Consider the following 111,743-nt stretch of genomic DNA (forward strand, 5'->3'; position numbering starts at 1 on the left):
CGAGGACGACGCCGCCCGTCGGGCCACCGAACTGGTGGCCCGCGCCGGAGTCGGTCCCGGGCTGCACCGCGACACCGCGGGCCGCTGGCAGTGGCACGTCGTGACCGCGCCGCACGTGTCACTGGCCGACGAACTGGCCGTGCTCACGGGAACAGGGCTGCTCGGCGTCCTGCACGCGCTGAGCTACGACCGGTTTCGCCACTGCGCCGCCCCGGGCTGCAACGGCATGTTCGTCGACACCAGTCGCGCCGGGCGGCGTCGCTTCTGCATGCCCGACCTGTGTGGCAACCGCCTCAACGTCTCGAACCACCGGTCGCGGCGCCGGAAGGCAACCTGACGGCTCCCGCCCGTCGCGGAACGAGAATCCGCACGGCGCCGCCGGCACGCCGCTCAGGTGGTGAGCCGGGTGCGCAGGGCGGCGAGCTCGGCGTCGGACAGGCCGTTGTCGAGGAGGAAGCCGGGTATCGCGAGCGACGCGATCGTCGAGGTCAGGGACGCCTCCATGGTCGTGCCGTGGTCCGCGAGGAGCTCGCGCACGGCGGTGAGCTGGTCGCGGATGCCGAGCTCGTCGTACCGCTGCTTCATCCGGTCGTAGGTCAGCAGGTAGTCGGCGACGATCTCCGCCGGCGCCGCGCCGGCCAGCGTGAGCAGGACCAGGGCGAGCAGCCCGGTCCGGTCCTTGCCGCCCGCGCAGTGGAACACCACACAGCCAGGCGCGGCGTTCGCGATCGCCCGCACCGCGGTGACCACCGGCTCCGGGTGCTCGGCCAGCATCGCCGGGAAGTACAGCGGCGAGGCAAGGTTGTCGATCGTCGTCCAGTGCTCGTGGAACGGTGTGCCGACCGGGTCCAGCGGCACCCGCACGGTCGTGATCCCCGCCGGTCGCGGCGTGAGCTCCGGCTCGCACTCGTCGGCGTGACGTAGGTCGACGACCGTGCGGACCCCGTAGTCCCATGCCGCTGTCCAGCCGGCCGCGCTCAGCCGCGTCGGCGCCTCCATCCGGACCAGTGCACCCGGCCTGATCCACCCCAGCCCGCCCAGGTCACGGGCATTGACACACCCGTCCCACGAAAGCTCTCGGCCACTGCCCACGTCCCCAGGACGCGGCGCCACCGCCCCCGGTTGTCCGAGCGACCGGTCAGTGGGGAGCGGGATTCCCGCCAATTCGGTTGAGCCCGGTGTTTCGATGGCCGTATGGACTCCTCGACAGTGGTCGCGTTCGCCGTCGCGTGCGTCGTCATCAGCGTCGTGCCAGGCCCGGACATGCTGTTCATCGTGGCCAACGGGATCGCGCGCGGGCGGGTCGCCGGGGTGCTGGCCGCGCTCGGCATGTCGACCGGGATCGCCGTGCACACGGTGGCCGCCGCGCTCGGGCTCGGTGCCCTGCTGCAGGCGGCGCCGGTGGCGCTGGACGTGGTGCGGATCGCCGGGGCGGTGTTCCTCGTGTACCTGGCGGTCTCGACCCTGCGCTCGGCCGGGGACGTCGCGGAGCGGGCGCCGGAGCGGTACGGCTCGGCCACGCTGCGGCGGACCTACCTCATGGCCGTGCTGACCAATCTGTCCAACCCGAAGGTGATCCTGTTCTACGTGGCGTTCTTCCCCCAGTTCCTCACCGAGGGCGGCTGGGCGGTGCCGGTGCAGTTCCTCGTGCTCGGCGCGATCCTGGTCGCCATCGGCTTCGCCGTGGACGGCACCGTCGGCGTGGCCGCGGGCGCCCTGTCCGCGCTGCTGCTCCGCCGGCCGGCGATCCGGCGCTGGCTCAACCGCGTGTCCGCCGCCATCTTCGCCGGTCTCGCGGTTCGCCTCGTGGTCGACCGCTAGGCCGGCAGCTCGGCGCGCAGCATCCGGTACAGCACCTCGTCCCGCCACGCGCCGTCGCGGAACGAGAACCCGTGCAGCACGGCCTCGCGGACGAAGCCGGCCTTCTCCAGCGCCCGCTGCTCGGCGACGTTGCCCGTCTCGGTCCACGCCTGGATCCGGTTGATCGGGTGGTGCGCGAACAGGTAGCGCGCCGCCAGCTTCTGGGCCGCCGTGCCGTGTCCCCGGCCGCGCGCGTCCGGCACCAGGGCGATGCCGAGTTCGAACAGGTGCGAATGCTGCCCGGTGGAGATCTTGTTCCACGAGACGAACCCCAGCGTCTCGTCGCCGGACGCGACCATCAGCATGGTCCGGTCGTTCTCGATCAGCCGGTTGTCCGCCCACCGCCTGCGCCAGACCGCGTCGTCGGTGAACCCGCCCCAGTTGAAGACGCCGATCGACTCCGGGTCCTCGGCCATGTCCCGCAGGAGGTCCAGATCGGGTTCCGTCACCGGCCGCAGCCGTGTCCCCTCGGTCATGCCGGCACCGTAACCGGGCCGGCCGACCGGGGCATCACAATTCGGAGAGCACTGTTCGAACGTCCGGCCGACCTCCGTCGACGGCGTCGCTCACCCTGGCAAGCGCACGGCCCGTCGGCCTCGTCCGAACAGCGCGCTCAGACCAGCTCGGCGTCCAGCGTGATCGTGGTGCCGGCGAGGGCCTGGGAGACCGGGCAGTTCTTCTTCGCGTCCTCGGCGGCCGCGGCGAAGTCCTCCTTCGAGATGCCGGGGATGCTGGCGCGCACGGTCAGGTGGATGCCGGTGATGCCCTCACCCGGCTGGAACGTGACGTCGGCCTTGGTGTCCACAGTGGTGGGAGGGGTGCCGGCGCCGGCGAGCCCGTGCGAGAGCGCCATCGAGTAGCAGGTCGAGTGCGCGGCCGCGATCAGCTCCTCCGGGCTGGTCTTCCCGTTGGCGGCCTCGGCGCGCGACGGCCACGACACCGGGTAGGAGCCGATGCCGGACGAGTCCAGCGACACGGTGCCGGAGCCGTCGAGCAGCGCGCCCTCCCAGTGGGCGTTGGCGGTGCGGGTGGTGGCCATGGGGTTCCTCCTCGGTCGGAACGGATGATCAGTGCCCATCCTGCCCACATCGGACCGGGACGCGCAGCCGCATGTGACCTGACCGCGAGGCGCTCTCGACACGATGGGGTGACAACGCAGTCGCATCGCTCGTATGTTCGATACGATGTTTGTGGGTCACGAGTGTCGAGAACGCGGTGCCGGCTCCGTCCCAGTGGCGGGAGCGGCCACGAGAGGCCGCGCGACACAGGAGCGGAACATGACGATCCAGCGGATGGACAACGTCGGCATCGTGGTCGAGGACCTGCCGGCCGCGGTCGCGTTCTTCCTCGAGCTCGGCCTGGAGCTCGAGGGCGAGGCACCGGTCGGGGGGCCGGCGGTGGACCGCCTCGTCGGACTCGACGGCGTCCGGTGCGACCTGGCCGTGGTGCGGACCCCGGACGGCCACGGGCGGCTCGAGCTGATGAAGTTCCACTCGCCGGCGGCCACCGCCGGCGACCCGGACGCACCGGTCAACGCCCTGGGCATCCGGCGCGTCATGTTCGCCGTCGAGGACATCGAGGACGTCCTCGCCCGGCTGCGCGCCCACGGCGCCGAGCCGATGGGCGAGCTGGTGCGCTACGAGGACGACTATCGGCTCTGCTACGTCCGCGGACCCGGAGGCATCATCCTCGCACTGGCCGAGAAGCTCGACTGACGACCGACCCGCACCGGAAAGGACACCGCGAGCCATGGCCCCGACGACGTCGACGGATCCCGGTGCGCACCCGTCATCGATCAGCGAACCGGGAGGTCACACGGGGGAGTCGTCCAGCACCGCCGGCCGCGCCGGGTCGTCCACCCGCACGCCGGTGTCGGCCACGTGCAGCGGCCGCGCCTCGGCGTCGTACCGCGCGAACGCCGGCAGCATCCACGCCTCCGCCGCCGGTGTCCTCCTGGCCAGCGCTGGCGCGGAGATCCACAGGTGCACGGTGTGCTCGAACGGCAGCCCCCGGCCGAGCAACAACGTCCCGTCCAGGACCAGCACGCCGCCCTCGGCCAGCGCGACGTACTCCGCCCGGCTGGCCCGGTCGGTCTCGGCGTTCCACAACGTCGGCAGCACCCGCCCGGTCCCGCCCGCCTCGAGCGGGTCCAGCACCTCGCGCCGCAGCCCGCCCACGTCGAGCCAGTCGTCGTACCGCGCGTCCGGGTCCTCGCGGCCGCGCTCGAACCGCAGCGACGCCGGCCGGAGGAAGTCGCCCGCCGACACCCGCAGCACCGACCGCCCCCGCAGCCGCAGCGCCTCGGCGAGGGCGTCCGCGAGCGCCGCCGGGTCGGCCGGCGGCGCGCCGTCGACCGCCACCCTGGCCCAGGCGCCGGCCGGTCGTCCGGCGACCCGCTCGGCCACCTCGTCGACCAGCAGCTCGGGGGAGATGGGCCGGAACCGCACGTCCTCGAGCATGCCAGCGACGCGGAATTGTCGGTGCCACGCGGTAGAAACCCGCCATGCACGACACGCCAGATCCGGTTGTTCGTCACCGCTTCACCGCGTCGTAGGGTGATGCCTCGTGGCGGCTGATTCCTTCGTTCATCTCCATGTGCACACCGAGTACTCGATGCTCGACGGGGCTGCCAAGGTGGCACCGCTGTTCGCCGAGGCGGCCCGGCTCGGCATGCCCGCCGTCGGCATGACCGACCACGGCAACATGTACGGCGCCGACGAGTTCTACCAGACCGCCCGCAAGACCGGCATCAAGCCGATCATCGGGATCGAGGCCTACGTCGCCCCGACGAGCCGCTACCACAAGAAGCCCGTCTTCTGGGGCGAGGCGCGGCAACGCAGCAGCGACGAACTCGGCGAGGGCGGCGACGTCTCCGGCGGCGGCGCGTACACGCACATGACGATGCTCGCCGGCAACGCGCAGGGCCTGCGGAACCTGTTCACGCTCTCGTCGCGCGCGAGCATGGAGGGCTACTACCGCAAGCCGAGGATGGACCGCGAGCTGATCGCCGAGCACGCCGAGGGGATCATCGCCACCACCGGGTGCCCGTCCGGCGAGGTGCAGACCAGGCTCCGGCTCGGGCAGCCGGCGGAGGCGCTCCAGGCGGCGGCGGACTACCAGGAGATCTTCGGCAAGGAGAACTTCTTCCTCGAGCTGATGGACCACGGGCTGCCCATCGAGCGCTCGGTCCGCGAGGGCCTGCTGGACATCGCCCGCAAGCTCGACCTCCCCCCGCTGGCCACCAACGACTCGCACTACGTCACCCAGGACCAGGCCGACGCCCACTCGGCGCTGCTGTGCGTGCAGTCCGGCAAGACCCTGTCCGACCCGAACCGGTTCAAGTTCGACGGCGACGGCTACTACCTCAAGTCCGCGGCCGAGATGCGCGAGTACTGGGACTCCGAGGTTCCCGGCGCCGCCGACTCGACGCTGCTGATCGCCGAGCGGGTCGAGTCCTACGAGGAGGTCTGGGCCCCGGCCGACCGGATGCCGGTGTTCGAGGTGCCGGAGGGCGAGACCCAGTCCAGCTGGCTGTACAAGGAGGTCATGCGCGGCCTCGAGTGGCGGCTCCCCGAGGGCGTGCCCCAGGAGTACATCGACCGGGCCGACTTCGAGGTCGGCGTGATCAGCCAGAAGGGCTTCCCCGCCTACTTCCTCGTGGTCGCCGACCTCGTCGCCTACGCCCGCAGGGTGGGCATCCGGGTCGGTCCCGGCCGTGGCTCGGCCGCCGGCTCGCTGGTCGCCTACGCGATGGGCATCACCAACCTCGACCCGATCGCGCACGGCCTGCTGTTCGAGCGGTTCCTCAACCCCGAGCGCACCGCCATGCCCGACATCGACATCGACTTCGACGACCGCAGGCGCGGCGAGATGATCGCCTACGCCACCGACAAGTACGGCGCGGACAAGGTCGCCCAGGTCATCACGTTCGGCACCATCAAGACCAAGGCCGCGATCAAGGACGCCGCCCGCGTCCTGCACGGCCAGCCCGGCTTCTCCATCGCCGACCGGATCTCCAAGGCGCTGCCGCCGCCGGTGATGGCCAAGGACATCCCGCTGTCCGGCATCGTCGACACCAGCCACGAGCGCTACGCCGAGGCCGCCGAGGTCCGCACCCTGATCGAGACCGACAACGAGGTCGGCAAGATCTTCGAGACCGCCCGCGGCCTGGAAGGCCTGATCCGCAACGCAGGCGTGCACGCCTGCGCGGTGATCCTCTCCTCCCAGCCGCTGATGCAGTCGATCCCGCTGTGGCGGCGCGACGACGGCTCGATCATCACCGGCTGGGACTACCCGTCCTGCGAGGCCATCGGCCTGCTCAAGATGGACTTCCTCGGCCTGCGCAACCTCACCGTCATCGGCGACGCGATCGACAACATCAAGACCAACCGGGGCGAGGACATCGACCTCGACACCCTGCCACTGGACGACAAGGCCACCTTCGAGCTGCTGGGCCGCGGCGACAGCCTCGGCGTGTTCCAACTCGACGGCGGCGCCATGCGCGACCTGCTGCGCCGCATGCAGCCGACCGAGTTCAACGACATCACCGCGGTGAACGCCCTCTACCGCCCCGGTCCGATGGCGATGAACACGCACAACAACTACGCCGACCGCAAGAACGGCCGGCAGCGGATCGTGCCGATCCACCCCGAGCTGGAGGAGCCACTCAAGGACATCCTCGCGGAGACCTACGGCCTGATCGTCTACCAGGAGCAGATCATGCAGATCGCTCAGAAGGTGGCCGGGTTCTCCATGGGTCGAGCCGACGTGCTCCGCAAGGCCATGGGCAAGAAGAAGGCGGACGTCCTGGAGAAGGAGTACGCCGGCTTCGAGGAGGGCATGAGGGCCAACGGCTACTCGCCGGACGCCATCAAGACCCTGTGGGACACCATCCTCCCGTTCGCCGGGTACGCGTTCAACAAGTCGCACGCGGCCGGTTACGCCCTGGTCGGGTACTGGACCGCCTACCTCAAGGCGAACTACCCGGCTGAGTACATGGCCGCGCTGCTCACGTCGGTCGCCGACAACAAGGACAAGTCCGCAGTGTACCTGTCCGAGTGCCGCCGCGCGGGCATCAAGGTGCTGCCGCCGGACGTCAACGAGTCGGCGCTGCGGTTCGCCGCGGTCGGCACCGACATCCGCTTCGGCATGGGCGCGGTGCGCAACGTCGGCGCGAACGTGGTCGAGTCGATCATCCAGACCCGCGAGGCGAAGGGCGCCTACACGTCGTTCACCGACTTCCTGGACAAGTCCGAGCTGCTGTGCTGCAACAAGCGGGTGATCGAGTCGCTGGTCAAGGCCGGCGCGTTCGACTCGCTCGGCCACACCAGGCTGTCGCTGATCCAGGTGCACGAGGAGGCCGTGGAGGCGGTCGTCGGCCTCAAGCGCCAGGAGGCGATGGGCCAGTTCGACCTGTTCGGCGGCGACGAGGGCACCCCGGCCTCGGACGACGCGTCCCCGCTGGCGCACCTCAAGTTCACCGCCGAGGAGTGGCCGCGCAAGCAGCTGCTCGGCTACGAGCGGGAGATGCTCGGCCTGTACGTCTCCGCGCACCCGCTGGACGGCGCGGAACGCCTGCTCCGCAAGCACGCGCCGAAGCCGATCGCGGAGATCATCAGCGACGCCCCGAAGGAGGGCGAGATCGTCCTCTCCGGGATGATCTCCGCCCTGGAACGCCGGGTGAACAAGCAGGGCGAGCCGTGGGCGATCTGCACCATCGAGGACCTGGACGCCTCGATCGAGGTGCTGTTCTTCGCGAAGTCGTACTCGGTCCTGTCCCAGGACCTGATCGAGGACGCCGCGGTGGCGGTGAAGGGCAGGGTGAACTGGCGCGAGGACAAGATGTCCATCTTCGGCTCCGGCCTGATCCCGCTGGACATCACCGACGCCGACCTCGGCCCGGCCGGCGAGGAGCCCCCGTTCGTCCTGCTGTGCAACCCGGGCAAGCTCAACGACGAGGTCGTGGGGGAGCTGAAGAACACCCTCTCGGCCCACCGCGGCGACACCCCGGTGCACCTCAAGTTCGCGCACAAGGAGAACGGCGTCACCCTCGCCCTGGACGACTACCCGATCAAGGTGACCGCGGCCTTCCTCGGTGAGATCAAGGCCATCCCCGGGGTGGCGGTGGACGCCTGACGGCCGTCTGACCGGCGGGTATTAGCCTGCCGGGGTGGATGTCGCCCAGCTGATCGAGCTCGACCGCGCGCACGTCTGGCACCCGTACGGGCCGATGCCGGGGACCGTGGACCCCCTGGTCGTCGAGTCCGCTTCCGGGGTCCGGCTGCGGCTCGCCGACGGGCGGGAACTCGTCGACGGCATGTCCTCCTGGTGGGCGGCGATCCACGGCTACCGGCACCCGGTGCTCGACGCCGCGCTCGTCGAGCAGTCCCGGCGGATGAGCCACGTGATGTTCGGCGGCCTCACCCACGAGCCGGCGGTCCGGCTCGCCGCCACCCTCGTCGACATCACCCCCGAGCCGCTGCGGCACGTGTTCCTCTGCGACTCCGGCTCGGTGTCGGTCGAGGTCGCGATCAAGATGTGCCTGCAGTTCTGGCGCTCGGCCGGCCGGCCGGAGAAGCGCCGGCTGCTCACCTGGCGCGGCGGCTACCACGGCGACACCTTCCACCCGATGAGCGTGTGCGACCCCGACGGCGGCATGCACAGCCTCTGGCGCGGCGTCCTCCCGGACCAGCTGTTCGCGCAGGCCCCACCCGCCGAGCTGGACCACGACCACGTCGCCCATCTCGCCGAACTGATCGAGACCCACGCCGACGAGCTGGCCGCGGTCATCGTCGAGCCGGTCGTGCAGGGCGCGGGCGGCATGCGCTTCCACGACCCGCGCTACCTGCACGTGCTGCGCGAGCTGACCCTCGCCCACGACGTGCTCCTGGTGTTCGACGAGATCGCCACCGGGTTCGGGCGCACCGGCGAGCTGTTCGCCGCCGACCACGCCGCGGTGAGCCCGGACGTGATGTGCGTCGGCAAGGCGCTGACCGGCGGCTACCTCACCATGGCCGCCGCCCTGTGCACCGGACGGGTCGCCGACGGGATCTCCCGCGGCGAGGTCCCGGTGCTCGCGCACGGCCCCACGTTCATGGGCAACCCGCTGTCCGCCGCGGTCGCCAACGCCTCGATCGACCTGCTGCTCGGCCAGGACTGGCGCGGCACCGTCGACCGCATCGAGCGCGAGCTCACCGACGGCCTCGCCCCGGCGGCCGACCTTCCCGGCGTGCGGGACGTGCGGGTCCTCGGCGCGATCGGCGTCGTCCAGCTCGACCACGAGATCGACCTGGCCGCCGCGACCCGGGCCGCCGTCGACCACGGCGCCTGGCTCCGACCGTTCCGCGACCTCATCTACACGATGCCGCCGTTCGTCAGCGAGCCCGCGGACATCGCCACCGTCACCGGCGCCGTGCTGGCCGCCGCGAAGGCCGGCTGAAGCCCGCTCACCGGCACCGGGACCGCGCGGTCCGGCGCGGCCGGAGTCCGGCCAGGGCGCCGGCCAGCTCGGCGACCGTCGGTTCGACGAGCACGGTGCCGTCCGGGGTCACCACCACCGGGATGTCGGTGCGGCCGCCGGCCAGCTCCACGGCCGCGGCCCGGACCTCGTCGTCGGTGGTGTCGTGCCCGGTGAACGGGACGTGGTGCCGGTTCATCCAGGTGATGGCGCCGCGGGTGTCGTCGCACCAGTCCGCGCCGTACAGCTGGACGCGCCCGGTCCCGGTGATCACGGGTAGACCATACCGAGCCCGGGGCGGGTGCGGTTGCGGCGAACGGGTGGGTCTAGCCTGACGCTCCGTGAGTGTCCCCGCCGAGGTTCCCGCGGACGTCCTGGTGCTCACCGGTACCGGTACCGGAGTCGGCAAGACCGTCGTCACCGCGGCCGTCGCCGCGCTGGCCCTGCACCGGCGGCGCAGCGTGGCCGTGCTGAAACCGGCGCAGACCGGGCTCGGACCGGACGAGCCGGGCGACGTCGACGACGTGAGCAGGCTCGCCGGTGGCGAGGTCACCACCTGGGAGCTCGCCCGGTTCCCCGACCCGCTCGCCCCGGGCACCGCCGCCCGCCGCGCGGACATCCTCCCGGTCACCCCCGCCCAGGCGGCCGCCGCGGCGGTCGAGCTCTCCCGGGGGCACGACCAGGTGCTCGTCGAGGGCGCGGGCGGCCTGCTGGTGCGGATGGACGAGCACGGCGGCACCCTCGCCGACGTCGCCTGGTCGATCGGCGCGCCGGTGCTGATCGTCGCGGACGCCGGGCTCGGCACGCTCAACGCCACCGCGCTCACCGCCGAGGCACTGCGCGTCCGGGGGATCGCCTGCGCGGGGGTCGTCGTCGGCTCCTGGCCGGCCGAGCCCGACCTCGCCGCCCGCTGCAACCTCGACGACCTGCCGGTGGTCGCGGAGGCTCCGCTGGTCGGGGCCGTTCCGGCGGGCGCGGGCACGCTGGGCCGGGAGGAGTTCCTGACCGTCGCCAGGGCCTCGCTCGCTCCCTCGTTGGGGGGCGAGTTCGACGCGACCGGGTTCGCCGCCGAACACGCGGCGTGATGACGGCCGGCTCGAGGGCCGGTAAGCGCGTGAGATACATCGCCTTCGTCACGCGGCCTCGTGCGGCAGACTTGCCCGGAGGTCCATCACCACGAGCGAGGAGGCATTCGTGACCGCTGCCGCTGAACGGACTGGCGCCGACCGGACCGAGGCCGACCGCACGCCCGCCGACGTGTTGGCGGTGGCCCGCGAGCAGGTGCTGGAGCGCGGCGCCGGCCTGGACGAGCCGCGGGTGCTCGAGATCCTCCGGCTGCCCGACGAGCGCATGCCGGAGCTGCTGGAACTCGCGCACGAGGTACGGATGCGCTGGTGCGGCCCGGAGGTCGAGGTCGAGGGCATCGTCAGCCTGAAGACCGGCGGCTGCCCCGAGGACTGCCACTTCTGCTCGCAGTCCGGCCAGTTCCCCTCGCCGGTGCGCTCGGCGTGGCTGGACATCCCCGGCCTGGTGAAGGCCGCGCGGGAGACCGCCGCGACCGGCGCGAGCGAGTTCTGCATCGTCGCCGCCGTGCGCGGCCCGGACAAGCGGCTGATGTCCCAGGTCCGCGACGGCATCAAGGCGATCCGCGAGGACGGCAACGACATCCAGATCGCCTGCTCGCTCGGCATGCTGACCCAGGAGCAGGTGGACGAGCTCGTCGGGATGGGCGTGCACCGCTACAACCACAACCTGGAGACCGCCCGGTCCCACTTCCCGAGTGTGGTCACCACCCACACCTGGGAGGAGCGCTGGGAGACCCTGCGGATGGTGCACGAGGCGGGCATGGAGGTCTGCTGCGGCGGCATCATCGGCATGGGGGAGACCGTCGAGCAGCGCGCCGAGTTCGCCGTCCAGCTCGCCGAGCTGGACCCGCACGAGGTGCCGATGAACTTCCTCATCCCGCAGCCCGGCACCCCCTACGAGGACTTCGAGCTGGTCGAGGGCCCGGACGCGCTGCGCACGGTGGCCGCGTTCCGGCTGGCGATGCCGCGCACGATGCTCCGCTTCGCCGGCGGCCGCGAGCTGACCCTCGGCGACCTGGGCGCGGAGAAGGGCATGCTCGGCGGCATCAACGCGATCATCGTCGGGAACTACCTGACCAACCTGGGCCGCCCGGCGCAGCAGGACCTCGACATGTTGACCGAGCTGAACATGCCGATCAAGGCACTCAGCGACACCCTCTGATGTACTGCGTGCACTGCGGCAGGCCGCCGGGGGAGGGTGAGCACACCCGCTGTCAGGGCGCGCGCGGGGCGATCGACCCGCCGCGCTTCTGCCCGGAGTGTGCCCGCCGGATGGTGGTCCAGGTGACCCCGTCCGGGTGGTCGGCGCGCTGCAGCCGGCACGGCGACCGCTCTTCGTTCAACACCGCGTCGGCGACCGACTAGGCTCTGACCACGGACTGTTGGCGGTACTGAGCGGGAGGTCGGCGTGACGGAGCAACCCGGTGCGGCACAGGACGCCGCACCGCTCCGAGAGGATCACGCCGAGCCGAACGGGCAGGTGCCGCCCACCTACCCGGCCTACCTGCCGCCCCCGTGGCGCCAGGAGCGGCCGAGGGTGGTGGTGCGGGCCGACCTGCTGCCGGCGGTCACCGTGCTGTCCACGGTGTCGCTGCTCGGCCTGCCGGTCGCCTGGCTGTGGTCGGTGCTCGCGCCCCCGCAGCGGCAGGTGGTCGGCGGGGACGGGCAGGCGTTCCCGCTGCCGGCGGAGAGCTACCACCGGGCCGACGCCCTGGTGATCTTCCTGCTGCTCTGCCTGGCTGCCGGCCTGTGCACCGGGCTGGCGGTGTGGTTCCTGCGCGAACGCCGCGGCCCGGTGATCATGCTCGCGGCGGTGCTCGGATCGGTGGTCGCCGGCTGGCTCGCCGCCCAGGTCGGTGAGTCCTGGGCGGCCGGTCGCTACCCGGTGCCCGGCGACGTCCAGGTGCTGGACGTGGTCGAGACCGCCCCGGAGCTGGAGAGCCTGGGCGTGCTGCTGGCCTGGCCGCTGACCGCCGCGCTGGTCTACGGCGTGATGGCGGCGTGGAACAGCATGGACGACCTCGGCCGCCGGCTCGGCTAGTTCTCGGCTGGTTCTCGGTTAGTTGAAGCCTCCGGCGACGGTGACGAGTTCGCCGGTGATGTTGCCGTTGGCCGGCGAGCCGAGGAACAGCACCGCCCGCGCGATGTCGTCCGGCGTGGACAGCCTGCGCGTCGCCGTCCGGGCGATCTGCTGGTCGCGCACCGGTTGCGGCATCTCGGTGAGGTTGCGCTCGGTCGTGGTGAGCCCCGGCGAGACGATGTTCACCAGTACCTCGCCCGCGAGGTCGGAGATGAGACCGTTCGCGAGTCCCACGAGAGCGGCCTTGGCGGCGCTGTAGAAGCCGAGGCCGTGCAGCGCGGGGTCGCGGTGCCGGACCAGGTCCGATGAGATGAGGACGATGCGGGCGTCCGCGCGCCCGCGCATCGCCGGCAGGACCGCCTGGAGCAGTGCGATCAGGCCCTCGACGTTGGCGCGCAGCATGCCCTGCCACTCCGTGTCGGGCACGTGCTCGAAGCGCCTGCTCTGGTCCGGCAGCTCGTCCGGCCAGCGCACGGCGTTGGCCACGAACACGTCGACCCCACCCCACCGCCGCCCGATCGCCGTGACGGCCGCCGCGCCGGACGACGGCTCGTCGAGGTCGACGCGGACCGGCAGCGCTTCCGCGCCCAGGTCCCTGATCGCCGCGGCCGTCTGGTCGGCCAGTTCCCTGTGGCTGTGATAGCTGAACGCGACCCGGGCACCCTCGCCGGCGTAACCGAGCGCGATGGCGCGTCCGATGCCGCGCGAACCACCGGTGACGAAGACTGTTCTGCCGAGGAGCTGAAGATCCATGGGGACTCCCGGGTCGGCCACAAGTACTAAGCCAGCTTAGCAGTTAGTAAGCAGGCTTAGTACTTTCGTGGTCCTTACTGACCCCGGAGCCCGGTCGTCATCTTCGCCAGCAGTGCCGCGAACGTCGCCGTCTCGTCCTCGGTGAGCAGGCGCACGGCGTCCCGCTGCAGCTGCCCGATCGTCGCGTGCACCGGATCCCGGAGCGCGGCGCCGTGCTCGGTGAGCCAGGTGCGGATCCGGCGTTTGTCCTGCTCGTCGTCGCGCCGCAGAACGAGCCCGGCGTCCTCCATGCGACGCAGCAGCCGGGTCAGCGTGGCCGGCTCGACGCCGATGCGGCGGGCGAGCTCGGTGGGGGTCAGTCCGTCCTCGTCCCACAGGCACTCCAGCACGAACTGCTGGCCGATGTGCACGCCGTGCGCGCTCAGCCGCCGCTCGGTCTCGAGCTTCGACGCGCGGGACGCCTCGTAGAACCGGTCCCACACCAACTTCGCTGTCACCCGGGTGACGCTAGTTCTTGCTGGCGTGCCGGCGCAGCTCGGCCGGCGGACCCGGGACCGCCCGCAGGGTGGACAGGATGCCCGCCTCCCGGTTCAGCAGCCGGCCGGCCAGGCGCAGCCGGTGCAGCGGACGGGTCTCCTCCAGCAGCCGCTGCCGGTCCTCCAACGGGAGCAGGCAGTCGGTGGCCAGCAGGTGCGCGAGCTTCTCGATCTCCACGTCCTCGTCCGGTTCGCGCCAGTCGCCCTGCTGCCAGGCGGCCTGGCAGTAGCGGCGGTAGGCGGCGCGCGCCGCGTCGACCAGCGAGCCGATCGCGTCGGCGGCGTTGCGCTGGCCGGGCACCATCGCCGGGGTGTCTGGCACCCACTCGACGGCGCCCATCAGGTAGGGGGCGCTCGTGGCGTCGACAGCCAGGAGCCGGAAGCGGCGCTCGCCGGCGGTGACGATGTCGAAGCGGCCGTCTGGCAGGCGCGTTGCCTGGCGCAGCAGGGCCGCGCAGCCGATCTCCTGGAGCTGGTCGCGCGAGGTCACCTCCGCCTCGTGCGACGGGGCGAGGGCGACCACGCCGAACCGCTTGTCGGGCAGCGTGCCGGTGATCAGGTCGACGGTCAGCTGCCGGTAGCGCGGCTCGAAGATGTGCAGCGGCAGCGTCGTGCCCGGCAGCAGCACCGTCTGCAGCGGGAAGAGCGGAAGCGTCTCGGGCACCGTCCCAACCTACGACGGTGCGCCGCCGCGCGCTTGGTTCGGCGGCCGGAGCACCGCGAACGGGTCGGTCACCGCCATGCTGCGCTCGACGAACCGGAACAGCGCCGCCGGCCGTCCGCCCGCGCGGCCGGATGGAGCGGTCTCCCCGGTCGGTTCCAGCAGGCCCCGGCGGGCGAGCACGCGCTGCAGGTTGGTCGCCGAGACCGTGTAGCCGAGCGCGGCGGAGTAGAGGCCGCGCAGCGCCGAGATCGTGAACTCGGGCGGCGCGAGCGCGAACCCGATGTTGGTGTAGGAGAGCTTCGAGCGCAGCCGGTGCCGCGCTCGCCGCACGATCGACTCGTGGTCGAACGCCGTCGACGGCAGGTCGTCGACCGGGTGCCAGCGGGTGTCGTCCGGCAGGCCGGGGTCGACGTCGGAGGGCACCAGGCCGAGGAACGCGGTCGCCACGACTCGCTCGCCCGGTACCCGCGTGGGCGCGCTGAACACCGCCAGCTGCTCGACGTGCGACAACTGCCGCACGTCGACCTTCTCGGCGAGTTGGCGCCTGATCGAGGCCTCCACGTCCTCCGCCGCGCCGAGCCGGCCGCCGGGCAGTGACCACCGGTGCGCGTGTGGTTCCAGTGCGCGTTCCCAGAGCAGGACCTGGAGTGAGCCTGCTCGCACCTGGAGCACCGCGGCCAGCACTTCGTGGGCCGCGGGCGGGGGTGCGGTGGTAGCATCGGCCATGTTTTCGATCCTAAGGCGAAAACCTCGGGATGGGAAATCGGGACTGCGCGCCGACGCGAGGAGGACGAGATGCCAGTGACCGCCGCTGCCGCCGAGCCGGCCGGGGACCTGACGCCGTACGGCGGCGTCGAGGCAGACAGCGCGTGGCGCGACGAGGTGCGCCGGCTGGCCGGGGAGCGCGACGCCGTGCTGCTGGCGCACAACTACCAGCTGCCGGAGATCCAGGACATCGCGGATCACACCGGCGACTCCCTGGCGTTGAGCCGAATCGCCGCCGAGAGTGATGCGTCGACGATCGTGTTCTGCGGCGTGCACTTCATGGCCGAGACCGCGAAGATCCTCAGCCCGCACAAGACCGTGCTGATCCCGGACGCCCGCGCGGGCTGCTCCCTCGCCGACTCCATCGACGCCGCGCAACTGCGCGCGTGGAAGGCCGAGCACCCCGGCGCGGTGGTCGTCTCGTACGTGAACACGACAGCCGAGGTCAAGGCCGAGACCGACATCTGCTGCACCTCGTCGAACGCGGTCGACGTGGTCGCGTCGATCCCGGCCGACCGCGAGGTGCTGTTCCTGCCGGACCAGTTCCTCGGCGCCCACGTCAAGCGCGAGACGGGCCGGGACAACCTGCACGTGTGGGCGGGCGAGTGTCACGTGCACGCCGGCATCAACGGCCCGGAGCTCGCGGCGCGGGCCGCGGCCGACCCCGACGCGGATCTGTTCGTGCACCCGGAGTGCGGCTGCGCGACGTCCGCGCTGTACCTGGCGGGGGAGGGCGTGGTCCCCGCCGACCAGGTCAAGATCCTGTCGACGGGCGACATGGTGACCGAGGCCAGGTCGACCCGGGCCCGCACCGTGCTCGTGGCGACCGAGGTCGGCATGCTGCACCAGCTGCGCCGCGCGGCCCCCGAGGTCGACTTCCGCGCCGTCAACGACCGGGCGTCCTGCCGCTACATGAAGATGATCACGCCGGCCGCGCTCCTGCGCTCGTTGCGCGAGGGCGCCGACGAGGTCCACGTCGACCCCGCCGTCGCCGAACGAGCCCGAGGCGCCGTCCGCCGCATGATCGAGATCGGCAAGCCGGGGAGCGGCGAGTGACCCCCCACCCTGCCCACAGCGGCCCCAAACCCCCGTACGACAACCCCCACCCGATCCCGGGGGCGTCCCGCCTTGCCAGTCTATCGGTCGGAGGTGTCGGGGCGGGTACGCAAGATCAAGATGTGGACAACCGGGACGGCTGTGGACAAGTCGGGTCGGGCGAGTGGGAGGCGCGGGCCGATCTGGTAGTGGTGGGCAGTGGGGTCGCCGGGTTGACGGCCGCGTTGCGGGCGCGGGAGTTGGGTCTGCGGGTGCTCGTGGTGACCAAGGGCGCGGCCGACGGGGGCAACACGCGCTGGGCGCAGGGCGGGGTCGCGGTCGTGCTCGGCGACACCCCCGACGACTCCGTGCACCGGCACGTCGAGGACACGCTCGTCGCCGGCGGTGGGCTCTGCGATCCCGACGCCACGGCCCGGATCATCGCCGACGGGCCGGGTGCGGTGGCGCGGCTACGGGAGCGTGGCGCCGTGTTCGACACCGGCTCGGGCGGCCGGTTGGCCAGGACCCGCGAGGGCGGGCACACCGCGTTCCGCGTGGTGCACGCCGGCGGGGACGCGACCGGCGCGGAGGTCGAGCGCGCCCTGCTGGCAGCCTCCCGCGACGGGCTGGTGCCCATGCTGGAGCACCACGTCGCCGTCGACACGCTGCGCACGCCGGCCGGCGAGGTCGCCGGGCTGCGAGTGCTCGACGGCGACGGGGTGCCGGGCGTGCTCATCGCGCCGGCGGTGCTGCTGGCCACCGGCGGGCTCGGACAGCTGTACCAGGCGACGTCGAACCCCGAGGTCGCCACCGCCGACGGGGTCGCGATCGCGCTGCGGGCCGGGGCGCCGGTGATGGACCTGGAGTTCGTGCAGTTCCACCCCACCGTCCTCTACACCGGCCACGGCGCGCGCGGACGGTGCCCGCTGGTGACCGAGGCGGTGCGCGGGGAGGGCGCCGTCCTGATCGACTCCCGCGGCGCGCGAGTGATGGACGGCGTGCACCCGCTCGGCGACCTCGCGCCCCGGGACGTCGTGTCGGCGGCGATCACCCGGCGCCTGGCCGACCTCGGCGACGACCACGTGTTCCTGGACGCCACCCACCTGGACCGGCCGACGTTCTCCCGGAGGTTCCCGACCGTGCTGGCGGCCTGCCTCGCGGCGGGAGTCGACCCGGTCGTCGCGCCGATCCCGGTGTCGCCCGCGGCGCACTTCGCCTGCGGCGGCGTCGTGTCCACTGTGGATGGACGTACGCGGGTGCCAGGGCTGTACGCGGCCGGCGAGGTCGCCCGCACCGGTCTGCACGGCGCGAACCGGCTGGCGTCCAACAGCCTGCTCGAAGGGCTCGTGGTCGGCACCAGGGCCGCCGAGGCGGTGGCCGCCGACCTCGCGGTGGGAGTGCTGACCGAACGCCGGCTCGCCGCCTGCCAGCCGGTGACCACCGCGCCGGTGGCCGACCGCGACACCCTACAGCGCGTGATGAGCCGCTACGCCGGCATCGGCCGCGACGCCGAAGGGCTCGCGGTGGTCGGCTCGGTGCTGGACGTGTCAGCTGTGGACAGCGCACTGACCACGCGTCGCCTGGTGGAGGACGCCGCGATGACGCTGACCGCCCGCGCGCTGATCGCCGCGGCCGCCGCCCGCACCGAGTCGCGGGGCTGCCAGGTGCGCACCGACCACCCGACCACCGACCCGGCGCTCACCCACGGCCTGACCGTGCGCCTCACCCCGTCCGGCCAACCCATGCTGGACCGCCCCACCCACCCCGTCCGAGGAGCCGCATGACTCCCGACCCTCGGGGTCACAGCGATCCGAGGCCCCCCGCAACCGCACCCCAGGGGAACGTGATGCAAGCCAGCCACAGGTACGTGACCAACCAGGCCCCGACTTCGACCAACGCCACCCACACGCGAGAACCGGACCACGCGGATCTGCGTCGTGTGGTGGCGACGGCGTTGGAGGAGGATCTGCGTTACGGCGTGGACGCGACCACCGTCGCCACCGTGCCGGCTGACGCGGTGGCCGTGGCGGAGCTGACGCCGCGGGTGCCGGGGACGATCGCCGGGATTCCGGCGGCGGTGGCCGTTTTCGAGGCCGTGCTGGCCGACGATGTCGAGATCGTGGCGCGGCGTGAGGACGGCGCACGCGTCGGTGCCGGTGAGCCGGTGCTGGTGGTGCGCGGACCGGTTCGCGGGCTGCTGACCGCGGAACGCACGGCACTGAACCTGCTCTGCCACCTGTCCGGCGTGGCGACGGCGACCGCCGCCTGGGTGTCGGCGATCGACGGCACCGGCGCGGTGGTCCGCGACTCCCGCAAGACGCTGCCGGGGCTGCGGCTGCTCGAGAAGTACGCGGTGCGGTGCGGTGGCGGTGTCAACCATCGCCTCGGTCTCGGCGACGCGGTGCTGATCAAGGACAACCACGTGCTGGCCGCCGGCTCGGTCACCGCGGCGCTGGCGGCGGCGCGCGCGCACGCGCCGGAACTGCCGTGCGAGGTGGAGGTGGACACGCTCGACCAACTCGACGAGGCCCTGGCCGCGGGCGCGGAGCTGGTGCTGCTGGACAACTTCACCGTCGAGTCCTGCGTGGCGGCCGTTCGGCGCCGGAGCGGGTCGACGAAGCTGGAGGTGAGCGGCGGCCTCACCCTTCCGAACGCCCGCGCCTACGCCGAGACCGGCGTCGACTACCTGTCCGTGGGCGCCCTGACCCACTCCGCCCCGGCCCTCGACCTGGGCATGGACCTGCGCTGACCCCGCTCCCGGTGCGCGAGTCGTCCGTTCGCTACTCGGAGACGGCGCGCAGGTCGGCGAGGCCACGCGACAGGTGCTCGCCGGTCGGGGAGCCGGCCGGGTCGAGCAGCCACTGCAGCGACAGACCGTCGCACACGGCCATGACCCAGCTGGCGACCGCGGTGCAGCGCGGGTCGTCGGGGGTGACGTCCTCGCCCAGGGCGGCGGCGACCATCGTCGCCACCCGGTCGCGGGTGTTGCGGTACATGCCGGCGAGCTGTTCGCGCAGCACCGGGTCCCGGTCGGCCTGGGCGAGTGCCTCCACGAACGACACCAGCAGCGGACGCCGGCCCGACAGGCAACCCAGCAGCGTCGACCAGGTCAGGTGGGCGCGCTCGATCGGAGTGGCGTCCGGGTCGGCCATCGCGGCCTGGGCGAGCTGGGTGGTCCACTCCTCGAACACCGTTCCCAGCGCCGCGTTCAGCAGGCCGGCCTTCGAGCCGAAGTGGTACCCGATCGAGGCGAGGTTCGTCCCCGACGCGGCGACCAGGTCACGCGCGGTGATGTGCGCGTATCCCTTGTCCTCCAGTAGCTGCCGCGCGGCGGCGAGCAGCTGGTCCCGATGGCCCACCCGCTGACGGTACCTTGAGCGGTCGTCTATACGAGCGTATAAATCAGAAGCATGTCGACGCTCGAGACGACGAACACCACCCTCCCCCCGGGCCCGCGGCTGCCGTCGCTGGTGCAGACGCTGCTGTTCCTCGTCGCCCGCCGGCAGACCCACCAGCACCTGCAGCGCCGCTTCGGTGACGTGTTCACCACCCGCATCACCGGGCGCCAGATGTTGGTCACGCTCGCCGACCCGGAACACATCCGCGAGGTGTTCGCCGGCTCGCCCACGGTCTTCCACGCAGGTCAGGGCAACTCGATCCTCCGGCCGGTCATGGGCAAGCACTCGGTGCTGGTCACCGACGAGGACGAGCACCAGCGCGCCCGCAAGCTCCTCATGCCAGCGTTCAACGGCGCCGCCCTGCGCGGCTACGGCGACATGATGGCGTCGCTGGCCGCGGCGGACGCCGAGGCGTGGCCGGTCGGCCGCCCGTTCGCGGTGCACCGACGGATGAACGCGGTCACGCTCGAGATCATCCTGCGCGTCGTGTTCGGTCTCGGCGAGGGCGCTCGGCTGACCGACCTGCGCCCTCGGCTGCGGCGGATCTCCGACATCGGCCCGCTGACCGTCCTCGGTTGGAACTATCCGAACCTCGGCCGGTACGGCCCGTGGCGACGCAACCGGGAGAACCTGCGCGACGTCGACCGCCTGCTGTACGCCGAGATCGCCGACCGGCGCGGCGCGGGCGACCTCGCCGACCGCGGTGACGTGCTGTCCCGCCTGCTGACCGCCGGTGGCGGCGACCTCGCCGACGCCGAGGTCCGCGACCAGATGATCACGCTCCTGCTGGCGGGTCACGAGACCACCGCGACCGCGCTGGCCTGGTCGTTCCACGAGCTGGCGCGGCGTCCGGCCGTGCAGCGCCGCGCCCAGCGAGCCGCCGACGACGGCGACGAGGACTACCTGCAGGCGGTCGCGAAGGAGTCGATGCGCCGGCGGCCGGTGGTCCAGAACGTGGCCCGCGCTCTGACCGAGCCGACCGAGGTCGCCGGCTACCTGCTGCCCGCGGGCACGATCGTCGGTCCGTCGATCTTACTGGTGCACCGGAATCCGGGACTGCACGAGGATCCGGTGGACTTCCGCCCGGAGCGCTTCGTCGGCCGGGGCCCGGAGGCGGGAACGTGGATCCCGTTCGGCGGCGGTGTGCGGCGTTGTCTGGGTGCGGGGTTCTCGCTGCGGGAGGCGGGCGCGGTGCTGCGCGAGGTGCTGATCAGGTACGACCTCCGCCCGGACCGGGCCCGACCGGAGTTCCCGAAGCCGAGGAACGTCACCCTGGTACCGGCCAGGGGCGCCCGGATCATCGCCACGCCCCGATCTCAGGCGTGACCGCCACGAACACGCGCCGGTGCGATCGCAAACGCCCACGGACAGACGCCCCCCAACCGGGCAAGGGGGACCCCTGGATCACACACTACCCGCGGGTGCCGACGGTTCGGGGTGTCGCGAGTGGGGGCTGTGGACAACTGCGCGGCGTGGGGGCGGGTGTGGACAACGGGGGTTTCAGAGCCGGCGGTTGGCCAGGACCGGGATAGACTCGCGGGTTCGGTTCACCAGCGGTAGGTCCAGGTCGACCACCAGCAGCTCCGGGGCGGCGCCGAGTTGGGCCGACACCTCGCCCGACGGGCCGGCGACCGTGCTGTACCCGATCCCGGTCGGCGCCTTCGGATGTACCGCCAGCCCCGACTCCGCCGGGTCGGCCTGCCCGCACGCGACCACCCAGCACGTCGAGTCCAACGCCCGCGCCCGCACCAGCAACTCCCACTGCGACAGCTTCCCCGGCCCCGCCCCCCACGACGCCCCGACCAGCACCGCCGACGCCCCGTGGTCGGCCAGGCGGGTGAACAGCTCCGGGAACCGCAGGTCGTAGCAGGTCGCGAGGCCGAGGGTGACCTCGTCCACGGTCACCGTCACCACGTTCCCGCCGGGCGCCACCGTCCGGGATTCGGTGAACCCGAACGCGTCGAACAGGTGGATCTTGTCGTACCCGACGTGCTGACCACGCCCCGTGGCGAGCAGCGTGTTGAACACCCTTCCGTCGTCAGAGGGGGTGAACATCCCCACCACCACGAGCACGTCGTGTGACGACGCGATCTCCGCCACCGCCGACGCCCACGGCCCGTCGACCGGCTCGGCCAGCGGCGCCAGCGACGTGCCGAAGCACGCCATCGTCGCCTCGGGGAACAGCACCACCGAGGCCCCGGCCGCGGCCGCCTCCGCCACCGACGACCGGACGAGCGTCAGGTTGTCCGACGGCGACGGCGTGGACGTGATCTGGCTCAACGCGACCCGCACGCTGCCTCCCGAAGTCACCCGATCCACCGACACGAGGATAGGTCCCCCGACTAGGGTCGGCCCGTGCCCACCTTGTCGTTCCGCCGTCTCGTGCCGTCGCTGCTCGCGGTCGTGCTGCTGGCCGGCGCCTGCACCGGCGACCCGGCGCCCCCGGCCTCCGGCGACCCGGACGGCACCTCCCTGGTCATCGCGGTCGCCGAGGAGCCCACCGCGCTGAGCCCGCTCGCCGGCTACGGCCTGCACGGCGCGGCCAAGGTCTTCGACGGCCTGGTGGAGCACGCCGACGACCTCACCCTGCGCCCGGCACTCGCCACCGGCCTGCCGGCACCCTCCGCGAACGGTCGCACCTGGACGGTCCGGCTCCGGCCCGGCGTCACCTTCTCCGACGGCACCCCGTTCGACGCACAGGACGTCGTCGCCACCTACCGGGCCGTGCTCGACCAGCGCGACGGGTCGCCGCTGCGGCAACGGTTCTCGATGCTGGACCGGGTGGTCGCCGACGACTCCTCGACCGTCCACTTCGAACTCAGCGAGCCGTACGCGCCGTTCCCCGAGCTGCTCGTGCTCGGCATCGTGTCCAGCGAATCCGTCGGCGGCGACGATCCTCCCGTCGGCACCGGGCCCTACGTCCTCGCCGACTGGCAGCGCGGGACCCGCATGGTGCTCGAGGCCAACGAGGACCACTGGGACGGCACCCCCGCCATCACCGAGGTCACAGTCGAGTTCGTGCCCGGCGACGAGGCCCGCGCGGACCGGATGCGCGAGGGCAAGCTCGACGGGGCCGCGCTGCCCCCGGCGCTCGCCCGCGAGTTCGAGAACACCGACGGCCTGCAGATCGTGTCGCACAGCGCGGCCGACGTGCACGCGGTGGTGCTGCCGTCGAACCACCCGGTCACCGGCGACCCGGCGGTGCGGCTCGCGCTCAACCACGCCATGGACCGCGCGACGCTGGTCGACGACGCGCTCGCCGGACAGGGCCGGGTCGCGCACACCCCGATGCCCGGGGTGCTCGCCGAGTTCGTCGAGCCGGGCGCGGTGTTCGAGCACGACCTGACCCGCGCGCTCGACCAGCTGGAGTCCAGCGGTTGGGTCACCGGCGCGGACGGCATTCGGGTGCGCGACGGCCGGGTCGCCGAGTTCACCCTGACCTACCTCGCCGGCGACATGGTGGCCAGGCGGATGGCGGAGGCGTTCGCGGCCGGCGCGCGGTCGGTCGGCATCCAGGTGGAGCCCTCGCCGGTGGCCGCCGAGCAGCTGAGCGGCGCATCGCTGGTCGGCTTCGGCGACCCGTTCGACCCGGACACGGCCCTCTACCGGTTGCTGCACTCCGGCGGGTCGCTCGGCGGGTACGCGAACGACACCGTCGACGAGGCGCTGGAGGTCGGCCGCACCGCGACCGACCCGGCGCTCCGGGCGACCGCGTACCGGCGAATGCAGCGGGCCTACGTGCAGGCGCCCGGCATGGTCGTGCTGGCCGCCCCGAACCACACCTACGTCATGCGTGAGAGTTGGGACGGCTACGAGCCGGTGGTCGACGGATCGTCCGCCGGCGCGACCTGGGGAGCATGGTGGAACCTGGCGGAATGGACACCCCGATGATCGATCTGGCCGCGGTCCGCGCCGACACCCCGGGTTGCCGGCGCGGCGTGTTCCTGGACAGCGCAGGCTCGTCGCTGCCGCCGGTGCAGGTACTCGACGAGGTGGTCGGCCACCTGCGGCGGGAGGCCGAGGTCGGCGGCTACGTCGCGCACGACGAGCGCCTGCCGGACCTCGAGGCCGGCTACGGGCTGATGGCGTCGCTGCTGGGCTGCGAGCCGGACGAGGTGGCGTTCACCGACAGCGCCACCCGTTCGTGGCTGGCCGCGTTCGACGCCGTGCCGCTGACGGCGGGCGACCGGGTGCTGGTGACCGAGGTCGAGTACGCGGGCAACGCGATCCCGCTGCTGCGCCGGGCCGCCGAGGTGGGCGCGACCGTCGAGCCGGTGCCGAGTACGCCGGCCGGCGAGATCGACGTCGCCGCGCTGCGGGAGATGCTGGACGAGCGCGTGGCGCTGGTGTCGCTGGTGCACGTGCCGACCAACGGCGGCCTGGTGAACCCGGTCGCCGAGGTGGCCGAGGCCGCGCACGAGGTCGGCGCGCTGGTGCTGCTGGACGCGTGCCAGTCGGTGGGCCAGCTGCCGGTGCTCGCGTCCGAGCTGGGCGCGGACATCGTGTCGGGCACCGGCCGGAAGTGGCTGCGCGGCCCGAGGGGCACCGGTTTCCTGGTGGTCCGCCGGCCGGTACTCGAGCGACTGCGGCCTCGGCAGGTCGACCTGCGGTCGGGCACCTGGATCTCGCCGGACAGCTACGAGCTTCGGGCGGACGCGCGGGTGTTCGAGCTGTGGGAGTCGAGCACCGCCGACCGGCTCGGCCTGCTGGCGGCGGCCCGCTACGCGCTCGACCTGGGCGTCGACGCCATCGCCGACGCCGTGCTCGCCCGGGCCGAGCACCTGCGCGCCGGGCTGGCCGAGGTGCCCGGCGTCGAGGTCCACGACCTGGGCACGAACCGCTGCGGCATCGTGAGCTTCACGGTGGCGGACCGGGAGCCGGAGCAGGTCCGGGCCGAGTTGGCCGCCCGCGACGTCACGGTCACGGTCACCGGCGTCGGCTCGACCCAGTACGACATGACGCGCCGGGGCCTGCCGGAGGTCGTGCGCGCCTCGCCGCACTACTTCACGTCACCGGACCAGCTCGACGAGGCGGTCGCCGCCGTGGCGGCACTGAAGCGCTGAGACCTGGCTGAGAAGCGTCACGGAACTGTCGGTGGCCCCCGGTACGCTGGTGACCGGGGGCCGGAGGCCAACCGACCCGGTCAGCCGGCGTTGGTGAGCAGGATGTCGACGGCCGCGTCGTTGCGGGCGGTCTGCGGGCCGATCTCCTCGTCCGGCGGGTAGAAGCCGTCGATGCCCCCGCTCGCCGGGTACATCTCGAAGCAGAAGCTGAGCACCTTGTGGGTGCCCCACATCCAGTCGTTGATGTCACCGTCGGTGATGTACAGGCTGCTCGACTGGCCCGGGGTGTAGCCGTTCGATTCGGCCATCCGGGTGCCGACGTCCTCGAACCGCGCGTACTCCTCCTCGGTCATCCCCTCGGTGACCTGGTCGTTCGTGTGCCCGAACGGCCACAGCACCAGCTCGCTGAACGTGTGGAAGTCGATGTGCGCGGTGATCTGCTGCTCGCCGCCGACCACGCGCGAGTTCACCCAGTTCTGTACGTTCGTCACTTCCGGTGCCGACGCCGCGGACGCGCCCCGGTAGGTCTCGGCCGACGGCGTGCCGCTCGAACCGCCGCAGCAGCCCCACTTGTAGGAGAAGTTGCGGTTCAGGTCCGTCCCCACCGACCCGTCCTCGTTCGGCTGGCGGTTCTTGCGCCAGCCCTGGTACTCCCCGCCGGAGATGTCGAACTCGGCGCCGTCCGGGTTCTGCGACGGGATCACCCAGATCTCCCGGGTGTCCACGAAACCGGTGACCGTCTCGTCCGAGCCGTAACCGTCCGTGAACCGGTTGACGATCCGGAGGCACATCTCCGTGGTCAGGTGCTCGCGGGCGTGCATGGTGCAGGTGAACAGCACCTCTGGCTCGTCCTCGTCGGTCGCGGCGTTGTCGCTGATCTTGACGATCGGCATGTCGCGGCCCTCGTACGAGCTGCCGACGCTGGACAGCGACGCGATCTCGGCGTGCTCGTCCGCCGCCGCCCGCAGCTCGGCCACCATTTCGTCGTAGGTGTGGTAGCCCTCGTCGCCGGCCGGGAAGTCGGCGACGGACCGGGGGCCGGACCGCGACGTGAGCGCCGCCGCCACGTCGCCGGTCAGCTCGACGTCGAAACCACGCGCACGCAGGGCCGACGCCTGCGCCGGGCTCGCCACCACCTCGACCGCGCCGCCGCGGACGCCCAGGACGTCCACCCCGGAGCGGGCCACCTCGGTGCGCGCCTCGGCGTCGGCGGCGGTCACGCGATAGAGCCCACGATCGGGCGATTCCTGGGCGGAAGCCGACCATCCGGTGACGAGCGCCAACGCGCCCACGACCGCGACCAGCGCCAGCCGGCGACGTGTCCTCATGTCCCCTCCCGGGTCCGTGCCTGCGCGGTCGAGCCTGCTGCGCGTGCCCGACCAGCGACAACCCGTCGTTGGTCGGAGATCGGACACCACCGCCGACCGCCAGCCGAAGGTAGTGGGCCGTTCGGCCGCGCGCCGGACGGCTTAGGCTGGAGACCCCCGGAGGAACGATCCAGAGGAAGCCCGATGCTCAGCCGCACCGACCTGCGTGGTCGCGTCCCGTCCCCGGCCCAGCTGCGCGCCGTCCTGCCGCGCGCCGACGTCGACGTGGACGCCGTGCTGCATCAGGTTCGCCCGATCGTGGACGACGTCCGGGACCGCGGCGTCCCCGCCGTCCTCGACCACACCGAGCGCTTCGACACCGTCCGGCCGGCCACGGTCCGGGTGCCGGAGGAGGCGCTGAAGGAGGCACTCGACGGGCTCGACGCGCGTGTCAGGGCCGCCCTCGACGAGTGCGTCGCCCGGGCCCGCGCGGTGCACGCCGACCAGCGCCGCACCGACACCACCACCCAGGTCGTGCCCGGCGGCACGGTCACCGAGCGCTGGGTCCCGGTCCGCCGGGTCGGCCTGTACGCGCCGGGCGGACTCGCGGTCTACCCGTCGAGCGTGGTGATGAACGTCGTCCCGGCGCAGACCGCCGGCGTCGAGTCGCTCGTCGTCTGCTCGCCGCCGCAGGCCGAGTTCGGCGGCCGCCCCCACCCGACGATCCTGGCCGCCGCCGCGCTGCTCGGCGTCACCGAGGTCTGGGCGGTCGGCGGCGCGCAGGCCGTGGCGCTCCTCGCGTACGGCGGTGAGGACACCGACGGCACCGAGCTGGAGCCGGTGGACCTGGTCACCGGGCCGGGCAACGTCTACCTCACCGCCGCGAAGCGCCTGCTGCGCGGGCTCGTCGGCATCGACGCCGAGGCAGGCCCGACCGAGATCGCGATCCTCGCCGACGCCACCGCCGACCCGGTGCACGTCGCCGCCGACCTGATCAGCCAGGCCGAACACGACACGCTCGCCGCGAGCGTGCTCGTCACCGACTCCACCGACCTCGCCGACGCCGTGGACGCCGAGCTGGCCCGCCAGGTCGAGCGCACCCGGCACACCGAGCGGATCACCACCGCGTTGCGCGGCAAGCAGTCCGGCTGCGTGCTCGTGTCCGGTATGGACGACGGGTTGTCCGTCGTGGACGCCTACGCCGCCGAGCACCTCGAGGTGCAGACCGCGAACGCCAGCGAGGTCGCCGCCAGGGTCCGCGCGGCCGGCGCGATCTTCGTCGGCCCGCACAGCCCGGTCTCGCTCGGCGACTACTGCGCCGGCTCCAACCACGTGCTGCCCACCGGCGGCTGCGCGCGGCACTCGTCCGGCCTGTCCGTGCAGACGTTCCTGCGCGGCATCCACGTCGTCGACTACTCCCGCGAGGCGCTGCGGGCGGTCGCCCCGCACGTGGTCGCGCTGGCCGACGCCGAGGACCTCCCGGCACACGGCCAGGCCGTCACCGCCCGCTTCGGGAGTGCCGAATGATCGGTGCCGACATCGGCCTGGCCGACCTTCCGCTGCGTGACGACCTGCGCGGCCGCAGTCCCTACGGGGCCCCGCAGCTGGACGTGCCGGTCCGGCTCAACACCAACGAGAACCCGTACCCGCCGCCGCCCGCGCTGGTCGCCGACGTGGCCGAGGCCGTCGCCGAGGCCGCCGCCGGCCTGCACCGCTACCCCGACCGCGACGCCACCGAACTGCGCGCCGACCTCGCGCGCTACCTGTCGGCGGTCACCGGCGTCCAGCTCGGCGTCGAGAACCTGTGGGCCGCCAACGGTTCCAACGAGGTCCTGCAGCAGATCCTGCAGGCGTTCGGCGGACCGGGCCGCACCGCGCTCGGCTTCGAGCCGTCGTACTCGATGCACCCGATCATCGCCGCCGGCACCCGCACCGAGTGGGCGCCGGCCCCGCGCCGCGACGACTTCACCCTCGACACCGCCCGCGCCGCCGAGATCCTCGCCGCGCGCGGGCCCGACGTCGCGTTCGTGACCAGCCCGAACAACCCCACCGGCGGTTCGATCCCGCTCGCCGACCTGCGCGAGCTGGCCGCCGCGGCGCCCGGCCTGCTCGTCGTCGACGAGGCCTACGGGGAGTTCTCCGACCAGCCGAGCGCGACCAGGCTGCTCGCCGAGTTCCCCGCCAAGCTGGTCGTGTCCCGCACGATGAGCAAGGCGTTCGCGTTCGCCGGCGGCCGGCTGGGCTACCTCGCCGCCGCGCCGGCGGTCGTCGACGCCCTGCAACTGGTCCGGCTGCCCTACCACCTGTCCACGCTCACCCAGGCCGCCGCCCGCGCCGCCCTGCGGCACGCCGACGACACCCTGCGCTCGGTGCACGCGCTGTCCGCCGAGCGGGACCGGGTGATGGAGTCGTTGCGCGGCCTCGGTTTCCACGTCGTGCACAGTGACGCCAACTTCGTCCTCTTCGGACGGTTCACCGACGCGCACGCCAGCTGGAAGTCCTATCTGGACGCCGGCGTGCTCGTCCGCGACGTCGGTGTCCCCGGGCACCTGCGCGTCACCATCGGAACCCCGGCCGAGAACGACGCGTTCCTGGCCGCCAGTAAGGAGATCGTCAGGTGAACCGCATCGGCAGGATCGAGCGGACCACGAAGGAGTCGTCGGTCGTCGTCGAGATCGACCTCGACGGCGCCGGCAAGGTCGACGTGTCGACCGGTGTGCCCTTCTACGACCACATGCTCACCTCGTTCGGTGTGCACGGCGCGTTCGACCTGTCCGTCCGCGCCACCGGGGACGTCGAGATCGACGCGCACCACACCGTCGAGGACACCGCGATCGTGCTCGGCCAGGCGCTGGCGAAGGCGTTGGGGGACAAGCAGGGCATCCGCCGCTTCGGCGACGCCTGGATCCCGATGGACGAGACGCTGGCGCACGCCGCGGTCGACGTGTCCGGCCGGCCGTACTGCGTGCACCTGGGCGAGCCGGAGTCGATGGTCGGGTTCACCGTCGGCGGCAACTACCCGACCGTGCTGAACCGGCACGTGTTCGAGTCGTTGGCGTTCCACGCGCGGATCGCGCTGCACCTGCGCGTGCTGCACGGCCGCGACCCGCACCACATCACCGAGGCACAGTACAAGGCGCTCGCCCGGGCGCTGCGGGCCGCGGCCGAGCCCGACCCTCGGCTCACCGGCGTGCCGAGCACCAAGGGCGTGCTCTAGGCTTCGGGTCGTGTCCAGGGAAGTCGTCGTCATCGGTCTGCTCGCGGTCGCCGGGATCCTGGTCGGCGGCGTCTACTCGACGTACAAGACGGCGAAGGTGATGGCGGCCGTGCTCGGCGTCGCGGCCGTGTTGGCGCTCGGCGGCGCGATCGTGTGGCTGGTCAGCTGAGGATCCGGTCCAGCTGCTCGTCCAGCGCGGCGAGCGCGTCGGCCGGCGTCAGGTAGCCGGAGACCAGGTACGCCGAGAGCCCGGTGCCCAGCGCCAGCAGGCTGGTCGCGGTGCGTTCCGGGTGGACGGCGGGGGCGGCGTCGGCGAGGAGCGCGGCCAGCACGGGCTGGAGCTCGTCCGGCCCGGCGGTGTGCGGTTGCGCGGCGAGCGCCGGGTCGGTGAACGCGAGCGCGGCGTACGCGGCGTGGAGCCGGTAGAGGTCGGTACTCGTGTCGTCGGTGGGGAGCAGGGCGCGCAGGATCGCGCGGATCCGGTCGGCCGGCGAGCCGTCGTGTTCGGTACGCGGGCGCAGCAGCTCACGCAGGTGGAGCAGGCCGCCCGCGAGCAACTCGGCCTTGGTGGGGAAGTAGTACTGGACGAGGTTGACCGAGACGCCCGCCTCCGCGGCCACCTCCCGGAACCCGGTCGCGTGCAGTCCGCTGGTCCTGGCGCGGCGGACGAGGGCGTCGGCGAGCTCACGCCGCCGCTCGTCGTGGTCGACTCGTTTCGGCACAGGTTCATCGTACCGCTGTACTATAAAAACGTGACGGAGCGGAAACCACGGGGAATGCCGGCCGAGGACTGGGTGGAGCGGCAGATCCGCATGGCCCAGGAACGCGGCGAGTTCGACGACCTGCCGGGCGCCGGCAAGCCGATCCCGAAGCGGCGCGGCGGGACGATGGAGTGGGTCGCGCGGAAGCTGCGCGAGGAGAACGCGGACACCGCGGCGCTGCTGCCCCCGTCGCTCGCGCTGCCCAAGGAGGTCGCTGAGCTGCCGGAACGGCTGGCGAAGGAACGCTCGGAGCACCGGGTACGCGAGATCGTGGCGGACCTGAACGAGCGGATCGCCGCGGCCCACCGGGCGCCCCAGGTGGGCCCGCCGCTGCGGGTGGGCGAGGTGGACGTGGAGGACGCCGTCGCGACCTGGCGCACCGCGCGGTGACCGGGCGGCGTCAGCCGATCCCGCCCTCGGACCTCGCGCGGAGCCGAGGAGCCCCTGGCCCGTAGGCGGCCAACTCGTCGTCCTTGTTCATCAGGTTGCACGACTTCAGCGAGAGACAGCCGCAGCCGATGCACGCGGTGAGCCGGTCTCGGAGGCGTTGCATCGCGTCGATCCGGGCGTCCAGCTCGCCCCGCCACAGGTTGGACAGGCGGGTCCAGTCGGTCTTGGTGGGGGTGCGGCCGGCCGGCAGCGTGGCCAGCGCGTCCCGGATCTCCTCGAGCGAGAGGCCGACCCGCTGCGCGGTGCGGATGAACGCGAGCCGCCGCAGCACGGCGCGCGCGTACTTCCGCTGGTTGCCGGCGGTCCGCTCCGACGTGATCAGGCCCCGTTCCTCGTAGAACCGCAGCGCCGTGTGCGGCACCCCGCTACGCCTCGACACCTCACCGATCGTCAGCACATTCGGCAGTTTCCCCACGCCGCCGACCATACAGAAGAACCTCGACATAAGTGGAGGAGTTGCTCCAACTTCAACTTGACCTCGACCGAACTCGAGGTCGCATGCTCGCAAGCATGCGAAACGAGCTGGCCGGTCTCATCGAACGGATGACCGGCGACGAGAAACACGACTGGGCCGCCGGGTCCACAATAGACGTCCTGTGGGTCCTCTACGACCGGGTGCTGAACGTCACCCCGGACACCGTCGACGACCCGGACCGCGACCGGTTCCTGCTCTCCAAGGGCCACGGACCCATGTCCTACTACGCCGTCCTGGCCGCCAAGGGCTTCCTCGACCACGACCTGCTCGACACCTGGACGAGCTTCGGCTCACCGCTCGGCCAGCACCCCGACCGGGTCCTGGTGCCCGGGGTCGAGATCGGCTCCGGCTCCCTCGGCCACGGGCTCGGGCTCGGCGTCGGCACCGCGCTCGGCCTCCGCGCGCGACGACGCCGCGGCCGGGTCTTCGTGCTGGTCGGGGACGGGGAGCTCGACGAGGGCAGCAACCACGAGGCCATCGCCATCGCCGGGCGGCTCGGCCTCGACCGGCTCACCACCGTCGTGGTCGACAACTCCTCCGCGAGCCACGGCTGGCCGGGCGGCATCGCCCGCCGGTTCGACGTCGAGGGCTGGCACACCGCCACCGTCGACGGCCGCGACCACGACGCCCTGCACCGCGCCTTCACCGCCGCCCACCCCGGCCGCCCGTCCGCGGTCGTGGCCACCATCGAACCCGAGGAGTACACATGACACGACACGCGCCGACCTCGCCTTCGAACCAACCCCACCCCCTCGTCAACCGCACCTCAGGGGAACGTGACGCGACCCAGCCACAAGTACGTGAGCAACTGAACCCTCTTTCCCATCGTGACCACCGCATAGAAACGCGGGGAGGCGGGATGCGCGATGTGTTCGTGCACACCGTGACCGACGCGCTGGACACCGACCCGCGGCTCGCCGTCGTCACCGCGGACATCTCCTCGGCCGCGTTCGACGACGCGCGGGCGCGGCACCCGGACCGCGTGGTCAACCTCGGCATCCGGGAGCAGGCGATGATCGGCGTCGCCGGCGGGCTCGCGCTCACCGGGCTGCGGCCGGTGGTGCACAGCTACGCCCCGTTCCTCGTGGAGCGCCCGTTCGAGCAGCTCAAGCTCGACCTCGGGCACCAGGACGTCGGCGCGGTGCTGGTCAGCATCGGCGGCTCCTACGACGCCCCGGCCAGCGGCCGGACCCACCAGAGCCCGGCCGACGTCGCGCTGCTCGACACCCTGCCCGGCTGGACCGTGCACGTGCCGGGACACCCCGACGAGGTGGAGCCGCTGTTGCGGGACGCCATCGCCGGCACCGGCCGGGTCTACCTGCGACTGTCCACCCGGGAGAACACCACCGCCCACCCGATCGGGCGGTTCTCCCCGCTGCGGCAGGGCAGCCGCGGCGTGGTGCTGGCCGTCGGACCGACGCTGGACACCGTGCTCGACGTCACGTCCACCCTGGACGTCACGGTGCTGTACGCGAGCACGATCCGGCCGTTCGACCACGCCGGGCTCCTGGCCGCGGTGGCGGGCTCCCGGCCGAACGTCGTGCTGGTCGAGCCGTACCTGGCGGGCACGTCCGCGCACGGCGTGGGGGAGGCGCTCGCCGACGTGCCGCACCGGGTGCGCTCGCTCGGGGTCCGCCGCGACGTCGAGGTGCGGGCGTACGGCACCCCGCCCGAGCACGACGTCGTGCACGGCCTGGACGCCGACGGGATAGCGGCGTCGATCCGGGCGTTCCTCTAGCCTGGTGGGGTGGCACGAGTCGTCGTACTGGACTACGGATCCGGCAACCTGCGGTCCGCGGAGCGTGCGCTCCGGCGGGTGGGCGCGGACGTCGAGGTGACCGCCGACCCGACGGCGGCGCTGGAGTGCGACGGGCTGGTCGTGCCCGGGGTCGGCGCGTTCGCCGCGTGCATGGCGGGGCTGTCCTCGGTCAACGGGGAGCGGCTGATCGGCCAGCGGCTGGCCGGGGGACGCCCGGTGCTCGGCGTGTGCGTCGGGATGCAGATCCTGTTCGAGCGGGGGATCGAGCACGGTGTGGAGTCGGCGGGCTGCGGACAGTGGCCCGGCGCGGTGACCCGGCTGGCCGCCGAGGTCGTGCCGCACATGGGGTGGAACACGGTGCGCGCGCCCGAGGGGTCGGTGTTGTTCGACGGGCTGGACGCGGACACCCGGTTCTACTTCGTGCACTCGTACGCCGTTCGCGAGTGGGAGCTGAACCCGGAGCCGCCGATGCGCGCGCCCCGGGTCACCTGGGCCACCCACGGCGGCGACTTCGTGGCGGCAGCGGAGAACGGGCCACTGTCGGCGACCCAGTTCCACCCGGAGAAGTCCGGTGACGCGGGCGCCCAGCTGCTGACGAACTGGGTCAAGAGCCTGAACTGACGCGGAAGGTCCTGCGGTACGCGCCGGGGGTCACCCCGACTGTCTGCGCGAACTGGGCGCGGAAGTTGCTGGTACTGGGAAAGCCGGTCTGCGCGGCGACCCGGTCGACGGTGTGGTCGGTGGTCTCCAGCAGTTCCTGGGCGTGCCGGATGCGCACGCCGGCGAGCCACTGCACCGGGCTCTGCCCGACCTCGGCGGTGAACCGGCGGGTGAGCGTCCGGACGCTCATGCCGGCCGCCGCGGCGATGTCGGCGAGCGAGAGGCCGCGGTGCGCGTTCTCCTCGATCCACGCCAGCACGTGCTCCAGCGTCGCCGTCCGGTACGTCGGCCGGTTGCGGAGGATGTACTGCGCCTGCCCGCCGCCGCGGTGCGGTGGCGCCACGGCGAGCCGGGCCGCGTCGGCGGCGACGGCCACCCCGTAGTCGGTGCGCACGATGTGCAGGCACAGGTCCAGCCCGGAGGCGGCGCCCGCGGAGGTGAGGACCCGCCCGTTGTCGGTGTAGAGCACGTCGGGATCGACCCGGACGGCCGGGTGGCGGCGGGCGAGCTCGTCGGCGGCGAGCCAGTGGGTGGTGGCGTCCCGGCCGTCGAGCAGGCCCGCCTCGGCGAGGGTGAACGCGCCGACGCAGATCGAGGCGACCCGGGATCCCCGGTCCACGGCGGAGCGGAGCACGTCCAGCACCTCGGGCGGAGCCGGCCGGGAGATGTCGTTCCTGCCCGGCACGACGATGAGGTCGGCGCGTGCGACGGCGTCCAGGCCCTCCGCGACCGCGATCCGCAGCGGCCCGGCGTCGATCACCCGCTCCGGCCCGGCGACGACGACCCGGTAGCCGGCGCGCCCGTCGGGCAGCCTGACCCGGGCGAAGACCTCGATCGGCGTGGCCAGATCGAAGGCGATCGCATCGTCGAGCGAGAGCACCGCCACCGTGTACATGCGCTGATGCTAGCTGGCCAGATTCAGGCGGAACATGACGTGATAGCCACTGGGACGCGTGCGCCGGGCCGCGCAGCATAGGACTCCTCCGACAGGAAGGACACCCATGCGCGCGCAGTTCGTGCTCTTCGACGGCTTCGACCCGCTCGACGTCGTCGCCCCCTTCGAGGTGCTCTCCGCCGGGAGCGAGATCCTCGGCGGCGGCATCGACGTCCAGCTCGTCACGGCCGACGGAGCACGCACGGTGACCTCCGGCACCGCCGGGCTGGCCCTGACCGCGACCGGCACCCTGGACCCGTCGACACCCGGGTACGTCGTGGTCCCCGGCGCGTCCGGCCCGGTCGACGGCGACCCGGACGAGGGAGCCGAGACGATCCAGGTCCTGCTCTCCCGGTTCGCCACCGGCGACGCGGCGCCCCTGCTCCGCCGGGCGCTCGAGGACCCCGCGGTGACCGTCGCGACCGTCTGCGGCGGGTCCCTCGCCCTGGCCATGGCCGGCCTGCTGGACGGGCGGACCGCCACCACGCACGTGCTCGGCATCGACCTGCTCGACGCCACGGGTGCCACCGCGGTCCGGGCGCGGGTCGTCGACGACGGGGACCTCGTCTCCGCCGGCGGCGTCACCTCCGGTCTCGATCTGGCGCTCTACCTGCTGGAACGCGACTTCGGGCCGCGGGTCGCGCACGCCGTCGAGCGGCTGTTCGAGTACGAACGCCGCGGCACCGTCTGGAAGGACGCGCGCGGATGACGGCGTTCCTCCTGTCCGTCCACGTCCTCGCCGCGATCGTGACCGTCGGCCCGGTCGCCGTCGCGGCCAGCATGTTCCCGCCGGCGGCCCGCGCCGCCCCCGCGGCCACGGTCCGGGTCCTGCACCGCGTCACCCGGGTGTACGCCGTGATCGGGATCCTCGTGCCGGTGTTCGGGCTCGCCACCGGCGCCGCTCTCGGTGTCCTCGGCGACGCGTGGCTGATCGTGTCGATGGTCCTCACCGCGGGCGCGGCGGCCGTCCTCGTCGGCCTCGTCCTCCCCGCCCAGCGCCGCACGCTCACCGCACTCGACGTGGGCGAGGCGATCCCCGACGGAATCGGCAGGCGTCTCGCCATGCACACCGGGGTCTTCAACGTCCTCTGGGCCGTCGTGGTCGTCCTGATGATCTACCGCCCGGGATCGACGACGGGCGTGGGCCCGTGAACCCGCTCCGCCTGGCCGGCACGGTCGAACTGGCGACGCTGGTGGTGTTGCTGCTGAACCTGGTCACCGTGCACGAGCCGGCCGTCTCCGGCGTCGTCGGTCCGCTGCACGGCCTGGCCTACACCGCGACGGTCATCGCCTCGGTCCTGCTCATGAACGGGCACCATCGGGTCTGGCTGCTCGCGATCGTGCCCGGTATCGGCGGGCTGCTCGCCGCGCGGGTACTGCCGGACTGATCAGCGGAATGCCGTTCGGCGATATTCCGGGGGGCATTGCGGAAATCGCACGATGGTGGATTTCGTGTGCTTTGTCCAATGGGCAAAGAATAGCGTTCGCGTCATGCATGATCGGGAACCAACGGTGCGGAGCCGGGAGCTCGGGGACGGGCTCCGACGGGCCATGGAGGGCGGCGGCTACCACGCCAGCGGCGTCGCGCGCGAGCTGGGCTGGAGTCCCAGCCGCGTGTCGCGCATCCTGTCCGGGAAGCGGGGCGGGTCCAGCCACGACGTGGCGGCCTTCATCGCCGTCTGCGGGGTGCGCGGTGACGAGCGCGAACGGCTGATGGGACTCAGCTTCGACCACGGGCCGGGGTGGCGGGTGCGCCACCACCCCGGCCTGCCCCGGCGCTCGCGGACGACGCTCGAGCACGAGGAGCGCGCGAGTGCCATCGGCGGGTACTCGGGTGCCGTCGTGCCCGAACTCCTGCAGACCGACGCCTACGCCGCCGCGGTGCTCGCCGGCGGGGCGAACGTGCCGGAGTGGGACGCCGGCGCGCGCGTCGAGGCGGTCGCGGAACGGCAGCGGGTGCTCGACCGGGACGACCCGCCGCGGTGCGTCTTCTACCTGCACGAGTTCGTGCTACACACGCCGGTCGGCGGGTCCTCGGTGATGTCGGAGCAGCTGCACGTGCTGCTCCGGCGCTCGGTGCGGCCCAACCTCACGGTGCGCGTCGTGCCCCGGACGGCCGGCGCGCACCCCGGGATGGCCGGGACGTTCACCCTGCTCGACGTGCTCGACTTCAAGCGCGTCGTCCACCTCGAGGGCGAGACGGCCTCCGACTTCCTCGAGACCTCCGCCGAGGTGCTCGCCTACCAGCGCGTGCTGGACGCCCTGGCCCGCGTCGCGCTCGACGACGTGCGGTCGCGGGAGCTGATCGCCACGCTGGCGACCAGGCTCTACGGCGCGGCCGATACCCTGCCACGGTGACCTTCACGCTTCTGCCAGCCGTCGACGTTCGCGACGGCAAGGCCGTCCGGCTGCTTCAGGGCCGGTCGGGCACCGAGACCGGCTACGGCGACCCGTGGGACGCCGCCCTCGCCTGGCAGCGGGACGGGGCCGAGTGGATCCACCTGGTCGACCTCGACGCCGCCTTCGGCACCGGGGACAACCGGGCCCGCCTCGCCGACATCGTGGGGCGGCTGGACGTCGAGGTCGAGCTGTCCGGCGGCATCCGTGACGACGACTCGCTCGCCGCCGCACTGGCCACCGGGTGCGCCCGGGTCAACCTCGGCACCGCGGCGCTGGAGCACCCCGAGTGGTGCTCCCGGGTCATCGGCGAGTTCGGCGACCGGGTGGCCGTCGGGCTCGACGTGCGGATCGACGACGCGGGGGAGCACCGGCTGGCCGCGCGCGGCTGGACCCAGGACGGCGGTCTCCTGTGGGACGTGCTCGACCGGCTGGAGCGGGACGGCTGCGCGCGCTACGTGGTGACCGACGTGTCCAAGGACGGCACCCTGAACGGGCCCAACCTGGGGCTGCTGCGGGACGTCTGCGCCAGGACGAAGGCGCCGGTGGTCGCGTCCGGCGGCGTGTCCAGTTTGGACGACCTCACCGCGCTGGCGGGTCTCGCGGACGACGGCGTGGAGGGCACGATCATCGGAAAGGCCTTGTACACCAGGGCGTTCACGCTGCCGGAGGCGCTGGCGCGGGTCAGTTCACGCTGATCGCCAGGCACAACGTGCCGTCCCGGCCACGGAACCGGGTGCTGGAGCCGATCACGACCCGGCCGGTGAGACCGTACTTCTTCTTGAGCAGGCGCCGGCCGTGCTCGGTGCCGTCCGCGTCGAGGATCCGGGCGGTGCCGCGCACGGACGTGCCGCGGGGCCGGCCGCGGAAGTCGCACTCGGCGAGCTCGACCTCGGGGTTCCGGCGGACCCGCTTGACCTTGCCGGCGGTGGTCTGGGTCCAGATGATCAGCTCGTCGCCGTCCCGGCCCACCCAGACCGGCGTCGGCACCGGCGTGCCGTCCCGCCGGAACGTGGTGACCAGCAGGTAGCTGGCCCTACCCAGGCGCTCTACATCGGACGTCATGTCGACGACGCTACCGACCGTTCGCTGTGACCGCTCTCAGTACAGGTCGTCCAGGTCGATCCTCAGCGACAGCGGATCGGTCACGGTGACGAGACCGGTGTCCTTGCCCACCAGGACGTACGCGCGGTCGCCCGGACCGAGCCGGTACCGGTACAGGACCGGCGAGGAGTCCAGTAGTTCGAGCCGCCAGAAGTGCTCGATACCGGCCGCCGCGTACTCGGCGGGTTTGGCGATTTGGTCCATGGAGATCGACTGTGGCGACATGACTTCCACGACCAGCAGGCAGTGTTCCGGCCGAAGCACCGAGTCGACGGGCAGCGCCGCCTCGTACACGGCGATGTCCGGTCGCCGGCTCAGCAGTGGGACGTCGCGCAGGCGTAGCTCGACATCCGTGTCGACGGCGTACCGTGCGCCGTCGAGGTGGTTCGCGAGACGGCGAGTTGCCCGCTGGTGGAAGCGAGGAGGATCGAGCCTGGTGACGACGCCTCCGTCGACGACCTCGATCCGCCGGCGACGCTCCTCCGGCAGTGCGTCGTAGTCCCCTGCGGACAAGCCGTCGGGAAAGTGGGCCACCCAGTGGTTCACCCAGTCCTCGAGCGTGATCACGAGCGCAACATACCTGGTCAGGGGGTGCGGCGGCGGAGCGTCGCGGCGCCGAGGACCAGGGCCAGGACCACGCAACCGGCGACGATGGCGAGGTTCCTGAGCAGCGTCCCGTCGACTTCAGCCGTTCGGGTGACGGTGGTGAGGGCGTCGACCGCGTAGGACAACGGCATCACCGCGGACAGCCACTCCAGTACCGGGGTCATCGCCTCGCGGGGGGCGAACAGGCCGCACAGCAGCACCTGCGGCATCACCACCGCGGGCATGAACTGGACGGCCTGGAATTCGGTCCTGGCGAACGCGCTCGCCAGCAGGCCCAGTGCCGTGCCGAGCAGCGCGTCGAGCACGGCGATGAGCAGCAGCAGCCAGACCGATCCGCTGATCTCCAGCCCCAGCCAGGTCAGCGAGATCGCCGCCGCCACCAGCACCTGCACCACCGCGACCAGGCCGAACGCCAGCGCGTACCCGAGCAGCAGATCGAACTTGCCGATCGGCAGCGTCATCAGGCGTTCCAGCGTCGCCGTCGTCCGCTCGCGCAGCGTGGTGATCGAGGTGACGATGAACATGATCGCGAACGGGAACACCGCCAGCAGCGCCGGCGCCGCGGCGCTGAACGCCCGCTCGTCGTTGAACACGTAGCGCAGCAGGACCAGCAGCAGCGACGGGAGCAGCACCATCAGCGCCACCGTCCGGTGGTCGTGCCGCAGCTGGGTCAGGATCCGGCCCGCGGTCGCGCCGGCGAACGTCATCGTGCTCATGCGACGGCTCCCTGTTCCCGGACCAGGCGGAGGAACGCCTGTTCCAGGTCGGCGGTGTCGGTCCTGGCGCGCAGCGCGTCCGGCGTGTCGTCGGCCAGGATGTCGCCGTCGCGCATCAGCAGGAGGCGTTGGCAGCGGGCGGCCTCGTCCATCACGTGGCTGGAGACGATCAGCGTGACGCCCCGGCCGGCGAGCCGGTTGAACAGGTCCCACAGCTCCTCGCGCAGCACCGGGTCGAGGCCGACCGTCGGTTCGTCGAGGACCAGCAGCTCGGGACGCCCGAGCAGGGCCACGGCGAGGCTCGCGCGGCTCAGCTGGCCGCCGGACAGCTCGCCGATGACGTGGTCGGTGTGGCTGCCGAGCCCGACCTCCTCGATCACCCGGTCGACGTCGCCCTTGGGGGCGCGCAGGATCGCGGCGAAGTAACGGAGGCTCTCGCGAACCGTGAGATCCGCGTACACCGCCGGGTTCTGCGTCGCGTAGCCGATCCGGTTCCGCAGCCCCCGGCTGCCGGCCGGCTCGCCGAGCACGGTGACCCGGCCGGCGGCCACCACCTGCACGCCGACCACACAGCGCAGCAGGGTCGTCTTGCCGCAGCCCGACGGACCGAGCAGCCCGGTGATCGATCCGCGCGGTACGGCGAAACCCACGTCGTGCAACACCTCGCGAGAGCCGCGCCGGACGCGCAGGCCCTCGGCCACGACGGCGTAATTATCCATGCGTTTAATTCTGCGCGCCTGACGGACCCGCGTCAAGTCGACGGGAGGGCTCAGACGTCGAAGTAGTGCTGGATCACCGGCGCCACCAGCGCCACCATCTCGTCCTCGTCGGCCGAGGCCATCGGCTCGGCGCCGATGACGTGGCGCATCATCACCACGCCGACCATCTGGGACGCGGCGCCGAGCACCCGCAGTCGAGGCACGCCCAGCGCGGCGGCCACCCGCGCCAGCACCGCCGACTCCATGAACCCGCGCAGCTGGGCGGCCACTTCCGGGCTGCTCGACACCGAGCGCACCAGGGCGAAGAACGGCGCCCGGGTGTCCGGCTCCCGCCACAGGCTCAGGAACAGCCGCAGGATCCGCTCGCCGATCCCGGACCTCGGACCGTCCACCACGGTCTCCACCAGCACCGCCGGGTCGAACGGGAGGTTCATCGCGGCCACGAACACCTTGTCCTTGGAGCCGAAGAAGTGGTGCACCAGCGCCGCGTTGACGCCCGCCTCCGCCGCGATGCCGCGGATCGTCGCCCCGCCGTAGCCCCGCTCGGCGAACTGGCTCCGCGCCGCGGCGAGGATCGCCTCCCTGGTCTGGGTCGGGCCCGGCCGCCTACCGGTACGCGCCACCTCGGCTCCTTCCGTCCGCTGCCAGTATCCTCGACGGCATGTCGGTCGCCGTGCGCGTGATCCCGTGCCTGGACGTCGACGCCGGGCGCGTCGTCAAGGGGGTCAACTTCACCAACCTGGTCGACGCGGGCGATCCGGTCGAGTTGGCCGCCGCCTACGACGCCGAGGGCGCCGACGAGCTGACCTTCCTCGACGTCACGGCGTCCTCTTCGGACCGGGAGACCACGTTCGACGTGGTGCGCCGCACCGCAGAGCAGGTGTTCATCCCGCTGACCGTCGGCGGCGGCGTGCGCGCGGTGTCCGATGTGGACAGGCTGCTGCGGGCGGGCGCGGACAAGGTCTCGGTCAACACCGCCGCGATCGCCCGGCCCGAACTGCTGCGCGAGTGCTCGGAGCGGTTCGGCGCGCAGTGCGTCGTGCTGTCGGTGGACGCGCGGCGCGCCGCGACCCCGTCCGGGTTCGAGGTCACCACGCACGGCGGGCGCACCGGCACCGGCATCGACGCGGTCGAGTGGGCGGCGCGGGGCCAGGAGCTCGGCGTGGGGGAGATCCTGCTGAACTCGATGGACGCCGACGGCACCAGGGCGGGCTTCGACCTGGAGCTGATCAAGCTGGTGCGCGCCGTGGTCGACGTGCCGCTGATCGCCAGCGGCGGCGCGGGCGCCGTCGACCACTTCCCGCCCGCGGTGGACGCCGGCGCCGACGCGGTGCTCGCCGCCAGCGTCTTCCACTTCGGACAGCTGCGGATCGGCGAGGTCAAGGACTCCCTACGAGCGCACGGAGCGGTGGTCCGGTGACCGCGTTGGACCCCGGGATCGCGGGGCGGCTCAAGCGCAACGCGGACGGGCTGGTGTGCGCGGTGGCGCAGCGGCGCGGCACCGGCGAGGTGCTGATGGTCGCCTGGATGGACGACGAGGCGCTGCACCGCACGCTCACCACCCGGCGCGCGACGTACTTCTCCCGCAGCCGGGGACGCCTGTGGGTGAAGGGGGAGACCTCCGGTCACACGCAGTACGTGCACGAGGTGCGCCTCGACTGTGACGGCGACACCGTGCTGCTCGTCGTCGACCAGGAGGGTGCGGCCTGTCACACCGGTGCGGCCACCTGCTTCGACGAGGACGTCCTGCTCACCTGATCGTGTCGGTGATGTAGCGCTGCAGGGTGGGCGCGACCGCGGCGACCATCGTGTCGACGTCCGCCGAGGCCAGCGGCTCGAACCGGGCGACGTAGCGCACCAGGCCCATGCCGACCAGCTGCGAGGCGACCAGCGTCGCGCGGAACTCCGCGTCGTCCGGCGCGACCGGCGCCAGGACCTTCCCCACCACGTTCCTGACGAGGAAGTCCCGCAGCGCGTGCACGGCCAGCTCGTGGCTGGTGATGCTCCGCACCAGCGCGGTGAACACGCCACCGCCGGTGGTGTCCCAGATGCCGATGAACGTGCGCACGATCCGCTCGCCGAGCCCGTCGACGTCACCGTCGAGCAGCCGCTCGACCACGTCCGCCGGGTTGAACGGCAGCTTGAGCACCGCCTCCGCGAACAGGCCCTCCTTGCTGCCGAACCAGTGGTTCACCATGGCCGCGTCGACCTCCGCCCGCGCGGCGATCGCGCGCACGGTGGCGCCGTCGTAGCCCTGCTCGCTGAACACCGCCCGTGCCGCGTCGAGCAGGGCCGCGCGCGTGTCCGTGCCTCCGGGCCGCCGCCCCCGGCGCCGAGGAACATCCTGGTGTCGCACCGGCTCATCATGCCCGACCCGGCCCTGAGGACGCCCGCGGCCGAGCTGGCGGGACAATGGCCGGCATGGTCAGCGTGATGGAGCCCGAGGCCGTCCGGCGCGGGCTCGGGGTGGTCAGTCCCACCCGTGCGGAGTTCCACCGGCTGGCGGCCGACCACCGGGTCATCCCGGTCGTGCGGCGCCTGCTCGCGGACGCCGAGACCCCCGTCGGGGTCTACCGCAAGCTCGCCCAGGGCAGGCCCAACACCTACCTCCTCGAGTCCGCCGAGAACGGGCGCTCCTGGTCGCGCTGGTCGTTCGTCGGCGTGCACAGTGCCGCCGTACTCACCGAGCGTGATGGCAAGGCGCACTGGACGGGTACCCCGCCGGTCGGGCTGCCGGAGTCCGGGGACCCGCTGGCGGCCCTGCGGGAGACCATGGCGATTCTGCACACCGAGCGACTGCCCGGCCTCCCGCCGCTGACCGGCGGCATGGTCGGCTACCTCGGCTACGACGCCGTGCGCCGGCTCGAACGGCTCCCCGACCGCACCGACGACGACCTGCGGCTGCCCGAGCTGGCGATGCTGCTGGCCACCGACCTCGCCGCGCTGGACCACCACGAGGGCACCATCACCCTCATCTCCAACGCGGTGAACTGGGACGACAGCCCGGAGCGGGTGGACGCCGCCTACGACGCCGCCGTCGCGCGGCTCACCGAGATGACCGAGCGGCTGCAGCAGTCCGCGCCGCCGACGGTCGCCGTGTTCGACCACCCCACGCCCGAGTACCTGCGCCGCCGCGACCGCGCCGACTACACCGCCGCCGTGCGGACCGCCAAGGAGGCGATCCACGCCGGTGAGGCGTTCCAGGTGGTGCTCTCCCAGCGGTTCGAGCTCGAGACCGAGGCCGATCCGCTGGACGTCTACCGGGTGCTGCGGACCACCAACCCCAGCCCGTACATGTACCTGCTGCGGCTCGACGGGTTCGACGTCGTCGGCTCCAGCCCCGAGGCACTGGTCACCGTCCGCGACGGAGTGGCCACGACTCACCCGATCGCCGGCACCCGGTGGCGTGGCGTCGACCCGGACGAGGACGCGATCCTCGAGAAGGACATGCTGGCCGACGAGAAGGAGCGCGCGGAGCACGTCATGCTCGTCGATCTGGGCCGCAACGACCTCGGCCGGGTGTGCCGGCCGGGCACCGTTCGGGTCGTCGACTTCTTCCGGGTCGAGCGCTACAGCCACGTCATGCACATCGTGTCCACGGTCACCGGCGTCCTCGACGACGACCGCACGGCGTTCGACGCGGTCAAGGCCTGCTTCCCGGCCGGCACGCTCTCCGGCGCGCCGAAGCCGCGCGCGATGGAGCTCATCGAGGAGTTGGAACCCACCCGCCGCGGCCTCTACGGCGGCGTCGTCGGCTACCTGGACTTCGCCGGCGACGCCGACACCGCCATCGCCATCCGAACCGCGCTGATGCGCGACGGCGTGGCCTACGTGCAGGCCGGCGCCGGGATCGTGGCCGACTCCGACCCGGTCGCCGAGGACACCGAGTGCGTGAACAAGGCCCGTGCCGTGCTCGCCGCGATCGCCACCGCCCAGTCGATGCGACCGGCCGATGGCTGAGCAGCCCGATCGCCGTCCACTCTGGATGGTCCTGCTGCCGCTCCTCGGCGCGGCGGCGGCACTGTGGGGCTCGACCAGGCTCGACGGCGGCCCGGGGTCGGGCACCGGGCTGGCCCTGGTGGCGCTCGCCGGCGCGGGCGGCGCGATCGCCGTCGGCGGCTGGGGCAGGCGGGTCGTCGGCGCGCTCGTGGCGGTCGCCGGTCTGCTCGCGGGCTGGCGGGCACTCGCCGCCGACGGCGCGGGCGCCGGCAGGTGGGTGGCGCTGCTCGGCGCGGTCCTGCTGGTCGTCGCCGGGGTCCTGGTGGTCCGGCTCGCCACGCGGCTGCCGACGATGGGCGCGAGGTACGCGTCGCCCGCCGCCCGCCGGGCTTCCGGCGACCCGGACGGTGACCCGGACAAGGACCTGTGGGACGGGCTGTCCGAGGGCCGTGATCCCACCGCCGCCGAGGTCGAGGATGAACGGTGAACGTGGACCCGGTAACGAGTCGTCGTGCGGGACGGAGTTAGCATTCCTTGGGCGGGAAGGGGCAATGCTGGTGACTGATAGCACCTGCGACACATCGGAAGTGGCGTTCGCGCCGCTACCGGACGACGCCGGCGAGCGTGTGCGGTGAGTGTTCTCGAGTCGATCATCGAAGGGGTCCGGGCGGACCTCGCGGTGCGTGAGTCCGCGCTCCCGTTCGAGACCGTGAAGGAGCGCGCGGCGAAGGCGGCGCCGCCACGCGACGCCGTGGCCGCGCTGCGCGGTTCCGGCATCGGCGTGATCGCCGAGGTGAAGCGGCGTAGCCCGTCCAAGGGCGACCTCGCGTCGATCGCCGACCCGGCGTCGCTGGCCAGGGACTACGCCGACGCCGGTGCTCGGGTGATCAGCGTGCTCACCGAGGAACGGCGGTTCGGCGGCTCGCTCGCCGACTTCGACGCGGTGCGCGCCGTGGTGGACGTCCCCTTGCTGCGCAAGGACTTCGTGGTCAGCCCGTACCAGGTGCACGAGGCCCGGATGCACGGCGCCGACCTGGTGCTGCTGATCGTGGCCGCCCTGGAGCAGAACGCGCTGGTCGCCCTGCTCGACCGGGTCGAGTCGCTCGGCATGACCGCGCTGGTCGAGGTGCACACCGCCGAGGAGGCCGACCGCGCGCTGGAGGCGGGCGCGTCGGTCATCGGCATCAACGCCCGCGACCTGCACACCCTCGAGGTCGACCGGGAGGTGTTCGGCCGGCTCGCGCCCGGCCTGCCGTTCGAGGTGCTCAAGATCGCCGAGTCCGGCGTCCGCGGCCCCGGCGACCTGATGACCCACGCCGGCGCTGGTGCCGACGCGGTCCTGGTCGGCGAGAGCCTGGTCGCGAGCCCCGACCCGAAGGCGGCGCTGGTCCAGCTGGTCACCGCCGGTTCGCACCCCGCCTGCCCGAGGCCGAGCCGGTGACCGACAAGAAGGACGAGCACGAGCCCGACCGGCACGACCCGGACGAGCGCGGACACTTCGGCCCGTACGGCGGCCGGTTCCTCCCCGAGGCGCTGATCGGCGCCATGGACGAGCTCGCCACCGTCTACGAGAAGGCCAGGCTCGACCCGGACTTCGTCGACGAGCTGAACCGCCTGCTGCGCGGGTACGCCGGCCGTCCGTCGCTGCTCACCGAGGCGCCCCGGTTCGCCGAGCACGCCGGCGGCGCGCGGATCTTCCTCAAGCGCGAGGACCTCAACCACACCGGCTCGCACAAGATCAACAACGTGCTGGGCCAGGCGTTGCTCACCAAGCGGATGGGCAAGAAGCGGGTCATCGCCGAGACCGGCGCCGGCCAGCACGGGGTCGCCACCGCCACCGCCTGCGCGCTGATGGGCCTCGAGTGCGTCGTCTACATGGGCGAGGTCGACACCCAGCGGCAGGCGCTGAACGTGGCCAGGATGCGGCTGCTCGGCGCCGAGGTCATCCCGGTGAAGACCGGCTCGCGCACCCTCAAGGACGCCATCAACGAGGCACTGCGCGACTGGGTGACCAACGTCGAGGACACCCACTACCTGCTCGGCACGGCGGCCGGCGGGCACCCGTTCCCGATGATGGTGCGCAACTTCCACAAGGTCATCGGCCAGGAGGCCCGCGAGCAGGTGCTCGAGCAGGCCGGCCGGCTGCCGGACGCGGTCACCGCCTGCGTCGGGGGCGGCTCCAACGCCATCGGCATCTTCCACGGCTTCATCGACGACCCGTCGGTGCGCCTGGTCGGCCTCGAGCCGGCCGGCAAGGGCATCGAGTCCGGCGAGCACGGCGCCACCCTGTCCGAGGGCAGCCCCGGGATGCTGCACGGCGCGCGGTCCTACCTGCTGCAGGACGAGGACGGGCAGACCATCGAGGCGTACTCGATCTCCGCCGGCCTCGACTACCCGGGCGTCGGTCCGGAGCACTCCTGGCTCAAGGACACCGGCCGCGCGGAGTACCGCTCGGTCACCGACGCCGAGGCCATGGACGCCTTCCAGCTGCTGTCCAGGACCGAGGGCATCATCCCGGCGATCGAGTCGTCGCACGCGCTGGCCGGCACGCTCACGCTGGGCCGCGAGCTGGGGCCGGACGGGTTGATCGTGGTGTGCCTGTCCGGGCGCGGGGACAAGGACATGGACACCGCGGCCACGTACTTCGGCTACACGGAGGGCTGATGGGACGCCTCGACCCGGTGTTCGCCCGTGCCCGCGCCGAGGGGCGCGCCGCCCTGGTCGGCTACCTGCCGGCCGGCTACCCGACCGTCGACGGCTCGGCCGAGCGGCTCGCCGCGATGATCGACTCCGGCTGCGACGTCGTCGAGATCGGCGTGCCGTACTCCGATCCGGTGATCGACGGCCCGACCATCCAGGCAGCGGCCGACGTCGCGCTCAAGGGCGGGTTCCGGCTGCGTGACCTGTTCCGGGTGGTGGAGCACGTGGCGTCGGCGGGCGGGCACGCGGTCGTGATGACCTACTGGAACCCGGTGCACCGCTACGGCGTCGACCGCTTCGCCCGTGACCTGGCCGCCGCCGGTGGGCTCGGCATGATCACCCCGGACCTGATCCCGGACGAGGCGGAGGACTGGCTGGCCGCGTCGGCCGCCCACGACCTGGACCGGATCTTCCTGGTCGCGCCGTCCTCGTCGGCGGAACGGCTGACCTCGACGACCGCCGCGACCTCGGGCTTCCTGTACGCGACGGCGGTGATGGGCGTGACCGGCGCGCGGGAGCGGGTCGGCAGCGCGGCCGCGGGCCTGGTCGCGCGGGCCAGGGAGCACACCGACCTGCCGATCGCCGTGGGTCTCGGCGTGCGGTCGGGCGACCAGGCGGCCGAGGTGGCCGGTTTCGCCGACGGCGTGGTCGTCGGCTCCGCGTTCGTGTCGAAGGCCGACGAGGTCGCCGGGGTGCGGGAGCTGGCCGAGGAACTCGCGGACGGGGTCCGCCGGCCGGTCGTGCCGGCCGCCCAGACGTAGGTGCGGCGCCGGTAGGCCGCCCTGGTGTGTCCGGCGTCGCCGCCGACCGTTACGGTGACGCGCGTGAACGTGGCGTCCAGTGTCTTCCTGGCGAACATCCCGAGCCCCGATCGTGGCGTGTGGGAGCTCGGTCCGATCCCGCTGCGGGCCTACGCGCTGTGCATCATCGCCGGCATCGTGGTGGCGATCTGGTGGGGCGAGCGGCGGTGGGTCGCGCGCGGCGGCCGGGCCGGCACGGTCACCGACATCGCGGTCTGGGCGGTGCCGTTCGGCCTGGTCGGCGGGCGCCTCTACCACGTGGCGACGGACTGGCACCGGTACTTCGGCGAGGGCAAGAACCCGCTGGACGCGCTGCGGATCTGGGACGGCGGCCTCGGTATCTGGGGTGCGATCGCGTTCGGGGCGGTCGGCGCGTGGTTCGGCTGCCGGTCCAAGAAGGTGCCGCTGCCGGTGTTCGCCGACGCGATCGCGCCGGGCGTGGTCGTCGCCCAGGCGATCGGGCGAGTGGGCAACTACTTCAACCAGGAGCTGTACGGCGGGCCGACGGACCTGCCGTGGGGCCTGGAGATCTACCAGCGCGTGAACGAGCTCGGCGACGCGGACAACCTCAACGGGGTGGCGGTCAACCACATCCCGATCGAGGTGGTGCACCCGACGTTCCTCTACGAGCTGCTGTGGAACCTCGCGGTGGCCGGGCTCGTGGTGTGGGCGGACCGCCGGTTCCGGCTCGGCCACGGGCGCGCGTTCGCCATCTACGTCGCCGGCTACACCCTCGGCCGCACCTGGATCGAGCTGATGCGCACCGACCCCGCCACGATGGTGTTCGGGGTGCGGGTCAACGTGTGGGTGTCGGTCCTGGTGTTCCTCGGCGCGGTCGTCTACCTGGTGCTGGCGAAGAAGCGGGGTCCGAGGGAGGACCTGGCCGCCATCCAGGGCACCGAACCGCCCACCGACGACACGTCCAGGGACGACGACGCCGCCGTCGCCGACAAGGACGCCGCCGATGCCGCCGATGCCGACAAGGACGCCGAGGACGCCGAGGACGCCCACACGGACAAGGACAAGGACGCGGAGAAGGACGCCGAGCCCGGAACCGACGAGCCGGCCAAGGAGTCGACGCCGTCCGGCAAGGAGTGAGCCCTACCCGCGCGTCGGGGTCACCACGACGTTCCCGTCGCCGGTGCTGAGGATCTCGACGTTCGCCGCGTAGTGCCGGCGCACGGTCTCGCGGGTCAGCACCTCGGCCGGGGTCCCGGTGGCGACCACCCGGCCACCGTCCATCAGCACCAGCCGGTCCGCGTACTGCGCCGACAGCGTCAGGTCGTGCAGGGTGCTCACCACCGTCGCGCCCTCCTCCGCGCGCAGCCGGTCGACCAGATCGAGCAGCGCCTGCGCGTGCCCGATGTCCAGGCCGGTCGTCGGCTCGTCCAGCAGCAACAGCCCCGCCTGCTGCGCCAGCACCCGCGCCAGCACCGCGCGCTGCCGCTCCCCGCCGGACAGCGTCCGCAGCGCGCGGCCGGCCAGCCCGGACAGGTCGAGCCGGTCGAGCACCTGCTCCACCACCGCCAGGTCCGAGCGCCGCTCCCTGGCCAACGGGGCCAGGTGCGGGGTCCGGCCAAGCAGCACGTAGTCGGTCACCGTCAGCCGCTCCGGCAGCTCCGGGGTCTGCGGCGCGTACGCGACGGCCCGCGCCCGCTCCCGCGCCGACAGCCCGGACACCGGCGCCCCGTCCAGCAGGATCTCGCCGTCGTGCGCCACCACCCCGACGATCGACTTCAGCAGCGACGACTTGCCGGCCCCGTTCGGCCCGATCACCGCCACCCACGCGCCGGCCGGCACGTCCAGCGACACCGACGACGCCACCACGCGCGTCCCGTACCGCGCCGACACCGAGCGCAACGCCAACGCGGTCACTGTTCCGCCTCCCCGGATTTTTCCCTGTTGGTCGCGTTGAGAAGGGAGGGTCCGGCTTGGGCACGTACTTGTGGCCGGGTTGCGTCACGTTCCCCTGAGGTGACGGTCGTGGACGTTGACAGCAGGTGCCTCACCGCAGCTGGCCTCGGTTCATCCGCAGGACGAGCAGGAAGAACGGCGCCCCGGTGAACGCCGTGATCACCCCGATCGGCAGCTCGGCCGGCGCGAACGCGGTCCGCGCGACGTGGTCGGCCACGATCAGGAACATCGCCCCGCCGACCAGCGACAGCGGCACGATCACCCGGTAGCTCGCCCCGGCGAGCAGCCGCACCACGTGCGGCACCACGATGCCGACGAACCCGATCAGCCCGCTCACCGCGACCGCAGCGGCCGTCGCCAGCGACGCCGCGAGCAGCACCGCGATCCGCACCCGGCCGGGGTTGATGCCGAGCGACGCCGCCTCGTCGTCGCCGACCGCCAGTACGTCCAGCAGCCGCCCGCACAGGCACAGCACGACCGCGGCGAGCCCGATGTAGGGCACGGTGATGAGCACCTCGCGCCACCCGGCGGTGTTCAGCCCGCCCAGCATCCAGCTGTAGACCTGCTTGATCGTGTCGGTGTTCAGCTGTTGCACGAACGTCTGGATCGCGGTCAGGAACGACGCCACCGCGACCCCGGCCAGCAGCAGCACCGCCGTGCCGCCGCCGGCCGACCGGCCGAGCAGCCAGGTCAGCGTCACCCCGCCGACCGCCCCGGCGAACGCGGCGAGCGGCAGCGGACCGATGACCCAGCCGGTCACCGACGGCGCCGCGACCACCACGATCGTCGCCGCCATCCCGGCGCCGGCGGCCGCGCCGAGCAGGAACGGGTCGGCCAGCGGGTTGCGGAACACCCCCTGGAACGCCGCGCCGGCCATGGCCAGCGCCCCGCCGACCAGCCCGGCCAGCACGACCCGGGGCAGCCGCACCTCCCACACGATCGCCGCCTCGGACGCCGACAGCGGGGACACCCCGCCGGTGACCTGCGCCCAGACCTCCCGCAGGACCCGCCCGGCGCCCAGGTTCGCCGCGCCGAGCAGGGTGGACACGGACACCACCAGGACGAGCCCGAGCACCGCCGCGACCAGGACGCCGGGGGCGAGCCTGGTCGGGCGGACACGGGGACGCTGCTTGAGCATCAGCCGCCCTGGCCGGCCTTCGCGACGGCGTCGGCGACCGACCGGGCCAGGTCGACCACGCGCGGCCCCCAGCGGGAGGCCAGGTCGTCGTCCAGTTCGACCACGTTGCCGTTCTTGACCGCCGACAACGCGCTCCACCCGGGGCGGGCGGCGACGGTCTCGGCGCTCTGGCCGCAGCACTCCACGTCGGCCAGGAAGATCAGGTCCGGGTCGGCGGCGAGGATGTGCTCCACGGACAGCTGCGGGTAGCCGCCGGCGTCCTTGTCCGCCGGGTCGGCGATGTTCTCCAGCCCGAACAGGCCGTACACCTGCCCGATGAACGTCTTCGACGTCGCGCTGTAGTAGGTGGTGTCGAGCTCGTGGTAGTAGGTCAGCGGCTCGCTCGGCTTCGGCGCGTCCGCGACGACCTTGTCCAGGTCGGTGCGCATCCGGTCGGCGAGGTCGGCGGCCTCGTCCGCGTGCCCGGTGGCCTTGCCGAGCAGCTCCATGCCGGCGTAGACGTCGTCGATGGTCCGCGCGGCCGGCACGATCAGCACCGGGTGGTCGAGCCGGGTGAGCGCGGCCGCGACGTCGTCGACGTCGTCGGACAGGACCACCAGGTCGGGGTCGTACCCGGCGATCGCCTCGACGTTCGGGGTCAGCCCGGACAGGTCGGTGCGCGGCGCGTCGGCCGGGAAGTCCGACTGCTCGTCGACGGCCACCACCTGCTCGCCGGCGCCGACCGCGAACAGCGTCTCGGTGTTGCTCGCCGACAGCGACACGATCCGCTCCGGCCGGGCGTCGAGCGTGACCGGCTCGCCCTCGGCGGGCGTGAGCGTCACCGGAAACGCTTGCGCCTCCTGGTTTCCGCTCGCTCGCGGGTTCTCCTCGGCACGTTCGGCGCCGCAGCCGGCGAGCACCAGCGTGCCGGCGAGGGTGATGGCCGCCAGGCGTCGCGCGCGCCTGCGGAGGGGTAAGGACATCGGACCACCTAGGGTGTCGGCCGGCGAGGCACGGCGCGTCCACAGCGGTGGCGGACGCCGCATCCCTGCACCGGGGCGGTTGGCGTCGACGCGGGGAGTGGTAGGCGACCTGGCTCGGGCGCCGCTTCGCGCGGGGCCTCCACAGTTGCGGGACAGCGCCGGGTTCGCACCGGACTTCGCTACCACCTGCCGCGGCCCCGGATGGACCGCGAACTGTTCGCGTCACCGGTCAGCACGCTGACCAGCAAAAGGACGCTACCACCCCGGCGCGGCGGGGCCGGGCTAGGCCGAGCCTCGTTCCACCAGTTCGGTGGGCAGCACCACCGGTTCACCGACCGGGTCGCCGCCGATCTGGGTGAGCAGGAGCTCGGTCATCGTGCGGGCCTGGTCGATGACGGGCTGGTGGATGGTGGTCAGTGGGGGCTCGGTGTGCCGGGCCATCTCGATGTCGTCGTAGCCGACCACGGCGACGTCCGCCGGGACCGCGCGGCCGGCGGCGCGCAGGGCGCGGAGCGCGCCCATGGCCATCAGGTCGTTGGCGACGAACACGCCGTCCAGGTCGGGGTGGCGGGACAGCAGCGTCGCCATCGCCTGTTCGCCGGACTCGCGGGTGAAGTCGCCGTGGGCCACCCGGTCGGCCTTGCGGCCGGCGGCGGCCACCGCGCGCTGGTAGCCGGTGAGGCGGTCCGCGCCCGCGGTCATGTCCTGCGGGCCGGCGATGGTCGCGATCCGGCGCCTGCCACGCGCCAGCAGGTGCTCGGCGGCCAGTTGGGCGCCGCCGACGTTGTCCACGTCGACGTAGGACAGGCCGGGCATGTGCCGCTGCGGGCGGCCGCCCACCACCGTGGGGATGCCGGCGTCGAGCAGCAGCCGGGGGAGCGGGTCGTCGTCGTGCATGGAGGCCAGCAGGACGCCGTCGACGTGTCCGCTGCGGACGTAGTCGGCCAGCCGCGAGTGTTCCGCGTCGTTCCGTGCGTTCACCAGCACCAGCTGCACGCCGGTGCCGACCAGCGCCTGGCTGGTGGCGATGATGATGTTGCCCAGGTACGGGTCGGCCAGCACGGTGGCGTCCGGCTCGCGCATCACCAGCGCGATCGAGTCCGTGCGGCGCATCGCGAGGCTGCGCGCTGCCCGGTTGGGCACGTAGCCGAGGCGGCCGATCGCGGACTCCACCGCGTCCTTCACCTCCGGCGAGACCCGGGGCGAGCCGTTGATCACCCTGGACACGGTCGCGCGGGAGACCCCCGCCTCCGCGGCGACCGTGTCCAGGGTCGGCTTCCGCCGCCCGGTCGTGACCTCACTCATGCACATCGATGCCGTTCGTCGTGATCACCTCGCGGTACCAGTACGCGCTGTCCTTCCACACCCGGCGCTGGGTCGGGTAGTCCACGTGGACGATGCCGAACCGCTTCGAGTACCCGTACGCCCACTCGAAATTGTCCAGCAGCGACCACACGAAGTATCCACGAAGGTCGACGCCGGACTCGATCGCTTCGTGTACCACGGCCAGGTGATCACGCAGGTAGGAGATCCGCTCGGCGTCCCGCACCCCGTCCGCGGCGAGCTGGTCGTCGAACGCGGCACCGTTCTCGGTGATCATCAGCGGCACCGGCGCGTACTCCTCGTGCACGCGGTGCACCACCGCGCGCAGGCCCTTCGCGTCGATCGCCCAGCCCATCGCGGTGGTCGGCCCCGGCTGGTGCACGAACCGCACGTCCTCGCACGCCGGCCACGGCGACGGCCCCGCCTGGGGCTCGCCGACATCGACCAGCGTGGGGGAGTAGTAGTTGATGCCCAGCATGTCCAGCGGCTGGGAGATCACGTCCAGGTCGCCGTCGCGCACGAACGACCAGTCGGTCAGCCGGGCCGTGTCGCGCCGCACGTCGACCGGGTACTGGCCGCGGAACAGCGGGTCCAGGAACAGCCGGTTGCCGAGCCCGTCGATCCGGCGTACCGCGTCGGTGGCCTCCGGGGAGGTGGCACCGGGCATCACCGCGCACAGGTTCAGCGTGATCGACACCTCGGCCGAGGACGGCAGCGCGGACCGCAGCGCGGCGGTGCCCTGGCCGTGCGCCAGGAGCAGGTGGTGCGCCGCCCGCAGCGCCAGCGCCGGGTCGGTGTGACCGGGGGCGTGCTCGCCGGAGGCGTAGCCGAGGAACGCCGCGCACCACGGCTCGTTCAGCGTGGTCCACATCGGCACCCGGTCACCCAGCCTGGCCGCGACCAGGCCGGCGTACTCGGCGAACCGGGCGGCCGTGTCCCGGTTCCCCCAGCCGCCGGCGTCCTCCAGCTCCTGCGGCAGGTCCCAGTGGTACAGGGTGAGCACCGGTGTGATGCCGTGCGCCAGCAGCTCGTCCACCAGGCGCGAGTAGTGGTCCAGCCCGGCCTGGTTCGCCGGACCGCTCCCACCCGGCTGCACCCTCGGCCAGGACACCGAGAACCGGTACGCCGGCAGCCCGAGCTCGGCCATCAGCGCGACGTCGGAGCGGAACTCCTTGTAGTGCTCGGCCGCCACGTCGCCGGTGTCGCCGCCCCGCACCCGGCCCGGCGTGTGCGCGAAGGTGTCCCAGATGGACCGACCGCGGCCGTCCGCGGTGGGCGAACCCTCGATCTGGTAGGCGGCGGTCGCCGCGCCCCACAGGAAGTCCGCCGGGAACTTCAGCCGCTCGCTCATCCTTTTACCGCCCCTTGCATGATTCCTCCAATGATCTGCCGCCCGAGCAGCAGGAACACGATCAGCATCGGGAAGGTGGCGATCACCGTGCCCGCGAGCACCAGCGAGTAGTCCACCTCGATGCCGCTCTTCGTGTTCGCGATCGCGACCTGGACCGTCGGGTTCTGCGTGTTGAGCAGGATCAGCGGCCAGAACAGGTCGTTCCAGTAGGTGATGAACGTGAGCAGCCCGAGCACCGCCGCGCCAGGACGGGCCACCGGCAGCACCACGCTCCAGTAGATCCGCATCGTCGACGCGCCGTCGACCCGTCCTGCCTCCAGCAGTTCGGTCGGCATCGCCGAGGTCAGGTACTGGCGCATGAAGAACACGCCGAACGCGCTCATCAGCGCCGGCACGATGACCCCGCGCAGGTCGTTGGCCCAGCCGAACCACTGGGTCACCATGATGTAGAGCGGGATGATCGCCAGCTGGGTCGGCACCAGCATCGTCGCCACCACGGTGGTGAACAGCGCGTTGCGCCCCCGGAACGTCAGCTTGGCGAAGGCGAACCCGGCCAGCGTGGAGGTGAACACCACCGCCGCGGTGATGGTGCCGGCCACGATCACCGAGTTCGTCAGCGCCAGCCCGAAGTTGCCCTGCTCGTAGGCGGCCGACAGGTTGTCCCACAGGTTCCCACCCGGTACCAGCGGCGGCGGGTAGCGCCCGATCGCCGACTGGTCCCGCGAGGAGACCACGATCGACCAGTACAGCGGGAAGATCGAGAACACGATGATCGCGAACAGCACCGCGTAGGTGCCCCAGCGCGCCGACGACGGGTCCTTGGCGCGCCCGCGCTTCTCCCGGGCCGGAGCCGGCGCGGGGGACGGAGTGAGCACAGTGGACATACGTCAGTCCTCCGCCGACCTGATCCGGCGCACCAGCAGGAAGTTCACCAGTGCGATCACCACCGTCACCAGGAACAGGGTCCAGGCGATCGCGGCCGCGTAGCCGTAGCGGCCGTTGGTCCAGAACTGCTGGTACAGGTACAGCACGACGGTCTGGAACTGTCTCTCCGAGCCGCCGTTGCTGTTGCGGGTCGTGTCGAACAGGAACGGTTCGGCGAACAGCTGCAGGGCGCCGATCGTCGACACGATCACGGTGAAGATGATCGTCGGCCGCAGGCTCGGGATCGTGATGTACCAGAACTGCTGCCAGCGGCTCGCGCCGTCGATCGACGCCGACTCGTACAGCTCGTACGGGATCGTCTGCATGGCGGCCAGGTAGATCAGCGCGTTGTACCCGGTCCAGTGCCAGATCACCATGCTCGACACGGCGAGCCAGGACGACCACTTCTCCGCCCGCCAGTCGATCGGGTTCTCCATGAACGGCTGGAGGAACCAGTTCAGCAGGCCGAAGTCGCGGGCGAAGATCTGGTTGAAGATCAGCGCGACCGCCGCCACCGACGTGATGTAGGGGACCAGCACGCCCATCCGCAGGAACAGCCGGCCGCGCAGCTTGTAGTTCAGCAGGTGCGCGATGCCCAGCGCCAGCAGCAGCTGCGGCACCGTGGACACCAGCCCGATGCCGAACGTGTTGATCAGCGCGTTGTGGAAGTTCTCGTCGCCCAGCAGGTTCTGGTAGTTCTCCAGGCCGATCGACTCGTCCTGGCTGCCCGGCTGCCGGGGGCTCCACGGTGTGGTCGAGATGACCGCCGTGTACACCAGCGGGAACAGCCCGAACACCGCGAACAGCCCGAAGAACGGGAAGATGTAGAGGTAGGGCGAGCCCTTGAGGTCCAGGCGGTAGAGCCGCGAGCGCCACCGCTGCCGGCGCGGCGAGGGTGCGCCCGCGGGGCGCCGCCGGGATTCCTCCTCCGGCGACGCCCCACGGTGGTCCAGGTCGGTCGACATCCGGGTGCTCAGCCCTCGCCCGCGGCTGCCTTGATGTCGGTCATCGCCGCGTCCCACGCCTCGTCCGGATCGGTGCCCTGCTCGACGCTGTTCAGCGCGCCGGCGAACGTGGTGCCGATGACGGTGCTCTGCGGGCCGTAGATCTGCGCGGGTGCGTCCTCCAGCGACGCCGGAAAGATCTTGCCGGCGGGCGCGTTGGAGAAGAACTCCGAGGTGTAGTTCGCGACTTCGGGTTCGGTCCAGGTGCTGGTCTGGCTCGGGAAGTTGCCGATCGTCTTGAACAGCTTGATGTTCTGCTCCGGCGCGGTCAGCCACTTCGCCAGCTCGACGGCCGCCTCGGTGTTGGCGCCCTGCGACGGCACGCTCAGGTAGGAGCCGCCCCAGTTGCCGGAGCCGCCGGGAATGGTGGCGATGTCCCACTTGCCGGCGGTGTCCGCGGCGTTGGCCTGGATGTAGCCCATCATCCAGGCGGGGCAGGTGATCGTGGCGAACTGGCCCTGCTGGAAGCCGGTGTTCCACTCGGGCGAGAACTCGGGCAGCGCGGCGGACTGGCCGTTCTGGATCGCCTGGACCGACGTGTCCCACGCCTCGCGCACGGCCTGGTTGTCCTCGACGACGAGGTCGCCCTCGGCGTTGTAGTAGGTCTCCTCCTCGTTGCCGAGGATGCCGGAGAACACGTGCCCGGCGGCGTCGAACCACTTCACGTCCGGGGTGGCCTCGACGAACTTGTCACCGGTGGCGACGTAGTCCTCCCAGGTCGGCCAGAGCGCGGAGACCGCCTCCCGGTCGGTGGGCAGGCCGGCGGCCTCGAACAGGTCGGTGCGGTAGCAGATCGCGAGGCCGCCGATGTCGGTCGGCAGGCCGATCAGGCTGCTGCCGTCCGGCGTGGAGGCGCGCTGGATCGTGGAGTCGGTCCACTGGGCGGTGTCGACGTCCTGCTCGTTGAAGTTGACGAACTTGTCCGGCTGGCCGATGAAGCCGGAGACCTGGCCGACCTCGATCACCTCGAGGTCCGCTGTGCCGGAGCCCGCGGTGAGCCGGGCCTGCAGGTTCTGGTGGTGGGTGCCGATGTCGCTCCGGTTCTCCACGATCGTGATGTTGTCGTGCATGCGCTCGTACTCGTCGTAGAGCTCCCGGTTGTCCGGCAGCGAGAAGTTGTCGCCGAACACGTTGATCGTCAGGGTGATCTCGCCGTTCGGATCGGCGGCCTCGTCGCCGCCTCCGCACGCGGCGAGCGCGAGGGCGCTCACCGCCGTCAGCGCCACCAGTCGTGACGTACGCATGTGGGCCTCCTGCGGCCGGGGCAACCGGCCACGTCGCTGTGGGTTGTTGTGCCGCGGTTGGGTCGCTCCCATGAGAGCGCTCTCATGAGATTCCGAAGGATCTCGTCCTGCCCTCGCGGTGTCAAGACCTCGTAATCAGCACGTTGCGGACGAAAAGTGGACACAAGGGGTAAGTGCGGGCCCCTCGCACCAGGGACGGGGTGCGAGGGGACCCGCGCGATCCGCTCCGTGTGGCCGGCTGGTCGAGGCGGATCGCCGTCATACCCCGGTCAGCGAACGAAGGTGAACCAGTTGACGTTGACGAAATCCGCCGGTTGGCCGCTGGTGAACGTCAGGTACACGTCGTGCACCCCGGTCGTCGGGCTGATGTTCGCCGGCACCGTGCGCCAGCTCTCCCAGCCGCCGGTGTTGCCGATCGCGAAGCTGCCGATCGGCGGCGCCGTCCGCGACCCGAGCCGGACCTCGACCAGGCCGCTCACCCCGCCGCCCGCGCCAGAGGACACCCTGGCCTCGAACTGCCGCGCCGGCGTCGACCCGAAGTCGATGTCGTCGTAGCGCGCCCAGTCGCCGTTGGCCGCCCAGCCGACGTAGCTGCCGCCGCCGGCGTCGGTCGTGCCGCCGGTCTGCAACCCGGTCTGCTGGGTGAAACCCTCGGCCTGGATGCGGTCGTAGGCGCTGCCGCCGTCACCGGGCGGGTCACCGGGGTCGCCGCCGTCCCCGCCGCCCCGGCTGAACACCGCGACGTAGTCGACCAGCATCGGGTGACCCGGCACGGTCTCGGGCACCGGCGTGCCCCGGCCGGCCACGCCGTTCGGGAACGCGCCGCCCATCGCGACGTTGAGGATGATGAAGTAGCCGGCGTGCGTGGTCATCTGGTTCCACGCGTCCGCGCCGATCTGGCTCTCGCTCACCGAGTGGTACTGCTGGCCGTCGACGTACCAGCGCAGTTCGTTGGCGCCGTCGTCCCACTCGAACCGGTAGGTGTGGAAGGCCGACTGGCAGCTCGCGCCTGGGCACGGCCGGCTCGCGCCGAGGCCGTTGTTCTCGTTGCACGGCCCGCCCGGTGCCACTCCACAGTGGAGCACGCCCCACACGGAGTTGATCCCGTTGACGTTCTCCATGATGTCGTACTCGCCGATGCCCGGCCAGTTCCAGTAGTTGCCCCGGTACGGCGCGCCGAGCGCCCAGAACGCGGGCCAGTAGCCGAGCGCGGCGTCCCCGGTGACGTTGGGCATCTGGATCCGGCCCTCGATGCGCAGCACGCCGCCGGACGGCGGGCGGAAGTCGGCGCGCTGGGTCTCGATGCGCGCGGAGGTCCAGTTGCCGGCGCCGTCGCGCAGCGGGGTGATCCGCAGGTTGCCCTGGCCGTCGGTGCTCACGTTGGCCGGGTTGTCGGTGTGGTAGGCGATCTCGCCGGTGCCCCAGTTCGGCGGGCCGCCGGGGTAGCCGTGGCCGATGTCGAGGATCCAGTTGTCCCGCGACGGCAACGCACCGGCGGCGCCGTCGAAGTCGTCAGACCAGACCTCGGACCATCCGCTGTCCGGCGGGGGGACGTCGGCCTGCGCGGGATTGGTCAGCGGGACCACGGCGACGGCGGCCGCCACGGCGGCGCCGATGGCGAGCAACCGTTTCCGGCGGGGGACAGGTGGGGAGACAGGCATGGGCGGTGACCTCCTCGTCACGCTCGGGCAGGGGTTCCGAGTGCCCGCGAACGGGCCGCAGATATTGCCGCGTGTTATGGAAGCGCTCTCACGCCTGATTGTCAACAGGTCGTCAGGTTGGACAGGGCTTCCCTCAGGGCCTCGGTCGGTTACCCTGATCCCGGGCAAACCCGGCGCCGACGGTCCTCACCAGGGCGAACGGCGTCTATCGCGTGGATCACGCAAATCGTTACTTCCGACGCGGAAAATCCATGCTCGATGCGTAGCTCACGGGTTTCGGGACTGTTAAGCTCGCGTCAACATGCGGGCCACCGCCGTCCCGCGCCCAGGTACCACCACTGAGCGCGAGGACGACGAGGGAGGTCGACGCGTGATTTTTTCTGCCATTCCCACCGCGCAGGGTCTCTACGACCCCAGTGCCGAGCGTGATGCGTGTGGCGTGGCCATGGTCGCCGACATTCAGGGCCGCCGGTCCCACGGGATCGTCAACGACGCCCTGGTCGCGCTGGCCAACCTCGAACACCGCGGCGCAGCGGGCGCCGAGCCGACCAGCGGCGACGGGGCCGGCATCCTGCTCCAGCTCCCGGACGCCCTGCTCCGCGACGTCGTCGACTTCGACCTGCCGGCTCCCGACGAGCGGGGTCGGCACACCTACGCCACCGGCCTGGCGTTCCTGCCCCGCGACCCAGAGGAGCGGGGAAACGCGGTCGCGATGATCGAGCGCATCGCCGCCGAGGAAGGCCTCGACCTGCTCGGCTGGCGGGACGTCCCGATCGCGCCGGAGGCCGCCGGGGTCGGCCCGACCGCGCTGTCGGTGATGCCGCACTTCTCGATGCCGTTCCTCGCCGCGCACGCCGACGCCGGCGGCCGCCGGCCGGCCGGGGTCGCGCTCGACCGGCTGACCTTCTGCCTGCGCAAGCGTGCCGAGCACGAGAGCGTCGCCGCCGGCTGCGGGGTCTACTTCCCCTCGCTGTCCGCGCGCACCATGGTCTACAAGGGAATGTTGACCACCGCGCAGCTGCCGGTGTTCTTCGCCGACCTCACCGACGAGCGGCTGGCCAGCGCGATCGCCCTGGTGCACAGCCGGTTCTCCACCAACACGTTCCCGTCCTGGCCGCTCGCGCACCCGTTCCGGTTCGTCGCGCACAACGGCGAGATCAACACGATCCGCGGCAACCGCAACCGGATGCGCGCCCGCGAGGCACTGCTGGCCAGCGACCTCGTCCCGGGCGACCTCACTCGCCTGTACCCGGTCTGCGACCCGGACGGTTCCGACTCCGCCTCGTTCGACGAGGTGCTCGAACTGCTCCACCTCGGCGGCCGGTCGCTGCCGCACGCGGTGCTGATGATGATCCCCGAGGCGTGGGAGAACAACACCACGATGGACCCGCGCCGGCGGGCCTTCTACCAGTTCCACTCCAGCCTGATGGAGCCGTGGGACGGCCCGGCCAGCGTGACGTTCTCCGACGGCACGCTCGTCGGCGCGGTGCTCGACCGCAACGGCCTGCGCCCAGCGCGCTGGTGGCGCACCACCGACGACCGCGTGGTGTTCGCCAGCGAGACCGGCGTGCTGGACCTGCCGCCGGAGCGGGTGGTGGCCAAGGGCCGCCTGCAGCCGGGCCGGATGTTCCTGGTGGACACCGAGGCGGGCGTGATCGTCGACGACGACGAGATCAAGACCGCGTTGGCCGAGGAGCACCCGTACGAGGAGTGGCTGCACGCCGGCCTGCTCAAGATCGCCGACCTGCCCGACCGCGAGCACGTGGTGCAGACCAACGAGTCCGTGCTGCGCCGCCAGCTCTCCTTCGGCTACACCGAGGAGGAGCTCAAGATCCTGCTCGCGCCGATGGCGCTGACCGGCGCGGAGCCGATCGGCTCGATGGGCAGCGACACCCCGCCGGCCGCGCTGTCCCAGCGTTCCCGGCTGCTCTACGACTACTTCAAGCAGAACTTCGCCCAGGTGACCAACCCGCCGCTGGACGCGATCCGCGAGGAGATCGTCACCTCGGTGCAGCGCATCATGGGCCCAGAGCAGAACCTGCTCGACCCCGGTCCCGCGTCCTGCCGGCACATCCAGCTGCCGTACCCGGTCATCGACAACGACGAGCTGGCCAAGCTCATCCACGTCAACGACGACGGCGACATGCCCGGCTACGCCTGCACCGTCCTCTCCGGACTGTACGAAGTGGATGGTGACGGCGACGCGCTGGTGACGGCGATCGCACGGGTGCGCCGGGAGGCGTCCGAGGCGATCGCCGCCGGCGCGCGGATCCTGGTGCTGTCCGACCGGGACTCCGACCACCGGATGGCGCCGATCCCGTCGTTGCTGCTGGTCGCGGCGGTGCACCACCACCTGGTGCGCACCAAGGAGCGGCTGCGGGTCGCGCTCGTGGTCGAGACCGGCGACGCGCGCGAGGTGCACCACATCGCCCTGCTGCTCGGCTACGGCGCCGCGGCCGTCAACCCCTACCTGGCGTTCGAGACGATCGAGAACCAGATCCGCCGCGGCACCATCACCGGCATCGAGCCGGCCCAGGCGATCCGCAACTACGTCACCGCGCTGGTCAAGGGCGTCCTCAAGATCATGTCCAAGATGGGCATCTCGACCGTCGGCGCCTACACCGCGGCCCAGGTGTTCGAGGCGTTCGGGCTCGCCGGCGACGTGCTGGACGAGTACTTCACCGGCACCAGCTCCAAGCTCGGCGGCGTCGGCCTCGACGTGATCGCCGAGGAGGTCGCCGCGCGCCACCGCCGCGCCTACCCGGAGAACCCGACCGACCGGGTGCACCGGCGGCTGGAGTCCGGCGGCGAGTACGCCTTCCGTCGCGACGGCGAGCTGCACCTGTTCACCCCGGAGACCGTCTTCCTGTTACAGCACGCGACGAAGACCCGCCGCGAGGACGTCTACCGGTCCTATGTGGACGAGGTGGAGCGGCTCAACCGCGAGGGCGGTGCGCTGCGCGGGCTGTTCAAGCTCCGCAAGGAGGGTCGCACCCCGGTTCCGCTGGACGAGGTTGAGCCGGTCGAGTCGATCCTGACCAGGTTCAACACCGGCGCCATGTCCTACGGCTCGATCAGCGCCGAGGCGCACGAGACCCTGGCCATCGCGATGAACCGGATCGGCGGCCGGTCCAACACGGGCGAGGGCGGCGAGGACACCGACCGCCTCTACGACCCGGAGCGGCGCTCGGCCATCAAGCAGATCGCCAGCGGCCGGTTCGGCGTCACCAGCGAGTACCTGGTGAACGCGAGCGACCTGCAGATCAAGATGGCGCAGGGCGCGAAGCCGGGGGAGGGCGGCCAGCTGCCACCGAACAAGGTGTGGCCGTGGATCGCCCGCACCCGGCACTCGACGGCGGGCGTCGGCCTGATCTCCCCGCCGCCGCACCACGACATCTACTCCATCGAGGACCTCGCGCAGCTCATCCACGACCTCAAGAACGCCAACGAGCACGCCCGCGTGCACGTGAAACTGGTCAGCGAGCTCGGCGTCGGCACGGTCGCGGCCGGGGTGTCCAAGGCGCACGCGGACGTGGTGCTGATCTCCGGGCACGACGGCGGCACCGGCGCCTCGCCGCTGAACTCGCTCAAGCACGCCGGCACGCCGTGGGAGGTCGGCCTCGCCGAGACCCAGCAGACGCTGCTGCTCAACGGCCTGCGCGACCGGATCACCGTGCAGGTGGACGGTGCGATGAAGACCGGGCGGGACGTGGTGGTCGCCGCGCTGCTCGGCGCCGAGGAGTACGGCTTCGCCACCGCGCCGCTGATCGTCGCCGGTTGCGTGATGATGCGGGTGTGCCACCTGGACACCTGCCCGGTCGGCGTCGCAACCCAGAACCCGACCCTGCGCGAGCGGTACACCGGGCAGGCCGAGCACGTGGTCAACTTCTTCCACTTCGTCGCCAACGAGGTGCGGGAGATGTTGGCGGAGCTGGGTTTCCGCACCATGGACGAGGCGATCGGCCACGCCGAGCTGCTCGACGTCGACGACGCGGTCGAGCACTGGAAGGCCAAGGGGCTCGACCTCTCGCCGGTGTTCGCCGTGCCGGAGAGCAGCTACGGCGGCGCCCGGCGGCGGGTCCGCGCCCAGGACCACGGCCTGGCCGAGGCGCTGGACCGCACGCTGATCCAGCTCGCCGAGGCGTCGCTGGAGGACGCGCACCCGATCCGGCTGGAACTGCCGGTGCGCAACGTGAACCGCACCGTCGGCACGCTGCTCGGCTCGGAGGTCACCCGCCGCTACGGCGGCGACGGCCTGCCGGACGACACGATCCACATCGGACTCCAGGGCTCGGCCGGCCAGTCGCTCGGCGCGTTCCTGCCGGCGGGCATCACCATCGACCTGGTCGGCGACGCCAACGACTACGTCGGCAAGGGCCTGTCCGGCGGCCGGATCGTGGTCCGCCCGCACCCGGACGCGGCGTTCGCGGCCGAGCAGCAGGTGATCGCCGGCAACGTGATCGGCTACGGCGCGACCGGCGGTGAGGTCTTCCTCCGCGGCCGGGTCGGGGAACGGTTCTGTGTCAGGAACTCCGGCGCGGTCGCGGTCGCGGAGGGCGTCGGCGACCACGCGTTCGAGTACATGACCGGCGGCCGCGCGGTGGTGCTCGGACCGACCGGCCGCAACCTCGCGGCCGGCATGTCCGGCGGCATCGCCTACGTGCTCGACCTGGACGAGAAGCTGGTCAACCCCGCCATGGTCGACCTGCAGCGCCCGAACGGCGAGGACCTGCGGTGGCTGCGGGAGACCGTCACCCGCCACCACGAGCTCACCGGCTCCGCGGTGGCGGCGTCGCTGCTCGGCGACTGGACCCGGCGCGCGGCGTCCTTCACCAAGGTGATGCCGCGCGACTACCAGCGCGTGCTCGAGGCGATGCGGCTCGCCGCCGCCGAGGGCCGCGACATCGACGAGGCGGTCATGGCGGCCGCGACGGGGGTGGGACGTGGCTGACCCCAGTGGTTTCCTCAAGCACAACCGGAAGGACGCGCCGAAGCGTCCGGTCGCCGACCGGCTGTCGGACTGGCACGAGGTCTACCTCGACCAGGAGCCGGCCGAGCGCGACCAGCAGGTGCGCACCCAGGCGAGCCGGTGCATGGACTGCGGGATCCCGTTCTGCCACTCCGGTTCGGCGGGCTGTCCGCTCGGGAACCTGATTCCGGAGTGGAACGACCTGGTCCGCGTCGGCGACTGGGCGTCGGCGAGCGACCGCCTGCACGCCACCAACAACTTCCCGGAGTTCACCGGCCGGCTGTGCCCGGCGCCGTGCGAGGCGGCGTGCGTGCTGTCGATCTCGCAGGACTCGGGCGGCCCGGTCGCGATCAAGCGCGTGGAGCAGGCGATCGCGGACGCGTCCTGGGAACGGGACCTGGTGTGGGCGCGGCAGTCCACGGTGTCGTCCGGCAAGCGGGTGGCGGTCGTCGGCTCCGGCCCGGCGGGCTTGGCGGCGGCCCAGCAGCTGACCCGCGCCGGCCACGAGGTCACCGTCTACGAGCGCGACGACCGCCTCGGCGGCCTGCTGCGGTACGGCATCCCCGAGTTCAAGATGGAGAAGAAGGTCCTCGACCGGCGCCTGGCGCAGCTGCGGTCCGAGGGCACCCGGTTCGTGACCGGCTGCGAGGTCGGCGGCGACAAGCCCGGCGACCTGTCCGTGGAGACGCTCCGCGCCCGGTACGACGCCGTGGTGCTCGCCGTCGGCGCGCTGCGCGGCCGGGACGCCCCCGACCTCCCCGGCCGCTCCCTGAACGGCGTCCACTTCGCGATGGACCACCTGGTAGCGGCCAACAAGGAGTGCGAGGGCGACGGCCCGACGTCGATCTCCGCCGAGGGCAAGCACGTACTGATCATCGGCGGCGGCGACACCGCGGCCGACTGCTACGGCACCGCCACCCGCCAGGGCGCGTTGTCGGTGACCCAGCTGGACCAGTACCCCCAGCCCCCGGCGGTTCGCGACGAGGAGATCAGCCCGTGGCCGGTGTGGCCGTGGATCCTGCGCAACTACCCCGTGCACGAGGAGGCCGGCGAGCGCCGCTTCGCGGTGGCCGTCGAGGAGTTCGTAGGCGACGACGCCGTCGACTCGGTACGCCTCCGTGAGGTGGTCGTCCGCAAGGACCCGTCCACCGGCCGCCGCGAGGTGACACCGGTCGGCGACCACGTCGAGGAGGTCCCCGCCCAACTGGTCCTGCTCGCGATCGGCTTCGAAGGCGTCGAGCACATGCCCCTCCTGTCCGGCCTGAACCTCGCCCTCACCCCCCGAGGCACCATCTCCTGCGGCCCCGACTGGCAGACCCCCACCGAAGGCGTCTTCGTCTGCGGCGACGCGCACCGAGGCGCGTCCCTGGTCGTGTGGGCCATCGCCGAAGGCCGCTCGGTGGCGAACGCCGTCGACGCGTACCTGACCGGTGCGTCCGACCTGCCCGCGCCGGTGCACCCGACCGCGCTGCCGCTGGCGGTCGTATAAGTCCTGCCCGGGTGGTTCGGCAACGGCGCCGGCCACCCGGGTCGCCTTCCAGCGTCGCCGGGTCACCATCGACGTCGTGCGTCAGGTACCCGGGAGGTCGTGCACCCCGACGCGAACGGACGTCGGAGCGGTGTCGCGCGGCGGTCGCACAGATCCGCACTCTGTCGACCGTCACGCCGCCGTCGTGTCGGGCTGCAGCGCGGGGCCGAGTAGGAGCCCGCCGTCCGCGACGAACTCCGAGCCCGTGACGAATGCGGCGTCGGCCGAGGTGAGATAGAGGAGCAGAGCGGTGATGTCGGCCGGGGTGCCCATCCGGGGGACGGCGTACGGCTCGGGCGAGTAGAAGTCCGCGATGGGCGGCTGGCCCGCCATGGGCTCGGTGATCAACGGCGTGGAGATGACGCCGGGGTGGATGGAGTTGACCCGGATGCCGTCCCGGCCCAGCTCCAGCGCGGCGGTCCTGGTGAGCCCGCGCAGCGCCCATTTGCTCGCGGCGTATGGCGCGTAGAGCGACGTGCCGACGTGGGCCATCGTGGAGGCGATGTTGACGATCACTCCGCCGCCGTTGTGGCGCAGTGACGGGGTCACGGCCTTGATGCCGAGGAACGTGCCGGTGAGGTTGACCTCGAGAACGCGGTCCCAGACCCGCCGTTCGATCGCCTCGATCGGCACCGCGGGGTTCTGGATGCCGGCGTTGTTGACCAGCACCGCGATCGGCCCGAAACGGCGTTCGGTCTCGGTGACCGCCGCGGCCCAGGCGTCCTCATCGGTGACGTCCAGGCGGACGAACAAAGCCCGCTCGCCGAGCTCGGCGGCGAGTTCCTTGCCCGGCCCTTCGGAGAGCGCGGCGGCGACGACATTCGCCCCCTCCTGGTGGTAGGCCCGGACGTGGCTGGCGCCCTGCCCGCCGGTGCCGCCGGTGACGAGAACGGTCTGCTTGTCGAAGCGGCCCATGGCGCGGTCCTCCTTGCGAACAGTGGTGAGTCGAGCGACTCATCTCGCCATCAAGCTACGTCCGCGACGGGTGGTGAGTCAAGTGACTCGTCTCGCGTATCATGACGTCCATGACGACGGAGCCATCGACCTACCACCGGCGCGTTGCCGAGCAGAAGCGGGCAGCCATCATCGAGGCCGCCACCCGACTGTTCCTCGACGCCGGGTACGCCGGCACGTCACTGGCCAAGGTCGCCGAGATGGCCGGGGTGTCGAAGGCGACCCTGTTCAAGCAGTTCCCGACCAAGGCTGCGCTGTTCGACGCGATCGTGACCGAGTCCTGGAAGGTCGAGGACGAAGGCGACCTCCGCCCACCGACGGGCGACCTGCGGGCGGGCCTGACGGCGATCGGCCGCCGGTACGTCGCCCTCCTCACCCGGCCCGGCATGGCCGCGCTCTTCCGCATCGTCATCGCCGAACTGCCGCGCTTCCCCGAGTTGGGCGAGGCCCACTTCGAGCGCGGCAAGATGCCCTACTTCGACTCGGTGCGCCGCTATCTCGAGACCGAGAACGCCATGGGAACGGCCAAGCTGGACGACACGGAGCTGGCGGCGACCCAGTTCCTCGGGATGATCTCCAACTACGTCTTCTGGCCCCGGATGCTGCTGATGAACTGGTCTCCCGACGACGCATCGATGTCGAACGTCGTGGACGAGGCCGTACTGATGATGGAAGCCAGATACGGCGTCGCCAACACCACCGACTGAGGACAGGAACTGCCCGTTGCGCGCTACGGCTCGTGCCGTAACGCATCGGCGAGCCAGTGGGTGAGTCGGGCGGGGTGGTCTCCGCGCCAGGCGAGGTGGGCGTCCGGGCGGATCAACCACGCGTCGTCTTGCTGCGAGGTGAGGGGCACGACGTCCTCGCCGAGGTGGGCGCGGGCCGCGGCGAGGTGGTCGGCGAAGCCGTCGGCCGGGGCGAGCAGTGCCCAGCGCGAGCCCAGTTCGGCGTGCAGGCGGGTTCGGGTGCCGTCCGCGCGCACGCAGGTCAGGTCCGGGACGCGATCACCGGGGCGTGATCCACGGGCCAGGCGCGACCGCGCGCTCCTCGCCAGCGGGCCACGGCGGTAGCTGACCCACAACTGCGACGCGAGGTGGCTGGCCCGCCGCTGCACGGACGGCAGGGCGGCGGCCGGGATCAACACCCGCCTGCGCAGGAACCGCGTCAGCGGGCCGTCGCCCACCTGCAACCGGGTCGCGGTCGTGGTGTGGCGGAGCACCTCGGTCGCCAGGGGCCTGCGTTCCGCCTCGTAGGTGTCGAGCAGCGACATCGCCGCGCGGCCGCGGATCACCATGGCCAGCTTCCACGCCAGGTTCTCCGCGTCACCCATTCCGGTGACCATGCCCTGCCCGCCCAGCGGACTGTGGATGTGCGCGGCGTCGCCGGCGAGGAAGACCCGGCCCCGGCGGTAGGTGTCGGCCAGCCGGCGGTGCACGCGGAACACCGACGTCCAGACCGCGTCCTCGATCGGGAGGTCGCGCCCGGTCCGCTCGGGCACCAGCCGGCGAAGGCGATCCAGGACGGCACCCTCGCCGCTCGGACCGCCCGGGTCGTAGGCCATCAGCCGCCAGAGGTCGCCCTCGCGGCCGCCGTCGCGCATCGGTAGGGCGAACAGCGGGCCGTCCGGGTGCGGCCAGCCGTGCCCGCCCGCGCGGTCGATCGGCCAGGCGGCGTGCACGTCGGCCAGCAGGAACTGCTCGGTGAGGCGAACGCCGGGGAACTCGATCCCGGTCAGCTTGCGCACGGTGCTGTGCGCGCCGTCGCAGCCGGCCAGCCAGCGGCAGGTCACGGTGCCGGAACCGAGTACGGCGGTGACCCCGTCCTCGTCCTGCCGCAGGTCGGTCAGCACGGTGCCCCACTCGACCTCGACACCCGACTCGCGCAGCCGACGCCGCAGGCGCTCCTCGATCTCGGCCTGCGAGACGTACAGCGCCGGCCGGGCCGTGCCGAGGCCGTGGTCGCCGAACCGGACCGTGATCGCCGGCCGGCCGTCGAGGTACTGGGTGACGGTGAGCGCGGTGAGCGCCCGGTCCGGCAGGTCGCCGAGCGCGCCGAGCCGGTCGAGCACCTCGACGCCCCGCGCGTGCAGGATGTTCGCCCGGGAGGTCGTCGCCGGTCCGGCAGCGCCGTCCACCACTCGCACCGCGACTCCGTGCAGGCGCAGCGCGCAGGCCAGCGTGAGCCCGCTCGGCCCGGCGCCGACCACCACGACCTCGGTGTCCATCTCCAGCCCTCCTCAAGCAGATCGGAACGGTTCCGTTCCATTCAACCATGGAACGCTACCGTTCCGTTCCGTAGTACGCTGCGGCCATGGGCGAAGCGAACCGGCCCCGGCAGGCGCAGCTGCGGGAACACGTCACCGACGCGATCACCTCGGCCGTCGTGGACGAGCTCGTCGAGTCCGGCTTCGCCCGCATGTCCATGGACGCGGTGGCCCGGCGCGCCCGGGTGGGCAAGGCCGCCATCTACCGTCGCTGGTCGTCCAAGCAGGACATGGTCGAGCACGTCGTGGCCGAACTGGGGTGGACCAGCGTCCCGGTCCCCGACAACGGCACCCTCGCCGACGACGTCACCGCCTACGTCACCCACGCCACCGCGTTCCGCGAGGACCTGCGCGTCACCCGCGTCATCGCCGACCTTGGCGCCGAGGCCATGCGCAACCCCGGGCTCGCCCGGTCCTTCTACGACGCCCTGCGCGAACCCCGGCGCGCGGCGGGCACCGCGATGCTGCGGAAGGCGATCGAGCGCGGCGAACTGCCCGCCGACCTCGACACCGACCTCGCCCTCGACTGCCTGGTCGGCCTCACCTACGCCCGTCCGCAGACCCTCACCGCCTCGGGCGGGCTCGCCGACCCCTATCCCAGCCAACGGCTCGTCGAGGTCATCCTCACCGCGCTCGCCGCCTGCCGCCGGTGACCGGTCAGAAGTCGGCGATCGTGTCCAGGAGCGCCGCCGCCGCGTCCAGGTCGGCCGACAGCGGCCGGTCCGCCAGGTCCGGGTCCAGCTCGGCCTCGGCCACCTCGAACGCCGCCCGGACCGGCAGGTCCATCAGGTCGGCCGGACGCATCCGCAGCGCGCGCACCGCCGCCACCAGCTCACACGCCAGCACCTTCCGGTAGGCCGCCGCCGCTTCGGTCGCCTGGCGCGCCGCCTGGGTGGCGAAGCTCGCGTGGTCCTCCACCCCGCGGGACACCACCGCCGTGCCAAGGGTCACCGGGAGCGCGGCCTGACGCAGCGATGCCAGCGCGTCGTGCGCCACGTACTCGAGGATCATCACCCCCGAGCTCCCGGGCGGGCCGGACGCCAGGAACGCCGGCAGATCGGTGAACGACGGCTCCACCAGGTCGCCGAGCCGGGCCGCGGACAGCTCGGCGACGTGGTGGACCGTCGCCCTCGCCTGGTCGAGCGCCACCGCCACGTACGCGGTGTGGAAGTGCGCGTGGTGGAACACGTCACGGGCCGACAGCGACACCATCGGGTTCTCGGTCGCGGCGTTGATCTCCACCGTGAGGATCTCCCGCAGGTAGTCGAGCGCGTCCAGCGCCGGGCCCTGGACCTGCGGGAACGCGCGCAGACCGTACGGGTCCTGGATCCGCCTGCCCGGCTTGGGCAGCCCGGCCATGCCCAGCAGCCGGCGCAGCTCGGCCGCGCACCGGACCTGGCCGGGATGCGGCCGCGCCGCGTGCACGGGCGTCGCGTACGCCTCCGGCGAGCCACCGAGCACCACGTACGACAACGCCGCCACAACATGGCTCGCCCGCAGCAACCTGTCCAGGTCGAGGGCGGCCAGCACCGCCTCGGCCAGCGTGGCCGCGTTGCTGCTCATGAACGCCAGCGCGTCGCTGGTGTCCAGCGGCACGGGCGGCAGGCTCCCGCTCAGCCACGGGCGCTCCCCGGACAGCGTCAGCGCGGTCTCCGCCAGCACGGTCAGGTCGCCGGTGCCGATCGCGCCGGTCCGGTGCACGCGGGGGAGCGCCCCCGACGACAGCGTCGCCGCCAGCGCGGGCAGCAGGCGCGGGTGCGCGCCGGAACCACCGGCCGCCAGCTGGTTCAGCCGGATCAGCAGCATCGCGCGCACAGTGGGAGCCGGCAGCGGGCCGCCGGTGCCGCCGGCGTGGCTGCGCAGCAGCCGGTGTCCGTGCTCCGGGCCGGCGTCCTCCTCGACGGTCAGGTCGCGGTTCGCGCCGACGCCGGTCGTGCGGCCGTAGATCTCCCGCTCGGCCGACAGCTCGGCGACCAGCCGCCACGCCGCCTCCGCCCGCTCCGCCGCGGCCGGTGCCACCTCCACCGCCACGTCGTGGCCGGCGACCAGCGCCACGTCCGCGCACCGCAGCGTCCGGCCGTCCACCACCAGCACGTCCCGCACGGCCATTCGTCCTCCCGTCACCCGTCGCGCATGTGTCACTCGTTCGAGTAACCCCGGCGTTGCTCTGTCGTTGGTCATCATGACCACCTATCCCCTGCACGGATGACCACGAACGGGTGATCCGAAAGGTAGGTATCCATGAAGAGTTACTGGCGGTCCGCCGTCACCCTCGCCGCGAGCGGTCTCGCGGTGGCGGCCCTCGCCGCACCGGCGAGCGCCGCACCCGCACCGGCGTCCTCCGTGGCAGTGCACCACGTCTCGGCCTCCGCCGAGTCGATCGCCGCCAAGTGGACGCCCGAGGCCATGCGCGCCGCGATCCCGCTCGACCGGCTGCTGCCGTCGGTGGACCCGTCGGCGTTGACCCAGGACGTCCGGCGCGCCGCGCCGCAGGTCGTCGAACCGACCACGTCCTTGCTCAACGACGTGCTGCCGATGGCGTTCCCCGAGGGCGGCGGTGAGTGGACCGGCGGCGGCGCGGTCGAGTCCACCGCCGGCCGCGTGTTCTTCACCTACGGCGGCCGGCAGGCCTCGTGCAGCGGCAACGCGGTGACCAGCGGGAACAAGAGCGTCGTGATGACCGCGGGGCACTGCGTCAAGATGGACGGCGCCTGGCACACCGACTGGGTGTTCGTGCCCGCCTACGACAACGGGAACGCCCCGCACGGCACCTGGACCGCGCGCGCCACGCTCGCCACCCCGCAGTGGGAGGCCAGTGAGGACATCAACTACGACGTCGGCGCGGCCGTGGTGAACCCGCTGGACGGGCAGAGCCTCACCGACGTCGTCGGTGGCCAGGGTGTTGCCTTCAACCAGCCGAAGATCCAGGACATGTACGCGTTCGGCTGGCCGGCGGCCGACCCGTACGACGGCACCCGGATGATCTACTGCAGCGGTCGCACGTTCAACGCGCTGATCAGCGACGGCATCGGCATGACCTGCGACATGACCGGCGGCTCCAGCGGCGGGCCGTGGTTCCAGGAGTTCGACGAGGCCACCGGGGCCGGCATCCAGACCTCGGTGAACAGCTACAAGATCAACTTCGTTCCGACCTGGATGTTCGGCCCGTACTTCGGCGCCGACGCCCAGGGCGTCTACAACGCCGCGCAGGCGGCCTGACCCGCGTGACCCGGACGGGTGGCACCCGCAGGGTGTCACCCGTCCGGCATATCCTGACCCGCGATGGACACCCGGTTCGAGGGCTTCGGCGAGCACGCCGTCGACTTCTACGACGGCCTGGCCGCCGACAACTCACGGCCGTACTGGCTGGACAACAAGCACGTCTACCAGGCCGACGTGCGCGCGCCGATGGAAGCCCTGCTCGCCGAGTTGGCCGGTGAGTTCGCCACCGAGGACACCAGGGTCGCCGTGTTCCGCCCGTACCGCGACCTGCGGTTCGCCCGGGACAAGCGGCCGTACAAGGAACACTGTGGCGGCGTGATCGAGCCGGGCCGCGGCGCCGGGGCCTACTACGTCGAGGTCGGCACCGAGGGCCTGCGGGTCGGCGGCGGCTGCTTCCACCTCGAGTCCGACCAGCTCGCCCGCTACCGCGCCGCGGTCGCCGAGGACCTGCACGGGCCCGAGCTGGCCCGGATCGTCGCCCGGCTGGCGAAGGCGGGCTGGGAGATCAGGGGCGACCGGCTGCGTACCCGACCGCGCGGCGTCGACCCCGACCACCCCCGGATCGACCTGCTGCGGCACCGGTCGGTGTACGCGATGCGGGTCTGGCCGCCGGACGACGTACTGCACGAGCGTGCCCTGATCGACCGGGTGCGCCGGGCCTTCCGCGCGGTGCGCCCGTTCAACGAGTGGGCCTGGAGCCATGTCGGAACCACCGAAAAGCGAACAGGGCGATAACGTTCTGGATCGATCCGGTGGTTACTGACGGGTATCTCGGGATCGTTCCAGCGATCAGCGCTAGGCTGCGTACCCGTGAGTCGACGAGCAAAGATTGTATGCACTCTGGGACCGGCGACCGCGACCCCGGAAAAGGTGCGCGAACTGGTCGCGGCCGGCATGGACGTCGCCAGGATGAACTTCAGCCACGGCAGCCAGAGCGACCACAAGCAGGTCTACGACCTGGTCCGGGCCGCCTCCGACGAGTCGGGCCGCGCGGTGGGCATCCTGGCCGACCTGCAGGGCCCCAAGATCCGTCTCGGCACGTTCGCCGGCGGGAAGGTCGACTGGCAGGTCGGTGACGTCGTCCGGATCACCGTCGAGGACGTCGAGGGCACCCACGGGCGCGTCTCCACCACCTACAAGGGCCTCGCCAGGGACGCGAAGGCTGGCGACCGCCTCCTGGTCGACGACGGCAACGTCGGGCTGACCGTCACCGCGGTCGAGGGGCCGGACGTGGTCTGCGAGGTCACCGAGGGCGGCAAGGTCAGCAACAACAAGGGCATCTCGCTGCCCGGCATGGACGTGTCGGTGCCGGCGATGTCGGAGAAGGACATCGAGGACCTGGAGTTCGCGCTCCAACTCGGCGTGGACTTCGTGGCGCTGTCCTTCGTGCGTTCCCCGGCCGACATCGACCTGGTGCACCAGGTGATGGACCGGGTCGGCAAGGGCAGGCTGCCGGTGATCGCGAAGCTGGAGAAGCCGGAGGCGGTCAGCAACCTCGAGGCGATCGTGCTGGCCTTCGACGGCGTGATGGTCGCCCGCGGCGACCTGGGTGTCGAGCTGCCCCTCGAGCAGGTCCCGCTGGTGCAGAAGCGGACCATCCAGATCGCGCGGGAGAACGCGAAGCCGGTGATCGTGGCGACCCAGATGCTGGAGTCCATGATCAACAACTCCCGCCCGACCCGCGCCGAGACCTCCGACGTGGCGAACGCGGTGCTCGACGGCGCCGACGCGGTGATGCTGTCCGGCGAGACCAGCGTCGGCCGGTACCCGATCGAGACGGTCCAGACGATGAGCCGGATCGTGGAGGCCGTGGAGAGCGAGTCCACGGTGGTACCGCCGCTGACCCACGTGCCGCGCACCAAGCGGGGCGTGCTGTCCTACGCGGCGCGCGACATCGGCGAGCGGCTCAACGCCAAGGCCCTGGTCGCGTTCACCCAGTCGGGGGACACCGTCCGGCGGCTGGCCCGGCTGCACACGCACCTGCCGCTGCTGGCGTTCACCCCGGAGCCCGCCGTCCGCAGTCAGCTGGCGCTGACCTGGGGCGTGGAGACGTTCATGGTGCCGTCGGTCGACTCGACCGACCTGATGGTGCGCCAGGTGGACACGTCCATGCTCTCGATCGGGCGATACCAGCCGGGCGATCTGGTGGTCGTGGTCGCCGGGTCCCCGCCCGGCACGGTCGGCTCGACTAACCTCATCCGCGTGCACCGGCTGGGCGAGGAGGACCACGCCTGAGCCGAACCCGGCTCGAGGAGCGGCGGACCATCCCATGACTGAAGCGGCGCGGCAGGCTGCCGCGGACCTGGCCGAGCTGCGTGCCGGGTCGGGTGAGGCGGCGCACGGCCAGCCGGTGGTGGATCGGTTGGTCGCGCTGCTCGACCTCGAGCGGATCGAGGAGAACATCTTCCGCGGGGTCAGTCCGCCGCAGTCGCCGGTGCGGGTGTTCGGTGGGCAGGTCGCCGGCCAGGCGCTGGTGGCCGCCGGTCGCACCGCGCCGGCCGAGCGCAAGGTCCACTCGCTGCACGCGTACTTCATCCGGCCGGGTGATCCGAGCGTCCCGATCGTGTACGAAGTCGATCGGATCCGGGACGGACGATCGTTCACCACCCGCCGGGTGACCGCGGTACAGCGCGGCAACGCGATCTTCGCGCTGTCCGCGTCCTTCCACCACGTCGAGCCCGGCATCGAGCACGCCGACCGGATGCCGGACGTGCCCGACCCGGAGACGCTGCCGACCAGGGCGGAGATCATCGCCGAGCACGCGGACAAGCTCGGCGTGTTCGCGACGATGCCGCGCCCGATCGACATCCGCTACGTCACCGACCCGCCGTGGGTCTCCCGGGAGCGCGGCGGCACCGAGGCCCGCAGCCAGGTGTGGATGCGCGCCGACGGCATCCTGCCGGCCGACGACCTGCTGCACGTCTGCGTCCTGACCTACGCCTCGGACATGACCCTGCTCGACTCGGTCCTGGTCCGGCACGGCGCGTACTGGGGTTTCGACAACGTCGTCGGCGCGAGCCTGGACCACGCGCTGTGGTTCCACCGGCCGTTCCGCGCCGACGAGTGGTTCCTGTACGACTGCGCGTCGCCCAGCGCGTCCGGGGCGCGGGGGCTCGCGACCGGCCGCTTCTTCACCCGGGACGGCACGCTGATCGCGACCGTGGTCCAGGAGGGCCTGCTCCGGATCCTCGACTAGTTGGCGACTGGTTGCCGATTGTCAGGAAGGCAGCGGGGTAGGAGGATCCTTCACCTGACGATCCCTGCTCACCCCGGGAGCCCCTGTGCGCAGACCCGTACGCCTGACCGCCCTGCTGGCCGGCCTGATCCTGCTCGTGGGCGCCGCCCCCGTGCAGGCCCAGAACGACACCACCCTGGGCGCCGACCTGGACGCCATCCTGGCCGACCCCGGTCTCGCCGGCGCCGACGTCGGCCTGGTCGTGACCACCCTCGACGGCGAGGTCGTCTACCAGCGCGCGAGCGAACGCCGCCAGCAGCCCGCGTCGAACGCCAAGCTCGCCACCTCGGCCGCCGCCCTGGAGATCCTCGGCCCGGACCACACGTTCACCACCACCGTCGCCACGCCCGCGCGCCGCACCGGCCCGGTCCTGCACGGCGACCTGTACCTCAGGGGCACCGGCGACCCGACCATGCTGGCCGGCGACTACGACGCCCTGGCCGAGCGGGTGGCCGACAGCGGTGTGCGCCTCGTCACCGGCCGGCTGGCGGCCGACGACACCTGGTTCGACGACGTCCGGCTCGGCGTGTCCTGGGCCTGGGACGACGAGCCGTACTACTACAACGCGCAGGTGTCTGCGCTGACCGCGTCGCCGGACACCGACTACGACGCGGGCTCGATCATCGTCCGGGTCGCTCCCGGTGCGGCGGGCGGCCCGGCGGTGGTGACCACCGAGCCGCCGACGGACTACGTGCGGATCGTCAACGAGGCGACCACGGGTGCCGCCGGCTCCGACGACACCGTCTCCGTCGACCGCGAGCACGGCGGGAACACGTTCACGATCACCGGCTCGATCCCGGCGGACGGCTCCGCGACCACCGAGTGGATGGCGGTCTGGGAGCCGACGGACTACGCCGCGTCCCTGTTCCGCGCCGCGCTGGAGCGGCACGGCGTCCGGGTTCTCGGCCGAACCGTGCGGGCCGCGACCCCGGCGGACGCGCGGGTGCTGGCGTCCCGGGAGTCGATGCCGCTGCGCGAGCTGCAGGTGCCGTTCCTGAAGCTGTCCAACAACCTGCACGCGGAGATCCTGGTGAAGGCGATCGGCCGGAAGGTCGCCGGCGAGGGCAGCTGGGACGCCGGCCGGCCGGCGGTGGCCGACGCACTGGCCGGGCTCGGTGTGACGGGCAAGCTGTCCCTGGTGGACGGCTCCGGGCTGTCCCGGATGGACCAGATCTCGCCGGATCAGCTGGCGCAGCTGCTGGCCGGCGCGGTCGACCGGCCGTGGTTCGCGGACTGGTACGAGGCGCTGCCGATCGCGGGGGAGTCCGAGCGCATGGTGGGTGGCACCTTGCGCAGCCGGATGGACGGCACGGCGGCGGACGGCGCGGTACACGCGAAGACCGGCTCGCTCACCGGCGTGTCCGGACTGTCGGGCTACGTGGACACGGCGGCCGGCGACCGGTGGATCTTCTCGATGGTCACCAACAACACGATCGGCGTGAACACGAAGGCGATCGAGGACAAGGTGGCGATCCGCCTGGCCGAGGAGGGCGGCGAGACCTCCCGACCCGGCCCGAAGGTCTCGTCCCACGAGGTCACCGTGGAGTGCAGCTGGGAGAAGGCCTGCTGACCCACCCTGAACCGCCGCGACCGTACGACTCGCCCGCCGGGAACGTACGACTCGCGCCCCTCGCGAGTCGTACGTTCCCGTTCGGTGAGTCGTACGTTCCCGTTCGGCGGTGCGGGTGCGGGGCGGGTCCGGGACCGGTCGGGGGACGGTCCCGGACCCACCGTTGCGGATGCTCCGTGGGAGAGATGGGGGGAGCGGGGCACCCGCGACGAGCGTGGGCTGGGCGAACCCGCGCTCGTGGTCTGGTCGTGCTGGTCCGGTCAGCCGGGGGCGCGCATCAGGCCGCGGGGGTCGGCGAGCACCACGGGGCGGCGGATGGGGGCCGTCCGTTCGACGGGGGCTGGCTGTTCGTCGTCGGGGGCGACCAGGCACAGGTGCGCGCTCAGGTAGGCCCGGCACGGCGCGGGGGTGCGGCCGAAGCGGCTCGCGCGGCAGTTGGGGCAGCGGCCGTACTCGTCCGGCGCGTGCTCGTCCAGTACCGCCCGCAGCGCCTCGACCAGGCGGGGCAGCTCGTGGCGGGCCATCCGGGCCACGGTCCGGTCGTCGCCGTGGCTCGCGCCGCGTGCGACGTCAACCAGATACTCGGCCAGCGAGGTCTCCAGCTGACCAAAGATCGGACTACGCACCGTCACTCCCGTTGGACGTTCGATAACGAGCGGTTAACCTTGGCTCGTCGCCGTTGCGTGTTCCCCGGGTCACGGGGCGAATTACAACGATGCGGCGGCGATCTTCGGCGGGACGCCTCCGGTCGCATTAGCAGCTTGCGCCAAGAGACCCGCATTTTGCAACTTGCAATACACGATCGGGTGACAGGGTGGGGCGTGGATGGAATTCGCCGGGGCATCGCGGGCACGCTGTTCTCGGTTTCCCCACTTTCTTGCTCGGTTGCTCGTACCCGGGGTGAGAGCATCGTCCCGGCACGGCAACCCGCACGCGCCCATGACAACCAGGTGAGGTGATCCGAGTTGGCGCGAGGTCCCAGCCCGACGGTCCGCCGCCGACGGCTCGCCAGCGAGCTGCGGCGGCTCCGCGAGGCCGCGGAGCTGACCATCGACGAGGTCGGCGAGAAGCTGGAATGCTCGGCGTCCAAGATCAGTCGTATCGAGACCGGGCACGTCGGGGTCACCCCGCGCGACGTCCGGGACATGCTCGAGGTGTACGGCATCGAGGACGACGAGCGCGAGGCGCTGGTCCAACTGGCCCGCGAGGCCCGCAAGAAGGGCTGGTGGCACGCCTACAACGAGGTGTTCACCGGCTCGTTCGTCGGTCTCGAGTCCGATGCGGCCTCGCTGCACACCGCCCAGGCGCTGCTCGTCCCGGGTCTCATGCAGACCGAGGGCTACACCAGGGCGGTGCATCGCGCGATCAGTCCGGACGCGACGGAGGCCGATGTGGAGCGCCGGGTCAGGGCGCGACTGACCAGGCAGAAGCTGCTCGCCGACGCCAACCCGCCGGAGTACTGGGCAGTGCTCGACGAGGCCGTGCTGTACCGCACGGTCGGTGGCTCGGAGATCATGCGCGAGCAGCTGGAGCGCCTGGTCGAGCTGGCCGCGTTGCCGCACGTCACTCTGCAGGTCGTGCCGTTCGCCGCCGGTGCGCACGCCGGGATGGAGGGCCCGTTCCTCATCCTCGGCTTCCCCGAGCAGGCCGACCCGGACGTCGTGTACGTCGAGTACACGACAAGTGGTGTCTACTTGGAACAGCCATCCGACGTACATCGGTATACGTTGATGTTCGACCATTTGCGTGCGGCGGCATTGAAACCGGATGACACCATCGCAATGGTCGAGCGGGCCGCCGACCGGTTGGCCTAGCGTCTATTTTGAGAGGAGCAGAGTGTGACCCTTTCTGACCTGACAGGTTCCGTATGGCGGAAGAGCAGCCGTAGCGGAGCGGGCAACGACTGTGTCGAGCTTGTCGTGGCCAGAAACGGCGCAGCGGTGCGCGACTCCAAGAGCCCGGAGACCGGTCACATCGCGTTCGCCGGGGCCGGGTGGAACGCCTTCGTGGGTGTCCTGAAGGAGGGACGCTACGACAGCGCCTGATTTGTCCGACACATCCGATTAGGTAGCGGGTGCTCTCCAGACCCTGGAGCACCGGCTCATATGAGGTCCGGCGCGTGCCTTACCGGGTTTCCGCACCCCGTCGGCCCGCCCTTACCGCTTCCCTTACCGCCTCACCCGTACGGGTAAGGCACGACGATCCTGAGGGCATTGCGCAACCGTCCGATGCTCGGTCGGCGGTCTCAGGACGACTCTCGACCTCGTCAACGAAGGACGAGCGACGAGGAGTCGAGATGAACACCACGCCCGAGATGGTCCGCGCCGAGATGGACTACCGCCTGGAGCGCGCCGTCAGCGGCGTCGCCCTGGAGCACCTGCGTGCCGCACGTGCGCTGCACCGGCCGTGGTGGCGGCGGCGCACCGACTGGGTCGCCGACAACTCCCTCCCGACACCGTCCGACCAGGGAAACGCGGTACGGCGGGCTGCCTGAGGTGTGCGACCATGCTCGCCGTGGCACGCCTCGGATCCGGGATAGCGCTGGTGGCGCGCGACCGGGAGCTCGGCCGGTTGCGGGCCGCACTCGAAGGGGCCGCCGCGGGCACCGCGGCGGCCGTACTCGTCTCCGGTGACGCCGGTGTCGGCAAGACCAGGCTGACCGAGGAACTCGCCGCGCTGGCCAGGGAGTCCGACGCCCTGGTGCTCACCGGCCGCTGCCTCGACGCCGGCGAGACCGGCCTGCCGTACCTGCCGTTCGTCGAGGCCATGGCGCAGCTCCCCGACCGCGAGCACTCGGTGCGCGCGCACCCCGCGCTCGCCCGCCTGCTCCCCGACCTCGCCCCGGTCGCCGGCGTCGACGCGCGTGACGGCGGGATGCCCGGCATGGACGCCGTGCTCGCCGGCGTCGGCGCGCGCTCCGGCGCCGGCCGCCCCGAGCGGGACATCGGCCAGCTGCAGCTGTTCGACGCCGTGCACGGCCTGCTCACCGACCTCGCCGCCGACCGCTGCGTCGTGCTGGTGCTCGAGGACCTGCACTGGGCCGACACCTCCACCCGCGCCTTGCTGGCGTTCCTGGTCTCCCGGCTGCGCACGCAGCGGCTGCTGATCGTCGGCACCTACCGAGGCGACGACCTGCACCGCCGCCATCCGCTGCGCCCGCTGCTCGCCGAGCTGGTCCGGCTGCCGGCCACCGAACGGCTGGACCTGACCCCGTTCGGCGAGGCCGACTCCCGCGTCTTCGTCGCCGAACTGGCCGACGAGGCGCTGCCCGAGGACGTCGTGCGCGAGGTCGCCGGCCGGTCGGAGGGCAACGCGTTCTTCGCCGAGGAGCTGGTGGCGGCCTACTCCGCACGGGCCGACGACGTCGGCGGCGTGCTTCCCGCGACCCTGGTCGACGTGCTGCTCAACCGGGTCGAACGGCTCTCCGAACCGGCCCAGCGGGTCATCCGGGTCGCCTCGGTCGCCGGCCGCCGCGCCGGGCACGCCACCCTGCTCGACGTCGCCGAGCTGGCCGAGCCCGACCTGGAGGAGGCGCTGCGCGAGGCCGTGCAGCACCACGTGCTCGTGGCCAGGCAGGACCAGGGCGTGCCGGTGTACGCGTTCCGGCACGCGCTGATGCGCGAGGCCGTCTACGGCGACCTGCTGCCGGGCGAGCGGGTCCGCCTGCACGGCGCCTACGCCACCCGGCTCGCCGGCCGGCGCGGACACCGCGGGGTCGCGGCCGCGCTCGCCCACCACAGCATGGAAAGCCACCAGCTGCCGCAGGCGCTGGCCGCGTCGGTCGAGGCCGCGTACGAGGCCAAGGCGGCCGGTGCGCCCACCGAGTCGCTGCACCACCTGGAACGCGCGCTCAAGCTGTGGGACGCGGTGCCCGAGGCCGACCGGCCGGCGGACACCGACGAGGCCGCGCTGCTGCGCCAGGCGTCCCACGTGGCCGGCGGCGCGGGCGAGCCGGAGCGGGCGGTGGCGTTCGCCAGGCAGGCGGTGAAGCTCGTCGACCGGACCGGCGCCGACCCGGAGCTGGCCGCGATGACCCGGCGGCGGCTCGCCTCGGCGCTGTTCGTCTTCGACGGCCGGGAGGACGAGTCCCGCGCGGTCATCGAGCGGGCCTGGGAGCTGGCCCGAGACCTGCCGGCGAGCTGCGAGAAGGCCTGGGTGCTCGCCGTGTACGCGTCGATCCTGCGCGGCACGGGCGACCCCGTCGACGCGCGCACCTACGCCCAGCTCGCGGTGCGCGACGCTCGCGCGGCGGGCGAGCCGGGTGTGGAGGCCGACGCGCTGGTCACGCTCGCCGCGCTCGACGAGGAGGACGGGCAGCTCGAGCAGAGCCGCGACCGCCTGCGCGAGGCGCAGCGGCTCGCCCTGCTCGACGGCGCGCCGACGGTCGAGCTGCGGGCCAGGCACTACCTCGGCCTCAACCACTACGAGCACGGCGACCTCGACGGCGCGGTGCGCGTCATCGACGAGGGGGTCGAGCGGGCCAGGGACACCGGGCTGACCTGGGGCAGCTACGGGTTCGAGCTGCGCGCGCTGAAGGTGCTCAGCCGCTACGCGCGCGGCGACTGGGACGAGAGCGAGGCGGCCGCCGAACCCCCTGGCCGGCGCGTGTCCGGCACGGTGTCGGCCAGGATCGCGGCGGTCGGCAGCCACGTGATGATCGCGCGGGGCCGGCTGGCCGAGGCCGCGCGCCTGGTCACCGAGCTGCGCGCGGAGTGGCACCGCGACTTCCAGATCGTCGCGTCGATGGGCGCGGCCAGCGCGGAGCTCGCGCTGTGGCGGAACCGTCCGCGCGACGGCCTCACACACCTGCGGACGGCGCTGGAGTGGGTGGAGCGGCTCGGCGGCAGCAAGTGGACGCTGGTGAACATCCGGCTCGGCGCCCTCGGTGTCGCGCTGTGCGCGGAGGTGGCCGCGGCCGCCGGGCGGCGGCGCGGGTCGGCGGAGGCCGAGGCCGAGCGGCGGGCCGCGGTCGAGGAGGGCCGCGCGCTGCTCGGCCTGGTCCGCGACACCGCGCGCCACGGCCGGCCGAGGACCGGCAAGCTCGGTCCGGAGGGGCTGGCCTGGCTGGCCCGCGCCGAGGCGGAGGCGAGCCGGCTGGACGGTGCCGGTGACCCGGAGCTGTGGCTGGCCGCGGTCGACGCGTTCGGCTACGGCGCCGTGTACGAGCAGGCCGTGTGCCGGTGGCGCCTGGGCGACGCGCTGTTGCGGGCCGACCGGCGCGCGGACGCCGGCGAGGCGCTGCGCGCGGCGGAGGAGGTGGCGTCCCGGCTGGGCGCGCAGCCGCTGCGGGACGCCGTGCGCGCGCTGGCCAGGCGGGGCAGGCTGCGGCTCGGTGACGGGCCGGAGCCGAGGGAGACGCTCGACCCGTTCACCCCCCGGGAGCGCAGCGTGCTGGCGCTGGTCGCGCTCGGGCGGACGAACCGGCAGGTGGGCGCGGAGCTCTACATCAGCGAGAAGACGGTGAGCGTGCACCTGTCGCGGATCATGGCGAAGCTGGGCGCGACCCGCCGCACCGAGGCGGTGGCGATGGCCTACGACCGGGGGCTGCTGGACGACCCGGCGCCGGCGTGACCCTGGTCGAGCGGCTGCGGGCCGCCGGGTGCGTGTTCGCCGAGGACGAGGCGCGGCTGCTGCGCGAGGCCGCGCCCGACCAGGAGTCGCTGGCCTCCCTGGTGGCGCGGCGGGTCGCCGGCGAGCCGCTGGAGTACGTCGTCGGCTGGGCGGTGTTCCACGGGCTGCGGCTGGCGATCGAGCCCGGCGTGTTCGTGCCCCGGCACCGCACGGAACTCCTCGCCGACCAGGCCACCGCGCTGGCCCGGCCCGGCGCGGTGGTGGTCGACCTGTGCTGCGGATGCGGCGCGGTGGGGGCCGCGGTGGCCGCCGCGGTACCGGTCGAGCTGCACGCGGTCGACATGTCGCCCGCCGCGGTGCGGGTGGCCCGCCGGAACGTGCCCCGGGTGTACGAGGGCGATCTGTTCGACCCGCTGCCGGCGTCGCTGCGCGGGCGGGTCGAGGTGCTGGTGGCGAACGTGCCGTACGTGCCGACCGAGGCGATCGCGATGATGCCGCCGGAGGCGCGCGAGCACGAGCCGCCGGCCGCGCTGGACGGCGGCGCGGACGGCCTGGACGTGCTGCGCCGGGTCGCCGAGGAGGCGCCCGCCTGGCTCGCCGCTGGCGGCGCCCTGCTGGTGGAGACCGGCGAGGACCAGGCGGCCACGGCGGCGGCGGTGCTGGCCGGGGCGGGGCTGTCCCCGTGGACCGTCCGCGACGAGGAGACCGTGGTCGTCGCCGGTACCCTTTCCCGGTGAGTGCGGACTGCCGCTGCCGGCTGTGTGCGGGTGATTCGGACGGACTCGCGGCGCGGGACCTCAACCTGGTGTGGCACGTCGAGGAACACGGCTGGGGCGTGGTGGCCGTCGCCGAGGAGGACGAGGTGCCCGGCTGGGCGTACTCGGTCGGCATGTGGCACACCATGCGCGCGCCCGAGGTGTGCATGTTCGGGCTGCGTGGCCGGGACATGCACGTGTGGGTCAACGCCGCCGGCCAGCAGGTGCGGTCCGGTCAGCCGCTGCGCCAGGGGGAGGAGCGGCACGGCATCATCGACGGCTTCCCCGTGCTGGTGCGGCCCGTGCACCCCAGCTGGCACGACGAGCTCTTCTGGCTCGCCGTCGACTTCCACCGCGGCCCGGTGCCGGCCGTGCAGCTGGTCTGGCCGGACCGGCACGGCCGGTTCCCGTGGCACCCGGACGCCGGCGAGCGCTGCCGCACGCACCAGCCGCACCTGTGGCTGCCGCGCGAGGACCACCCGCCTGGCGTGTGGACCCGGCTCGCGGAGCTGGCCGACTCGCCGTTCCCGGACGTGGCAGGCGACGAGCTGGTGCTCGGCTCCACGACCGTCATCAGCGGCGAGGCGCCGGTCGCCGGCGTGGTGCACACCGCGGACGGCCGCTGGGAGTTCCTCGACGGCCGGGGCCGTACCGAGTCCGGCATGGTGCACCTGCGGCACCTGATCACCGGCCATCCGCACATCCGGGACTTCGCGGACCTGCCCCGAGGCCACGCCGCCTGGCGGGAGCCGGACGGAAACTGGTCGCGCGCCCCGCACGACGGGTGACGCCTGTCCGGTTCTGTCGCTACCATCAATTGGTTCAGACCATCTGAGTCACCTGTCCGCCGTGGCTCATCCCCTGTGATGGAAGGCGGTTCCCATGATCATGTCCAGGTTGCGCGTCGCGCTCACCGGCGCCGCGCTGCTGGCCGGCGCGCTGGTCCTCACCGCACCCGGCGCGGCGGGCGCGCCGGGACCCGACGACACCGAATGGCTGCCCGAGTCCTACCGCACCCCGTCGACGCTCGCCACCGACGTGGCCCCCCGGGCCGTGGTCTGCGACGGCGACGGCGTCAGCGGCAGACGCGTGCAGACGCTCTACGTGCGCGGTGACGGGCAGCCCGACCGGTACGACCAGTTCGTCGGTACGTTCCAGAACTTCGCCGGCCAGATCGACGACGCGTTCGTGGAGGCGGCGGGCCGGCTCGGCGGAGGTGTCCGGCACGTCCGGTACGTGCACGACTCGGCCTGCCTGCCGGTGGTGGACAACGTGACGGTTCCGCAGTCGGCCATGGGTTCGGTGGACTCGATCACCGACGCGATCCAGGCGCGGGGGTACGACCGGGGGGACCGCAAGTACCTCGTCTGGTACGACGCGGACGGGTGCGGACTGGCGTTCGGCAACGGCGGCAACGACAGTCCCGGTGCGGACAACCCGTACAACGGCGGGCCGCACTACGCGATGCTCGGCACCGGGTGCTGGAGCTGGCAGGCGAGCGCGCACGAGCTGCTGCACACGATCGGGGCAGTCCGCAGCAGCGCCCCGAACGCCACCAGCTTCGGGCACTGCTGGGACGACGAGGACATCATGTGCTACGACGACGGCGGTATCCCGAACCCGCCCGGTTCGCTGCAGCCGGTGTGCCCCGGCGCGCCGGAGAACCAGCTCGACTGCAACGGGGACGACTACTTCCACACCAACCCGCCGGCCGGCAGCTACCTGGCCACGCACTGGAACGTCGCGAACAGCCTGTACCTGATCAGGAGCGGTTCCACGAACCCGGTCGGGGCCATCACCGGAATCGGCGGCAAGTGCGTGGACGTGGCGTCGTCGAACACGGCGGACGGGACCGCGATCCAGCTGTGGACGTGCAACGGGACCGGGGCGCAGCGGTGGACGGTGGCGGGGGAGACCCTGCGTGCGCTGGGCAAGTGCATGGACGTCCGGTTCAGCGGCACCGCGAACGGAACGCCGGTCCAGCTGTGGGGGTGCAACGGGACGGGAGCGCAGGTCTGGCAGCGGACCGCCGACGGGCAGTTGCGCAACCCGCAGTCGGGGCGGTGCCTGGACGCCAGCGGCGGCGCGTCGGCGGACGGAACCCGTTTGGTGATCTGGGACTGCGCGGCGAGCACGAGCCAACGCTGGCAACTGCCGAGCTGACCCCGCTGTGGCGAAGCTCCCTTCCCCGCGCTCGACGCGGTGGAAGGGAGCCTTCATCGCATGCGCTAGTCGGTCTTCCTGTCGTCGGCCAGCTCGGGGGCGGGCGGAGCAGGCGGCAGGTCGAGCGCGGACATCGGCCGACCCGCCTCGGCGTCCGAAGTGGAGGGAGCGTCGGTTCGATCCGCCGTGGCCGCCTCCGGCGTCGCCGATGAAGATTCGGCGGCCGGAGCCGCTGACGTGGCCGGTTCAGGCGTGGTGGGCGGTGCGGGTGGCGTGACCGGGTGGGACGTGGTGGCCGGGGCGGCTGACGTGGCCGGTTCAGGCGTTGTGGGCGGTGCGGGTGGCGTGACCGGGTGGGACGTGGTGGCCGGGGCGGCTGACGTGGCCGGTTCAGGCGTTGTGGGCGGTGCGGGTGGCGTGGCCGGGTGCGCCCCGGTGGGTGGCGCCGGCGGGCCGGCCGGTGGCGCGGTGGGCGGCGTTCCCGGTGACGGCGCCGGCGGTGTTGGCTGAGCCGGAGGTGCGGCCCCCTGGGTCGGCGGAACCACGGCCGGCTCGCTCGCGGCCGGGCGGGCGGGGGCCGGTGCGGCCGCCTGGGTCGGCGGTTGGGCCTGGGTCGCCCCCGCGAGGTGCGGTGGCACCCCGGTGGTCGCCTGGGGTCCGGTATGGACGGTCGTGCGCTGGGTGACGTCCGGGTCCGGCTCCGCCGGTGATTCGGCGGCGTCCAGCCGGGACGCCAACGAGGTCGCCGCCGTCGGCGCCTCGGGCTTTTCGCCTTCCTGCTCCCCGGCGCTCGCGACGGTCGGCGACTCCGGTGCGCTCGGGGCCGGCACCGGGCTGAACTGGCCGCTGCCCTGTCCGACCCCGCCCTGCCCGACCCCGCGGTCCGGCGGCGGCACCGGCGCGAACCGGCCGCTCGACTGCCCCGGCCCGGGCACCGCAGGCTGCGGACCGGTCATCGGCCCCGGTCCGTGCTGTCCCATCCGGAACCCCATCGGCGGCGTCGCCGGCTCCCGCCGTGCCGGGCGCAGGCTCCGGTGCACCAGGACGACCGCGACGGTCGCGAACACGACCCCGCCCAGCGGCAGCCACATCCCGATGCCGATCGTGAACTCGATGCTCTCGCCCGAGGACAGGTCCACCTCGTTCCACTCCGACGCCTGCCCCAGGTTGTCGATCAGCACCAGCGCCGCGATCCCGGCGAGCAGGCCGAGCCCGCCCGACGCCAGCGACCGCGCCGCGGCCCGGACGCCGGGCCGCACCGACCGCGCGGACAGGAACGCGAACACCGCCGCGAGCGCGAGCACCACCGCCGCCGCGACGAGCACCAGCCCGGCCAACGTGTCCCCACCCAGGATTTGGGGCCCCGTGCTTGTCGCACCCCACCACGTGCGCTCGATTCCGACGTCTCCGACGTCATCGCCGCCGAAGTCCCTCGAGAAGGCGTTGATCGGACCGAACAGGCCGGCCGTCGCGAGCCCGGCGGCGAGCAGGGCGGCGATCGCGGCGAGCAGCGGCATCGTTCCGCCCGCCGGGCGGCGGCGTGGCGGGCGGGGCGGTGGCGCTGGAGCGCGCATCCCCATCCGCTGGGGCTGGGGCGGGAACTGTGGGCGCGCGGGCGGCGGCTGAGTCACGCACGAATGATGCCAGTGATTCCCGACACGCACGGCCCGGAGGGTGAAAACGGCCAGTACCAGAATCGTTGCGAACGCGAACGTCACGTTCCGCGCTCGCTTTCCTCTAACTCCGTAGCGGCGGTCGGCTCGCGCGAGGGCCGGGCCGACCGCCGCATACCAGCCGGCGCGGCTCGGGCGCGGCCGGTGAGGGCGTGGTGTTCGGGGCACCGGGGCCGGTCGCGTGGGCGGCCCCGCGACACCACGTCCTGCGGGCGCCCGCTACTCCGGAGACGAGGCGGGGGTGGGGGGGGGGGGGTTGGGCCCGGGCGGGGGCGGGCCCAACCGCCGGTCCAGCACGAGCGCTTTCCACTCCGACAGCAGGGCGGCGCGCCGGGCGGGATCGCCGCCGATCATGGCGTCCAGCGCGAGTCCGCGGAACAGGTTGACGGTCAGCAGCAGCACGGTCTCCAGCTCCTCCTGGTCGACGTCCCGGCCGACCAGCTGGCGGTAGAACTCGAGCGTCGCGTGCCCGAGCGCGCGGTCGACCGGCAGCAGCCGCCGCCGCAGCTCGTCGTCCGTCCGCGCGGCGACCCACAACTCGACCGCGGCCGTGGACATCGTGCCCGAGTAGGTCTCCCACAGCAGGTCGATGCCCCTCTCCAGGCGCCCGGGCCCGGCGGGCAGCTCGGTGGCCAGGATCCGGTCGGCGAGCCGGGTGAACAGGTGCTCCAGCGCGCTGGTCATCAGCTCGGCCTTGGTCGTGAAGTGGTGCTGCTGCGCACCCCGGGACAAGCCGGCGCGCTGGCAGATCTCGGCCACCGTGGTGTTCGCGTACCCGAGCTCCACCAGGCAGTCGACCGTCGCGTCGAGGAGCAGCGCCCTCGTCTGCGAGCTGCGTTCCTGCTGGGTCCGGTGCGCGGCCGCCATCTTCGACCTCCTCGGCTTTACGTGCAGGAATGCACGCATGTACATTCGGTTGCGACTTTACATGCCGGCTGGATTGTTTTTGGGGTGACCTGATGCCGTTGACCCAACGTTCGTCCTGGCTGACCGAGGACCTCGACGCCTTCCGCGACCTCGCGCGCACGTTCTGCCAGAAGGAGCTCGCCCCCAACATCGAGCGCTGGGCCGAGGCCAAGCAGGTCGACCGCGAGCTGTGGCACAAGGCGGGCGAGGTCGGCCTGCTGTGCCTGAGCGTCCCGGAGGAGTACGGCGGGGGCGGCGGCACGTTCGCCCACGAGGCGATCCTGCTGGAGGAGCAGGCGAAGGCCGGCGACGACGCCTGGGGCAACGCCGTGCACAGCGGCATCGTCGCCCACTACCTGCTGGCCTGCGGCACCGAGGACCAGAAGCGGCGCCTCCTGCCGAAGCTGGCCAGCGGCGAGCTGGTCGGCGCGATCGCGATGACGGAGCCGGGCACCGGGTCGGACCTGCAGAGCATCCGGACGAAGGCCCTGCGCGACGGTGACGCCTACGTGCTCAACGGCGCCAAGACGTTCATCACCAACGGCGCCCAGGCCGGACTGGTCCTCGTGGCGGCCAAGACGAACCCCGACGAGCGGGCGCACGGCGTGTCGCTGCTGCTGGTCGAGACCGATGGCGCGGACGGCTTCCGCCGGGGCCGCGTGCTCGACAAGGTCGGCATGCACGGCCAGGACACCTCCGAGCTGTTCTTCGACGACGTCCGGGTGCCGGCGGAGAACCTGCTGGGCGGAACGGAGGGTCTCGGCTTCGTCCAGCTCATGCAGCAGCTGCCGCAGGAGCGGCTGATCATCGCGGTGACCGCGGTCGCGGCGATGGAGGCGGCGGTGGAGATGACCATCGCCTACACCAAGGAGCGCACCGCCTTCGGCCGCGAGGTCTTCAAGTTCCAGAACACCCGGTTCACCCTCGCCGAGGCCGCGACCGAGGTCGCCGTGTCCAAGGCGTTCCTCGACCAGTGCGTCGAGCGGCACCTGAGGGGCGAGCTGGACGTCACCGGCGCGGCGATGGCCAAGTGGTGGACCAGTGACCGGCTCTCCCGGGTCGTGGACGAGTGCCTGCAGCTGTTCGGCGGCTACGGTTACATGACCGAGTACCCGATCTCCCGGGCCTGGACCGCGGCGCGGGTGCAGCGGATCTTCGGGGGCACCAACGAGATCATGAAAGAGATCATCTCCCGCACGCTCTGACTCCGAACTCCGACTCGAAAGGGGAGGCTGATGGGCGACGGACCGCTCGTTGGGCTCAGGGTGGTCGAGTTGGCGGGCCTCGCGCCCGCGCCGTTCGCCACCACCGTCCTCGCCGACCTCGGCGCCGACGTGGTCCGGGTCGACCGGGCCCAACCGGGCGCCGACGTGCTGTCGTTCCCGGACGATCCGCTGTCGCGCAGCCGCCGTTGGATCGGGGTCGACACCAAACAGCCGGCCGGCCGGGACGTGGTGCTGCGGCTGGTCGACCAGTCGGACGTGCTGATCGAGGGCTTCCGGCCGGGGGTGACCGAGCGGCTCGGACTCGGCCCGGACGTGTGCCTGACGCGGAACCCGAGGCTGGTGTACGGCCGGATCACCGGTTGGGGCCAGGACGGTCCGCTGGCGTCGACGGCCGGGCACGACATCAACTACATCGGGCTGGCCGGCGCGCTGGAGCCGATCGGGCGGGCGGGGGAGCGCCCGGTGCCGCCGCTGAACCTGGTCGGCGACTTCGGCGGTGGCGGGATGCTGCTGGCGATGGGGGTGCTGGCGGCGCTGGTGGAGCGGGCGTCGTCGGGGCGAGGTCAGGTGGTGGACGCGTCGATGGTGGACGGCGCGGCGCTGCTGACGGCCGGGATGCACGGGCTGCGGAACATCGGGATGTGGAACCAGGGCCGGGGCCGGAACATGCTCGACGGCGGCGCGCCGTTCTACGACACGTACGAGACGGGCGACGGCCGGTACGTGGCGGTGGGGGCGATCGAGGAGCGGTTCTGGCAGGCGCTGCTCGGAGTGCTCGAGCTGGACCCCGACGAGGTCCCCGGCCGCCTCGACCCCGCGCAGTGGCCCGCCGTACGGACACGTTTGGCTGAAGTCTTCCTCACCCGAACGCGTGACGAGTGGGAAGCACGCGCGGCCGGAACCGACGCCTGTCTGACCCCGGTCCTCGACCCCGAGGAGGCCGCCGAGCACCCGCACAACGTGGCCCGCGGCACCTTCGTCTCGTTGGACGGCCAACGACAGCCCGCGCCCGCTCCCCGGTTCGAACGGACACCCACGCCGGCGCCGAGGCCGCCGAACAAGCCGCGCTCGGACACGTCCGACGTGCTCGCCGATCTGGGCTATTCCCCCGGCGACATCGATAAACTCCGGACGGACGGCGTGGTCGCCTGAATTCAGGGTCGACTCGGGGTGGTGCCGGAGGCGTCACAAGATCGGGTGGATTTAGTCTTTCGGGCATGAGCACACAGACGTCGCCGGTGACCGTCTTCGTGAACGAGGGCTCCGGGGTCGGCGTGACCGGCGTCCTGGACGCCACGACGGCGCCCCACGTCGTCAGAGCGGTCGGCGAATTCTTCACCCAGGGTGACACCGATGACCTGGACGTGCTCACGCTCGACCTGAGTACGGTTACCATGTGTGACCACGCGGCTGTCGAGGTGGTCCGCCACACCCAGGCCACCTGCGCCAAGCAGGCGGTGGCCCTCCGCGTGATCCCGAGCGAGGCCGTCCGCCAGGCCATGTGCCCCCGCTGACCGCTGGTCGGCAAGGGCTCGGGAACAAATCCACGGCCCATTCGTTGTCAGTGGTAGGTCGTAGAGTTTTGTGTGTTCGTGTTGCCGCACGCTCGCGGAGAACGTAGTTACGGGCGTGCCTGCTGCTCATTCGTGCAGGTAAAGGCTGAGAAGTCGCTGTCTGGAACCGGCCACCGGGCCGCGCATCCGCGTCGTCCCGGACCCCAGCCCCTGCAAGGAGCAATCATGCATCAGGGAACCGTCAAGTGGTTCAACCCCGAGAAGGGCTTCGGCTTCATCGCCCGCCCCGACGGGCCGGACGTCTTCGTCCACTACTCGGAGATCGACGGCAGCGGCTTCCGCAGCCTCGACGAGGACCAGCGGGTGGAGTTCGACGTCGCCCAGGGACAGAAGGGCCTGCAGGCCGTTCACGTCCGGGCACTCTGACCCGGCAGCGAACCCGTCCGCGTTCCGCGGGCGGGTTTGCCTTCCTCCTTCACGGGCATGTCTGACTCGTGCAGGTCTCACGTTCGACAGCACGGAAGTAGCGAGAGATGACAGTCACGCAGGAACGCCCCGAGCCGGGCACGACCGGTGGTCCGGAGCCGATGCTCGAGGGCGAGAAGACCAGGACGCAGATGCTCCTGGTGAAGGTTTTCGCGATAGTCCCGCTGGCGGCGTTGGTCGCGGCGGTGCCCTTCGCCTGGGGATGGGGGCTGGGCTGGGTCGACATCGGCCTGGCGCTGTTCTTCTACACCCTGACCTGCCTGGGGGTGACCGTCGGCTTCCACCGGTACTTCACCCACGGCGCCTTCAAGGCCCGGCGCGGTCTGCGGATCGCCCTCGCCGCGATCGGCAGCATGGCCATGCAGGGACCCGTCGTCGGGTGGGTGGCCGACCACCGGCGCCACCACGCCTACGCGGACAAGGAGGGTGACCCGCACTCACCCTGGCGCTTCGGCACCTCGCCGGCCGCGCTGGCGAAGGGGTTCTGGCACGCGCACATGGGCTGGATGTTCCAGCGCGAGCAGACCAACGCCAAGCGCTTCGCGCCGGATCTGCTGGCCGACCGCGACATCCAGCGGATCGACCGGCTGTTCCCGGTGCTGACCGTCGTCACCCTGCTGGCCCCGGCCGTGCTCGGCGGGCTGATCACCATGTCCTGGTGGGGCGCGCTGACGGCGTTCTTCTGGGCCAGCCTCGTCCGGGTCGCGCTGCTGCACCACGTCACCTGGTCGGTCAACTCGATCTGCCACATGATCGGCGACCGGCCGTTCAACGCGCGGGACAAGTCGGCGAACTTCTGGCCGCTGGCGATCGCGTCCATGGGCGAGTCATGGCACAACTCCCACCACGCGGATCCCACCTGCGCCCGGCACGGCGTCCGCCGCGGCCAGATCGACATCTCGGCACGTGTCATCCGGGTCTTCGAGAAGCTCGGTTGGGTGTCCAACGTCCGCTGGCCCAAGCCGGAGCGCCTCGCCCGCAAGCTCAAGGTCGCCTGAGACCCGCAGCCGGAAGAGGTCATTCGAACGAACCGTGCCGGCCGGCGCCGCCGGTGAACCTCGCCGCGCCGGTCAGCGCCTCGGCCAGCACCGTGCGGCCGTGCGCGAACTCCGTCGCCATCGCGGCCTCTTCCGGTGCTCCCCACTGCGCCAGCACCGACGCCCGATCCGACCGCAGGCACGCCTGCGGGAACTCCGCCAACCACGCTGCCAGTTCCTCGGCCGCCGCCCGCGCTCGTCCCGCCGGGACCACCCGGTTCGCCAGGCCCATCGCCAGTGCCTCGTCGGCAGCGACCGGGCGGCCGGTCAGGATCATGTCCATCGCCCGGCTCTGGCCGATCAGCCTGGGCAGCCGCACGGTGCCGCCGTCGATCAGCGGGACGCCCCAGCGCCGGCAGAACACCCCGAACACCGCGGTCTCGTCGGCCACCCGCAGGTCGCACCACAGGGCCAGCTCCAACCCGCCGGCCACCGCGTACCCGGACACGGCGGCGATGACCGGTTTGCCGAGAACCAGCCTGGTCGGCCCCATGGGGCCGTCACCTTCCGTATCCACCCGGTTACCCCGATCTGTGCCGACCGCGGTCAGATCGGCGCCCGCGCAGAACGACGGACCTACGCCGGCGAGTACCGCGACCCGCGCCTCCGGTGTGGCGTCGAACTCTCGGAACGCCGCCGCGAGCGCGGCCGCCGTCGCGCCGTCGACGGCATTGCGCTGGTCGGGACGGTCGATGAGCACCGTCGTGACCGGTCCGGACCGTTCCACACGGACTGTCTCGGTCATGGGGTGTCTCCTCGCGTGATCGGGTGGTGACGACGTAAGGTGCTGTGCTGGGCGGTGTACGCACCGTAAGCTGAACCAAGCCAAAGGTGTGAACAGGCGTGCTGGGCCGGCGGTAAGTTCGCCGGTAGGGGAAGCAGGCGGACGGAGAACTACGGTGAACGCGAAGAAGGCCCTGATCCTGGTCGGTGTGGCGCTGGTGCTGTTCTACGTGATCACCCAACCAGGCCAGGCCGCCGAGGCCGTGCAGGGCATCCTCGGCTGGCTGCAGGACGGCGCCGAGGCCATCATCACCTTCGTGCGCAACCTCTTCGCCTGACCTCACAGCGGGTTCCACGGCGCCGCCCGGCACGGCCGCGGCGGCGCTTCCGCACGCGTACCCACAGGTTGCTACACACAGTGACAGCCGGTGGGGGGATCACGCGCCACATTGGACCGTACGGGTGGATTCTCGCCCTGTAAGCCCTGATCGCGAGCTTTCCTCGAGATCAGGTCTGGCGAACTGTCGGTGCCGGCCTTTACGGTTCCCGCATCGACTTTCGCGGGCTGGTCCGCAGTTCTCTCGAGGAGGCAGGATGCTCGACGATCCCGGTGTGGATGACCTGGTGCGGCAGTGGACGGAGGACCACTCCAAGGCCGCCGAGTCGGACGAGATCAACCGCATCGCGTCGGAGTGGCTCGCCGAGGTTCCGGTCCAGCCGCGGACCGGAATCCCGGGCCAGCGAGCCCGCGGCGGCAACAGCCCCTGGGCGGCCGTCGAGTCCACCGACCCCCGGTTCTTCGCCGCCATGCGCGAGCGGCTGCCCGACGTGCCGGCCGAGCTGCTCTCCGCCGCCGCCGGCTGGTGGCAGATGGTCGGCGGCCTCGCCGAGGCCAAGGAGTGGTGGGACGCCGGGATCAGCCCGCTCGACCAGCGCGCGCTCGACTACCGCGCCGCCGGCCTCGCCCCGTCCGACCTCGCCCGGCGCCTCGGCCCGCTGACCGTGCTCCAGCACCTGCGCAAGGGCAGCGCCCCCGCCTGGTGCGTCGCCCGCCTGCAGCGCCAGAACGAGCGCCGTTCCGCCTGATCACGTAACGCTCCCGCCGGAGCGTCGTTGACCACGTGTGATCGAACCCGGAGGCGACGAGCGCCGGTCCCGGCTGGGCATCCTCGCCCGGCTCGGCATCGTGCTCCTGATCCTCGCCGTCGGCGCCGGTGGAGTACTGCTGCTGCGGGCCACGACCTCCCGCGAGGCCGGCCCGACCAGCACCGAGAACGCCGCCGAGGCCATCCCCGCCGCCGACGTCGAGCCCGGCGCCGTCGCCCCCGCGACCGCGACCGCGACCGCGCGGCCCAGGCCACAGGCCGTCGCCGGCGAGGACCCGCTGCGCACCTGGGCGAACCGCCTGGCCGGCCCCGCCGAGATCCCGGCCCGCGCCCTGATGGCGTACGGCAACGCCGAACTCGTGCTGCGCACCGAGGACCCCGGCTGCCACCTGTCCTGGGCCACCCTCGCCGGCATCGGCCGCATCGAGTCCGACCACGGCCGCTACGGCGGCGCGGAACTGCGCGACGACGGCCGCCCCTCGAAGCCGATCGTCGGCGTGCCGCTCGACGGTTCCCCCGGCGTGCGAGCGATCTCCGACACCGACGGCGGCCGGTTCGACGGCGACCCGGCGGTCGACCGCGCGGTCGGCCCGATGCAGTTCATCCCGTCCACCTGGCACCGCTGGGCCGCCGACGCGAACCTCGACGGCCGGGGCGACCCACAGCAGATCGACGACGCGGCCCTGGCCGCCGCCCGGTACCTGTGCGCCAACGACCGCGACCTCGCCGTCCCGGCCGACTGGTGGGCCGCGGTGTTCTCGTACAACAACTCGGTGTCCTACGGTCAGAAGGTCTTCGGCCTGGCGGACGCCTACGCCCGCGCCACACTGTGAGCGATCGAGATGCTCGAGATCGTCGCCGAGCTGGCGTCGGCGATCGAGTTCCACCTGGAAGGTCACTGACGTGGCCTGAGCGTTTTGCCCGAACCGGGCGGTGTTAGCGTCGGTGGTGTGAATGGCGGACTGATGGCTCGCCGGCTGGGCATCGTCGTGGTGTGTGTGGTGTCGCTGGTCGGGTGCGTCGGGCTGGCGTGGTGGCAGTGGGAGCGCTTCGAGTCCGCCACGGGGAGCTGGCAGAACCTCGGGTACGTGCTCCAGTGGCCGCTGTTCGGGCTGTTCCCCGCCTTCATGTTCTGGCGGCTGCGCAAGCTGCGTCGCGAACCCGACGCCGCCCCCAAGGCCGCGCCGCCGCCCCCCGAGCCCTGGTCACCCGCCCCCCGCACCGCGGGGCAGGATGACGACGACCCCGAGCTGGCCGAGTACAACCGCTACCTCGCCCAGCTCAACGAGATGGACCAGCAGGAGTCCCGATGACCTCCCCCGAACCCCCGGTCACCACCGACGAGGAGAACCCGGTGCAGGCCACCGGCGCCGCGGGTATCCGCGGCGCCCTCGCCCGCTACCGCGTGCTGGCCTACATCGTCGGCGTCGGACTCCTGGCGCTGTGCTTCTCCATGATCATGGAGTACGTCTTCGACCAGGACCAGTACACCGCCGTCGTCGGGCCGGTGCACGGCTTCCTCTACGTCATCTACCTCGTCGCCGCCGTCGACCTGGCCATCAAGGCCCGGTGGTCGATGAAGGGCACGATCCTCGTCATGCTCTCCGGCGTCGTCCCGTTCGTCTCGTTCGTCGCCGAGCGGGCGGTGACGCGGAAGGTTCGCGACGGCGTTCCGCTGTAGCGAGGCGGTGCCGGCCGGCCCGTCTCGGCTCGGCGAACACGTCCAGCACCTCGGCCAGGGCGTCGCGGCGCACGCGCCGCACCACGACGATCACGCGCCGATCCCGGTCAGCGACCGGACCTCCATCTCCGCCTGCTTGGCGGGGTCGGCCTTCTCCTTGCTCAGCACGGTCCCCAGGAACCCGGCCAGGAACGAGATCGGGATCGACACCAGGCCCGGGTTGGTCAGCGGGAACAGCTGGAAGTCGATCCCGGAGAAGATCGACGTCGGCGCACCGGACACCACCGGCGAGAAGAACACCAGCAGCAGGCACGACCCCAGCCCGCCGTACATCGCCCACAGCGTGCCCGTGGTGTTGAACCGCTTCCAGAACAGCGAGTACAGCAGCGTCGACAGGTTCGCCGACGCCGCGAACGCGAACGCCAGCGCCACCAGGAACGCCACGTTCTGCCCGTTCGCCAGCACCCCGCCGATCATCGCGAGCACACCGACCACCACCGCGGTGAGCCGCGCGACCCGCACCTCCGCCGCCGGTTCCGCCTTGCCGCCGCGCACGATGTTGGCGTACACGTCGTGCGCGAACGACGCCGACGCGGTGATCGTCAGCCCGGCGACCACCGCGAGGATCGTCGCGAACGCCACCGCCGCCACGATCCCCAGCAGCAGCGGGCCGCCGATCTCGAAGGCCAGCAGCGGCGCCGCGGAGTTCTCCCGGCCGGTGGAGGCCAGGATCCGCTCCGAGCCGACCAGCGCCGACGCGCCGTAGCCGATCACCAGCGTGGCCAGGTAGAACACCGCCATCGCGCCGACCGCCCAGACCACCGAGCGGCGCGCCTGCCGCGCGTTCGGGACCGTGTAGAACCGCATCAGCACGTGCGGCAGGCCGGCCGCGCCCAGGATCAGGGCCAGCGACAGCGAGATGAAGTCGAGCTGACTGGTCGTCGTGGTGTACTGCGCACCCGGTTCCAGCAGCTGCCGGCCGTTCTCGTTGTTCGCGGCCGCCTCGTCGAGCAGCGCCGAGATGCTGAACCCGAACTTGCCCAGCAGGAACACCGTCATCAGCACCACGCACAGCACCAGCAGCGTGGCCTTGATGATCTGCACCCAGGTGGTGCCCTTCATCCCGCCGACCAGCACGTAGAAGATCATCACGAGGCCGACGACGCAGATCACGATCGCCTGCCCGCCCTTGCCGTGCACACCGAGCAGCAGCGCGATCAGCCCGCCCGCCCCGGCCATCTGCGCGAGCATGTAGAAGAACGAGATCACCAGCGTGGACGTCGCCGCCGCGGCCCGGACCGGCCGCTGGCGCATCCGGTAGGCGAGCACGTCGCCCATGGTGAACCGGCCGGTGTTGCGCACCAGTTCCGCGACCAGCAGCAGCGCCACCAGCCACGCCACCAGGAAGCCGATCGAGTACAGGAATCCGTCGTAGCCGTGCACCGCGATCGCACCCGCGATGCCGAGGAACGACGCCGCCGACAGGTAGTCGCCGGTGATCGCGATGCCGTTCTGCGAGCCGGTGAACGCGCTGCCGGCCGCGTAGTAGTCCGACGTGGACGTGTTGCGGTGGCTCACCCGGTACACCACGAACAGCGTGATCGCGACGAAACCGGCGAACACCGTCATGTTCAGCACCGGGCTCCCGGTGGCGCTCACCGGCCCACCTCCGACCGGATAGCGCCGACCTGGGGGTCGAGGCGCCGGCGGGCGTAGCGCACGTAGGCGAAGGTGATCGCCAGGGTCGAGGCGAACTGCAGCAGCCCGAGCACCAGTCCCACGTTGACCGAGCCGACCAGCCGGTGGGCCATGAAGTCGCGGGCGAACGCGGCGAGCAGCACGTACGTCAGGTACCACAGGAAGAACAGGGCGGTCATCGGGAACACGAAACCCCGGAAACGGCGGCGCAGGGCGGTGAACTCCGGGCTTTTCTGGATGGCCGTGAAGTCCGTTGCTTTTTGGCCGGGTGGTCCGCTGGACGCCGCCGAGCTCTGCCTGGTGATTCCTCCGAAGTCGCTTCCCGGGTTGCGCCCGGGGTTGTTGCCCGGCGACGGCCGGGACGACGCGATCCGGGGCCGAACCACCTGAGTCATGTGTTCCTCCGTCGAACATATCCGTCGAGCACGGGTGTGCTGAGGCCAATTCCCAATGGAGACGGCCGGTGGACTATACGTCGGCGATCCCGGACGCCGTCAAACTTCGGAGTAGTCGACATCTTACGCGACGGTGGGAACGTCACGGACAGATTCACACCTATTGGTGAATTGACGAGTGACGTTGCGTTGCGAAAGTTGCATGCGGCGGGCCGGTGCTCACCGTTCGTGGCGTCGCGATGGGCGACGGACGGGTGTCATCAGCCGATCGAGCGGTCTTCGGCCAGGTCGCGGCGCGGTTCCCGGACGGACCCGCGGTGACCACTTTGCGCAGTTGGGGGCCGTGGCGTCGACGGGTCGGGTGGAGTCCACGCCCCTCGCCGGCCGCCGGATGGGCCGCTCGTGACGTCATCACACGACGGTAACGGGCCAAGACAACCCGATCGGGTCATCAAGTCGGCATGTTCCAGACACACAGTAGAACTCGTGTGATCATCTGTATCGAACCACCGGGCGGATCGCCCCGAAAATGGCGGGCAACGGCGCGTCGTCGCAGGTCAAACCGTCTTTGTCGGGAACCTTTCCCTGTTCGGTGATTCATGTACGATCGTTGCTCAGTTCTCGCTGTCGCGCCGTGTCGGGAGCATCTCGACCCGTCGTGTCTGGAGGAAGGAGCGAGTGCTGCCGTCGAATTGAGTGCGCCGTCCCTGTTTTCCGGCCGGGTGGGCGCCGGTTTTCGTGATGCGCTCTTTTCGAGTCCCTATTCCTGATTATGGAATGAGGCGCCGTCTTGACAGACAACCTGACACGGACCGAATCGCGCCTGGCGACGCTGGGCAGCGTGCTCGCCAACTGGCGCGACTGGAACCTGCCGGTCAAGCTCGCGGCCGTCACCCTGGTGCCGGTCGTCTTCGCGATCACCCTCGGCGCGATGCAGATCGCCGACCAGGTCGACCGCGCGAGCTCCTACCGCAGGGTGGACCGGCTGGTCGTGGTCAACGAGGAGCTGCGCTCCCTGGTCGCGGCGCTGCAGCGGGAACGGACGACCGGCGCGGTCCTGCTGGCCGCGCGCGCCGGGGACGTCGACGGCGAGCTGCGCGACGAGCGCGCCGCCGTGGACGACGCGCGGGTCGCCTTCACCCGGGCCACCGGCCGGGTCACGTTCGACGACGGCGTCGCCGCCGACCGCCAGGCCGACGTGCGGACCTGGCTGGGGGAGCTGCGCGGCGTGCGGGAGCAGGTGAGCGGCGCGCTGATCGACGCGTCCACCGCACTGGACCGCTACACCGACGTCATCGGCGCGCTGCTGCGGTTCGACCGCGCGCTGGCCGCCGAGGCCATCGACCCCGGGCTGGTGTCCGCGTCCTCCGCGCTGCACGACCTGGGCTCCATCCGCGAACAGATCCAGTACCAGCACGCGCTGGTCGGCGTCGGCATCGTCCGCGGCGGCATCGTCGGCCCCGACCTCGAGGCCCTGCGGGACTCGCTCGGCCGGCTCGAGGACTCCACCGCGGACTTCCGGGCCGTCGCCGGCGAGCCGCACGTCCGGGCGTTCGAGCGGGTCGTCGACCAACAGGAGGTCACCGGCCGCACCAACCTTGTCGGCACGATCGTGTCCAGCCTGCCCGGCACCCCGGTCCCCACCACCGCACCGGCGTGGGACGCCGCCTCCGCCGTGGCCGTGAGCGGCGTGGCCGAGGTCGCCGACGTGCTCGGCACCCGGCTGCGCGACCGGTCCGCGGCCCTGCAGGACGAGGCGAGCGACGGCGCCGGGCTCGCCGCGGTGATCCTGCTGGTCGCGCTCGTCGTCGCGATCGCGGTGATGTACGTCGTCGGCCGGCACCTGCTGGCCTCGCTCAGCGCGCTGCGGCGCGGCGCGCTGGAGGTCGCCGAACAGGGGCTGCCGGCCGCGGTCGCCCGGATCCGGGACCGGGGCGACGACGCCGAGTCGATCACCCTCGAACCGGTGCGGGTGACCTCCATGGACGAGGTCGGCCAGGTCGCCCGCGCGTTCGACGCGGTGCAGCGGCAGGCGCTGCGGCTGGCCACCGAGCAGGCCGGGCTGCGGGCGCAGTACTCCAGCGTGTTCGTCAACCTGTCCCGGCGCAGCCAGGGCCTGGTCCAGCGCCAGCTGCACCTGCTGGAACGCCTTGAGCGCGACGAGGAGGACGCCGACCAGCTGGCGACCCTGTTCCAGCTGGACCACCTGGCGACCCGGATGCGGCGCAACAACGAGAACCTGATGGTGCTCTCCGGCAGCGACGTCAGCCGGCGCAACCAGCGGCCGGCGACGCTGGCCGACCTGCTGCGGGCGGCGGTGTCGGAGATCGAGCAGTACCAGCGGGTGGTCATGCTGCCGCCGCCGGACGTGCGGATCGTCGGCTACGCGGTGGGCGACATCGTGCGGCTGACCGCGGAGCTGCTGGACAACGCGACAGTGTTCTCCGCGCCGGACACGAACGTCACGATCGCGAGCCACTCGTTCGAGGACGACTCGGTGTGCATCGCCGTGCTCGACGAGGGCATCGGGATGAACGAGACCGAACTGGACGAGGCGAACGCCAAGCTGGCCGACACGGCCTCGATCGACGTGACCACCTCGCGCCGGATGGGGCTGTTCGTGATCGGCAGGCTGGCCAGCCGGCACGGCATCGAGGTCCGGCTCGGTGGGGGGCACGAGGTCACCGGGGTGCGGGCCACCGTCACCGTCCCGGCCGAACTGGTCACGCCGGCGCCGGACAACCCGGGCAGGCCGGAGGCGCCGCCGCTCAGGGCGCCGTCCAGTGGCCTGGTGCCGTTCTCCCCATCGGTGAACGGACACGGGACCACCACGACCACCAAGACGAACGGCACCAACGGCGCGAACGGGAGCAAGCCGAGCCCGCTGCCCCGCCGCACCGCACTCACCAACGGAGCCAGCGGCACCAACGGGACCAACGGAGCCAACGGAGCCAACGGGACCGACATCGCGAAACGTCTCACCGCCGAACCCGAGAGGCCAGAACCCAAGGCCGCCCCACCGACCGGCCCGGACCCCCGGCCCGAGACCCCACCCCACGGCACACAAACCGGCACGGCCACCGGCACTGGCACTGAAACCGGCACGGGCACGGCCACCCGCACCGGCACTGAAGCCGGCACCGGCACCGGCATGGCCACCGGCACCGAAACCGGCACCGGCACTGAAACCGGCGCGGCCACCGGCACCGGCGCGGCCACCGGCACCGGCGCGGCCACCGGCACCGGCGCGGCCACCGGCACCGGCGCGGCCACCGGCACCGGCGCGGCCACCGGCACCGGCACGGACAGCGGCACCGGCACGGACAGCGGCACCGGCACGGACAGCGGCACCGGTGCCAGCACCGGAAGGGGCGCCGGTACCGAGAACGCCGAGGACTCCGGTACGGACACCGAGCCCGGCGACCGGATGCCGCTGCCGCGCCGCACTCCGACCCGGCCGGGTCAGCCCGTCGACATCGCCCGCCCGCGCACCCCGTTCACCCCCGCCGGCGAGCAGCTCTCGCCCGCCGACGGCCTGTTCTCCTCGCCCGGCCGTCCCGGCCACGGCGAGTCCCCGCCGCCGGCCGGCGCCCCCCGCGCGCCGCGGTTCCCGGTCCGGCGCACGCCGGCCGGCGGCCCCCCTCCGTCCTCGCCAGGCCGGCGCCCCGGCGGTCCGTTCACCCCCGGACGCGGCCCCGGCACCCCCGTCGACCCCCGCGCCCTCGACGAGACCACCCCGATCTTCGACGAGATGGTCTCCGCCTGGTTCCGCGAGATCAGCGACCCGCCGGGCCGGAGCGAGCCGGCACCGGCCGCGAACGAGCCGTGGCGGTTCAGCGCCGACGCCGGGTTCCACACCGCGCGCCAGGTCTCCCGCGCCGAGCCGGTCGAGTTCACCGAAACCGGCCTGCCCCGCCGCAACCCCCAGCAGCGCCTCGTGCCGGGCAGCGTCGCGGGGGAGTCCGCCCCGCCCACCGAGCCGTCCCGGCACGGCGCCGCCGCCGAGGACGTCCGGCACCGGCTCAGCGACTACCGGCAGGGCGTGCAGCGCGCCCGGCAGGCCGGGCCGCTCGAGGCGCCCGGCGACGGCTGGCGGTTCGCCGCCGACCTCGGGTGGCGGGCGGCCAACTCCGTCCCGACCTCGACGCCCGTCGCCTACACCCCCGGCGGACTGCCGCGCCGCACGCCGCTGGACAACCTCGTGCCGGGCAGCGTCGCGCCCGGCGCCCCGGTGGCCGAACCGGCCAGGGCCAACCGTGCCGAGGAGCTGCGTGGCCGGCTCGGCAGCTTCCAGAAAGGACTGTCGCGCGGCCGGCAGAGCCTCGCCGAACGCGGGGCGGTCAACGGTAATCCGGACAACAAGCAAACAGGAGTGTGAATGACGTCGCCGCAGTCCCAGCCGAGTCAGTTCGGCTGGTTGGTCAACGACTTCGCCGAGCGGGTACCCGGGGTGGCGCACGCCGTCGTGGTGTCCGCCGACGGCCTCCTGCTCACCTCGTCGGCCCGCCTGCCCACCGACCGCGCCGACCAGCTGGCGGCGGTCGCCTCGGGCCTGGTCAGCCTCACCCAGGGAGCCGCGCGGTGCTTCGAGGCGGGCGGGGTGAAGGAGACGATCGTCGAGATGCAGGGCGGCATCATGCTGCTCATGGCGATCAGCGACGGGTCGTGCCTGGCCGTGCTCGCCGCGCCCGTCTGCGACATCGGCCAGGTCGCCTACGAGATGACGCTGCTCGTCGACCGCGTCGGCATGCTGCTCACCCCCGAGTTGCGCGCGCAGCTGAAGGGCGCCGGCGGGAGGATGGTTGGGCTGCCGGCGTGAACACCGACGATCCGGACTCCGGCACGTTCGCCGACCTGGTCAACGGCCTCACCTTCGGCGGCCGGAAGGGCGGCGGACCCCCAGCTGCGCGGACGCAGGAGCCGCCGACGAACCCGCTGTCCAGTCAGGAGATCATGAAGCGCATCGACTGGCGCCCGGCCCCGGACCTCGACCACGACTTCGACGGTGACGCCGCGATCGTCCGCCCCTACGCGTGGACCAGGGGCCGCACGAAGTCCACTGTGGAGCTGCGGATCGAGGCCATGGTGTCGACCAGTGAGCTGGGCGAGGACATCGAGGCTCTGCCGCAGACCGAGCACCGCTCGGTGGCCGAGCTGTGCGCGGAGCCGCGCTCGGTCGCGGAGGTCGCCACGCTGCTCGCCGTGCCGCTCGGCGTGGCGAAGGTGCTGCTGGGCGACATGGCCGGGCTCGGTCTGGTCATCGTGCACAAAACGGCAACCGGTGGCGCCAACAAGGCACACCTCATGTTGATGGAAAGGGTTTTGAGTGGACTCCGTCGGCTTTGATGCTTCTGGCGCCCGCTCGGGGACGGCCTCCGAGATGACTTCGGTGAAGATCGTGGTCGGGGGCGGGTTCGGTGCGGGCAAGACGACGTTCGTCGGTGCGGTCTCCGAGATCATGCCGCTGACCACCGAGGCCGTGATGACCGAGGCGAGCGCGGGGATCGACAACCTGGACGCGACCCCGACCAAGGTGACCACGACCGTCGCGATGGACTTCGGCCGGGTGTCGCTGGAGCGGGACCTGGTGCTGTACCTGTTCGGCACGCCAGGTCAGGAGCGGTTCTGGTTCATGTGGGACGACCTGGTGCGCGGCGCGATCGGCGCGGTCGTGCTGACCGACACCCGGCGGCTCGCGGACTCGTTCTCCCCGATCGACTTCTTCGAGGACCGCGGCCTGCCGTACGTGATCGGCCTGAACGCGTTCGACGGGCAGCGTCAGCACGGCGTCGAGGAGGTGCGGGACGCGCTGGCGGTCGGGCCGGAGGTGCCGATCGTGCACTGCGACGCGCGGGACCGGGCGTCGGTGAAGGAAACGCTGATCACCATGGTCGAGTACTCGATGAGCCGCTGGGTCGCGGTGCACGGCGCCGGTGTGGGCTGAGCGCACAAGTGTTCGCCACTAAGCGCCCGCTTAGGTATCGTCGCCGGCATGGATCTGTCCCTCACCGAAGAGCAGGCAGCGCTGCGTGACCTCGCGCGCGACTTCGTCGACCGGGAGGTCGTGCCGCACGTGCGCGACTGGGACCTGGCCGAACAGGTCGACCGGTCGATCGTCGGCAAGCTGGGCGAGGTCGGGTTCCTCGGGCTGACCGTGCCCGAGGAGTACGGCGGCTCGGGCGGCGACCACCTGTCCTACTGCCTGATGATGGAGGAGATCGGCCGGGGCGACTCGGCGATCCGCGGCATCGTGTCGGTGTCGTTGGGTCTGGTGGGCAAGACGATCCTGTCCTTCGGCACCGAGGAGCAGAAGCGCGCCTGGCTGCCGGGGCTGACGTCGGGGGAGTCCCTGTCCTGCTTCGGCCTGACCGAGCCCGACACCGGTTCGGACGCCGGCAACCTGTCCACCAGGGCGGTCCGCGACGGCGACGACTGGGTGCTGACCGGCACGAAGATGTTCATCACCAACGGCACCTGGGCCGACCTGGCGCTGGTGTTCGCCCGTACCGGCGAGCCGGGTCCGCGCGGGGTGACCGCGTTCCTGGTGCCGACCGCGTCCGACGGCTTCGAGCACCGGGAGATCAAGGGCAAGCTCGGCCTGCGCGGCCAGTCCACCGGCGAGCTCGTGCTCGACGGCGTGCGCGTCCCCGACTCGGCCCGGCTGGGGGAGGAGGGCCAGGGCTTCAAGATCGCCATGGCCGCCCTGGACAAGGGCCGGATGTCGGTGGCCGCCGGCTGTGTCGGCCTCGCGCGGGCCGCGCTGGAGGCGTCAACGCGGTACGCGGGGGAGCGCCAGCAGTTCGGCCGTCCGATCGCGGGTTTCCAGCTGGTGCAACAGATGCTGGCCGACATGGCGGTGGGCACCGACGCCGCGCGCCTGCTGGTGTGGCGGGTGGCCGACCTGGTCGACCGCGGCGAGCCGTTCCGCACCGAGGCGTCGATGGCCAAGCTGTACGCGAGCGAGAACGCCGTCACCGCGGCGAACCTGGCGATCCAGGTGTACGGCGGCTACGGCTACCTCGACGAGTACCCGGTGGCGAAGATCCTTCGGGACGCCCGCGTGATGACCCTGTACGAGGGCACCAGCCAGGTGCAGAAGCTGCTGATCGGCCGCGCGCTGACGGGTGTCAACGCGTTCGTCTAGTCAGGGCCGGTAGGTGCCGAAGGACCACAGGTTCCCCTCGGGGTCGCGCGCGGAGTACTCGGTGGATCCGTAGTCCATCCGCATCGGTTCCTGCACGATGGTCGCCCCGGCCGCGCGGGCCCGGTCGTGGTGCGCGGCCGGGTCGTCGACGGCCGCATACAGCGTGATCGAGGACGCGAGCGGGTCCATCGGCTTCGACCCCATCCACCCCGGCTCGCCCGGCCCGCTTACCAGGACCACGCTCTCCCCGAGCCGGAGCTCGCCGTGCTGGAAGCCCCCGTCGGGTTCGCGGGAGACGGCCTGCTCGACGAACCCGAACGCCGAGCACAGCCAGGTGATCGCCTTGTCCGGGTCCTGGTACCGGATCGCTGCGTAGATTGTCATGCCCGCGACGCTAGGCGGCCGGTGACCAGCCGTATTGGAAGAATGTGACCTCGCTTGGCGTGTGTCCGAGGTACGCGCTCGGGGTCGTCCCGGCGAACTCGCGGAAGTCCCGGTCCAGGTGCGACTGGTCGTAGTACCCGCACTCGACGGCCACCCTTGCCGGCGGCCCCGCCGGCAACCGGCGCAGCACGGTGTCGAACCGGAGAACCCGCGCCGCCGTCTTCGGGGTCAGCCCGACCTGTTGGCGGAACCGTGCCACCAGGTGCCGCCGACTCCAGCCGACCTCGGCGGCCAGGTTGCCGACCAGCACGTTCCCGCCGCGTTCGACCATCCGCCGCCACACCCACTCGACCTCCGGGGCCGGTGTGGGCCCCGAGGCGAGCCGGTCCAGCAGGAAGGCGTCCAGTAGTGCGAACCGGGCGACCCAAGTCGGTGCCTCGGCCATCCGGGGGACGAGGGTCGCGCCGGCCGGGCCGAGCAGGTCGGTGAGGTCGACCGCGAGTCCGGTCAGCGCGGCCATGGGCGTGCCGAGCAGCCGGTAGGCGCCGAGCGGGGTGAGCTTGAGGTCGGCGCACTCGACGGCCCCGGTCTGCTCGACCACCCGGTGCGTGTCGGACGGCCCCGCCGCGAACGCACTCGGCAGACCGGTGATGTCCCCATGCAGGTTGACGATCACGGTGGCGGTCGGCGCCGCCGTGGCGACCCAACTGAACCGCGTCGACGGCGGCTGGGTGAACCCGGCGTAGTCCCTGGCCAGCAGCCCGCGCAGGGCCGGTGCGGGACGGCCCGAGGTGTGCCGGAACTCGGGAACCGTGCTCATGGCCCGAGCATAGGCGCGTGGGCTTAACGTGAGCTTTGAACCGGTTCGCTAGTCGTTTGGTTTGTTCTTGACAGATGCGGGATGCTGGCAGGGAGGCACTCTTCCCCCTGCTGGAGGCCCCCATGCGTCGGATCCTGTCGGTCGGTGTCGCGATCGTGCTGTTGGTGCTCGGACTGCCGGGGGCGGTGGCGGCCCAGGCCACCGACGCCCCGGCCGGGATGCACCGGTTCACCGTGGCGGTCGGCGGGCTGTCCGCCGACTCCCGGACCAACTGGGTCCGGCTCGCCACGTACTCGTTCACCACGGACGGACAGGTCTTCGAGTCGCACTTCCACTGGTCCCAGCGCAAGCGCGTGCAACGGAGCTACACCGGGGTCGTCGCCCGGGACTGTGTCGCCCGCGAGTGCAACGTGCAGACGGCGAACGGGTTCCAGGCCACCTCCGCACCCGAGGAACTGTCCGGCACCTACACCGTCGACGGCTCGACGCTGCGCATCTCCTGGACCGGCAACGGGTGGGAGGAGTGGACGGTCAGCCAACCGATCGACACGCTCGCCAAGCTCACCTTCGCCGGCAGCTCGTTCGGCGCCACCCACGGCTACGGCTACGGCAGCAACGCCGAATGGTCCGACCGCGCCTCCATGGCCGAGATCGCCGCGTTCGACCACGGCACGCTCGACCACAACTACCACCTCTGGAAGACCGACGCCGGCGACCCCTACATCGACGAGGGCTCCGGCAGCCCCTTCTGGGTGACCGACTGGGACCGGTGCACGAGCAGCCGCTGCCTCGGCGCCCGCACCCCGGCCACCGAGTACTACCTCGCCACCCCCAACACCACCTCGAACTCGCGCCGCGACACCCTCTGGCACTGGCGGACCGCGCTGGCCGACGGCCGGGGCGAGTACTGCTACGAGGGCAACTCGCACGTCAAGCCCATGCTCCAGATCATCGACAGCGACGGCGGCTTCCACGGCTGGGTCGCGGTCGAGGCCTCGCTGAACCAGACCGTGCCGGACCAGGGCGCGAACGCGGACGACATCGGCGTCTTCGAGATCTCCGAGTTCGGCTGACGGGCAACCCGGCCGCTCCCCGGCTCCGTTGACCTGATGTGGAGGCGAACGGACAGGGGACACAGTGAAACGGGCGGACGAGGCGGCGTACCGGGACTACGTGGTCGCGCGGATGGACACCATGCGGCGGCTCGCGTACCTGCTGTGCCGGGACTGGCACACGGCGGACGACCTCGTCTCGGTCACGATCAGCAAGCTCTACCGGCACTTCCCGCGCGTCAAGGACGACGAGCGCCTGGACGGCTACGTGCGGCGCATCCTGCTGCGCGAGTGGCTGGACGAGCGCCGTCGGCCGTGGCGGCGGGAGACGCCGACGGACGTGCTGCCCGACCTCGGATCACCTGTCGAGTACGGCGTCCTCGACCGGGCCCAGCTGCTGGACCTGCTCGACGGCATGCCACCGCGGCGCCGCGCCGCGGTCGTGCTCCGCCTCTACTGCGATCTCTCGGTGGAGGAGACCGCCGAGATTCTCGGCTGCACCACCGGCACCGTGAAGAGCCAGACCGCGCGGGGGCTCTACACGCTGCGGGCCAGGGCGGCCGAGGTGACCGACTAGGCACACGGAGAGAACGATGGACAAGAAACAGTTCGACGACGCGATCGGGGAGGCCCCGCCGTCCACAGTGGACGTTCAGGCCGCGATCGTGCGCGGGCGCCGCGCGGCGCGGGTACGGGCGGTGGCGAGTCCGACCGCGGGCGTCGCCGCGGCGGTGGTGCTGGTCGTGGGCGCGGTGGCGTTCACACTGCTGCCCGGTGAGCGGGAAGGGGCGGCGCGGCCGGCGGAGCCCTCCGCCACGCCGGAACCTGTCCCGGAATCCGAGTGGTGCCTGCTCGAGGACATGGAACCGCGGACCGCCGAGCCGCCGCGCGCGGCGAAGGCGCGGCTCACCGCGCTGGCCGCGGACCTGGTCGGCGCGCGCCTGCCAGCCGGCGCCGAGTTCAGCGCAGCACCCAACCGGAGCGCCGAGGCCGGTCCGCTCGAATTCTTCCAGATCCACTCACCCGGCGGCGCGACGAACGGGAAGGACAACGCGGCCTGCGGCATCGACCCGTACGCGTACCACGCTTACGCGAACATCGAGGTGGACGGGCGGTTCACCAGTATGAGGCTGTCGGCGTCGGTCACGATCACGCCGCTGCCCGGGAGCTGTGACGAGGTCCCGTGGGGCGCCGTGACACCACCCTGTGAGGCGTTCACCACCGACGGCGGCGACCGCGTGCTCGCCTGGACGGAGGTGCTCGGCAAGAACCCCGACACCACCACGCGGAACGTGGTGATGGTCGACAAGTCGGACGGTACGAGGGTGGACGTCTCCGCCGACAACCGCAGCGACCCCGCCGGCCCCCCGAAAGAGCCCGGAGCGGCGCAGCCGCCACTGACCGTCGACCAGCTCGCCGAGATCGCGCTCGACCCGAGGTTGACCGTCTTCCCCTGACCCGCCGGCCTCACCGCGCCAGGAAGTGCCAGCCGACCCACACCCACAGCGCGACCACCACGAACCGGCCGGTCCGGGTGGCGACCAGGATCCGTACCAGGTCGCCACCCGTCGGCCGTTTCGGCACCGCACGCCGCGCGATCAGCTCCACCGCGAACCCCACCAGCACCAGCAGCACGAACCCGACGCCGAGCACCCACGAGATCATCGGCGCACCAGCAACCACAGCCCGGCCAGCCACAGCACCCAGCCGGCGACCCGCAGCGGGTAGATCGCCAGCACCGGGTCCAACAGCAGGCTGAACGACAGCTCGCCGAGCACCAGCGAGGCGACCTCCCAGACGGTGAACGCCAGCGCCCACACCAGCCAGGCCAGGTGCCGCCGGCCGAACCGCCCGCCCGGCACCCTCGGCCGCCGCACCAGCGCCACCGCCGCCAGCGCGGCCACCCCCGGCACGAGCACGGCCACCAGCGCCGGCACACTGTGGCTCGCGAACGTGGCGCCGAGCAGCGCGTAGCCCAACCCGGCCGCGACGGCCCAGGGCGGAAGGCGCTGCGTGTGCTCGATACCCCCATTGTTCCCGGTGGGCGCCCGGCCAGGCAGGATCGGGGCATGGGTACTCCTTCACCGCTGCATGACGTGCACACCGCGCTCGGCGCGTCGTTCACCGACTTCGCCGGGTGGTCGATGCCGCTGCGCTACGGCAGCGAACTCGCCGAGCACCGGGCGGTGCGCGAGGCCGCCGGCCTGTTCGACCTGTCGCACATGGGCGAGATCGAGCTGACCGGGCCGGAGGCCGGGCGCGCGCTCGACCACGCGCTGGTGGGGAACCTGGCCAAGCTCAAGGTCGGCCGCGCCAGGTACACGATGATCTGCGACGCCGACGGCGGGGTGCTCGACGACCTGGTCGTGTACCGGGTCGGCGAGGACCGGTACCTGGTGGTGGCCAACGCGTCCAACGCCGTCCGGGTGGCCGGTGAGCTGGTCGCCCGCGCTGAGGGCTTCGACACCGAGGTCGTCGACCGGTCGCGGGAGGTCGCGCTGGTCGCCTGCCAGGGGCCGCGCTCGGCGGGGATCGTCGGCCGGGTGTGCGACGCCGACCTGGACGCCCTGACCTACTACGGCAGCGCGCCGACCAGCATCGCCGGCCACGACGTGCTCCTCGCCCGCACCGGCTACACCGGCGAGGACGGCTTCGAGGTGTTCGCCGATGCGGCGCACGCCACCGACGTCTGGGCCGCGCTGACCGACGCCGGCGCGGCCGACGGTCTGCTCCCGGCCGGCCTGGCCGCCCGCGACACGCTGCGGCTCGAGGCCGGGATGCCGTTGTACGGCAACGAACTGTCCGCGGAGATGAGCCCGTTCGACGCCGGTCTCGGCCGCGTGGTCAAGTTCGACAAGGACGCCGACTTCGTCGGCCGCGCCGCGCTGGCGGAGCGCGCGAAGAACGCCGCCGACCACGTGCGGGTCGGCCTCACCGGCGAGGGCCGCCGCGCCCCCCGGCACGGCTACCCGGTACTCGACGGCGACACCCCGGTCGGCACGGTCACCAGCGGCGCGCTGTCCCCGACCCTTGGCCACCCGATCGCGATGGCCTACGTGCCGCCGTCGCTGTCCGAGCCCGGCACCGCGCTGTCGGTCGACGTGCGTGGCAAGGCGTTCCCGGTGACGGTCGTCGCGCTGCCGTTCTACCAGCGCTGACGGGTCAGCGGTCCATCAGGGCGAAGACGCCCCAGCCCAGGTACTCGCGCTGGTACGTGACGTGGCTCGCGGGAGCGGTGGTGAGCTCGGCCGCATTTCGTCGGCCAATGGGTCGTGCGGGTTGGCGTCGAGCCACCGGCGGATGCTCATCCACTGGGCGGCGACGTAGCGGTCCCGGCCATCCTGGTCGGTGATGACCATCTCCACCACGTCGCAGCCAAGCTCGCCGAACCGCTCGACCAGCTCGGGCAGTGGAAGCAGGTCGTCCACGCTGGTGAAGTGGCGGGCCTCGACGGTCGCCTGGTCCGGCGGTTCGCGGCGCCAGTACGGCTCGCCGACCAGCATCACGCCGCCGGGACGGGTGCTTCCGCGGAGCAGGTCGACGGTCCCGGCGACGCCGTCGCCGATCCAGGTGGCGCCCAGACAGCCCGCGACGTCCACCGGTGCGGCCGCCGTGGCGTCAACGGAGTTACCGCGCCGGCGCCTGGTCCCGTTCGCCACCGACCGGCACCGGGAGGACGACCTCCTGCGGGACCGGTGGCCGCGCGTGCTCGCAGATCCGGCGCCAGCACTCGATGAGCTGGAGGTTGGCGTTCGACCGGAGGCCGACCTCCAGCGCCGGCACCAGCTTCCGGTGCGTCTCGTCGTCGAACAGAGGCGCGCCCGTCGCGGCCACCTGGAGGAACGTGGTGGCGTTGCGGACACCCCTGGCGTGCAGCTGGGCGCGCTTGTCGGCGGCGTCCGGGCCGAGCTGGGTGTGCAGGATCGCCTGGTCGGCCCAGTCGATGATCCGGTTCGGCGCCAGTCGGGTGTTCAGCAGCAGGTCGACCAGGTCCGCGGTGGCCATGTTGGGCACGTTCTCGATGTCCTCCTCCTCGAGCCGTACCTGGTGCCACACCGACAGCCCGTCGAGCTGGTCCAGCGGCAGCGCGGCCCGCATGCTCGGCACGGTCAGGAACCGCAGCTTCTTGAGGTGGTGGGAGATGATCTGCCAGAGCACCAGCGGGAACACCCCGACCGCGAACGCCACCGCGTACAGCGTGCCGCCGCCGAGCAGGCCGAGCCGCTCGTTCACCGCGGTCAGCACCCAGACGCCGATGATCGCGAGCACGATCCGCATCGACACCGAGATGTAGGCGCTGCCGCGCAGGTCCTTGAGCGCGTAACGGCGGAACAGCATCTGGATCGAGAAGAAGTACGCGCCGAGGAAGGCCAGCGTGATCGGCTGCACGGTCGGCGTGAGCGCCTCGATCCACGCCACCACCTCGGTGGCCGCCCGGTCGGTGCTCACGTCCACCGGCGGCAGGGTCAGCAGCCAGCCGATGGAGATCAGCGCGGTCGAGGCCAGCACCGGGATCGCGGCGGTGGTCACGCCGGTCGCCCCGCTGAAGTGCGCCCGGGTGTACCGCTCGAACCGGTCCTCCTGCACGGTCCGGTGCACCACCTCGGGCAGGTCCCCGTACACCGCGCCGAAACGTTGCAGGTAACCCGAGATCCGGCGCCGCCTGGTGACCTCACCCTCGCCCGGCTGCTCGCGCATCAGCCCCAGCCGGTCGAGGTTGGCGAGGAACTCGTTGAGCAGGCTGACCCGGCGGGTGCTGATGAACAGGTACCACAGGATCGACGGCAGCAGGCAGACCACGAGCAGCAGCGCGGCGCGGATCGCCACCAGCTGCAGGTGCTCCGGCAGCACCGCGACCCCACCCACCAGGGAGATCAGTGCCGGCGCGGCCACGAACATCACCAGTGC

116 protein-coding genes (2 of these 116 running past the window's edge) are annotated in these 111,743 nt (G+C 72.2%); 71 read left to right on the top strand and 45 right to left on the bottom strand.

Annotation, left to right across the window (positions count from 1 at the left end):
- A protein-coding gene (locus JT362_RS19380) for a CGNR zinc finger domain-containing protein (protein WP_260192768.1) crosses the window boundary here: on the top strand, window positions 1-337 show its 3' portion. The gene continues 224 nt to the left of window position 1, outside the view; 337 of the gene's 561 nt are visible here — the last part of the coding sequence; the start codon falls outside the window, past its left edge; its stop codon occupies window positions 335-337.
- A 53-nt stretch (window positions 338-390) separates the two neighbouring features.
- Here the strand turns inward: JT362_RS19380 and JT362_RS19385 are convergent, their stop codons facing one another.
- Window positions 391-1,113, bottom strand: a complete 723-nt coding sequence (locus JT362_RS19385) for a tyrosine-protein phosphatase (RefSeq protein ID WP_311202731.1) — start codon at window positions 1,111-1,113, stop codon at window positions 391-393.
- Between the two features lie 81 nt (window positions 1,114-1,194).
- Here JT362_RS19385 and JT362_RS19390 point away from each other — a divergent pair, with 81 nt between their 5' ends.
- Window positions 1,195-1,821: a LysE family translocator gene (locus tag JT362_RS19390; RefSeq protein WP_260192770.1), complete on the top strand. Its 627-nt coding sequence runs from the start codon at window positions 1,195-1,197 to the stop codon at window positions 1,819-1,821.
- On the opposite strand, the gene JT362_RS19395 is transcribed toward JT362_RS19390, so the two are convergent.
- Both JT362_RS19395 and JT362_RS19400 read right to left on the bottom strand, forming a co-directional pair.
- Entirely contained in the window at window positions 1,818-2,336 is a 519-nt protein-coding gene (locus JT362_RS19395; protein WP_260192771.1) for a GNAT family N-acetyltransferase, read from the bottom strand. The two genes, JT362_RS19390 and JT362_RS19395, sit on opposite strands and share 4 nt — an antisense overlap.
- 137 nt (window positions 2,337-2,473) lie before the next feature.
- Window positions 2,474-2,899 (bottom strand): OsmC family peroxiredoxin, encoded by a 426-nt coding sequence (locus JT362_RS19400; RefSeq protein WP_260192773.1) that lies wholly within the window; start codon window positions 2,897-2,899, stop codon window positions 2,474-2,476.
- 238 nt (window positions 2,900-3,137) lie between these two features.
- Between JT362_RS19400 and JT362_RS19405 the strand changes: the two genes are divergently transcribed.
- The gene (locus tag JT362_RS19405; protein ID WP_260192774.1) at window positions 3,138-3,575 is read left to right on the top strand and encodes a VOC family protein; all 438 of its coding nucleotides are present in this window, start codon (window positions 3,138-3,140) and stop codon (window positions 3,573-3,575) included.
- A 96-nt stretch (window positions 3,576-3,671) separates the two neighbouring features.
- Here the strand turns inward: JT362_RS19405 and JT362_RS19410 are convergent, their stop codons facing one another.
- Entirely contained in the window at window positions 3,672-4,319 is a 648-nt protein-coding gene (locus JT362_RS19410; protein WP_260192775.1) for a nucleoside/nucleotide kinase family protein, read from the bottom strand.
- A 106-nt stretch (window positions 4,320-4,425) separates the two neighbouring features.
- Here JT362_RS19410 and dnaE point away from each other — a divergent pair, with 106 nt between their 5' ends.
- Together dnaE and JT362_RS19420 are read left to right on the top strand one after the other, a co-directional pair.
- On the top strand, window positions 4,426-7,995 hold the full coding sequence (dnaE, locus tag JT362_RS19415; protein ID WP_260192777.1) for a DNA polymerase III subunit alpha: 3,570 nt from the start codon (window positions 4,426-4,428) through the stop codon (window positions 7,993-7,995).
- Between the two features lie 34 nt (window positions 7,996-8,029).
- The gene (locus JT362_RS19420; protein WP_260192778.1) at window positions 8,030-9,298 is read left to right on the top strand and encodes an adenosylmethionine--8-amino-7-oxononanoate transaminase; all 1,269 of its coding nucleotides are present in this window, start codon (window positions 8,030-8,032) and stop codon (window positions 9,296-9,298) included.
- Window positions 9,299-9,305: 7 nt separating this feature from the next.
- Here the strand turns inward: JT362_RS19420 and JT362_RS19425 are convergent, their stop codons facing one another.
- Window positions 9,306-9,590 (bottom strand): glutaredoxin family protein, encoded by a 285-nt coding sequence (locus tag JT362_RS19425; protein ID WP_260192779.1) that lies wholly within the window; start codon window positions 9,588-9,590, stop codon window positions 9,306-9,308.
- 67 nt (window positions 9,591-9,657) lie between these two features.
- Between JT362_RS19425 and bioD the strand changes: the two genes are divergently transcribed.
- From bioD to JT362_RS19445, 4 genes are all read left to right on the top strand, one after another.
- Window positions 9,658-10,401: a dethiobiotin synthase gene (gene bioD / locus JT362_RS19430; protein ID WP_260192780.1), complete on the top strand. Its 744-nt coding sequence runs from the start codon at window positions 9,658-9,660 to the stop codon at window positions 10,399-10,401.
- A gap of 172 nt (window positions 10,402-10,573) precedes the next feature.
- On the top strand, window positions 10,574-11,563 hold the full coding sequence (bioB, locus tag JT362_RS19435) for a biotin synthase BioB (protein WP_375546537.1): 990 nt from the start codon (window positions 10,574-10,576) through the stop codon (window positions 11,561-11,563).
- The gene (gene bsaP, locus JT362_RS35780) at window positions 11,563-11,766 is read left to right on the top strand and encodes a biotin synthase auxiliary protein BsaP (RefSeq protein ID WP_260192783.1); all 204 of its coding nucleotides are present in this window, start codon (window positions 11,563-11,565) and stop codon (window positions 11,764-11,766) included. Before bioB ends, bsaP begins: the two co-directional genes overlap by 1 nt.
- A 43-nt stretch (window positions 11,767-11,809) precedes the next feature.
- Window positions 11,810-12,442, top strand: a complete 633-nt coding sequence (locus JT362_RS19445; RefSeq protein ID WP_260192784.1) for a DUF2567 domain-containing protein — start codon at window positions 11,810-11,812, stop codon at window positions 12,440-12,442.
- 18 nt (window positions 12,443-12,460) lie between these two features.
- On the opposite strand, the gene JT362_RS19450 is transcribed toward JT362_RS19445, so the two are convergent.
- From JT362_RS19450 to JT362_RS19465, 4 genes are all read right to left on the bottom strand, one after another.
- Window positions 12,461-13,234 carry an SDR family NAD(P)-dependent oxidoreductase gene (locus JT362_RS19450; RefSeq protein WP_260192786.1) on the bottom strand — a complete coding sequence of 258 codons (774 nt, stop codon included), beginning with the start codon at window positions 13,232-13,234 and terminating at the stop codon, window positions 12,461-12,463.
- 74 nt (window positions 13,235-13,308) lie between these two features.
- Window positions 13,309-13,731: a MarR family winged helix-turn-helix transcriptional regulator gene (locus tag JT362_RS19455; protein ID WP_260192787.1), complete on the bottom strand. Its 423-nt coding sequence runs from the start codon at window positions 13,729-13,731 to the stop codon at window positions 13,309-13,311.
- A gap of 10 nt (window positions 13,732-13,741) precedes the next feature.
- Window positions 13,742-14,434 carry an LON peptidase substrate-binding domain-containing protein gene (locus JT362_RS19460; protein WP_260192789.1) on the bottom strand — a complete coding sequence of 231 codons (693 nt, stop codon included), beginning with the start codon at window positions 14,432-14,434 and terminating at the stop codon, window positions 13,742-13,744.
- Window positions 14,435-14,443: 9 nt separating this feature from the next.
- Window positions 14,444-15,160 (bottom strand): NUDIX hydrolase, encoded by a 717-nt coding sequence (locus JT362_RS19465; RefSeq protein ID WP_260192790.1) that lies wholly within the window; start codon window positions 15,158-15,160, stop codon window positions 14,444-14,446.
- A 69-nt stretch (window positions 15,161-15,229) separates the two neighbouring features.
- Here JT362_RS19465 and nadA point away from each other — a divergent pair, with 69 nt between their 5' ends.
- The 3 genes from nadA (at window position 15,230) to nadC (ending at window position 18,983) form a co-directional block, all read left to right on the top strand.
- A complete protein-coding gene (gene nadA, locus JT362_RS19470) occupies window positions 15,230-16,255 on the top strand; it encodes a quinolinate synthase NadA (RefSeq protein WP_260192792.1) in 1,026 nt (341 codons plus the stop codon).
- Window positions 16,256-16,377: 122 nt separating this feature from the next.
- Window positions 16,378-18,018, top strand: a complete 1,641-nt coding sequence (locus JT362_RS19475) for an L-aspartate oxidase (RefSeq protein WP_260192794.1) — start codon at window positions 16,378-16,380, stop codon at window positions 18,016-18,018.
- A gap of 83 nt (window positions 18,019-18,101) precedes the next feature.
- Entirely contained in the window at window positions 18,102-18,983 is an 882-nt protein-coding gene (nadC, locus tag JT362_RS19480) for a carboxylating nicotinate-nucleotide diphosphorylase (protein ID WP_260192795.1), read from the top strand.
- A 31-nt stretch (window positions 18,984-19,014) separates the two neighbouring features.
- On the opposite strand, the gene JT362_RS19485 is transcribed toward nadC, so the two are convergent.
- Complete coding sequence (locus JT362_RS19485) at window positions 19,015-19,593, bottom strand: TetR/AcrR family transcriptional regulator (protein ID WP_260192796.1); 579 nt, start codon at window positions 19,591-19,593, stop codon at window positions 19,015-19,017.
- Between the two features lie 51 nt (window positions 19,594-19,644).
- Here JT362_RS19485 and JT362_RS19490 point away from each other — a divergent pair, with 51 nt between their 5' ends.
- Complete coding sequence (locus JT362_RS19490) at window positions 19,645-20,958, top strand: cytochrome P450 (RefSeq protein WP_260192797.1); 1,314 nt, start codon at window positions 19,645-19,647, stop codon at window positions 20,956-20,958.
- Window positions 20,959-21,132: 174 nt separating this feature from the next.
- Here the strand turns inward: JT362_RS19490 and JT362_RS19495 are convergent, their stop codons facing one another.
- A complete protein-coding gene (locus JT362_RS19495; RefSeq protein WP_260192798.1) occupies window positions 21,133-21,951 on the bottom strand; it encodes a carbon-nitrogen hydrolase family protein in 819 nt (272 codons plus the stop codon).
- A gap of 36 nt (window positions 21,952-21,987) precedes the next feature.
- On the opposite strand from JT362_RS19495, the gene JT362_RS19500 reads away from it, so the two are divergent.
- Both JT362_RS19500 and JT362_RS19505 read left to right on the top strand, forming a co-directional pair.
- On the top strand, window positions 21,988-23,523 hold the full coding sequence (locus JT362_RS19500; RefSeq protein ID WP_260192799.1) for an ABC transporter substrate-binding protein: 1,536 nt from the start codon (window positions 21,988-21,990) through the stop codon (window positions 23,521-23,523).
- Window positions 23,520-24,695 (top strand): aminotransferase class V-fold PLP-dependent enzyme, encoded by a 1,176-nt coding sequence (locus JT362_RS19505; protein ID WP_260192801.1) that lies wholly within the window; start codon window positions 23,520-23,522, stop codon window positions 24,693-24,695. Before JT362_RS19500 ends, JT362_RS19505 begins: the two co-directional genes overlap by 4 nt.
- Before the next feature lie 80 nt (window positions 24,696-24,775).
- Here the strand turns inward: JT362_RS19505 and JT362_RS19510 are convergent, their stop codons facing one another.
- Window positions 24,776-26,023 carry a M14 family metallopeptidase gene (locus JT362_RS19510; RefSeq protein WP_260192803.1) on the bottom strand — a complete coding sequence of 416 codons (1,248 nt, stop codon included), beginning with the start codon at window positions 26,021-26,023 and terminating at the stop codon, window positions 24,776-24,778.
- 183 nt (window positions 26,024-26,206) lie between these two features.
- Here JT362_RS19510 and hisD point away from each other — a divergent pair, with 183 nt between their 5' ends.
- From hisD to JT362_RS19530, 4 genes are read left to right on the top strand one after another with little or no spacing between them, the layout of a single operon-like run.
- The gene (gene hisD, locus JT362_RS19515; RefSeq protein ID WP_260192804.1) at window positions 26,207-27,529 is read left to right on the top strand and encodes a histidinol dehydrogenase; all 1,323 of its coding nucleotides are present in this window, start codon (window positions 26,207-26,209) and stop codon (window positions 27,527-27,529) included.
- Complete coding sequence (locus JT362_RS19520) at window positions 27,526-28,623, top strand: histidinol-phosphate transaminase (RefSeq protein ID WP_260192807.1); 1,098 nt, start codon at window positions 27,526-27,528, stop codon at window positions 28,621-28,623. Before hisD ends, JT362_RS19520 begins: the two co-directional genes overlap by 4 nt.
- Window positions 28,620-29,219, top strand: a complete 600-nt coding sequence (gene hisB / locus JT362_RS19525) for an imidazoleglycerol-phosphate dehydratase HisB (protein ID WP_260192809.1) — start codon at window positions 28,620-28,622, stop codon at window positions 29,217-29,219. The genes JT362_RS19520 and hisB overlap by 4 nt, the downstream gene beginning before the upstream one ends.
- A gap of 10 nt (window positions 29,220-29,229) precedes the next feature.
- Window positions 29,230-29,388, top strand: coding sequence for a CG2302 family histidine operon protein (locus JT362_RS19530; protein ID WP_260192810.1), 159 nt, complete (start codon window positions 29,230-29,232; stop codon window positions 29,386-29,388).
- On the opposite strand, the gene JT362_RS19535 is transcribed toward JT362_RS19530, so the two are convergent.
- A complete protein-coding gene (locus tag JT362_RS19535) occupies window positions 29,381-29,941 on the bottom strand; it encodes a TetR/AcrR family transcriptional regulator (RefSeq protein WP_260192812.1) in 561 nt (186 codons plus the stop codon). The genes JT362_RS19530 and JT362_RS19535 overlap by 8 nt on opposite strands.
- 30 nt (window positions 29,942-29,971) lie before the next feature.
- On the opposite strand from JT362_RS19535, the gene JT362_RS19540 reads away from it, so the two are divergent.
- The gene (locus JT362_RS19540) at window positions 29,972-30,370 is read left to right on the top strand and encodes a DnaJ family domain-containing protein (protein WP_260192813.1); all 399 of its coding nucleotides are present in this window, start codon (window positions 29,972-29,974) and stop codon (window positions 30,368-30,370) included.
- Window positions 30,371-30,380: 10 nt separating this feature from the next.
- Here JT362_RS19540 and soxR read toward each other — a convergent pair whose 3' ends face one another.
- Window positions 30,381-30,857 carry a redox-sensitive transcriptional activator SoxR gene (soxR, locus tag JT362_RS19545; protein ID WP_375546531.1) on the bottom strand — a complete coding sequence of 159 codons (477 nt, stop codon included), beginning with the start codon at window positions 30,855-30,857 and terminating at the stop codon, window positions 30,381-30,383.
- An 83-nt stretch (window positions 30,858-30,940) separates the two neighbouring features.
- On the opposite strand from soxR, the gene JT362_RS19550 reads away from it, so the two are divergent.
- From JT362_RS19550 to hisH, 3 genes are all read left to right on the top strand, one after another.
- Window positions 30,941-31,615, top strand: a complete 675-nt coding sequence (locus JT362_RS19550) for a thiamine pyrophosphate-binding protein (RefSeq protein WP_260192817.1) — start codon at window positions 30,941-30,943, stop codon at window positions 31,613-31,615.
- 149 nt (window positions 31,616-31,764) lie between these two features.
- Window positions 31,765-32,643 carry a transketolase family protein gene (locus JT362_RS19555; RefSeq protein WP_260192818.1) on the top strand — a complete coding sequence of 293 codons (879 nt, stop codon included), beginning with the start codon at window positions 31,765-31,767 and terminating at the stop codon, window positions 32,641-32,643.
- Between the two features lie 9 nt (window positions 32,644-32,652).
- Window positions 32,653-33,285, top strand: coding sequence for an imidazole glycerol phosphate synthase subunit HisH (gene hisH, locus JT362_RS19560; protein ID WP_260192819.1), 633 nt, complete (start codon window positions 32,653-32,655; stop codon window positions 33,283-33,285).
- On the opposite strand, the gene JT362_RS19565 is transcribed toward hisH, so the two are convergent.
- A complete protein-coding gene (locus JT362_RS19565; protein ID WP_260192820.1) occupies window positions 33,269-34,219 on the bottom strand; it encodes a GlxA family transcriptional regulator in 951 nt (316 codons plus the stop codon). The two genes, hisH and JT362_RS19565, sit on opposite strands and share 17 nt — an antisense overlap.
- Window positions 34,220-34,325: 106 nt before the next feature.
- Between JT362_RS19565 and JT362_RS19570 the strand changes: the two genes are divergently transcribed.
- The 5 genes from JT362_RS19570 (at window position 34,326) to priA (ending at window position 37,353) form a co-directional block, all read left to right on the top strand.
- On the top strand, window positions 34,326-34,967 hold the full coding sequence (locus JT362_RS19570; RefSeq protein ID WP_260192821.1) for a DJ-1/PfpI family protein: 642 nt from the start codon (window positions 34,326-34,328) through the stop codon (window positions 34,965-34,967).
- A complete protein-coding gene (locus JT362_RS19575) occupies window positions 34,964-35,410 on the top strand; it encodes a DUF2269 family protein (RefSeq protein ID WP_260192823.1) in 447 nt (148 codons plus the stop codon). The genes JT362_RS19570 and JT362_RS19575 overlap by 4 nt, the downstream gene beginning before the upstream one ends.
- Window positions 35,407-35,646 (top strand): hypothetical protein, encoded by a 240-nt coding sequence (locus JT362_RS19580; RefSeq protein WP_260192824.1) that lies wholly within the window; start codon window positions 35,407-35,409, stop codon window positions 35,644-35,646. The genes JT362_RS19575 and JT362_RS19580 overlap by 4 nt, the downstream gene beginning before the upstream one ends.
- 103 nt (window positions 35,647-35,749) lie before the next feature.
- Window positions 35,750-36,616 (top strand): helix-turn-helix domain-containing protein, encoded by an 867-nt coding sequence (locus JT362_RS19585; protein ID WP_260192826.1) that lies wholly within the window; start codon window positions 35,750-35,752, stop codon window positions 36,614-36,616.
- Entirely contained in the window at window positions 36,613-37,353 is a 741-nt protein-coding gene (gene priA, locus JT362_RS19590; RefSeq protein WP_260192827.1) for a bifunctional 1-(5-phosphoribosyl)-5-((5-phosphoribosylamino)methylideneamino)imidazole-4-carboxamide isomerase/phosphoribosylanthranilate isomerase PriA, read from the top strand. Before JT362_RS19585 ends, priA begins: the two co-directional genes overlap by 4 nt.
- Here the strand turns inward: priA and JT362_RS19595 are convergent.
- From JT362_RS19595 to JT362_RS19615, 5 genes are read right to left on the bottom strand one after another with little or no spacing between them, the layout of a single operon-like run.
- A complete protein-coding gene (locus tag JT362_RS19595; protein ID WP_260192828.1) occupies window positions 37,340-37,720 on the bottom strand; it encodes a PPOX class F420-dependent oxidoreductase in 381 nt (126 codons plus the stop codon). The genes priA and JT362_RS19595 overlap by 14 nt on opposite strands.
- A 36-nt stretch (window positions 37,721-37,756) precedes the next feature.
- On the bottom strand, window positions 37,757-38,326 hold the full coding sequence (locus tag JT362_RS19600; protein WP_260192829.1) for a Uma2 family endonuclease: 570 nt from the start codon (window positions 38,324-38,326) through the stop codon (window positions 37,757-37,759).
- Between the two features lie 17 nt (window positions 38,327-38,343).
- Window positions 38,344-39,081, bottom strand: coding sequence for an ABC transporter permease (locus tag JT362_RS19605; RefSeq protein ID WP_375546532.1), 738 nt, complete (start codon window positions 39,079-39,081; stop codon window positions 38,344-38,346).
- Window positions 39,078-39,800: an ABC transporter ATP-binding protein gene (locus tag JT362_RS19610; RefSeq protein ID WP_260192830.1), complete on the bottom strand. Its 723-nt coding sequence runs from the start codon at window positions 39,798-39,800 to the stop codon at window positions 39,078-39,080. The genes JT362_RS19605 and JT362_RS19610 overlap by 4 nt, the downstream gene beginning before the upstream one ends.
- A 50-nt stretch (window positions 39,801-39,850) precedes the next feature.
- Window positions 39,851-40,423, bottom strand: coding sequence for a TetR/AcrR family transcriptional regulator (locus JT362_RS19615; protein WP_260192831.1), 573 nt, complete (start codon window positions 40,421-40,423; stop codon window positions 39,851-39,853).
- 38 nt (window positions 40,424-40,461) lie between these two features.
- Here JT362_RS19615 and hisF point away from each other — a divergent pair, with 38 nt between their 5' ends.
- Both hisF and hisI read left to right on the top strand, forming a co-directional pair.
- Entirely contained in the window at window positions 40,462-41,220 is a 759-nt protein-coding gene (gene hisF, locus JT362_RS19620; RefSeq protein ID WP_260192833.1) for an imidazole glycerol phosphate synthase subunit HisF, read from the top strand.
- The gene (hisI, locus tag JT362_RS19625; RefSeq protein WP_260192835.1) at window positions 41,217-41,558 is read left to right on the top strand and encodes a phosphoribosyl-AMP cyclohydrolase; all 342 of its coding nucleotides are present in this window, start codon (window positions 41,217-41,219) and stop codon (window positions 41,556-41,558) included. Before hisF ends, hisI begins: the two co-directional genes overlap by 4 nt.
- Here hisI and JT362_RS19630 read toward each other — a convergent pair.
- Window positions 41,551-42,156, bottom strand: coding sequence for a TetR/AcrR family transcriptional regulator (locus JT362_RS19630; protein WP_260192837.1), 606 nt, complete (start codon window positions 42,154-42,156; stop codon window positions 41,551-41,553). The two genes, hisI and JT362_RS19630, sit on opposite strands and share 8 nt — an antisense overlap.
- 65 nt (window positions 42,157-42,221) lie before the next feature.
- Between JT362_RS19630 and JT362_RS19635 the strand changes: the two genes are divergently transcribed.
- The 6 genes from JT362_RS19635 (at window position 42,222) to lgt (ending at window position 48,337) form a co-directional block, all read left to right on the top strand.
- On the top strand, window positions 42,222-43,760 hold the full coding sequence (locus JT362_RS19635; RefSeq protein ID WP_260192838.1) for an anthranilate synthase component I: 1,539 nt from the start codon (window positions 42,222-42,224) through the stop codon (window positions 43,758-43,760).
- The gene (locus JT362_RS19640; protein WP_260192839.1) at window positions 43,753-44,226 is read left to right on the top strand and encodes a Trp biosynthesis-associated membrane protein; all 474 of its coding nucleotides are present in this window, start codon (window positions 43,753-43,755) and stop codon (window positions 44,224-44,226) included. The genes JT362_RS19635 and JT362_RS19640 overlap by 8 nt, the downstream gene beginning before the upstream one ends.
- A 144-nt stretch (window positions 44,227-44,370) precedes the next feature.
- Window positions 44,371-45,180 (top strand): indole-3-glycerol phosphate synthase TrpC, encoded by an 810-nt coding sequence (trpC, locus tag JT362_RS19645; protein ID WP_260192841.1) that lies wholly within the window; start codon window positions 44,371-44,373, stop codon window positions 45,178-45,180.
- Window positions 45,159-46,403 carry a tryptophan synthase subunit beta gene (gene trpB / locus JT362_RS19650; RefSeq protein WP_260193231.1) on the top strand — a complete coding sequence of 415 codons (1,245 nt, stop codon included), beginning with the start codon at window positions 45,159-45,161 and terminating at the stop codon, window positions 46,401-46,403. The genes trpC and trpB overlap by 22 nt, the downstream gene beginning before the upstream one ends.
- Window positions 46,403-47,200: a tryptophan synthase subunit alpha gene (gene trpA, locus JT362_RS19655; protein ID WP_260192842.1), complete on the top strand. Its 798-nt coding sequence runs from the start codon at window positions 46,403-46,405 to the stop codon at window positions 47,198-47,200. Before trpB ends, trpA begins: the two co-directional genes overlap by 1 nt.
- Before the next feature lie 63 nt (window positions 47,201-47,263).
- The gene (gene lgt, locus JT362_RS19660; RefSeq protein ID WP_260192845.1) at window positions 47,264-48,337 is read left to right on the top strand and encodes a prolipoprotein diacylglyceryl transferase; all 1,074 of its coding nucleotides are present in this window, start codon (window positions 47,264-47,266) and stop codon (window positions 48,335-48,337) included.
- A gap of 3 nt (window positions 48,338-48,340) precedes the next feature.
- On the opposite strand, the gene JT362_RS19665 is transcribed toward lgt, so the two are convergent.
- The 9 genes from JT362_RS19665 to JT362_RS19705 form a co-directional block, all read right to left on the bottom strand.
- The gene (locus JT362_RS19665; protein ID WP_260192846.1) at window positions 48,341-49,114 is read right to left on the bottom strand and encodes an ABC transporter ATP-binding protein; all 774 of its coding nucleotides are present in this window, start codon (window positions 49,112-49,114) and stop codon (window positions 48,341-48,343) included.
- 130 nt (window positions 49,115-49,244) lie between these two features.
- Window positions 49,245-50,291, bottom strand: a complete 1,047-nt coding sequence (locus JT362_RS19670; protein ID WP_260192848.1) for a FecCD family ABC transporter permease — start codon at window positions 50,289-50,291, stop codon at window positions 49,245-49,247.
- Window positions 50,291-51,253: an ABC transporter substrate-binding protein gene (locus tag JT362_RS19675; protein ID WP_260192849.1), complete on the bottom strand. Its 963-nt coding sequence runs from the start codon at window positions 51,251-51,253 to the stop codon at window positions 50,291-50,293. The genes JT362_RS19670 and JT362_RS19675 overlap by 1 nt, the downstream gene beginning before the upstream one ends.
- Window positions 51,254-51,535: 282 nt before the next feature.
- Window positions 51,536-52,558 (bottom strand): LacI family DNA-binding transcriptional regulator, encoded by a 1,023-nt coding sequence (locus tag JT362_RS19680; RefSeq protein WP_260192851.1) that lies wholly within the window; start codon window positions 52,556-52,558, stop codon window positions 51,536-51,538.
- On the bottom strand, window positions 52,551-53,927 hold the full coding sequence (locus JT362_RS19685) for a GH1 family beta-glucosidase (protein ID WP_260192852.1): 1,377 nt from the start codon (window positions 53,925-53,927) through the stop codon (window positions 52,551-52,553). Before JT362_RS19685 ends, JT362_RS19680 begins: the two co-directional genes overlap by 8 nt.
- Window positions 53,924-54,811 carry a carbohydrate ABC transporter permease gene (locus JT362_RS19690; protein WP_260192854.1) on the bottom strand — a complete coding sequence of 296 codons (888 nt, stop codon included), beginning with the start codon at window positions 54,809-54,811 and terminating at the stop codon, window positions 53,924-53,926. The genes JT362_RS19685 and JT362_RS19690 overlap by 4 nt, the downstream gene beginning before the upstream one ends.
- Window positions 54,812-54,814: 3 nt before the next feature.
- The gene (locus tag JT362_RS19695; RefSeq protein WP_260192855.1) at window positions 54,815-55,816 is read right to left on the bottom strand and encodes a carbohydrate ABC transporter permease; all 1,002 of its coding nucleotides are present in this window, start codon (window positions 55,814-55,816) and stop codon (window positions 54,815-54,817) included.
- An 8-nt stretch (window positions 55,817-55,824) separates the two neighbouring features.
- Entirely contained in the window at window positions 55,825-57,099 is a 1,275-nt protein-coding gene (locus JT362_RS19700; protein WP_260192856.1) for an ABC transporter substrate-binding protein, read from the bottom strand.
- A gap of 269 nt (window positions 57,100-57,368) precedes the next feature.
- Window positions 57,369-58,760, bottom strand: a complete 1,392-nt coding sequence (locus tag JT362_RS19705) for a glycoside hydrolase family 16 protein (protein ID WP_260192857.1) — start codon at window positions 58,758-58,760, stop codon at window positions 57,369-57,371.
- A 370-nt stretch (window positions 58,761-59,130) separates the two neighbouring features.
- Between JT362_RS19705 and gltB the strand changes: the two genes are divergently transcribed.
- Together gltB and JT362_RS19715 are read left to right on the top strand one after the other, a co-directional pair.
- Window positions 59,131-63,711: a glutamate synthase large subunit gene (gene gltB, locus JT362_RS19710; RefSeq protein ID WP_260192858.1), complete on the top strand. Its 4,581-nt coding sequence runs from the start codon at window positions 59,131-59,133 to the stop codon at window positions 63,709-63,711.
- A complete protein-coding gene (locus tag JT362_RS19715) occupies window positions 63,704-65,218 on the top strand; it encodes a glutamate synthase subunit beta (protein WP_260192859.1) in 1,515 nt (504 codons plus the stop codon). The genes gltB and JT362_RS19715 overlap by 8 nt, the downstream gene beginning before the upstream one ends.
- A 171-nt stretch (window positions 65,219-65,389) precedes the next feature.
- Here JT362_RS19715 and JT362_RS19720 read toward each other — a convergent pair whose 3' ends face one another.
- On the bottom strand, window positions 65,390-66,172 hold the full coding sequence (locus tag JT362_RS19720) for an SDR family NAD(P)-dependent oxidoreductase (protein WP_260192860.1): 783 nt from the start codon (window positions 66,170-66,172) through the stop codon (window positions 65,390-65,392).
- A gap of 110 nt (window positions 66,173-66,282) precedes the next feature.
- On the opposite strand from JT362_RS19720, the gene JT362_RS19725 reads away from it, so the two are divergent.
- Entirely contained in the window at window positions 66,283-66,918 is a 636-nt protein-coding gene (locus JT362_RS19725; RefSeq protein ID WP_260192861.1) for a TetR/AcrR family transcriptional regulator, read from the top strand.
- A gap of 23 nt (window positions 66,919-66,941) precedes the next feature.
- On the opposite strand, the gene JT362_RS19730 is transcribed toward JT362_RS19725, so the two are convergent.
- The gene (locus JT362_RS19730; protein ID WP_260192862.1) at window positions 66,942-68,435 is read right to left on the bottom strand and encodes an FAD-dependent monooxygenase; all 1,494 of its coding nucleotides are present in this window, start codon (window positions 68,433-68,435) and stop codon (window positions 66,942-66,944) included.
- Between the two features lie 86 nt (window positions 68,436-68,521).
- On the opposite strand from JT362_RS19730, the gene JT362_RS19735 reads away from it, so the two are divergent.
- Window positions 68,522-69,127 (top strand): TetR/AcrR family transcriptional regulator, encoded by a 606-nt coding sequence (locus JT362_RS19735; protein ID WP_260192863.1) that lies wholly within the window; start codon window positions 68,522-68,524, stop codon window positions 69,125-69,127.
- A gap of 4 nt (window positions 69,128-69,131) precedes the next feature.
- Here the strand turns inward: JT362_RS19735 and JT362_RS19740 are convergent, their stop codons facing one another.
- Complete coding sequence (locus tag JT362_RS19740) at window positions 69,132-70,568, bottom strand: aromatic amino acid ammonia-lyase (protein ID WP_260193233.1); 1,437 nt, start codon at window positions 70,566-70,568, stop codon at window positions 69,132-69,134.
- 147 nt (window positions 70,569-70,715) lie between these two features.
- On the opposite strand from JT362_RS19740, the gene JT362_RS19745 reads away from it, so the two are divergent.
- The 5 genes from JT362_RS19745 to dacB all read left to right on the top strand — a co-directional run bounded on the left by JT362_RS19745 (window position 70,716) and on the right by dacB (window position 76,501).
- Window positions 70,716-71,693, top strand: coding sequence for a trypsin-like serine peptidase (locus JT362_RS19745; RefSeq protein ID WP_260192864.1), 978 nt, complete (start codon window positions 70,716-70,718; stop codon window positions 71,691-71,693).
- 63 nt (window positions 71,694-71,756) lie between these two features.
- Complete coding sequence (locus JT362_RS19750; RefSeq protein WP_260192865.1) at window positions 71,757-72,431, top strand: DUF2461 domain-containing protein; 675 nt, start codon at window positions 71,757-71,759, stop codon at window positions 72,429-72,431.
- Between the two features lie 75 nt (window positions 72,432-72,506).
- Window positions 72,507-73,931 carry a pyruvate kinase gene (pyk, locus tag JT362_RS19755; RefSeq protein ID WP_260192866.1) on the top strand — a complete coding sequence of 475 codons (1,425 nt, stop codon included), beginning with the start codon at window positions 72,507-72,509 and terminating at the stop codon, window positions 73,929-73,931.
- A 34-nt stretch (window positions 73,932-73,965) separates the two neighbouring features.
- Window positions 73,966-74,892, top strand: a complete 927-nt coding sequence (gene tesB / locus JT362_RS19760; protein WP_260192867.1) for an acyl-CoA thioesterase II — start codon at window positions 73,966-73,968, stop codon at window positions 74,890-74,892.
- Window positions 74,893-74,977: 85 nt separating this feature from the next.
- Window positions 74,978-76,501, top strand: coding sequence for a D-alanyl-D-alanine carboxypeptidase/D-alanyl-D-alanine endopeptidase (gene dacB / locus JT362_RS19765; protein WP_260192869.1), 1,524 nt, complete (start codon window positions 74,978-74,980; stop codon window positions 76,499-76,501).
- 260 nt (window positions 76,502-76,761) lie between these two features.
- On the opposite strand, the gene JT362_RS19770 is transcribed toward dacB, so the two are convergent.
- Entirely contained in the window at window positions 76,762-77,127 is a 366-nt protein-coding gene (locus JT362_RS19770; RefSeq protein ID WP_260192870.1) for a hypothetical protein, read from the bottom strand.
- A 339-nt stretch (window positions 77,128-77,466) separates the two neighbouring features.
- Between JT362_RS19770 and JT362_RS19775 the strand changes: the two genes are divergently transcribed.
- The 7 genes from JT362_RS19775 (at window position 77,467) to JT362_RS19805 (ending at window position 84,990) form a co-directional block, all read left to right on the top strand.
- Complete coding sequence (locus tag JT362_RS19775; RefSeq protein ID WP_260192871.1) at window positions 77,467-78,315, top strand: helix-turn-helix domain-containing protein; 849 nt, start codon at window positions 77,467-77,469, stop codon at window positions 78,313-78,315.
- A 24-nt stretch (window positions 78,316-78,339) separates the two neighbouring features.
- A complete protein-coding gene (locus tag JT362_RS19780; RefSeq protein WP_260192872.1) occupies window positions 78,340-78,546 on the top strand; it encodes a DUF397 domain-containing protein in 207 nt (68 codons plus the stop codon).
- A gap of 251 nt (window positions 78,547-78,797) precedes the next feature.
- Window positions 78,798-78,995 carry a hypothetical protein gene (locus JT362_RS19785; RefSeq protein WP_260192874.1) on the top strand — a complete coding sequence of 66 codons (198 nt, stop codon included), beginning with the start codon at window positions 78,798-78,800 and terminating at the stop codon, window positions 78,993-78,995.
- 11 nt (window positions 78,996-79,006) lie between these two features.
- Window positions 79,007-82,072, top strand: coding sequence for a helix-turn-helix transcriptional regulator (locus JT362_RS19790; RefSeq protein ID WP_260192875.1), 3,066 nt, complete (start codon window positions 79,007-79,009; stop codon window positions 82,070-82,072).
- Window positions 82,069-82,809, top strand: coding sequence for a putative protein N(5)-glutamine methyltransferase (locus tag JT362_RS19795; protein ID WP_260192876.1), 741 nt, complete (start codon window positions 82,069-82,071; stop codon window positions 82,807-82,809). The genes JT362_RS19790 and JT362_RS19795 overlap by 4 nt, the downstream gene beginning before the upstream one ends.
- The gene (locus JT362_RS19800; RefSeq protein WP_260192877.1) at window positions 82,806-83,615 is read left to right on the top strand and encodes a DUF4262 domain-containing protein; all 810 of its coding nucleotides are present in this window, start codon (window positions 82,806-82,808) and stop codon (window positions 83,613-83,615) included. The genes JT362_RS19795 and JT362_RS19800 overlap by 4 nt, the downstream gene beginning before the upstream one ends.
- A gap of 94 nt (window positions 83,616-83,709) precedes the next feature.
- Window positions 83,710-84,990: a ricin-type beta-trefoil lectin domain protein gene (locus JT362_RS19805; RefSeq protein WP_260192878.1), complete on the top strand. Its 1,281-nt coding sequence runs from the start codon at window positions 83,710-83,712 to the stop codon at window positions 84,988-84,990.
- 65 nt (window positions 84,991-85,055) lie between these two features.
- Here JT362_RS19805 and JT362_RS19810 read toward each other — a convergent pair whose 3' ends face one another.
- The gene (locus JT362_RS19810) at window positions 85,056-86,621 is read right to left on the bottom strand and encodes a hypothetical protein (RefSeq protein ID WP_260192879.1); all 1,566 of its coding nucleotides are present in this window, start codon (window positions 86,619-86,621) and stop codon (window positions 85,056-85,058) included.
- A gap of 261 nt (window positions 86,622-86,882) precedes the next feature.
- The gene (locus JT362_RS19815; RefSeq protein WP_260192881.1) at window positions 86,883-87,530 is read right to left on the bottom strand and encodes a TetR/AcrR family transcriptional regulator; all 648 of its coding nucleotides are present in this window, start codon (window positions 87,528-87,530) and stop codon (window positions 86,883-86,885) included.
- Between the two features lie 92 nt (window positions 87,531-87,622).
- On the opposite strand from JT362_RS19815, the gene JT362_RS19820 reads away from it, so the two are divergent.
- The 5 genes from JT362_RS19820 to JT362_RS19840 all read left to right on the top strand — a co-directional run bounded on the left by JT362_RS19820 (window position 87,623) and on the right by JT362_RS19840 (window position 91,793).
- Window positions 87,623-88,774 (top strand): acyl-CoA dehydrogenase family protein, encoded by a 1,152-nt coding sequence (locus JT362_RS19820; RefSeq protein ID WP_260192882.1) that lies wholly within the window; start codon window positions 87,623-87,625, stop codon window positions 88,772-88,774.
- Between the two features lie 30 nt (window positions 88,775-88,804).
- Window positions 88,805-89,947 carry a CaiB/BaiF CoA transferase family protein gene (locus JT362_RS19825; RefSeq protein ID WP_260192883.1) on the top strand — a complete coding sequence of 381 codons (1,143 nt, stop codon included), beginning with the start codon at window positions 88,805-88,807 and terminating at the stop codon, window positions 89,945-89,947.
- A gap of 65 nt (window positions 89,948-90,012) precedes the next feature.
- The gene (locus JT362_RS19830) at window positions 90,013-90,309 is read left to right on the top strand and encodes a hypothetical protein (RefSeq protein ID WP_260192885.1); all 297 of its coding nucleotides are present in this window, start codon (window positions 90,013-90,015) and stop codon (window positions 90,307-90,309) included.
- Window positions 90,310-90,534: 225 nt separating this feature from the next.
- Entirely contained in the window at window positions 90,535-90,735 is a 201-nt protein-coding gene (locus JT362_RS19835) for a cold-shock protein (protein ID WP_260192887.1), read from the top strand.
- A 107-nt stretch (window positions 90,736-90,842) separates the two neighbouring features.
- Entirely contained in the window at window positions 90,843-91,793 is a 951-nt protein-coding gene (locus JT362_RS19840) for an acyl-CoA desaturase (protein WP_260192889.1), read from the top strand.
- Between the two features lie 19 nt (window positions 91,794-91,812).
- Here JT362_RS19840 and JT362_RS19845 read toward each other — a convergent pair whose 3' ends face one another.
- A complete protein-coding gene (locus tag JT362_RS19845) occupies window positions 91,813-92,577 on the bottom strand; it encodes a crotonase/enoyl-CoA hydratase family protein (protein ID WP_260192890.1) in 765 nt (254 codons plus the stop codon).
- A gap of 154 nt (window positions 92,578-92,731) precedes the next feature.
- Between JT362_RS19845 and JT362_RS19850 the strand changes: the two genes are divergently transcribed.
- The 5 genes from JT362_RS19850 (at window position 92,732) to JT362_RS19870 (ending at window position 95,342) form a co-directional block, all read left to right on the top strand.
- Window positions 92,732-92,893 (top strand): hypothetical protein, encoded by a 162-nt coding sequence (locus JT362_RS19850; RefSeq protein ID WP_260192891.1) that lies wholly within the window; start codon window positions 92,732-92,734, stop codon window positions 92,891-92,893.
- A 256-nt stretch (window positions 92,894-93,149) separates the two neighbouring features.
- Window positions 93,150-93,641, top strand: a complete 492-nt coding sequence (locus JT362_RS19855; protein ID WP_260192893.1) for a helix-turn-helix transcriptional regulator — start codon at window positions 93,150-93,152, stop codon at window positions 93,639-93,641.
- Between the two features lie 37 nt (window positions 93,642-93,678).
- The gene (locus tag JT362_RS19860; protein ID WP_260192895.1) at window positions 93,679-94,494 is read left to right on the top strand and encodes a lytic transglycosylase domain-containing protein; all 816 of its coding nucleotides are present in this window, start codon (window positions 93,679-93,681) and stop codon (window positions 94,492-94,494) included.
- Between the two features lie 132 nt (window positions 94,495-94,626).
- Complete coding sequence (locus JT362_RS19865; RefSeq protein ID WP_260193234.1) at window positions 94,627-94,974, top strand: hypothetical protein; 348 nt, start codon at window positions 94,627-94,629, stop codon at window positions 94,972-94,974.
- Window positions 94,971-95,342 (top strand): DUF3817 domain-containing protein, encoded by a 372-nt coding sequence (locus JT362_RS19870; protein WP_260192897.1) that lies wholly within the window; start codon window positions 94,971-94,973, stop codon window positions 95,340-95,342. Before JT362_RS19865 ends, JT362_RS19870 begins: the two co-directional genes overlap by 4 nt.
- A gap of 90 nt (window positions 95,343-95,432) precedes the next feature.
- On the opposite strand, the gene JT362_RS19875 is transcribed toward JT362_RS19870, so the two are convergent.
- On the bottom strand, window positions 95,433-97,001 hold the full coding sequence (locus JT362_RS19875) for a monocarboxylic acid transporter (RefSeq protein ID WP_511261446.1): 1,569 nt from the start codon (window positions 96,999-97,001) through the stop codon (window positions 95,433-95,435).
- Window positions 96,998-97,435 (bottom strand): DUF485 domain-containing protein, encoded by a 438-nt coding sequence (locus JT362_RS19880; protein WP_260192899.1) that lies wholly within the window; start codon window positions 97,433-97,435, stop codon window positions 96,998-97,000. Before JT362_RS19880 ends, JT362_RS19875 begins: the two co-directional genes overlap by 4 nt.
- Before the next feature lie 790 nt (window positions 97,436-98,225).
- On the opposite strand from JT362_RS19880, the gene JT362_RS19885 reads away from it, so the two are divergent.
- From JT362_RS19885 to JT362_RS19905, 5 genes are read left to right on the top strand one after another with little or no spacing between them, the layout of a single operon-like run.
- The gene (locus JT362_RS19885) at window positions 98,226-101,813 is read left to right on the top strand and encodes a sensor histidine kinase (protein WP_260192900.1); all 3,588 of its coding nucleotides are present in this window, start codon (window positions 98,226-98,228) and stop codon (window positions 101,811-101,813) included.
- The gene (locus JT362_RS19890) at window positions 101,814-102,254 is read left to right on the top strand and encodes a roadblock/LC7 domain-containing protein (RefSeq protein ID WP_260192901.1); all 441 of its coding nucleotides are present in this window, start codon (window positions 101,814-101,816) and stop codon (window positions 102,252-102,254) included.
- Window positions 102,251-102,781, top strand: a complete 531-nt coding sequence (locus JT362_RS19895; protein WP_260192903.1) for a DUF742 domain-containing protein — start codon at window positions 102,251-102,253, stop codon at window positions 102,779-102,781. The genes JT362_RS19890 and JT362_RS19895 overlap by 4 nt, the downstream gene beginning before the upstream one ends.
- Complete coding sequence (locus tag JT362_RS19900) at window positions 102,762-103,379, top strand: GTP-binding protein (protein ID WP_375546533.1); 618 nt, start codon at window positions 102,762-102,764, stop codon at window positions 103,377-103,379. The genes JT362_RS19895 and JT362_RS19900 overlap by 20 nt, the downstream gene beginning before the upstream one ends.
- Before the next feature lie 48 nt (window positions 103,380-103,427).
- Window positions 103,428-104,579, top strand: coding sequence for an acyl-CoA dehydrogenase family protein (locus JT362_RS19905; protein ID WP_260192906.1), 1,152 nt, complete (start codon window positions 103,428-103,430; stop codon window positions 104,577-104,579).
- Here the strand turns inward: JT362_RS19905 and JT362_RS19910 are convergent, their stop codons facing one another.
- Both JT362_RS19910 and JT362_RS19915 read right to left on the bottom strand, forming a co-directional pair.
- Entirely contained in the window at window positions 104,580-104,963 is a 384-nt protein-coding gene (locus JT362_RS19910; protein ID WP_260192907.1) for a VOC family protein, read from the bottom strand. It abuts the gene before it with no gap.
- A 10-nt stretch (window positions 104,964-104,973) separates the two neighbouring features.
- Window positions 104,974-105,783: an AraC family transcriptional regulator gene (locus tag JT362_RS19915; RefSeq protein WP_260192908.1), complete on the bottom strand. Its 810-nt coding sequence runs from the start codon at window positions 105,781-105,783 to the stop codon at window positions 104,974-104,976.
- 122 nt (window positions 105,784-105,905) lie between these two features.
- On the opposite strand from JT362_RS19915, the gene JT362_RS19920 reads away from it, so the two are divergent.
- The 3 genes from JT362_RS19920 (at window position 105,906) to JT362_RS19930 (ending at window position 108,292) form a co-directional block, all read left to right on the top strand.
- Window positions 105,906-106,856 carry a hypothetical protein gene (locus JT362_RS19920; RefSeq protein ID WP_260192909.1) on the top strand — a complete coding sequence of 317 codons (951 nt, stop codon included), beginning with the start codon at window positions 105,906-105,908 and terminating at the stop codon, window positions 106,854-106,856.
- A gap of 64 nt (window positions 106,857-106,920) precedes the next feature.
- On the top strand, window positions 106,921-107,412 hold the full coding sequence (locus tag JT362_RS19925; protein ID WP_260192910.1) for a SigE family RNA polymerase sigma factor: 492 nt from the start codon (window positions 106,921-106,923) through the stop codon (window positions 107,410-107,412).
- Between the two features lie 16 nt (window positions 107,413-107,428).
- Window positions 107,429-108,292 carry a hypothetical protein gene (locus JT362_RS19930; RefSeq protein ID WP_260192912.1) on the top strand — a complete coding sequence of 288 codons (864 nt, stop codon included), beginning with the start codon at window positions 107,429-107,431 and terminating at the stop codon, window positions 108,290-108,292.
- Window positions 108,293-108,302: 10 nt separating this feature from the next.
- Here the strand turns inward: JT362_RS19930 and JT362_RS19935 are convergent, their stop codons facing one another.
- Entirely contained in the window at window positions 108,303-108,500 is a 198-nt protein-coding gene (locus tag JT362_RS19935) for a DUF6186 family protein (RefSeq protein WP_260192913.1), read from the bottom strand.
- A complete protein-coding gene (locus JT362_RS19940) occupies window positions 108,497-108,814 on the bottom strand; it encodes a hypothetical protein (protein ID WP_260192915.1) in 318 nt (105 codons plus the stop codon). The genes JT362_RS19935 and JT362_RS19940 overlap by 4 nt, the downstream gene beginning before the upstream one ends.
- Before the next feature lie 90 nt (window positions 108,815-108,904).
- Between JT362_RS19940 and gcvT the strand changes: the two genes are divergently transcribed.
- Entirely contained in the window at window positions 108,905-109,993 is a 1,089-nt protein-coding gene (gene gcvT, locus JT362_RS19945; protein ID WP_260192916.1) for a glycine cleavage system aminomethyltransferase GcvT, read from the top strand.
- A gap of 15 nt (window positions 109,994-110,008) precedes the next feature.
- Here the strand turns inward: gcvT and JT362_RS19950 are convergent, their stop codons facing one another.
- Entirely contained in the window at window positions 110,009-110,494 is a 486-nt protein-coding gene (locus JT362_RS19950; RefSeq protein ID WP_260192918.1) for a hypothetical protein, read from the bottom strand.
- Window positions 110,463-111,743, bottom strand: the 3' portion of a protein-coding gene (locus tag JT362_RS19955; RefSeq protein ID WP_260192919.1) for a hypothetical protein. Its footprint extends 87 nt past the window's final position; only the last 1,281 of its 1,368 coding nucleotides appear in the window; the start codon falls outside the window, past its right edge; it ends in the stop codon at window positions 110,463-110,465. Before JT362_RS19955 ends, JT362_RS19950 begins: the two co-directional genes overlap by 32 nt.

The organism is Actinophytocola gossypii (assembly GCF_025165815.1).
In the GTDB taxonomy this organism is placed as follows: domain Bacteria; phylum Actinomycetota; class Actinomycetes; order Mycobacteriales; family Pseudonocardiaceae; genus Actinophytocola; species Actinophytocola gossypii.

Excerpts from the sequence above, each read along its gene's own strand:
- JT362_RS19725 (WP_260192861.1), top strand. The coding sequence starts at position 66,283 with ATGACGACGGAGCCATCGACCTACCACCGGCGCGTTGCCGAGCAGAAG.
- JT362_RS19405 (WP_260192774.1), top strand. The coding sequence starts at position 3,138 with ATGACGATCCAGCGGATGGACAACGTCGGCATCGTGGTCGAGGACCTG.
- JT362_RS19605 (WP_375546532.1), bottom strand. The coding sequence starts at position 39,081 with ATGAGCACGATGACGTTCGCCGGCGCGACCGCGGGCCGGATCCTGACC.
- JT362_RS19720 (WP_260192860.1), bottom strand. The coding sequence starts at position 66,172 with ATGGGCCGCTTCGACAAGCAGACCGTTCTCGTCACCGGCGGCACCGGC.
- JT362_RS19450 (WP_260192786.1), bottom strand. The coding sequence starts at position 13,234 with ATGGATCTTCAGCTCCTCGGCAGAACAGTCTTCGTCACCGGTGGTTCG.
- JT362_RS19735 (WP_260192863.1), top strand. The coding sequence starts at position 68,522 with ATGGGCGAAGCGAACCGGCCCCGGCAGGCGCAGCTGCGGGAACACGTC.
- JT362_RS19835 (WP_260192887.1), top strand. The coding sequence starts at position 90,535 with ATGCATCAGGGAACCGTCAAGTGGTTCAACCCCGAGAAGGGCTTCGGC.
- JT362_RS19400 (WP_260192773.1), bottom strand. The coding sequence starts at position 2,899 with ATGGCCACCACCCGCACCGCCAACGCCCACTGGGAGGGCGCGCTGCTC.
- JT362_RS19490 (WP_260192797.1), top strand. The coding sequence starts at position 19,645 with ATGTCGACGCTCGAGACGACGAACACCACCCTCCCCCCGGGCCCGCGG.
- JT362_RS19695 (WP_260192855.1), bottom strand. The coding sequence starts at position 55,816 with ATGTCGACCGACCTGGACCACCGTGGGGCGTCGCCGGAGGAGGAATCC.
- JT362_RS19905 (WP_260192906.1), top strand. The coding sequence starts at position 103,428 with ATGGATCTGTCCCTCACCGAAGAGCAGGCAGCGCTGCGTGACCTCGCG.
- JT362_RS19865 (WP_260193234.1), top strand. The coding sequence starts at position 94,627 with ATGGCTCGCCGGCTGGGCATCGTCGTGGTGTGTGTGGTGTCGCTGGTC.
- JT362_RS19805 (WP_260192878.1), top strand. The coding sequence starts at position 83,710 with ATGATCATGTCCAGGTTGCGCGTCGCGCTCACCGGCGCCGCGCTGCTG.
- JT362_RS19635 (WP_260192838.1), top strand. The coding sequence starts at position 42,222 with ATGGTCAGCGTGATGGAGCCCGAGGCCGTCCGGCGCGGGCTCGGGGTG.
- JT362_RS19880 (WP_260192899.1), bottom strand. The coding sequence starts at position 97,435 with ATGACTCAGGTGGTTCGGCCCCGGATCGCGTCGTCCCGGCCGTCGCCG.
- JT362_RS19555 (WP_260192818.1), top strand. The coding sequence starts at position 31,765 with ATGCGCGATGTGTTCGTGCACACCGTGACCGACGCGCTGGACACCGAC.
- JT362_RS19750 (WP_260192865.1), top strand. The coding sequence starts at position 71,757 with ATGGACACCCGGTTCGAGGGCTTCGGCGAGCACGCCGTCGACTTCTAC.
- JT362_RS19700 (WP_260192856.1), bottom strand. The coding sequence starts at position 57,099 with ATGCGTACGTCACGACTGGTGGCGCTGACGGCGGTGAGCGCCCTCGCG.
- JT362_RS19595 (WP_260192828.1), bottom strand. The coding sequence starts at position 37,720 with ATGACGTCCGATGTAGAGCGCCTGGGTAGGGCCAGCTACCTGCTGGTC.
- JT362_RS19565 (WP_260192820.1), bottom strand. The coding sequence starts at position 34,219 with ATGTACACGGTGGCGGTGCTCTCGCTCGACGATGCGATCGCCTTCGAT.
- JT362_RS19745 (WP_260192864.1), top strand. The coding sequence starts at position 70,716 with ATGAAGAGTTACTGGCGGTCCGCCGTCACCCTCGCCGCGAGCGGTCTC.
- JT362_RS19855 (WP_260192893.1), top strand. The coding sequence starts at position 93,150 with ATGCTCGACGATCCCGGTGTGGATGACCTGGTGCGGCAGTGGACGGAG.
- JT362_RS19930 (WP_260192912.1), top strand. The coding sequence starts at position 107,429 with ATGGACAAGAAACAGTTCGACGACGCGATCGGGGAGGCCCCGCCGTCC.
- JT362_RS19550 (WP_260192817.1), top strand. The coding sequence starts at position 30,941 with ATGCGAAACGAGCTGGCCGGTCTCATCGAACGGATGACCGGCGACGAG.
- JT362_RS19670 (WP_260192848.1), bottom strand. The coding sequence starts at position 50,291 with ATGCTCAAGCAGCGTCCCCGTGTCCGCCCGACCAGGCTCGCCCCCGGC.
- JT362_RS19570 (WP_260192821.1), top strand. The coding sequence starts at position 34,326 with ATGCGCGCGCAGTTCGTGCTCTTCGACGGCTTCGACCCGCTCGACGTC.
- JT362_RS19705 (WP_260192857.1), bottom strand. The coding sequence starts at position 58,760 with ATGCCTGTCTCCCCACCTGTCCCCCGCCGGAAACGGTTGCTCGCCATC.
- JT362_RS19935 (WP_260192913.1), bottom strand. The coding sequence starts at position 108,500 with ATGATCTCGTGGGTGCTCGGCGTCGGGTTCGTGCTGCTGGTGCTGGTG.
- JT362_RS19870 (WP_260192897.1), top strand. The coding sequence starts at position 94,971 with ATGACCTCCCCCGAACCCCCGGTCACCACCGACGAGGAGAACCCGGTG.
- JT362_RS19390 (WP_260192770.1), top strand. The coding sequence starts at position 1,195 with ATGGACTCCTCGACAGTGGTCGCGTTCGCCGTCGCGTGCGTCGTCATC.
- JT362_RS19845 (WP_260192890.1), bottom strand. The coding sequence starts at position 92,577 with ATGACCGAGACAGTCCGTGTGGAACGGTCCGGACCGGTCACGACGGTG.
- JT362_RS19465 (WP_260192790.1), bottom strand. The coding sequence starts at position 15,160 with ATGGCCGATGCTACCACCGCACCCCCGCCCGCGGCCCACGAAGTGCTG.
- JT362_RS19505 (WP_260192801.1), top strand. The coding sequence starts at position 23,520 with ATGATCGATCTGGCCGCGGTCCGCGCCGACACCCCGGGTTGCCGGCGC.
- tesB (WP_260192867.1), top strand. The coding sequence starts at position 73,966 with ATGACTGAAGCGGCGCGGCAGGCTGCCGCGGACCTGGCCGAGCTGCGT.
- JT362_RS19510 (WP_260192803.1), bottom strand. The coding sequence starts at position 26,023 with ATGAGGACACGTCGCCGGCTGGCGCTGGTCGCGGTCGTGGGCGCGTTG.
- JT362_RS19610 (WP_260192830.1), bottom strand. The coding sequence starts at position 39,800 with ATGGATAATTACGCCGTCGTGGCCGAGGGCCTGCGCGTCCGGCGCGGC.
- JT362_RS19840 (WP_260192889.1), top strand. The coding sequence starts at position 90,843 with ATGACAGTCACGCAGGAACGCCCCGAGCCGGGCACGACCGGTGGTCCG.
- JT362_RS19680 (WP_260192851.1), bottom strand. The coding sequence starts at position 52,558 with ATGAGTGAGGTCACGACCGGGCGGCGGAAGCCGACCCTGGACACGGTC.
- JT362_RS19890 (WP_260192901.1), top strand. The coding sequence starts at position 101,814 with ATGACGTCGCCGCAGTCCCAGCCGAGTCAGTTCGGCTGGTTGGTCAAC.
- JT362_RS19785 (WP_260192874.1), top strand. The coding sequence starts at position 78,798 with ATGAACACCACGCCCGAGATGGTCCGCGCCGAGATGGACTACCGCCTG.
- JT362_RS19915 (WP_260192908.1), bottom strand. The coding sequence starts at position 105,783 with ATGAGCACGGTTCCCGAGTTCCGGCACACCTCGGGCCGTCCCGCACCG.
- JT362_RS19910 (WP_260192907.1), bottom strand. The coding sequence starts at position 104,963 with ATGACAATCTACGCAGCGATCCGGTACCAGGACCCGGACAAGGCGATC.
- JT362_RS19520 (WP_260192807.1), top strand. The coding sequence starts at position 27,526 with ATGATCGGTGCCGACATCGGCCTGGCCGACCTTCCGCTGCGTGACGAC.
- JT362_RS19920 (WP_260192909.1), top strand. The coding sequence starts at position 105,906 with ATGCGTCGGATCCTGTCGGTCGGTGTCGCGATCGTGCTGTTGGTGCTC.
- JT362_RS19815 (WP_260192881.1), bottom strand. The coding sequence starts at position 87,530 with ATGGCGGCCGCGCACCGGACCCAGCAGGAACGCAGCTCGCAGACGAGG.
- JT362_RS19640 (WP_260192839.1), top strand. The coding sequence starts at position 43,753 with ATGGCTGAGCAGCCCGATCGCCGTCCACTCTGGATGGTCCTGCTGCCG.
- JT362_RS19685 (WP_260192852.1), bottom strand. The coding sequence starts at position 53,927 with ATGAGCGAGCGGCTGAAGTTCCCGGCGGACTTCCTGTGGGGCGCGGCG.
- JT362_RS19395 (WP_260192771.1), bottom strand. The coding sequence starts at position 2,336 with ATGACCGAGGGGACACGGCTGCGGCCGGTGACGGAACCCGATCTGGAC.
- JT362_RS19585 (WP_260192826.1), top strand. The coding sequence starts at position 35,750 with ATGCATGATCGGGAACCAACGGTGCGGAGCCGGGAGCTCGGGGACGGG.
- JT362_RS19575 (WP_260192823.1), top strand. The coding sequence starts at position 34,964 with ATGACGGCGTTCCTCCTGTCCGTCCACGTCCTCGCCGCGATCGTGACC.
- bsaP (WP_260192783.1), top strand. The coding sequence starts at position 11,563 with ATGTACTGCGTGCACTGCGGCAGGCCGCCGGGGGAGGGTGAGCACACC.
- JT362_RS19830 (WP_260192885.1), top strand. The coding sequence starts at position 90,013 with ATGAGCACACAGACGTCGCCGGTGACCGTCTTCGTGAACGAGGGCTCC.
- hisF (WP_260192833.1), top strand. The coding sequence starts at position 40,462 with ATGTCGGTCGCCGTGCGCGTGATCCCGTGCCTGGACGTCGACGCCGGG.
- JT362_RS19790 (WP_260192875.1), top strand. The coding sequence starts at position 79,007 with ATGCTCGCCGTGGCACGCCTCGGATCCGGGATAGCGCTGGTGGCGCGC.
- gcvT (WP_260192916.1), top strand. The coding sequence starts at position 108,905 with ATGGGTACTCCTTCACCGCTGCATGACGTGCACACCGCGCTCGGCGCG.
- nadA (WP_260192792.1), top strand. The coding sequence starts at position 15,230 with ATGCCAGTGACCGCCGCTGCCGCCGAGCCGGCCGGGGACCTGACGCCG.
- trpA (WP_260192842.1), top strand. The coding sequence starts at position 46,403 with ATGGGACGCCTCGACCCGGTGTTCGCCCGTGCCCGCGCCGAGGGGCGC.
- JT362_RS19820 (WP_260192882.1), top strand. The coding sequence starts at position 87,623 with ATGCCGTTGACCCAACGTTCGTCCTGGCTGACCGAGGACCTCGACGCC.
- JT362_RS19675 (WP_260192849.1), bottom strand. The coding sequence starts at position 51,253 with ATGTCCTTACCCCTCCGCAGGCGCGCGCGACGCCTGGCGGCCATCACC.
- JT362_RS19825 (WP_260192883.1), top strand. The coding sequence starts at position 88,805 with ATGGGCGACGGACCGCTCGTTGGGCTCAGGGTGGTCGAGTTGGCGGGC.
- soxR (WP_375546531.1), bottom strand. The coding sequence starts at position 30,857 with ATGGTCGGCGGCGTGGGGAAACTGCCGAATGTGCTGACGATCGGTGAG.
- JT362_RS19690 (WP_260192854.1), bottom strand. The coding sequence starts at position 54,811 with ATGTCCACTGTGCTCACTCCGTCCCCCGCGCCGGCTCCGGCCCGGGAG.
- hisD (WP_260192804.1), top strand. The coding sequence starts at position 26,207 with ATGCTCAGCCGCACCGACCTGCGTGGTCGCGTCCCGTCCCCGGCCCAG.
- JT362_RS19730 (WP_260192862.1), bottom strand. The coding sequence starts at position 68,435 with ATGGACACCGAGGTCGTGGTGGTCGGCGCCGGGCCGAGCGGGCTCACG.
- JT362_RS19410 (WP_260192775.1), bottom strand. The coding sequence starts at position 4,319 with ATGCTCGAGGACGTGCGGTTCCGGCCCATCTCCCCCGAGCTGCTGGTC.